Here is a 113,497-nt window from a genome sequence, read left to right as displayed (position 1 = left end):
CAGGGCGCGGAGACCGGCGAGAATGCGAGCAAGAGTGGTCTGGTCGCGGAACCACCCGCGGGGTGTCGCTCCGTCGTTGCTCACCGAGCAGGTACCTCCGTCATGGCGGTAACCGCCAGGGGTCCGCACCGAGTGCGGCCCCGGTACCGCGAGATCGCCGGACAACACGGGCACGTGTCCCGGTAGTCGGCAGGGGCGGAACCCGTGTCGGCCGAGGTAGGGCCGGTTCTTCCGGGCGGTCACGAGTCGGGGTCCACGATCGTGGGCGGCCCGTCCTCGTCCGTCTCCGCCTCGGTGGGAGCGTCGCGGTACTCGCGCAGCGCGGCCGAGAGTTCGTCCAGCGCGTCGGCCAGGTCGTGCCGATCAGCGGCCGGAAGCCGCTTACCACCGAGCTTGTAGGCCGCCTCGTCCAACATCCACTGACAGCGGCGCAGCAATACGGCCAGCTGCGTATGGGGCCGGCTCACCGGGAACCACCCCCGCCCGGCAGCCGGCCCAACAGCTTCGTGAGGGTGTCCCGCAGGGTGCGGGCCTGCTCCGCACTCCACCGAGTGCGGTTGTAGACAGTGGGAGTGATGATCGTCAGCCGACCACCCTCGACCGACAATCGCAGCGATTCGGTGCCGTCGTGCTCGACAGTGTTACACCGCACCAACACGGATTCCGTTGATCCATTTACCATGCGTAAAGCATCGGAAATCGCGGTGCGACGAAGGGTACAAACCGTACCGGTCACCTATTGGGTGAGTAGTCCCAATCGGTCAGCGAGAGCGCGTGCTTCACTTCGTTGGTCATCGGGTGGAGCGTCTGCCAGTCTTCCCGCGATTTCGCGGGCGAATCCGTTATAGGCGGCTGTTTCGGGTGCTGTTCGTTCGGCATGCCGCAACATCGCCAGTGTGGCGGCACGATCACCGCGTTTATGATGTGCTCGGGCGACTTCGATCAGATGACGTGAACGACGCGGTACTGAAGTGATCGTTTCCGGAGCGATCGTATTCGCTTGGAGTGCTTCGCCGGGGCGCTGCAGGTCCACCGCGATGCTGACAGCGTGCGCGCTCATGACGGGTAGACTGAACGAAGACTGCGTGTGTCGATACTCAGGACCGAGCTTCCGGGCGATGCTGTGTGCACGTTCCCACTCTCGCCAGGCGTGTCCATGTTTGCCTGCTCGTGCGTAGGTAAGTGCGGATTCAGCGAACAATGCGCCGTACAAGCCGTGCCAGTCCGAGGTGCTTTCTTTGGACAAGTGCGGCACGAGTTGTCCACGCCCGTCCTCGGCCACCTGCAACGCTTCGTCCCAACGGCCGGATTCGCGAAGTGTCTGTACCAGGCCCCAAGCACCCGATGCGATCGCGTAGGGATCATCTGCGTTTTGTGCTTCGCTCATCGAGCGGTCAGCTACCAACCACACCAACTCCGGAGCAGGTTGGTATGCGGTGTAGAACTGTGCCAGCCGATACACTCCGGCCAGCACGCGGCGAGCCTCTCGCGACTGCTCTCCTGAGTACGTGCGTACAGCGCTTTGCGCGTCACGAATGAGGGCCGGGAGTAGCGCGCCCACCTGACTACGGTGATCCGAAGAGGAATGCCGAAGCTGCCAAGCTGCCCGCAGCCGCTCAGCCAGATGCGTCACACTGGTCTGCCTGTGTTGTCCACCGATCCGGTACTCGGTTAGTGCGACTTGTACCCCACTCAAGGAGGGGTGCTCAACCCCACCGGCGAAAGTATGCACCGGGATCGCTTCACCGTTTCCGGTCAATTCCGCCAGATCAGAGACACCCAGCGCCCGCGCGAGCTTGACCAGCATCGGCAGCCTGGGAACCTGCAACCGTCCGGTTTCGACCGCTTTCAACCACTCGGCCGAGCGCCCCACGAGACCAGCTAGTACCGGCCTTGACATGCCGGCTCGTTGACGAGCCCCCTTGATCCGGTAGCCCACATCAGCACCCACGCTGAACCACCCTTTTCGTGGAAACCGACCTCTTCGTGGACCCCCGGACCGTCGACCGGGGGAAAAACCTCCGCGAAGAGGTACGCACCGAGGATAGCGGGAACGCGATCAGGTGACGAGACTTCGGGAGCTACTCGCCAACGACCTGCCCTGGCGGCCGTTCGTGGCGAGCGAGCCGCAGGCCGCAACAGATCGATGAAAAACCCCGCGTGCGCGGGTCCTACACGATCCAGCGACACAGCACGAGGGACATATACGGTCTATCCCCGCGTGTGCGGGGCCTACTTCATGACCACGCTGACGTCGGACTGCTGTTCCGGTCTATCCCCGCGTGTGCGGGGCCTACCCTTCATCCGCATACACGCCGAGATGCGCCATAGGTCTATCCCCGCGTGTGCGGGGCCTACGCCGATCCGACGGTGGCCTATGCCTGGACGCTGGGTCTATCCCCGCGTGTGCGGGGCCTACTTCATGACCACGCTGACGTCGGACTGCTGTTCCGGTCTATCCCCGCGTGTGCGGGGCCTACCCTTTTTGCCCTGCGGTTCCGCGGTCGCGTTATTCGATTGTGACCTTAAGTACTGGTGGCGTGGATCTTAGTAGGCGCCACCGGCGCCCACAATGCGCCATCGTCGCACCGAGGCGGGGAGCTGTCGTCGTTCGTGGGGCGGATCTCCGGTGTCTGATTAAGGCATTGGCCGGTGGTGGAGTCAACGCGTCCGGTGGGCATCACGCAGGGCCGTCCCCGGCCGTGTGTGGCCCGTCCTCGTCGGCACCTGCCTCGGCGGGTTCGTCGCGGTACTCGCGCAGCGCGGCGGCGAGTTCGTCCAGTGCGTCGGCCAGTGTCCGTCGATCGGTGGCAGGGAGTTGGTTGCCGCCGAGTCGGTGGGCGGCTTCGTCGAGCATCCATTGGCAGCGGCGTAGCAGTACGGCCAGCTGCGTATGGGGCTGACTCACCGGACACCACCCCCGCCCGGCAATTGGCACAGCAACCTGGTCACCGTGTCCCGCAGGGTGCGCGCCTGCTCGGCACTCCACCGGGTGCGGTTGTAGACAGTGGGAGTGATGCTCGTCAGCCGACCACCCTCGACCGACAGCTGTAGTGATTCGGTGCCGTCGTGCTCGACGGTGTTGCACCGAACCAACACGGGTTCCCGCATGGCGTCACCTCCGGTAGTCGAATCAAAACTATGAGTATTTGCAGACGTGGAGGGACAATTGCGGGACAATACGGTCATGAGTGCGGACAACGGAGCGGCGGAACGGATCGCCCGCTTCCGCAAGCTGGCCGGGTGGAGCCAGCATCAGCTCGCCGCTCGTGCTTTCGTGTCGACCAGCCTGATCAAGAAGGTGGAGCAGGGGCGCACTCCGGCGAGTCCGTCGCTGGTGTCGTGCTGTGCGCGTGCTCTCGGGGTCGATGCCTCCGTGCTCTACGGAACCGATCCCGAGGAACAGATCACCGAACAGCACGTCGAACGGGCCGGTGTCGAAGAACTCCGAGCCGCGCTGCACGCCTACGACGACCCCGAACTCGTGAATCCGCTTCACAGCGCACCCGAACTTCAGCGGCAGTTGAATGCGGCCGAGAAGCTGCGGCATTCGTTCCGCTACCACGAGTTGTGCCGTCGTATGCCCGAACTGCTGAACCAGCTCTACGCCCGCACTGCCTTCGACCCGGCGGATACCTCCGCCGGAGAACATGCCCGGAGCATGTTGCACGACGCCTATCGGCTGGTCGCGACCCTCGGGGGGCGTTTCCACCAACCCGGTATCGGCGCGATGGCTTCGGAGCGCCACGTCGCGCTCGCCCCTCGGACGGGTGATCCGTTGCGTGTCGCCCTGTCGGCCTATCACCGGTCCACCCATTTTCTGCGGCACGGTCAGTTCGCTCGCGGGCTACGGGTGATCGAGCGAGGACACGAATCCGTGCGCGAGAGTCGGGTTCCCCAGCGGGAGTCGGTGGCCATTCAACTGCACCTGCGAGCGGCTGTGCTGGCAGCCCGGGCTGGTGACACCGAACGAGCCGATACCCACATCTCCGAGGCTCGGGCAGCGCGGCAGCGCTACGATCCGCCCGTATCGCCGTACTACAACACCGATTCCAGCGCCCTGAACATCGACGTCCACTGGTGTGCGATTCCCGTCGAGAACTACGACGGAACCGGAGCGTTGACCAGGGCTGAACAGGTCCACATCGTCGACCGGAACCGCCCCGAACGGGTGGGACACCACCACATCGACATGGCCCGTGCGTGGTTGTTGCACGGCGACCGCGAGAAAGTCATGGTGGAACTCAACGCGGCTCGACACATCTCACCGCACCACACCCGGCGTCACCCGACCGTGCGAGAAACCGTCCGGACACTCGCCGAAACCGACCGACGTGCCACCGACACCCTCGCTGGATTCGCCCGCTGGGTCGGAATACGACTCTGACAGCGGGTGCGCCTCGTGCCGCGAAGCTTCAGGATTGGCTGAGTTCAGCGTTTCGGCACTCGCACGGGAAGTGCGGTCGCGCGCCTCCGAACAACCGCATCGCTGCGCCACCATCGGGTGAAGCGCTCGGCATTTCGACTGGTAGAGCGGTCGCTCCGGTGGGACCGTGCAGTCCGGAAAGCTCTCCGAGACGGAGGTGGACATCATGGAAATGCCCGTCGTGAACGAGTGCGACGCCACGGACTGCGCTTACAACCAGCACCAAGCCTGCCACGCCCTCGCGATCACCGTGGGAGAGCCGGCCAACCCACGGTGCGACACCTTCACCACCGCCACTTCCCCCGCGGGCGATCCCGGGGCGGTCGGCCACGTCGGGGCCTGCAAGATGTCCGACTGCGGGCACAACGTCAACCTCGAATGCCAGGCCCCCGGCATCACGGTCGGCTACCAGGAGAACATCGTCGACTGCCTGACCTACGCACCCGCGTAGATTTCTCGCGAAATCGACGGGGTGTCGGGGGGGCGGACCCGGCGGGGCGGCGATTTCCCGAGAAATCGCCGGGACCGCGGTGCTCCGACGGGCGGGCGCGAGGGCCGGGACGGTGGTTCGGCGAGCCGGGAGCGGCTCAGAAGACCTTGCCCACCTCCCGGGCCACGATCTCGTCCATGTTGCGTTCCGCGAGTGCCGCGATGGTCATGGACGGGTTGCAGGCACCCGTGGAGCCGGGGATGAGCGCACCGTCGGTGACGTAGAGCCCGCGCTGCCCGAGCACCCGGCCGTGGGTGTCGCACACCTCACCGATGGTGGCGCCCCCGAGCGGGTGGAACGTGGTGGTGTCGAAGGCGCTGGTGTCCAGCGTGATGTTCGTCAGGTAATCCGCCAGGCTCCCGCCGACGATGCTTCGGATCCGCTCGCGGATCCGACCGGTGAGCTCCGCGTCGTACGACCGGCTCCAGTGCAGCACGGCGTCGTCGCGATACGGGTCGTAGCGGAACTCGCCGCGCGGCCGCACGATCCCGAAACCGATGACGCTGGTGGTGCCCAGGTCCACCGGGAACGGCACCGGCCCGTGCACGACGGTGACCGGACCGTCCGGGTTGTCCCAGTCCCGCACGCCCATGCAGGCCGGGCCGCCTTGCAGGGCACCGGGACTGTCACCCAGCGGGGTCCAGGAGAAGATCCGGTCCCCGTTGTTGCCCCAGTTCGAGCCGACCGCCTCGGGCAGGTCCGGGATCAGCTCCTTCTCCCTCGCCTTCACGAGCAGTCGTGTCGTACCCGCCGATCCGGCACCGAGGAACAGCGCGTCGGTGACGATCCGCTTGCGTTCCCGCACCGTGCCGTCGGTGGTGATGTGATCGACCCGCACCACCCAGCGCCCGGAGGAGTCGCGCGCGATGTCGCGAACCAGGTGCAGCGTGGCCACCTCCACGCGCCCGGTCGCTTCCGCCTCGGCGAGATAGGTGACATCCACGGTTCGCTTGCCACCGTTGTTGACGCCGTAGAGCACGTCTCCGGTGGTGTAGGAGGGTTTCATCTCCCCGCGCAGCTCGCGGCGGGCGAAGTCCCAGTCGATCGGCAGTGGAACCCGGTAGGGCGCCATGCCCGCCCGCGCGACGTGGTCGTGGAATTGCTTGACCGCCCGGTACTCCGGGGCGTGCAGCAGGTCGTCGGGAATGCCGTCGGGCCGCAGCACCGACTCGACCCGGCGGTAGTAGTCCCGGTCGAACCGTTCGTAGTCCAGCCCCGCGGGCATCGAGCGCGTGAAGTGCTCGGCGCTCGGCTGGATCGTCATCCCGTGATACACCAGTGAGCCACCGCCCACCCCGGAACCGCACAGGATGTCCATGCCGACACCGCGCACTCGTTCCAGCACCCCGGTGTAGGGCCGCCAAACGCTCGGTGGTGATCCGGTCAGCACCGGCCCCGGAGTCAACCAGGAGGCGCGGCGGTCGGGGCTGAACATGTGCGGGAACGTTTCCGCGTTCGGCCCGGTGGGCCACCGGATGCCGCGTTCCAGCACCAGCACCGGCACCCCGGCACGGGCCAGTCGCGAGGCGGTGATCGAGCCGCCGAAACCGGAGCCGATCACCACAGCCCGGCGGTGCTCCTCCACCGGCGCGGCGGTGGCCGAGCCCGCCACGCCCGCGGTCATCCCCAGCGCGGCGGTGGCCGCCGTGCCCTTGAGCAGTTCCCGGCGCCCCAACGAACCACGCATGACCTCTCCTCTCACGAATCCGAATGGTGATCATATGAATTCGTTCGAACTCGTGGAGTAGTACTCATTCGATCGTGTGAGGGAAGCGTGAAGTTCGTCCCGGCGCGTCGTTTCGTCGTGCCGTTCGGTCCACACCCGACGGATGCGGTGCGAAACGGTGGCTGTACCGTCCTGTCGTCGGTCGCGTCCTTCGTTCCGGCGCGGCCTGGTGGGAACAGTCTCGGCGTGGGGGAGAGTTGGTTTCGCTCGTGATCGCGGTGCTGGTGTTGCGCAAGGTCCGTTCCTACTGGACGCACCGTAGACGCGTCACGCAGCCTCGGTGAGAACGAAGCCCGGAACGTTCCGGGCGTTTCGTGATGCTCGCACCGGTGCGCCGGAGGCGATCAACCGGCTCGTTTCCGTCGGATGATCTCCGGGGAGAATTGCTCGGCCGCTTGTTCTTCGGGGTCGAATCCGTAAGACGAAACCAGCGCGATCTCATGAATTCGGTGAAATTTCGGAATGATCTTTCGGGTCGGATTTCGTGTGTCGGGCCCCCGGGAACGGAGCCCGACAACGAATACCGGTCAGCTCACTGGATGCCGACGTTGATGTTGCTCTTCTCGACCTCGATGTCCTGCTTCTTCCAGTTCCAGCCCCAGAGCCAGAGCTTCTTCTTCTGGTCAACGTCGATCTTGCAGGACTTGTACAAGCACGTGTCGGCCTTGTCCTTCTTCTTGCTCTTGTCCTTCTCCTTCTCCTTGTGCTCGTCCTTGTGGCTGTGGTTGTGGTTGTGCTCCGGCTTCATGTCGTCGGCCGAAGCGACACCCGCACCGCCGATGGCCAGCGGCAGGGCCATGGCACCGACAACTACTGCCCGCGTGAACGAACGCATGCTCGCGCCCTTTCCTTTCGGATTATGGGAATTGTTCGCCGGTTGAGCTCATTGGTTTCGATCCCGTTGGGGTCGACCCCATTGGTTCGCCGACAACTCGTTTTTACCCCAGTTGATTTCCCGGTGCCGGACGACACGCGCGGCATTCACCGTATTGAGTGTTATCGGTTTTCTTGTGAATCAAGTTTCGGAAAATCCGCGAAAATCGGCGGGTCGATGGTTGTTCACGTTTCCGGTCGCGCTCGCACGGCGACAGCGGTCGCCTGTCCGACACCCACCCCCGTGGCCGCGATTCCGAATCCACCGCCGCGATGGTTCAGGTGGCGACAAAGGTCGACGACCACCCGCGACATGGACGCGCCGAGCGGATGCCCGTAGGCCAGTGCGCCACCGTGCACGTTCACTCGATCGTGTGGAGCTTCCGGAAGTTGCCGCAGCACCGCGAGCACCAGCGCGGCGAACGCTTCGTTGATCTCCCACAGGTCGACTTCCTCGGCTCGCAGTTCCAACTTGTCCAGCAACTCGCGTATCGCCGTCACGGTCGCGAGGACGAACCGCTGGGGCGCGCAGGCCACCGTCGTCGTGCCTACCAGCTCACCGAGGGGCGTGACGGCCAACCGCTCGGCCTGTCGCTGGGAGCCGATGAGCGCCGCCACCGATCCGTCGCCGAGCGGGGCGGAGTTGCCCACCGTCACGGTCCCCTCGGTAGAGAAGGCGGGGGGAAACCCGGCGAGCTTGGCCGCGCCGGTCTCCGAGCTCAGCGGTTCGTCGCTGCGCATCGGGATGCCGCCCACGCCGCGCACCGGGAAGACGAAGCCGTCGTGCATCCCGGCGTCCCAGGCCGCCGCCGCGCGGCGGTGCGAACGCAGCGTGTACTCGTCCATCTCGCTTCGGCCCACGCCCAGTTCCGTGGCGATGCGTTCGGCGATCAGCCCCAGCGGAGCCGTCCACTCGGGATCCATGCGCGGATTGATCAGCCGCCAACCGGCCGCCGTCGAGACGGCCTCCAACCGGTCGGGCAGCGCCCGTTCCGGGCGGGGGACGACGAACGGTGCCCGGCTCATGCCCTCCACACCGCCCGCGACGACCAGCTCGGCGTCCCCGGTACGCACCGCGCGCCCCGCCTGCACGAATGCCTCGCACCCCGAGCCGCACAATCGGTTGACGGTCACGCCGGGCACGTTCTCCGGCAGGCCGGCCAGCAGCACGGCCATGCGTGCCACGTCGCGGTTCTCCTCGCCCGCGCCGTTGGTGTTGCCGTAGATCACCTCGTCGATGTTTCCGGGATCCAGCGGACGCTCGTCCCGGTCGGCGTGTCGGTGCACCAGCTCGGCCAACGGCATGGCGGCGAGGTCGTCCACCCGGATCCCGGAGAGCTCGCCCCGGTACCTGCCGAACGGAGTTCGGGTGGCGTCGAGCAGCATCGCACGGGCCATAGGGCCATGATGCCGCAATCGGGGGTGAGCACTTTAGTTCTTTCGGGTGAGTTCGGCGAATATCCGCGGCCACCGCCGGGGGCGCTCGTTCACTCTCCCGAGGGGGCTGCCTCGTCGTTCGTGGCGGGCACCGGGCGATGTTCGGCCACCGCCGTGTCCTCGGCCAGCGAAACCACGCGGGCCCCGCTCTCCCCGAGCTCGCGCAGCCTGCGCAAGGCGTGCCCGGCGTCGAGTCGCACGGTCGTCCGCACCGGTTCGGCCGGCTCGGCGGGATAGAACCCGGCACGTGCCTGGTGGCCGGAGCGCAGCGTGGCGTTCAGTGACCCCGTGGAGGCCAGTGCTCCCCGCGCGGCTCCGAGTCGCCCCAGGGTGTCGTCCAACGCGTCCAGCAAGGCCGCGCGGTTGCCCTCCGTCATGGCCCGCACCAGATCCGGGTCGGTGGCGATCACTCGCGTCCCGTCCCGGAACGAACCCGCCGCCAGGGATTCGGCCAGTGGTCCACCGTCACCGCCCACGGAGGCGAGCACGGCCGCCAGCAGGTGGGGCAGATGCGATACCCGCGCCACCGCGGCGTCGTGCTCGGCGGGGGAGGCGGGCACCACTCGCGCGCCGCAGTCCAGTGCCAGCAGTGCCGCTTCCCGCCAGGCGTCGAGGCCGGTGTCGCCGCCGATCGTGACCGCCCAGAGGGCCCCGTCGAACAGTTCCGCGCTGCCCGCTTCCCAGCCGGAGCGGTCGGTTCCCGCCATCGGGTGCCCGCCCGCGTAACGTGCCGCCGGAGCGGATTCCCGCACCGAGTCGTGCATCGGTTCCTGCACGCTGACCACGTCGGTCAGCAAGGTCGTGGGCGCGTGTCGGTTCACCTCCCGCAGTACCGTGCCGACAGCGGGCAGCGGTGTCGCGAGCACTACCAGCGCGTCCCGCTCCCGGGCGCGCTCCAACGCCCGCTCGGTACTCGACAGCACCTCGTAACCCGCCGCGCGAGCGGCGGCGGCGTCCTCCGCCGAAGTGGTCGCTCCCCACGCCGGTCTGCCCGAACGCACCGCTGCCCGGAGCACGGATCCGCCGATCAGTCCCAGCCCGATCACACACACGGCTCGCATGGGGATCATCCTGCCCTACCCTCAACAACTCGTGCCGGAGTGGTGACGGCGTGAACACGCCGAACGCGAATCATTGACTCGGTCGGTGAGCTGTTCGCAATCGTGCTTTCGGGTGGCGTTCGCACGCTTTACCGTGGCCTCATGACGCTCCAGGAGCCGGTCGCGGGGTTCGCGGTTGCCGCCGTTCGTGAGGACGGCCGATGGCGATGCGACATGTTGGACGGTTCGGTGCTGACCGGACTCGACGCGATCATCACCGCATTACGCGAACTGCGCTCCAGCGGAGCCGCGATCGGCATGTGCAACGTGGATGACGAGTTCTTCGTGCTGGTGCGTCCGGTGCCCGGCGGTGTGGAGCTGGCGCTGTCCGACGCGGCGGCCGCGCTGGACTACGACGTAGCCGCCGACGTGCTGGACCTGCTGCGTACGGAGCCACCCGATGAGGAGGACGAGGAGATCTGGCCGGAGGGCAACCTCGCGTTGCTCTCCGACCTGGGACTGCCGGAGGAGGAACTGCTGCTGATCACCGAAGAGGTCGACCTGTACCCGGACGAGCAGCTCGAGATGATCGCGCAGCGCTGCGGCTTCGGTGAGCAGTTCACCGCGGTGCTGGAGCGGTTGTAGTGGCCGGAGTGGCCGTGGGGCTCGGAACGGTCGTGGTGCCCGGTGCCGAACGCGGTGTCGGAAAGCGACGGCGACCGGACGGGCCGGCATGATCGAGGCTTCCGGGGATCGGGAACTGGTCCGTTCCGCGCTCGCCGTGGCATCGGACGCCACGGCGGCGGGGGACGTGCCGATCGGAGCGGTGGTGGCCGGCCCGGACGGTCGGATACTGGCGCGGGCGCACAACCGCCGTGAGGAGTTGTCCGACCCCACGGCCCATGCCGAGATGCTGGTGTTGCGTGCGGCCGCGGCCGCCCACGGCGACGGTTGGCGGCTGGGGGGATGCACCCTGGCCGTGACCGTCGAGCCGTGCACGATGTGCGCCGGTGCACTGGTGTTGTCCCGGATCTCCAGGCTGGTCTTCGGCAGCTGGGAGCCCCGCACCGGGGCGGTCGGTTCGCTGTGGGACGTCGTCCGGGACGGCAGGCTCAACCATCGGCCCGAGGTCGTCGGCGGTGTGCTCGATCGCGAGTGTGCCGCGTTGCTGGCGGAGTTCTTCGGCGAGCATCGAATGTGACTTGAGTCACTATCGCGTGATTCGGTGGAGTTGCCGGGTATGCAGCGGGAGCAATCGGCAACAGGAGGTCGCGATGAGTACGTTCGACAAGGTCAAGCACCAGGCCCAGCAGCTCGCGGGCAGGGCCAAGGAGGCGACCGGCCGCGCGACCGGCAACCGCGACATGAAGGATGCGGGCAAGCGGGACCGGCTCGAGGGCGAGGCCAAGGAGTCCGGCCAGGACATGAAGGATCGTGCCGCGGGAGCGGCCGAGGACATCAAGGACAAGCTGCGCGGCGACCAGAGCGGTGAGCAGCGCGGCGACCAGGGCGGAAACCGGGAAGGCGGCGAGGACCGGCGCTGAGGGGCACCCCCTCGGGGCGGAACGTCGGTTTCGGTCGAGCGGGGCGTCCCGGGAGTGGTGCGTGGGCGCGCCCGCCCCGAGCGCTCGGGTGCTGCCGCGACAGAGTGCCAGCGGCCCGCTGCGCGGGGAAAATCGACTCCCTCGACCCCCGTGCTGGATTCGTGAGGACCGTTCGTTACGCTTGTTCGCGGTAGCGTGTCCGAGCGGCCTAAGGAGCGCGACTCGAAATCGCGTGAGGTGAGAGCCTCCGTGGGTTCGAATCCCACCGCTACCGCGCGTTGACGAGAGCGGCGCCGGATCCCCCGAGGGGAACCGGCGCCGCTCTTTCACGTCGGGGCCCGGTCGGCACCGCGGTGCCCCTGTCGGTCGCGGTCGGATCAGCAGTTGGCGGGCTTCGACTCCACCCTGGTCTGCCACGCCGGGTTGTCCTGCGGTCCGTCGACCGTCACGTCGTGCACGTACCAGTAGTAGTGCCCGTAGTACGGATCACCGAAGTGCAGCTCGTAGGTTCCGGTGACCTTCTGCCGCATCGGCGCGGCGTAGATGTTCACGGCCTGGTTCGGTCCCAGCTCGTGACGGATCTCGTCGGACTTGGTGGTGCTCCAGCTCCACTGCCGCTCGTAACTGGTCTCGAAGCCCGCCTCGAACACCTCGCCCAGCGTGACGCCCGCACTGATGGTCATGCTCACGTTGGTGGTGGTGCCCCTGGAGGACTGCCAGCCGATGATTCGGGTGGAGGTTCCCTCGGAGCAGTTCGTTGCCCCGCCGACCAGCTCGTAGGAGCCGCGGTGCGTTTCCGGCGGCCCGGAGGGGTGAAACTCGCAGAGATCGGTGTTGCCGTTCTCGCACTGCTGCAGCAGCTGCCGCACGGTGGGGTCGGCCTCGGTCGTGGCGCTCGCGGGCGCGGCCAGTCCGGTCATTGCCAGCGCGGCGGCGCTCAGGCCGACCGCCAGTCGATTGCGCGACTTCATTCTTCGTCCTCGCTCAGCTCAGTCCGACGGTCACTGTTCGATCGTTGATGTAGCCGCCCACGTCGGGGTGGTTCTCCTTGTAGGGGCCCGCGCGGTCGCCCGAGTCCGGGTAGAGCCAGACCCAGCAGGTGGACCAGGCCTGTACCGAGGAGATCCGGTTCTGCCAGTAGTCGTCCAGATCGAGCCAGAAGTCCACTTCGTCGTTCTTGGGGCACGGTTCCGGTACAGTGATCGTCAGTGAGGAACCGCCGTACTCGACGTCCTCGAAGACGGTGGCGCCGATGAGCTCACCGGTGGTGTCGGCGATTCGCCGCCCCTGCTGTCTGGCCTCGGCCAACGTCTCGTAGCAGGTGTGGTCCCGGGTGGAGACGTCCAGCACGCAGTGTTCGTCCGTTTCGGACGCCTGGGCCGCCTGCGCGGTGGTCGCCGTCAGTCCCGCTGCCATCGCGCAGCTCGCCAGAGCCACCGCGGCGGTCCTGGTGCGGAGCCGTCCGGTTCCGGTCTTGGCTCTTGCCAATTCCGTTCTCCTCTCCTCTTCCGGCGGGCGGGTTCGCCGCCTCGGCGGAATCGGTTTAGCGGATTGCACGCGCACTATCGGGGGAGCCGGAAGGCGAGATCCAGGGTCGCGACGCGATTGCCTACTAATGCGGAAGTACCGGGAGTAACGCGTTACTGCTTTCGTGCCTGTGTCGTCCCCCCGACGGGACCAAGCGCCCCCGATCGGCCCGGCGGCCCAGAAGGGCCCGGGGAGGATGAGACGGCGGAGCTCTGGCAGTGAGCGGCGCTCGCCGCGATCCGGGGCGGAGCTATACCGCTGTCGGTGGGGTGCGAGCTCGCTGCGAACGTGCCGAAGGGCCGCCGAACGGGTAACCACGAGCGTTGAGGCGGCAGGGCACCGCACGGCGGGTGGGGCCGTGAACGGGAAGAGGTGGGCGAACGAGAACGGGCCGGGCGTGAAGTCCACGCCCGGCCCGTCGCCGGCGGAGGATGCGGGATTCGAACCCGCGAGGGCTGTTAACCCAACACGAATTCCAGTCGTGCGCCTTAGGCCGCTCGGCCAATCCTCCGCGAAAGAGTGTACGTGACGGGTTCCGCCGACCTCGCGACCCCCCTCCGGAACCGCCGGCGGGTGGGTCCGCCCCGCGCTGTCTCCCGGGCGATGACGGGGGGTCGGTTCACCGTGGCGGCGGCCCGTTACACTGAACGAGGACTCCGCGCGGCGTCATCCTGTGAACTCCCCCAGGGCCGGAAGGCAGCAAGGGTAAGCGGGCTCTGGCGGGTGCGCGGGGTCCCCTTTTGTCTCGGGGCCCACCACTTTTCAGGGTGCACCGCGGGATCCGCGTGAGCGGTCGGTACCGCCCACCTGATCCACCCACTCCGCCCACACCGTCGGCGCCCCCCGTCACGCTGCGCCCCATAACGCTGTGGCGCGCCTCGACCGGCGATCCACGCCACCTTCCCGCCGTCGTCGCTCCCGATGCCGAACTCGTCGGTGGTGGCACGTATCGTTGCCGGTGTGGCGCTCGCGCTCTATCGCAAGTATCGACCGGCGACCTTCGGCGAGGTCGTGGGGCAGTCACACGTTACGCAACCGCTGCGAACCGCGCTGGCCGCACAGCGGATCAACCACGCCTACCTGTTCTCCGGGCCCCGTGGGTGCGGCAAGACCTCCAGTGCGCGGATCCTCGCGCGTTCGCTGAACTGTGCCCAGGGCCCCACGGACGAGCCGTGCGGCGAATGCGACTCCTGCGTCGCGCTGGCTCCGGACGGTTCGGGCAGCGTGGACGTCGTCGAGATGGACGCCGCCAGTCACGGTGGTGTGGACGACGCGCGCGAACTGCGCGATCGGGCGGTGTTCGCCCCGGCGCAGTCGCGTTACCGGATCTTCGTCATCGACGAGGCCCACATGGTCACCCAGCAGGGGTTCAACGCCCTGCTCAAGATCGTGGAGGAGCCGCCCGACCACCTGGTCTTCGTGTTCGCCACCACCGAGCCGGACAAGGTGCTGACCACCATCAGGTCCCGCACCCACCACTACCCGTTCCGGCTGATCCCACCGGGTGAACTCCGCGAGCTGCTGGAGCGGATCTGCGCCGAGGAAGGCGTCAGCGTGGACCCGGCGGTGTATCCGCTGGCGATCAGCGCCGGGGGAGGCTCCGCCCGTGACGCGCTGAGCGTGCTGGACCAACTGGTCGCCGGTGCCGGTGCGGAGGGCATCACCTACGAGCGCGCCGTGGCGCTGCTCGGGGTCACCGACGTCGCCCTGATAGACGCGATGGTGGACGCGCTGGCCGCGAACGATCCGGCCACCGTCTACGGCACGGTGGATCGGGTCGTGGAGGCCGGTCACGATCCCCGCAGGTTCGCCTCCGACCTGCTGGACCGGTTGCGCGACCTCGTGTTGCTGCAGTCGGTGCCGGACGCGGCGGAGCGCGGTCTCATCCAGAACGCCGGTGACGGGATCGGCAGGATGCGGGAGCAGGCCGAGAAGCTCGGGACGGCCACGCTGACCCGGTTCGCCGAGATCGTGCACGCCGGGCTGTCCGAGATGCGCGGTGCCACCGCGCCCCGCTTGCTGCTGGAGTTGTTGTGCGCCCGCATGATGCTCCCCGCCGCTTCCGGGGACGAGGCGGCGGTGCTGCAGCGCATCGAGCGGGTCGAGCGACGCATGACGGTGGCCCCGCCGACTTCCGGGGGTGGTGCGGAAGCCGCCCCGGCCCCCGCCCCGGCCGCGCGGAGTGCCGCTCCGAGTGAACCGGACGGCGGTTCGCCCCCGCCGGTCGCGGAGTCGGACCGTGCCGAGCCACCCCCCGCACGGGCTGCCGAGGCCGGGCGGGACGGCGCCGCCGACGCGGGGAAGCCTCCCGAGCGTCCGGCGGGCGGCGATCGTGCCGCGACACCTCCCGAGGGACACGCCCAACGGGAGCAGCGGGCTAGCTCTCCCGAACCGGTGGAGGACGACTCGCGTACGGGAGGCGGCAGGCCCGCCGCCGAGCTGCGCCAGGTGTGGAACGACCTGCTGCGTGCCGTGGCGGAGCGCAACCGGCCGACCCAGGCGCTGCTGCTGAACGCCTCGCTGGTGGAGCTGCGGGACAACACGCTGGTGCTGTCGATGCCGACCGCCGGACTGCGCAAGCAGTTCATGCAGGCTCGCCGCATCGACTACGTGCGGGAGGCGATGCGCGCGGTCGTCGGGGGCGATTGGGAGCTGGAGTGCCTCGTCGAGGGTGAGGAGCGGTCCGCCCGCGCGCCGGCCGCGACGCCGCAGCCCGAGCGTGGCGGCACAGCGCGGGGGGCAGCGGAGGCTCCCCGGTCGACCGCGGAGCGAGCCCCCGCGACCGAGGCGGCTCCCGCTCCGGAACGGTCCGCCGCCCCGAGCGCACAACCGGCCGCCTCGAGCGCGGCCGCGGAACGTACTCCCGAGCCGGAGAGTCCTCCGGAGGAACCGGAGGTCACCCCGGCCGCGGCTGCTTCCACCGCCGCGACTCCGGCCGTGTCGGACTCCCCGGGCACTTCCGAATCCTCCGTCGCGCCCGAGCCCCCAGCTGCCGCCGAGTCAAGCGTGACGGCCGAATCTCCTGCGGCGGCCGAACCTCCCACGGCAGCCGAGTCACCCGCCGTATCGGCGAGGCCGGAGGCACCCGCGTCCTCGGAACCACCGGAACCGCCCCTGCCGCCGGAACCGCCTCCCGAATCGGATCCCGAACCGCCCGAGTGGGAGGACGTCGAGCCCGGTCGGCCACCGGAGCCGGACTCCGCGGCTCCGTACCGTTCCGAACCACCGAGGGCCGAGTCCGCGGCTACCTCGGGGAACCGGGCCGGTTCGGCGCATTCCGAAACCTCCCGGCCGGGCAGCGCCGGTTCGGGAGCGGCGGAGTCGCCGGCTGGGAAGTACGCCGCTCCGGCCGGATCGGCCGCCGCGAGCACTGCCGAAGCCGCACCGCGTGACGGCTCGGTCGAACGCGATCCCGACGACGAGGCGGTCGAGTTACTGGTCAGCGAGCTCGGCGCGCGCAGACTCGACTAGTGGGATCCGGTCCGCCCGGCCGGGCGCCCGCCACCGTCGCGGATCGACGACTACGCTGGACGGCAGGAGATGCCTCGCTCGAACAGGTGAGCCCAGCCGGAACCGGGAGAGGAGCCACGGTGCAACCAGGCGGTCAGCAACCCGACATGCAGGAAATCATGAAGCAGGCGCAGGATATGCAGCAGCAGCTGATGAATGCGCAGCAGGAACTCGCCGAGACGGAGGTGACCGGCACCGCCGGGGGCGGCATGGTCACCGCCACGGTTACCGGCGCGGGAGAGTTGCAGTCCATGAGCATCGACCCCAAGGTCGTCGATCCCACGGACACCGAGACGCTGTCGGACATGGTCGTCGCGGCCGTCCGGGACGCCAACCGCGCCGCGCAGCAGATGCAGGCGGACAAGATGGGGCCGTTGACCAACGCGCTGGGCGGCCAGGGCGGCACGGACATGGGCGGACTCGGTCTGCCGGGGATGTGACGGTAGCCGCGTGTACGAGGGGCCAGTACAGGATCTGATCGACGAGCTCGGCAGGTTGCCGGGGATCGGTCCGAAGGGTGCGCAGCGCATCGCCTTTCACCTGCTCTCCGCCGAGCCCGCCGACGTCACCCGGCTGCAGGACGCGCTGCAGCGGGTGAAGGAAGGCGTGGTGTTCTGCGAGGTCTGTGGCAACGTCTCCGAGCGGACGCGCTGCAGGATCTGCCAGGACACCAGGCGTGACCCGCGGTTGGTGTGCGTGGTCGAGGAGCCCAAGGACGTGCTGGCCGTCGAACGCACCCGCGAGTTCCGGGGGCGTTACCACGTGCTCGGTGGTGCGCTGGATCCGCTCTCCGGGGTCGGGCCGGACCAGTTGCGGATCCGCGATCTGGTCAGCCGGATCGGGACCGACGAGGTGACCGAGATCATCATCGCCACGGACCCCAACACCGAGGGGGAGGCGACGGCCACCTACCTCGTCCGGCTGTTGCAGGACTTTCCGGGACTGAGCGTGACACGGCTCGCGTCCGGTCTGCCGATGGGAGGCGATCTCGAGTTCGCGGACGAGCTCACCCTCGGCAGGGCGTTGTCCGGAAGGCGATCCGTTTGAGCCGTTCGACCGCGGCAACCGGAGCGTTCCTCCGGTGAGCCGCTCGGTGGCGGGATCCGTCGTTCGGCCGGAGCGAGGTCACGGCGGTCGGGGGCGTCCTGTCGGCCGCTCCCGCCCCGTGGCCCCAGGTTCACCGGTCGTGCGGCCGCCGCGCGCGGCTGATTCCGAAACCGCGGCCTCGTTGGTGCACCGGGTGGGACGCGGTGCGCCCCGTCTCGGTCCGGTGCGGTTGGTCGCGGTGGACGGTCCTTCCGGTGCGGGGAAGTCGACGTTCGCCCGCGTGCTGCTGTCCGCCCTGTCCACGGCGGGGATCGACGCCGCGCTGCTCGGCACCGACGACTTCGCCACCTGGCGGGAACCGGTGGGCTGGTGGCCCCGGTTGCGCGAGGGTGTGCTGGATCCGTTGTCGCGGGGACGTGCCGGTCGCTACCGGCGCACCGAGTGGCCCGGCGGAGTGCCGGTGCCCGGGGCGTTCGTCGACGTCCCGGTTCCGGAGGTGCTGCTGCTCGAAGGGGTCTCGGCGGGCAGACGTTCGGTCGCGCGTCGCCTTTCGGCACTGATCTGGATGGAGCCGCCCGACTCGGCCACCCGGCTGGAGCGCGCGGTGCTGCGGGACGGTGCGGAGACCCGTTCCGAACTCCTCCGCTGGCAGCGGTTCGAACGGGTGTGGTTCCGCTCGGATCGCACCGGACAGCGTGCCGACTTCGTACTGCGGGGCTGACGAACCGACCCGCGACTCCTGGCGATCTTCGAAAATCCACTCGTTCGAGTGAGCCGTGCTGCGTATTATCTTCGGCTTTGACCAGGATTTTCACAAATTTTTCCCAGATTTGCCGAATGTTAGGCCGAACGTTGTAGCCGAATCGTAATCCTGTGAACCTGATCCGGATACATTCCTCGGGTTACCGTCTCTCTCACTTTGCGAGACGTGAGTTGCCGAGGTGAGTGATGGGTGCAGCCGCCGGGCCGGGGTTCCGGTTATCGAGAGTGGGGCGCAGGCTTGTGACGGTCGGGCTGACCGCCGTGCTTGCCACGTCCCTGTCCGCGTGCGTGCAGTCGCAGCGCGGTGAGGACAGCGGGCAGACCATGGTTTTCGGAGCGCCGGGAGCTCCGGCCCTGTTCGACCCGTTCTACGCCTCCGACGGCGAGACCTTCCGGGTCACCCGACAGATGATGGAGGGACTCGTCGGTTTCGAGTCGGGCGGAGTCGAGGTCGAGCCCGAACTGGCCACCGACTGGACTTCCTCGGAGGACGGTACGAAGTGGACCTTCCAGCTCCGCGAGGGCGTGAAGTTCCACGACGGCACCGACTTCAACGCCGAGGCCGTCTGCGCCAACTTCGAACGCTGGTACAACCAGACCGGCACCGGGCAGAGCTCCGCGCTGTCGTACTACTGGATCGAGACCTTCGGCGGATTCGCCGGTGGTGACGAACCCTCGCTGTTCTCCTCCTGCGAGGCCTCGGACCCCACCACCGCGGTGATCAACCTGACCCGCGCGACCTCCAAGTTCCCCGCCGCGCTCGGGCTGGACTCGTTCAGCATGCAGTCGCCCACGGCGATGAAGGAGTACGAGGCCGACAAGGTCGTTGCCAAGGGGTCCGGTTTCGAGTACTCCGAGTACGCCAGGAAGCACCCCACCGGTACTGGGCCGTTCCAGTTCGACTCCTACGACCAGAACAACCAGTCCGTGGTGTTGCGCCGCAACGACGACTACTGGGGTGACAAGGCCAACCTCGACCGGCTCATCTTCAAGGTGATCTCCGACGAGTCGGTCCGCAAGCAGGAGCTGCTCTCCGGCGGGATCGACGGCTACGACTTCCCGAACCCGGCCGACCTGGACTCGCTGCGGCAGCAGGACTTCAACGTGCAGGTCCGCGAGCCGTTCAACGTGCTGTACCTGGGCATGTCGCAGAAGAACAACCCCGCGCTGCGCAAGCTGAAGGTCCGCAAGGCGCTGGCCTACGCGGTCAACCGCGAGAACCTGGTCAACGCCAACCTGCCGGACGGCGCCGAGGTCGCCAACCTGTTCTATCCGTCCAGCGTGGACGGATACACCGAGGACGTGGCGAAGTACTCCTACGACCCGGAGAAGGCCAAGCGACTCCTGAACGAGGCGGGGCACTCCGACCTCACCATCGAATTCTGGTGGCCCACCCAGGTGACGCGGCCCTACATGCCCGACCCGCGCGGCATCTTCAACTCGCTCGCCGGGGACATGCGCAAGGCGGGCATCAACGTCGAACCGGTCAGCAAACCCTGGAACGGCGGTTACATCTCCGACGCGAACAAGGGCGACGCCGAGGTCTTCCTGCTCGGCTGGACCGGTGACTACAACTCCCCGGACAACTTCATCGGCACCTTCTTCGGCTCGACGGAGAACCAGTTCTACACCAAGCCCGCACCCTGGGGCGAAGAGCTGGCCAACCGGTTGGACGCCGCGGACAAGGAACCGGATCCGACCAAGCGGGAGCGGATGTACACCGAGATCAACCGTGACCTGAAGTCGAAGTACCTGCCCGCCGTGCCGCTGTCGCACTCGCCGCCCGCGATCGTGACCGCCCCGCACGTCAAGGGACTGGTCACCTCGCCGCTGACCGCCGAGCAGTTCGCCTCGGTGAGCATCGAGAAGTAGTTCCAGGGCAGCGCCCAGGTTTTTCCGTCGAGAACGTAAGGATCCCGGTTTGCTTCGTTACACGGTCCGACGACTCGGCCAGCTGTTGATCGTCACGGTCGTGCTGTCGGTCCTGCTGTTCGGATGGCTGCGGGCGCTGCCGGGTGGCCCGGTCTCCGCACTCCTCGGTGAGCGTGCCACCGAGGAGTCCCGAGCCCGACTGGTAGAGCAGCTCGGGCTCGACCAACCGCTGTACGTGCAGTACTGGAAGTTCGTGCAGCGGGCGATCACGGGCGATTTCGGCGTCTCCACCGGGGTGCAGCCGGGAACCCCGGCCATGGAGGTGTTCCTGCAGCGCATGCCGGCCACGCTCGAACTCTCGGTGCTGGCGCTGCTGCTCGCGGTCGCCGTGGGCATCCCCCTGGGCTACTTCGCGGCCCGCAGGCAGGGCGGCTGGCTGGACAACCTCAGCATCACCTGGTCGCTGATCGGCGTGGCGGTTCCGGTGTTCTTCCTCGCCTTCCTGCTCAAGTACGTCTTCGCCATCGAGTTCGGTGTACTGCCCGCCTCGGGAAGACAGGCGGCGGGAATCGACGCCACCCACGCCACCGGCTTCTTCGTCCTCGACGGGCTGCTCACCACGGAGTGGGACGCGGCGTGGAACGCTTTGGTCCACCTGCTGCTGCCCGCGATCGCGCTGTCCACGATCCCGTTCGCGGTGATCTTCCGGCTCACCCGGGCATCGGTGCTCGACGTGGTCGAGGAGGACTACGTGCGCACCGCCCGCTCCAAGGGGCTCGGGGCGATGGTGGTGCGCGGCAGGCACATCCTGCGCAACGCGATGCTTCCCGTGGTCACCACCATCGGGTTGCAGACCGGCGCGCTGCTCTCCGGGGCGGTGCTGACCGAGCAGGTCTTCAACATCCCCGGGATCGGACAGGCACTCTCGCTGGGTTTCCAACGGCAGGACTACGCCGTGCTGCAAGTGGTGATCCTCGCCACCGCGATGGTCTACGTGCTGGTCAACCTGCTCGTCGATCTCGCCTACGCGGCGATCGACCCGAGACTCCGGACGCGCTGATCGAAGCGGGGTGCTCGCCACCGAGCCTGCCAACACGACGGAAAGTATCAGTGAGAGGTCGCGCACAGTGCTGGGTACACAACGCAAGGAGCGCATCGACGGGCTGGCCGAGTCCGGTGGGGACACCACCGCGGGTGTCAGCCTGGCGGCCTCGGCATGGCGACGGTTGCGTCGCAGCCCGACGTTTCTCGTGGGCGCGGGGATCATCTGCGCCTTCGTGCTGCTCGCCCTGGTGTCGCCGATACTGGCGCAACACGATCCCGCCCTGCGGCTGCTGGAGGAGCAGGTCTCCCGCGCGGACAACGAGATCCCCGTCCCACAGCCCGGCTTCCCGCTGGGGGGCGACCAGTACGGGCGGCCGTTGCTGTCCCGGGTGCTGCTCGGCTCACAGCAGACACTGCTGGTCGCGCTGCTGGCCACGGTGATCGGCCTGGGCGGCGGCCTGACCCTGGGCATCCTGGCTGGCGCCTTCGGCGGCTGGGTCGACACCCTGGTGATGCGCGTGGTCGACGTGATGCTCTCGGTGCCCTCGCTGCTGCTGGCCGTTTCCATCGGAGCGCTGTTCCAGCAGCAGTCCCAGTTCACCGTGATCATCGCGGTCGCGACGGTGCAGATACCGATATTCGGCAGGCTGCTGCGCGGCACCATGCTCGCCCAGCGGGCGAGCGATCACGTGCTGGCGGCCCGCGCGCTGGGGGTGCGCCAGCGCTCCATCGTCTTCCGACACATGCTTCCCAACGCGCTCGGCCCGGTGATCGTGCAGGCCACGCTGATGCTCGCGGTGGCCATCATCGACGCCGCGGCGCTCTCCTTCCTCGGCCTGGGAGCGGCCGACACCTCGACACCCGAATGGGGGCAGATGCTCGGCTCGGCGCAGAACTTCTTCGACACCCACCCGCACCTGGCCTTCTGGCCCGCCGGCTGCATCATCGTCGTCGCGCTCGGTTTCACGCTCGTCGGTGAGTCGATGCGGGACGCCCTCGACCCGAAGAAGCGGCGGTGAACGGCGACATGGCATTGCTGGAAGTGCGCGACCTGTCCGTGCGGTTCGTCCGCAAGAGCGAACCGACGGTCTCGGCGGTGGACGGCGTCTCGTTCGACGTGCACCCCGGCAGCACCGTGGGGCTCGTCGGCGAGTCCGGATGCGGCAAGTCCGTCACCTCGCTCGCGATCATGGGGCTGCTCCCGCAGCGCGGGACCGAGGTGTCCGGCTCGGTGAACCTGGAAGGCAGCGAACTGCTGCGGCTCTCCCAGCGGGAGTTCGACCGGCGCAGGGGCAAGGACCTCGGCATGGTCTTCCAGGATCCGCTGACCTCCCTCAACCCCGTGGTGCCCATCGGGCTGCAGGTTTCCGAGGTCATCGAACGTCACCGCGGGCTCTCGCGCCGCGACGCGTCCCGCGAGGCCGCGAAGCTGCTGGACCGGGTCGGCATTCCGGACCCGGACCGCAGGCTCAAGGAGTACTCGCACCAGCTCTCCGGCGGGATGCGGCAGCGCGCCCTGATAGCCATGGCGCTGGCCTGCGAACCTCGGCTGCTGATAGCCGACGAGCCCACCACCGCCCTCGACGTGACCATCCAGGCGCAGATCCTGACCCTGCTCAAGGAACTCGTCGCCGAGACCGGAACAGCGTTGATCATGATCACCCACGACCTGGGAGTGGTCGCGGGGATGTGCGACGAGGTCAACGTGCTCTACGCCGGACGAATCGTGGAACGCGCCCAGCGGCACGAGCTGTTCTCCCGGCCGCGGCATCCCTACACCGCCGGGCTGATGGCCTCGGTGCCGCGACTGGACTCCCCGCGAGGACAGCGGCTGGCTCCGATCGAGGGGTCGGTGGCCGACAACATTCCCTGGGAGGGAGGATGCGCCTTCAGCCCGCGCTGCGGCAACGCCCTCGCGGTGTGCGGCGAACGCGCGCCCGAACTCGAAACCATCGAGCAGGGCAGGCTGCTGCGCTGCCACAACCCGATCGGTGCCGCGGAACTGGAGCGTGCCCATGACTGATTCGAGCCGCACCATCACGGGTTCCGAGACCTCGCCCGTCGGTACGGACCCTTCGGACCCGGCGGCGGACTCCCTGCTGGAGATCGACGACCTGCGGGTGCACTTCCCGATCAAGCGGGGAATCGTGCTGGACCGCACCGTGGGCCACGTCTACGCGGTGGACGGGGTATCGCTGCGCGTCGGTCGCGGCGAGACCTACGGACTGGTGGGGGAGTCCGGCTGTGGCAAGTCCACACTGGGCAAGGCGGTGCTCCGGCTGGAACGGCCCACCGGCGGTTCGATCCGCTTCGACGGTACGGACATGGCCCGGATGTCGGGTGAACCGCTGCGGCGGATGCGGCGCCGAATGCAGATGGTCTTCCAGGACACGCTGTCCTCGCTGGACCCGAGGCAGTCCGTCGAATCGCTGCTCGTGGAGGGGATGCGGGCGCACGGACTCGACAAGGGAGGGGGGAGTACCGAGCGTGAACTGCGCGAGCTGCTCTCCTCCGTCGGGCTGCCCGCCTCGGCGCTGCGCAAGTACCCGCACGAGTTCTCGGGCGGTCAGCGGCAGCGCATCGGCATCGCCCGGGCGCTGGCCGTGCGCCCGGACCTCGTGGTCGCGGACGAGCCGGTCTCCGCGCTGGACGTCTCGGTGCAGGCCCAGGTGCTGAACCTGCTGGAGGACCTGCAGGAGGAGTTCGGCCTCACCTACCTGGTGATCGCGCACGATCTCGCCGTGGTGCGCCACGTGGCACGGCGTATCGGGGTGATGTATCTGGGCGGTCTGGTCGAGGAGTCCGATTCGGACGTGCTGTACGAACAACCGCTGCACCCCTACACCAGGGCGCTGCTCTCCGCGGTGCCCGTGCCGGAACCGGAGGTCGAGGACCAGCGGGAGCGGATACTGCTGTCCGGGGACCTGCCGTCACCCGCCTCGCCGCCCACCGGGTGCCGGTTCCACACCAGGTGCCCGTGGCGGCAGCCCACGCGCTGCGACTCCGAACGCCCCGAGCTGCGCGACGTCGGAGGTGGGCACCGGGTGGCCTGTCACTACGCCGAGGAAATCCGCGACGGAATCATCACCCCGAACTCGGTCGAGGGAAACTCTTCCGCTGGTGTTTCGTAGCTGGTTCCGTGGCGGAACCTCCGGCACGGCTCTCGCTGCGGGTCCCCCGACATCGGGTAGCGATCTACACAACGTCGGGAGCGTCCTCGCGAGAGCCGCACCGGAGAACCCGCGGCGGCGCCGACTGCCGGGGTGATCGGAGTGCGGCTTGCGAGGGTGGTCGGAGTTCGCCCCGCGTCGCTGGCGCGGCGATTTCGTGAGAAATCGACGCCCAGCCGGGCCGGACCACCCCTTCGTGGTCGGGGTTCGGGATCGGAACGGTATCGATCATGTCCCCGTTGGGATGACGTACGTTGCTCGGACGTCTCGTACCGGATTGACTGTGCTGGTGCCGATCGACCCGAACGGAGGTGTGTGGTGTCCGAGCTCTCGGAAAGCGACCGGCTCGATCCGGAGCAGTTGAGTTGGAGCGTGCCGTGCCTGGACTCCGAAGATGACGACGCCGCCGGGGAGGTGAAGGTGCTGGTGCTCGGTGACCGGGTCGCCCTGGTGCTGCCGCCGGGCGAGACCCTGGTGTTCACACCGGACGAAGCCGGGGAGTTCGCCAAGCTGCTGGGCACCTCCACCGGGCAGTGAGCCACCTTCCACGGGATCGCCGAGCCGGACGGCCGGAGTGCGAGTCGGCGGAACGTCCCGCCGACCGAGCACCCCGACCTCCCGATCGGGACGGTTCGCTCAGCGGTTCGCCCGGTTCACCGCCGACACCACCGCGCGCAGCGACGCGGTGACGGTGGAGGTGTCGATGGCGGCACCCCACAGCACGGTCGGGCCGTCGGTTTCGCCGTCCACCGAGCACTCCAGGTAGGCGGCGGCCTTGGCGTCGTCCCCCGCCGTCATCGCGTGCTCGTGGTAGTCGAGCACGCGCACGTGGTAGCCCACGGTGCTCAGCGCGTCGACGAACGCGGCGATGGGACCGTTGCCGGAACCGCTGATCTCGTGTTCGGCGCCCTCCACCCGAACGGTGGCATCGATGGTCTCGGCACCGGCCTCACCGCTGAGGCGCTGCCGTACCAGTTCCAGTGGTGCGGTCGAGTCCAGGTACTCGTCGGCGAACACGCGCCATATCTCTTTCGGCTCCACCTCGCCGCCGTCCGAGTCGGTGCGCTGCTGGATCAGCTTGGACAGCTCGATCTGCATCTTGCGGGGCAGGTCGAGCTGGTACTCGGTCGTCATCACGTAGGCCACGCCGCCCTTGCCGGACTGCGAGTTGACCCGGATCACCGCCTCGTAGCTGCGTCCCACGTCCTTCGGGTCGATCGGCAGGTACGGGACTTCCCAGGGGTACTCGCTCTCGGCGACCCCGGCGCGTTCCGCGGCCTCGCGGTGCGCCCGCAGCCCCTTGTTGATCGCGTCCTGGTGGCTCCCGGAGAACGCCGTGTAGACCAGCTCACCGCCCCACGGCTGCCGTTCGGGAACCGGCAGCTGGTTGCAGTGCTCCACAGTGCGCTTGATGTAGTCGATGTCGGACAGATCCAGCTGTGGGTCGACCCCCTGGCTGAACAGGTTCATCCCCAGCGCCACCAGGTCCACGTTGCCGGTGCGCTCGCCGTTGCCGAACAGGCAGCCCTCGACGCGGTCGGCTCCCGCCTGGTACCCGAGCTCGGCGGCCGCGATGGCGCTGCCCCGGTCGTTGTGCGGGTGCAGCGAGAGGATCACCGAATCACGCCTGGACAGGTTGCGGTGCATCCACTCGATCGAGTCGGCGTAGAGGTTCGGGGTCGCCATCTCGACGGTGGCGGGCAGGTTGAGGATGACCGGGCGTTCCGGCGTGGGCTGCCAGATCTCGGTGACCGCGTCGCAGACCTCGGCGGCGTAGGAGAGTTCGGTACCCGTGAACGACTCGGGGGAGTACTGGAACCGGAAGTCGGTGTCCGGGTACTTGGCCGCGTACTCACGCACCAGCTCCGCACCCTGCGTGGCGATCTTGCTGATCCCCAGGCGCTCCTCGCCGAAGACCACGCGCCGCTGCAGGATCGAGGTGGAGTTGTACAGGTGGATGATCGCGGAGTGCACACCCTCCAGCGCCTTGAAGGTGCGTTCGATCAGGTCCGGGCGTGCCTGGGTCAGCACCTGGATGCGTACGTCCTCCGGAATCGCCCCGTCCTCGATGATCTCGCGTACGAAGTCGAAGTCCGTCTGACTGGCGGCGGGGAAACCGACTTCGAGCTCCTTGAAGCCCATCCCGATCAGCAGGTCGAACATCCGGCGTTTGCGCGCGGGTGACATCGGGTCGATCAGCGCCTGGTTACCGTCCCGCAGGTCGACCGCGGACCACAGCGGTGCTCGGGTGATGCGCTGGTCCGGCCAGGTGCGGTCCGGCAGCGACACGTTCTCCACCAGCTCGTCGAACGGTCGGTAACGGTGGAACGCCATCGAGCTGCCGCGCTGCGGATTCCAGGGCTTCTGGTCGGGCGGAGCGGGACGCGAGGGGCGACGCGGTCCGGAGCCCGCCGCGGGGACGTCGTCCGTGTTGGAACGGGAATCGGAAGCGGAACCGTTACTCATCCTGCTGGACTCTCCTGCTCGTGCTCGGTTCGGGAACTCATCGACCGGCACGCTTTACCTCCGCGACGAGGGGCCGGTCTAACTGACCCCGTCGCGGCGGCAAAGCAGGAGGCTGAAAGTCACGAGGACAGCCTAACCGCACCCGGTGTCCAGAACGCAACCGCCTGTTCCGAATGCTGGACACCACGCTGCCGTGCCGCCGAATCGTCGCTCCGCGTTCCCGGTGGCCCGATTCGGGCGGAGCCTCGCCAGTTCCGCGAACGGTGTCGCGACGGGCCGAGCACGGCAGCCGATCCGGGGAATCCCGCTGAACTGATCGCGGGTCGGTCGTTCCGATGCGGCAGGCTGGTGTCATGGCTGCGAAGAAGAACAGTTCCGGGTCGGCCCTGGCGACCCTGCTGCAGGGGGTCGGTTTCCTGCTCGCCGTGGTGCTGATCGCCCACACCGTGTTCGTGTTGTTCGACTTCCAAGCGGAGGGGCAGCTCACGCAATCGGTCGCGCGCGCCGCCGAGCCGCTCGCGTTGTTCTTCCCGGGACTGATCGACGCGCCGAGTCACGTACTGCAGGTGTTACTGGACTACGGGCTGGCCGCGATGTTCTGGATGCTGGTGGGAGGTCTGCTGGGGCGGATCTTCGGGTGAGAACCCGGGTGCGGGAGTCGTGGGGAAGCGCTGGAGAAGCGGTGGCGAATCGGCTTTTCGGGATCAGGGTCGGGTGCGTGGCCGCCCGCGTTCCGCTGCGCCGATGTTCGGCTACCCGCTGGTAATTTGATCGTGTTTCGTGTCACACTGCCGTCATGTCCGAAGACGTGGCGGATCCGACGCGCACCTCCGGGACCAGTGGGCACCGCCGCCGGAAGTCCTTCGATCTCGCGCGGTTGTGGTCTCGCACGTGTGGTTCGCTCGCCACCGTGGTGCGCTGGGGCTGCTCGTTGGTGGCCGCGCTGGTGACCGCGCACGTGGCGCTGACGGTCGGGGGCGCCAATCCGGAGAACGCGCTGACGCGTTTCGTGGCGGAATGGGCGCGGGTCCTGGCGTTCGGATTCCGCGACCTGTTCCTCAAACCCGAGCAGCCGAAGCTCGAAGTGCTGCTCAACTACGGCCTCGCGGCGATCTGCTGGCTGCTCGTCTCGGTGCTGGTGGTGCGCCTGCTGCGCACGCTGGGCGCCTCCCGCTGAGCCGCGGGCGATTCCTCGCGAGATCCGCGGCGACATTCGGGGGAGTAAGTCGCTTCCGAACGGGAATCCGGGCCGCTCACCAGGATCCCGCCACGCGGAGCAGTTCCTGCCTTACCAGCGTCACGTGGTGATTCTCCGTCGCGTCCGCCCGTTGGGCGAGAAACAGGGTGTTGACGGGAGGAGCCGTCGGTTCCGGTAGATCCACCAGCTCCCCGGCGACGAGTTCGGACTCGCACAGGTACCGGGGCAGCACCGTGATCCCTGTCCCGGCCGCCACCGTCGCGAGCATCGCCCGCAGGTCGGGCACGACGATCCCGGCCCGCTCGGTGGGTCGGGTGCCGAAGACGTGGCGCCAGTAGTGCCGCGTGAGGGCAAGGTCCTCCGCGTAGGCGACCAGGGGAATGCCGTGCAGTGGTGTGGGGTCGCCACCCCGCAGTCGCGTGCGGTCGACGTGCGCCGCGGTCGCCGGTGCGCAAACCAGTACCAGCTCCTCGTCCACGAGGGGAACCGCGTTGACGGCCCGCCCACGGGGACGGGCGACCGAGAGCACCAGGTCGAACCTGCCGCTGCGCAGGCCGCCCAACAGGTCCTCGGCCAGACCGAAGGTGGCCCTGATCCGAACTCCGCTCCCCAGCATCGGTGCCAACGAGGGCAGCACTCGAACACTCAGCAGTTCGGCGGGACCCGCCAGGTGCACCGGTTCGATCGGTGCGGGCGGTTCGTTCCGGTCCGGTTCGGCCACCGAGGCCAGTTCGTCGAGCGGACCGGCCACTTCCGAGGCCAGCTCCGCTGCCGCGCTGGTCGAGGCGACACCGCGTGGCAGTCGTTCGAACAGGGACGTGCCGAGCTGCTGCTCCAGCGCCCGGATCCGTGTGGTCACTGTGGACTGCGACAGTCCCAGCGTCCTGGCCGCCGCCGTGAGTGACCCGGCCCGGTGGACGGCCAGGAACGTCCGCAGTTGGGACAGCTCGAGTGGCGCATCGCCCGGTTTCCGGGCCACGTCGAGCCGCCGGGACGACTCGCTACCCGAGTGGTGGAACATGGCGCAGAGACTATTGCGCGTTCGGAGGAATTACTAACTTCTTTCGGGGACAGGCGTACCACGATTTGGGATGCGGTGTCATGCCTCGGGAGTGGAAGCCCGGTGTCGGTGCGCTCCGGCGCGTCCGGTGGGAACAGCGGTTTCGATCGGCGGCAGGCCGATCGGTACCGCGAGTACGCGGCACCGATCGGAGACCGATCAGAACGTTGGTTCCTGCCACGAGTCGCTGAACACGAACTCGGTGAGCGGGATGCGGCTGCGAGGTGCGGACTCCTTCTCGCGGAGTCGCTCGGGCAGCTGTTCTGCGTCGCCGGGGGCGCCGACGGCTATCACGACCATCGGCTCGTAATCGGCGGGGATACCGAACGCCTCCCGGGCGGCGTCCCGGTCGAACCCGGCCATCTGGTGCGCCACCAGTCCTTCGCCGACCGCCTGCAGCACCAGGTTCTCGGTGGCGAGCCCGAGACCGTACTCCCCGTAGGGCAGCGTCTCGCCGTCGTCGTTGCTCAGCTTGGCCACGCCGAGCACGAGGGCCGACGCGTTACCGGCCCAGCCGTGATTGCCCCTGGAGAGCGTGCCGTGCAGTTTGTCGAAGGTCGAATCCCCTCGACGGCCCGCGATGTAGCGGGCGGGCTGCGTGTTGCCCCAGGACGGGGCCCAGCGTGCGGCTTCGAACAGCGCGGTGAACTGCTTGTCGGTCAGTTCGACCTCGGGATCCAGTGCGCGTGGGCTCCATCGCTCGGCCAGCAGCGGCTGGAGTGGAACTGACGAGTCGGCGGGTTTCAAGGTTCCTCCGTGGCCTCTCGGCGCTCACGTGCCGCCCTCGATTCTCCCGAACTCGTCGCTACCCGATGTCGGGTACCCGCTCACGAGGCGTCGAGTGGTTCCGCCCCGGCTTCGCAGCGGCGAACTCCGACCACTCACGCGGTCGGCACCGCCGCGGGTTCTCCGGTGCGGCTCTCGCGAGGACGCCGGAGACGTTGTGTAGGTCGCTACCCGGCACTGTCGATAACGAAGCGACTATCCGGGTAAGCAGCGCACGAGTCCCCGGTGCGTGAGTCGGATGCATTGCAAGGCCGGGCCGCTCGCCGCGTAGGTCGCTACTCAAGAGCCGGCCCAACGCCGCAAGGCGCCGACTCACGTGCCGGCTAACCGGCCCACTACCGAAGTGCCGGCAATAGCTAAAACGCGTAGGGCCAGACGGTGAGTGCGTAGGCACTGAACCAACTCCCGAAGCACACGAAGATCCCCACCCCGGCGATCATCACCGCTCGACGCCGCGCCGCGAGCCCCATGGCCAGCGGGAGCAGCAACGGGAAGGCGGGCAGCAGCGCCCGTGGTTTGGCGAACATCAGCCCGTCGGTCCCCAGCACGAACACCACCGTCAGCAGCGCGTACAAGCCCAACGGCCAGGCGATCCGCCGATCCAGACAGCAGATCAGCAGCGCCACCGCGCCCAGCAGGATCCACGCGGCGAAGGTCACGAACGTCGACTCCTCAGTGGACAGGGCTTCTCCTATGAAGCGCGCGGTGGCGATCCCGCCGTCGGGCGAGGAGGACCAGCCGTCCTGCCGCACTTCGAAGTAGCCGTCGAGCTCGCCGGTGCGCAGCCCCACCCAACCCAGGTAACCGAGCAGCCCGCACGGAGCCGCCAGCAACGCGGCCAGCGGGCGGTTGCCCTCGTGCCGGTGCAGCAGCGCCACGACGGCGGCCAGCATCACCACCGCGATCAGCGCCGCCCCCGTGTGCCGCACCGTCCCGGCCAGGGCGCAGGTCACGCCGACTTGGATCCACCGCCGTTCCAGCACGCCCAGCAACGTCCAGATCGCCAGCGCGCAGAACAGCGACTCGCTGTAGGGCATGGACAGCACGATCGACATCGGGGCCGCCGCGAACAGCGCGACCAGCACTAGACCGGCCCGTTGCGAGCCGCTCACGATTCGCCCCAGCCGGGCCAGCCCGTAGGCGCACGCGAGTCCCGCCGCGAGGTTCACCAGCATCGCCGCGGTGGGCGGGTCGACACCGGGGAGGAAGGCCACTCCGCGGGTGAGCATCGGGAAGCCGGGGAAGAACGCCAGCACGGATTGGGGGTCGGCGTCGCCGTTGCCGTTGAGTATCGGCTGCCCCGTGGGGTCGTACCCGCTCTCGGCGATCCGCAGGTACCAGTCCGAGTCCCAGGAGAAGAGGTGCTCGCTCGGCGACTGGTCGTGAATCCCGGACAACACGTCCAGCACCAGCAATCCGACCAGCCGTACTATGACATATACCACAGCCGGTCCGGCCATTCGTGCCGGAGAAGGGCCTTCATCGTCGTCCACGGGCGCTCGTGGCCGAATGCGAACGAGGTCTTTCACTCTTCGCGCGGCGGAAATTTCACTGCTTCCCCGCGGCACTGTCCCGATCGTTTCGTCGGTCGCGGACAAGTGGTGCACCTTCTTCGTCGAGCCTCGGTCGTCGCGGGTGCCGCGTCGTAGTCAGGCTAGTCACGCCAAACGGCTATCGGGCCGCAGGGGGCTGGTTCTGTAGGCTGGGCAGGCAGCGGAACGGCCTGGTGAAGGCACCCGATGAAGGTTCGTGACCAGTTCTTCGGACCTCGGGGCGCGGCGAGATGTCCGGATCCCTAACACACGGCACGATCGAGTGATCACTGCCCGGGGACGCGGACGGCGTCACGCTGCCGGCTGCCCGGCCGTCCACCCGGTGTCAGTGCGGGGCCTCTCGCACCCGGGGCGTCCGCGCGGCTCGAGGAGGTTTGTTCAGGTGGCACTCGTCGTCCAGAAGTACGGCGGTTCCTCGCTCGAGAGTGCCGATCGAATCAAACGGGTCGCCGAGCGCATCGTGGAGACCCGTAAGGCGGGCAACGATGTCGTCGTGGTGTGCTCCGCGATGGGAGACACCACCGACGAGTTGCTGGATCTGGCCAACCAGGTCAACCCGGCTCCCCCGGAGCGGGAGCTCGACATGCTGCTCACCGCGGGTGAGCGCATCTCCAACGCGCTCGTGGCCATGGCGATCGAATCTCTCGGCGAGCAGGCTCGTTCGTTCTCCGGTTCGCAGGCCGGGGTCATCACCACTTCGGCACACCAGAACGCCCGGATCATGGACGTCACCCCCGATCGGGTTCGGCAGGCCCTGGACGAGGGCCGGATCGTGATGGTCGCGGGATTCCAGGGGGTCAGCCAGGACAGCAAGGACATCACCACGTTGGGGCGCGGCGGTTCGGACACCACGGCCGTCGCGGTGGCGGCGGCGATGCACGCCGATGTCTGCGAGATCTACACCGACGTGGACGGCGTCTACACCGCCGACCCCCGGATCGCGGGCGATGCCGAACACCTCGACCGCGTCACCTACGAGGAAATGCTCGAACTCGCGGCCACCGGTGCCAAGGTGCTGCATCTGCGCGCGGTGGAGTACGCGCGCAGGTACGGTGTGCCGCTGCACGTCCGCTCGTCCTACTCGGCCAACCCCGGAACGATCGTGTCCGGATCAGTGGAGGACCTCCCCATGGAACAGGCCATGATCACCGGCGTGGCGCACGACCGGTCGGAAGCCAAGGTCACCGTGCGCGGTGTTCCGGACACTCGCGGCGTGGCGGGGAGGATCTTCCGTGCCGTCGCCGATGCCGAGATCGACATCGACATGGTGCTGCAGAACGTTTCGGGTGTGGCTTCCGGCCTCACCGACCTCACCTTCACCGTGGCCAAGAGCAACGGTGCGGTGGCCGTCGCCGAGCTGGAGAAGATCAAGGACGAGCTCGGCTTCCAGGAGGTCGTCTACGACGACGACGTCGGCAAGGTATCGCTGGTCGGTGCGGGTATGCGTTCGCACCCCGGGGTGACCGCCTCCTTCTGCGAGGCACTGGCCGAGGCGGGCGTGAACATCGAGATCATCAATACTTCCGAGATCCGCATTTCGGTGCTGGTCCGGGACGCGCAGCTCGACGACGCGGTGAGCGCGCTGCACGCCGCCTTCGAACTGGGCGGAGAAGAAGAGGCCGTTGTCTATGCGGGGAGTGGTCGCTGAATGAGTTCCGGACGTTTCCAGGCACCCACCGTCGCGATCGTGGGAGCCACCGGCGCGGTGGGCTCGGTCATGATCGAGATCATGAACTCGCGCGAGACCGTGCCGTGGGGTGAGGTGCGGCTGATCGCCTCGCCGCGTTCCGCCGGTAAGAAGATCGACGTCCGGGGTGTCGAGCACACCGTGGTCGCGCTCTCCCCGGAGGCGTTCGACGGCGTGGACATCGCGATGTTCGACGTGCCCGACGAGTTGTCCGCGGCCTGGGCCCCGGTGGCCGTCGAACGGGGAGCGGTCGCGGTCGACAACTCGGGGGCCTTTCGGATGGACCCCGAGGTGCCGTTGGTGGTCCCGGAGGTCAACGCCCACAAGGTGGACGAGCGTCCGAAGGGGATCATCGCCAACCCCAACTGCACGACCCTGTCCATGATGGCCGCCCTCGGGGAGCTGAACCGCGAGTTCGGGCTGCGCGAACTGGTGGTCTCCTCGTACCAGGCCGCCTCGGGATCCGGTCAGGACGCCATCGACCGGCTGCGTGCCGAGATCGACGCCGTCGCGGGCAAGCAGCTCGGGGACCGTGCCGGTGACGTGGCCGAGGCGCTGGTGGCGGCCGGTCTCTCGGAGGAGACGCCGTTCAGGGCTCCGCTGGCGTTGAACGTAGTGCCGTGGTGCGGCTCCCGCAAGGAGGACGGCTGGACCTCGGAGGAGCTCAAGGTCCGCAACGAGTCGCGCAAGATCCTCGGGATCCCGGAGCTGAAGGTCTCGGCGACCTGCGTCCGGGTGCCGGTGGTGACCACGCACTCGCTGGCGGTGCACGCCACGTTCGATCGCGAGGTCGGCGTGTCGGACGCGCACCGGGTTTTCGAGCGGGCGTCCTCGGTGGTGCTGCAGGACGACCCCGACGGGCCGGACTTCCCGACCCCCGCCGGTGTCGTGGGGGGCGAGCCGACCTACGTGGGGCGCGTGCGCCAGGCCGTCGACTTCCCGAACACGCTGGATTTCTTCGTATGCGGGGACAACCTGCGCAAGGGCGCGGCCCTGAACACCTACGAGATCGCCGAGACGCTCGCGTCCCCGGCGTGACCGCTTCACACTGAGCCGGGCGGTGGTGATCTCGCGCGAGATTCACGCGGGGTCGCCACCCGAACGGATGGTCCTCCCGGCGCAGGGCTACGGAGCCGGTCGGTAGGTGTCGACACTGGAGGCATGACCGCGATGTCCTGGCCCGATCATCTGCTGAGCCTGGAAGAGTTCGAGCGGCTGCCGGAAGACGATTCGCGTCGTTACGAGCTCCAGGAGGGCGTCCTCCAAGTGACTCCCAAGGCCGCCGGTATCCACCAGCGTGTCGTCAAGCGCCTCACTTCGGTGCTCGATCGGCAGCTACCTCTGGAGTGGGAGGCGATACCGGACGTGGAAGTGGTGATCGTCTCCTCCTGGCCTCCGGTGGTTCGGGTCCCGGACGTGGTCGTGGCCACCGCCGCCCGGATCGACGAGAACCCGAATCGACTGTACGCCCAGGACCTCCTGCTCGCCGTCGAGGTGATCTCTCCCGGCTCGTCGCAGACCGACCGGGTGGTCAAGCGTCACGAGTACGCCAAGGCCGGTATACCCGGCTACTGGGTGCTCGATCTCGACGAGCCGGTCACCATCGCCGAGAACCGGCTGCACGACGGCGGCTACAAATCGCACTTCACCGAGGGTGGTGTGTTCCGAACCGGAGAGCCGTTCGAGTTCGAGGTGGAGCTGGAGTCCCTCGTACGACGCGGCGGAGGCATCGAGTAGCCGACCGAGCCCGCGGGTGGCGATCTCGCGCGAGATTCACGCGGGACGGCCACCGGCCGTTCCGCCGGCCGTGTCCTCACCCCGACAGCCGCGTGCCGGAATCGAACCCGCTCCGTAGTCGTTGTGCCGTGTGTCTCGCTCGTCGGAACCAACTCGTTCGCGCGGATAGGTTGGGGGTATGAGCGCAGCCGAGAAGGATGCGGTCGTCCTCGGTCTCGATCTCGGTACGACGACCACCAAGGTCGTCGCCGCCGATCGCGGCGGCACGGTGCTGCATCACGCCGAACGTGAGAACGAGATGCGCACCGAGCAGCCGGGTGAGGCCGTCCAGGACGCCGCGGCAGTACGTGATTCCGCGATCGCGGCCCTGGCCGAGTGCGTGGCCCGGGTGCGCGAGGCGGGACGCCCGGTGCGCGCGCTCTCGTTCAGCACGGCGATGCACACCCTGGTCGGCCTGGATACCGCGGGTGATCCCGTCACTCCCGCGTTCAACTGGGCCGACAGCCGCTGTGCCGACATCGCGGAGAAGTTCCGCGGGGAGTGGTCCACGGCGGCCGAGCTGCACCGCGCCACCGGAACCCCGGTGCACCCGCAGTCGGTGATGGTCAAACTGGCCTGGCTGACCACGCAGCGCCGTGACCTGGCCGAAGGAGTGGCGTACTGGTGCGCGCTGAAGGATTTCGTCTTCACCGCGTTCACCGCGGAGTTCGTCACCGATCAGTCGCTGGCCTCGGGAACCGGGCTGCAGGACATGGCGACGCTGGACTGGCACGACTCCGCGCTGCGCGCGGCCGGGGTGGAGGCGGATCAGCTTCCCCGCATCGCCGCGCCGACCGACGCGTTCCCGCTGGGAGCGCGGGTGGCGCGTGACACGGGGCTGCCCGAAGGACTTCCCGTGGTGCTCGGTGCGGGCGACGGCCCGCTGGGCAATCTCGGGGTCGGCGCGATCAACACCGGAGTCGCCGGGCTCTCACTCGGCACCAGCGGGGCGTTGCGCGTGGTGCGCGACGAACCCGGTGTGGACGAGCGCTGCCGCACGTTCTGCTACTACCTGGCCGATGGTCTGTGGGTGGCGGGCGGTGCCGTCAGCAACGGGGCGGTGGTCGGCCAGTGGGCTGCCGAGTCGTTCGACACGAATGTGGCGCGGCTGCTCGACGAGGCCTACGAGGTGCCGACCGGAGCGCGCGGCCTGGTCGCGTTGCCTTACCTGATGGGTGAACGGGCTCCCTGGTGGGAGCCCGGGCTGACCGGCTCGCTGGTCGGGTTGCGGCGTATCCACGGGCGCGCCGAGATGACCCGCGCCCTGGTGGAGGGAGTCGCCCAGCAGCTCGCGCTGGTTCGGGACGCCGTGGTCGACACCGGCGCGCGGGTGCACGCCGTGCGCGCCACCGGCGGCGGTTTCCGCAGCCGGATCTGGGCCGACGCGATCGCGGCGGCACTCGGTATCGAGCTGGAGCTGGCGGAGGAGAGCGGTGGTTCGGCGGTGGGCGCGGTGCTGCTGGCCTGGCGCGCGTTGGGTGAGCTGGACTCGCTGGACGAGGCCGCCGATCTGATACGACCCGCCCGAACGGTTCCGCCCGCTCCCGAAGCGGCCCGGATGATGCGTGCCCAGCGTCCCGGGCTGGAACGGTTGCACCGTGCGATAGTCGATCTGACCCCGATCGAGTCGTAGAACTACCGGGTCGTAGGACTACCGAGTCGCGGACTTGGTTCACGCGGTAGAGCTCGAACAGCTTTTCGCGAGCGCTCCGTCGGGAAGCCCGGACGGGGAGTTCCGGCGGAGCGTTTCGCGGTTCGTCGCGGGGGAGTTCGTGTGTTCGGTGCTCCGTCGGGCGAGTCGCGCCAGTGGTCGCTGAGCGAACAGCTCCCTTGATCGATTACATGCTGTTATCATCCGTCAGAGCTTTGTGTCAACAATGTGAACGCCATTGAAAAAAAGTATGACTGAAGCGATACAGAGCACTAGCGGTCAGGGTATTCGCCTTGTGAGGATTCTGCCCGTTCGGCATCCGTTCGGGTGATGCCCAGTATCGACAAAGGGGCAGATTCTTGCGAGGAGTAATCGCGGCGGCCGAGCCCGTCGCCCACTCCGCACTGGGGCCGGGGCTCACGCTGACCGTGGCCGCGGGCGCTGTCGCGGTTTTGCTGTTGCTGATCGTCTTCCTCAAGTTGCAGCCGATGATCGCGCTGCTGGCCGTCAGCATCGCGACCGCGCTGGTGTTGGGCATACCGCTCGACGAGGTGATGAGCACCCTCAACGACGGTCTCGGGGGGACGCTCGCCGAAGTAGCCCTGATAGTCGGCTTCGGCGCGATGCTCGGGCGGATGCTGGAGATATCCGGCGGTGCCTCGGTACTGGCCGAAGCGCTGGTACGTCGGTTCGGTGAGCGCCGGGCACCGCTCGCGCTCGGTACAGCCGCACTGCTGTTCGGTTTCCCGATCTTCCTCGACGCCGGTGTGGTCATCTTCCTGCCCATCGTGTTCACGGTCGCCCGCAGGCTCGGCGGCTCGGTACTGCGGTACGCGCTGCCGGTGGTGGGCGCTTTCGCCGTCATGCACGCCTTCGTCCCGCCGCACCCCGGTCCGGTCTCGGCCGCCGGACTCATCGGGGCCAACACCGGCCTGCTGTTGCTGATCGGGCTCGTGGTCGGCATCCCGACCTGGCTCATCTCCGGTTACGCGTTCGGGCTCTGGAACGGCAGCCGGGTCTTCCTGCCCGTACCGGAGAACTCCACCGCCTCGGGGCAGGACACCGCTCCGGACAAGCCGAGGCCGAGCATGGGGGCCGTCATCGGCCTCCTGCTGCTGCCGCTGGTGCTGATCTTCCTGCGCACCGGCCTGAACACGCTGATCTCCGAGGACGTGGTCGACTCCGAGTCGCAGGTGGTGCAGGCCGCCATCCTCATCGGACAGAGCCCGGTAGCCCTGGCCGTGGCGGTGCTGGTGGCCTCGGTCGTGCTCGGCCTCAAGCGCGGCATGCGCGGCAAGGAGATCGAGAACGAGCTCACCGCCAGCCTCTCGACGATCGCCGCGGTCATCCTCATCACGGGCGCCGGCGGCATGTTCGGTGCGGTGCTCGCCGAGGCCGGGGTCGGCAACGCGTTGGCCGAAGGACTCAACAGTGCGGGGATCCCGCTGATCGTCGCCGCCTTCCTCATCGCCGTGGTGATGCGTGTGGCGCAGGGCTCCGCGACCGTCGCGCTTACCACCTCCGCGGGCTTCATCGCTCCCGCGGTCTCGGCCGCTTCCGGACTGACCTCCATCGACCTGTGCCTGATCGTCATCGCCATCGCCTCGGGCGCGACCGTGCTCTCGCACGTCAACGACTCCGGCTTCTGGCTGGTCGGCAGGCTGCTCGGCATGGACGTGCCGACCACGCTCAAGACGTGGACCGTGATGGAGACGCTGATCGGTGTGGTCGGGTTCCTGATCTCCTGGATACTCTCCATCTTCCTCTAGGACTCTCCGCTGTCGGCCCGGTTTTCGTAGCGGGTCGTGCAGCGGAACCTCTCGCACGGCTCTCGCTGCGGGGAGGCCCGACATCGGGTAGTTACTACACAACGTCGGACCTTCCTCGCGAGAGCCGCACGGGAGAACCCGCCGTGGTGCCGACCGCGAGGGTGGTCGGAGTTCGGCCTGCGGGAGTGGTGGGAGTGTGGCTACTCGTCGGTGCTGGTGGCCCGGCGATTTCGCGAGAAATCGACGGCCACCCCAGGCCGGGCCGCCGCACCGCCCTCCCGGGTGTCAATTTCGCGAGAAATCGACGCCGTCGGTACCGCACCACCCCACTGGCCCCGGCGATTGCGTGGGAGATCGCCGGGTGTGGGGCCGCGCTCCTGGAGGGGCTTCCGGTTCAGCGTGACCAGGGGAAGTAGTCGTCGGTCGCCGTATCCCCGCCTGGTTCGGCCGGGGGCGGGTGTCCGAACAGCGGGCTCGCCCATGGTCCGGTGTGCGTGTGCCGGTCGCGTTCCGTTCGGTCGTCGCGTCTGCGGATCGCAGCGGTCATGCAGGTGTCGCAGGTCGGCATCAGCCAGTCCACATCGGACGGTTCGATGAGGGTGACCGTCCGTTCACACAGGGTTTCGCGCTCCTGCCCGGGGTGTGGGCGTTGATCCGGGGTGAAGGCGTGCCGCCAACCGCCCACCGGGTTCCACCACACCACCGGGCCTTGCCACTCCAAGCTGTCGAGCATGTCGTACCTCCTGGCTGCTCCACGTTCGGGACGAGCGGCGGCTTCGAGTCCTCGGTCGGGGGATGACTCGAAGCCGCCCTGTTCTTATTCTATAAGTAGCGATATCGCTACAGATAGAACACGTTAGAGTGATTGTCGATCTCCCGTAGGCTTTGCAAAAACGGAATGCCGAAAGGAGCCGCATGGCGCCACCATCATCGACGGTCGCAGCATGGGAGCTGGGACTTCGCTTGCGCGAAGAGCGCGAGGCGCTGGACTTCACAGCGGTGGAAGCAGCGGGACGGATCGGGATAGCGCAGAACTACCTCAGCGACATCGAGCGAGGTAAACGCAAGATATCGGAAGCCAAGCTCGATGAGCTGATCGACGTGTACGGTCTGGATGCCGAGGAGTACCGGGAACTCGTCGAGCTGCGGTCCGACGCCGTTCTCAGGGGATGGTGGAGCAAGTTCTCCGGCTTGTTCGACCAGGATGTGCTGCGGTACTTCGGTTACGAACACGGTGCCGAGGCCGTGCGAACCTACGAGAGCCTGCTGATCCCCGGACTGCTCCAGACGAATTCGTACGCACGAGCTGTCATCTCTTCCGACACCCCGAACATACCCGTTTCCGAAGTGGAAAGACGTGTGGAAGCTCGGGCGATTCGTCAACAACGACTTTTCGGGGAAGAGCCGCTGCGATTGACCGTCGCGATCAGCGAAGCCGCTCTACGGCAGCAGGTAGGTGGTCCCGAGGTGCACGCGGAGCAGCTCGAGCACCTCATCAAGGTGATCGAGCAGCTTCCCGAGTCGCTGAAACTCCTGGTGGTGCCATTCGATGCCGGTGCTCACGGCGCACTCGGAGCCTCCACGTTCCACATCGTCAGTTTTCCGAGTCCGAAACTGCCGAACCTCGTTTGGCAGGAAACGGTCACATCGACCGATGTGATCGACAACCCGATCCGTGTCCATCAGTACAGCCTTACCTACGAGGAGGTGGTCAAACACGCGTACGACCGATCGGTGTCCCTGCGGTTCATCAGAGAGGCGCTGGGAGGGTAATGTGAAAATCATGCGTGAGCAGGACGTATGGTCCAAATCCAGCTACAGTGCCACTTCCAACGCCTGTGTGGAGGTGGCGGTGACCTCCCAGTCGGTGGGGGTGCGGGACACCAAGGACCGCGAGGGTGGCGCGCTGACGTTCGATCCTCGGCGGTGGAGCGACTTCCTCGGGATGCTCGGGCGGAGCTGAACCGCTCGTGGTCGGAGTCTTCCAACCGCGCCGCACGTGAAGCGGTGTTCGTCGTTCGCGGCGCGGCCGGGTGGGGCATCGCGCGCTTTACGTGTCGGGCAGATTCTCGACGGCGGCCGTGGCGAACTTCTTGAACAGGTCGCACTTGGTGGGGATGCTTCCGTCTTCGCCGATGCTGGAAACGCCGCTCACCAGTAGCGAAGCCTCGTCGGATACGTCGACGTAGTAGAGGCAGCCGACACTGGTCTCGGACTTGTAGGCCGGATACCCCGCGACGCTGACTTCTTCTCCATCCGGGTGTGCCTGGATGGATTCGTGCAAACCGCGTGCTTGGTTCTTGCCGAGGGAAACCGACCAGCTTCCTGTCTCACCGGCTTTTCCTTTTTGGTACTCGCACAGATGGTTGCCGTTCCCGTCGTTTGGCTCGGGTTCCTGATCCGCTCCGAGCGCGCGCCAGCGGTTCTCGGGGACGATGTCGCAGACGTCGGCGAGTTGGAAGTCCTTGGCCGGTGCGGTGCGCTCGGGTAGCGGGCTGCCCGTGTTCTCCGAGGTGGGTTGCCCGGTCTTGGTGGTGGTCTCGGATGCCTGGGGTTCCTCGGCGGCGGGTCCGCCGCAGCCCGCCAGCAGCAGGCTCGTCAGCACGGCGATCCCGCAGGCGGCGGTGTTACGCAAGGTCGTTCCCTCCTCGTTCGAGGCTGTCGGCGACCTCGGCGTCGTCGGTGCGGGTCTGTTTCGCGCTGGAGCGCAGGCTGGCGGCGGTGTCCTGGAACACCTTGACGAGTTCGAGGTAGTTCTCCAGGTAGGCCCGATCGTCGCCCGCGCCCACGCGGCTGTGCTGCTCGGTGGCACCCGCGCTCACCGGATCGGTACCCGGCGCGGGAACACTGCCGAGCTCTTGCACTCTCTGAACTCGTTGCTGTAGCTCCTCCGCCTTGTCCTCGAAGAAGCTCGCGAGACCGTCGACCTCCTCGGGGTCGACGACCATGCGGGTGTTGTCACCCCGCGCTTCGGCGAGCCGAGCCTTGTCGTTGGCCCGTTCCTGGATCCGTGCGATCTCGACCAGCTTCTGTGCCGTGGTGCCGGTCAGGAACGAAGCGGGTAGCTCGCTGGCGGTGTTTTCCATCGCCGCCTGGTCCGCGGCGTCCATCTCGATGGGCTCGGCTTCATCCGTCGGTGGTTCGTTGTTCTCGGCCACGGTCTCTCCTCGCACATCGCCGGAACGCTGGATTGCCTGCTCGGTTTCAGCTCACTCGCGAGTGTGATCACATTCGAGGTGAGTTTACAGCGATCATCACTCCACGAGGCCGGGAACACGTGATCCGAAAGCACGGTGGTGCGGGACTCGTCCGTGCCCGTTCCGGCCGCTGGAGTGATGGGGCTCGGTACCGTGCCGCCCCCACTCGCCCCGGCGATTTCGCGAGAAATCGACGCCGACCCGGCCGTGCCCCGAGTACCTCGCGAACCGTGGCGGATGTCGCGTCCGTCACGGTTTTCGCACGATCGGTGGTCGTTCTCCGAGTGTTTTCTTGACTTATTCCAATCTGTGCGTGGCATACTGACGTTGCTATGACATCCAGTACGACATCCGGCGGTCAGGCGGCGGACAGTACGCGGGAACGGCTGCGCGCCGCGGGGCTGCGCGCGACGGGCCCGCGTGTGGCCGTGCTCGGTTGGCTGTCCGACAATCCGCATTCCACCGCGGACCAGGTGGCGGGTGCCGTACGGCGGACTCTCGGCTCAGTTTCCACCCAAGCCGTCTACGACGTGCTGCACGCGTGTACTTCGGCCGGGCTGTTACGCAGGATCGAACCCGCCGGGCATCCGGCCAGGTTCGAATGCCGTACCGCCGACAACCATCATCATCTGGTGTGTCGGGCATGCGGCCGCGCCGAGGACGTGGACTGCGTCCACGGTTCGGCTCCGTGCCTGGTCCCGTCGTCGACGGCTGGTTACAGCATCGACGAGGCGGAGATCGTCTTCTGGGGTCTGTGCCCCGACTGCGCGTCCGCGACCGATTAGTCGACGGACACCGAAATCACCACACAAGGAGGGACGCTCGTGAGTTCGCCACGGCCCACGACGACCAACGCCGGTATCCCGGTGGCAAGCGACGACCACTCGCTGACGGCGGGCACCAACGGTCCCGCGCTGCTGCAGGACCACTACCTGATCGAGAAGAACGCCCAGTTCAACCGCGAGCGGGTGCCCGAGCGCGTGGTGCACGCCAAGGGTGGCGGCGCCTTCGGTTTCTTCGAGACCACCGAGGACGTCAGCCAGTACACCAAGGCCGCGCTGTTCCAGCCGGGAGTGAAGACCGAGACCCTGATCCGGTTCTCCTCGGTCGCGGGCGAGCTGGGGTCCCCCGACACCTGGCGTGACCCGCGCGGTACCGCGATCAAGTTCTACACCTCCGAGGGCAACTACGACCTCGTCGGCAACAACACCCCGGTGTTCTTCATCAGGGACGCCATCAAGTTCCCGGACTTCATCCACTCCCAGAAGCGCCGGGCCGACAACCACCTGCGTGACCACGACATGCAGTGGGACTTCTGGAGCCAGTGCCCCGAGTCGGCACACCAGGTGACCTGGCTGATGGGTGACCGGGGCATCCCGAAGACCTGGCGGAACATGAACCTCTACGGTTCGCACACCTACCTGTGGGAGAACGCCAAGGGCGAGAAGTTCTGGGTCAAGTACCACTTCAAGACCGACCAGGGCCACGACTTCCTCACCCAGGAGGAGGCCGACCGGCTGGCCGGTGAGGACAGTGACGCTCACATCCGTGACCTCTGGACCAGCATCAAGTCGGGCAACAACCCGAGCTGGACGCTGTACGTGCAGGTCATGCCGTACGAGGAGGCCGCTGACTACCGGTTCAACCCGTTCGACCTCACCAAGGTGTGGCCGCACGGCGACTACCCGCTGATCAAGGTCGGCCGGTTCGTGCTCGATCGCAACCCGGACAACTACTTCGCGCAGATCGAGCAGTCCGCCTTCGAGCCGGCGAACACGGTGCCGGGCATCGGTCTTTCCCCGGACAAGATGCTGCAGGGCCGGTCGTTCGCCTACCCGGACGCCCACCGGTACCGGATCGGCCCGAACTACATGGAGCTGCCGGTCAACCGTCCGGTCTCGGAGGTGAACTCCTACTCCAAGGACGGCCCGATGCGGTTCGGCTACGGGCAGGACCCGGTGTACGCGCCGAACTCCTACGGCGGCCCGCACGCCGACACCCGCAACGGCAGCGAGGACACCGCCAGCGGGATCGAGCAGGAGGTCGTCCGCTCGGCCTACCAGCTGCACTCCGAGGACGACGACTTCGGCCAGGCCGGGACCATGGTCCGCGAGGTCTTCAGCGACGAGGAGCGGCAGCGCTTCGTGAACAACGTCGCGGGCCACCTGTCCAAGGGCGTCAGCCAGCCGATCCTCGAGCGTGCGCTGCAGTACTGGCGCAACGTCGACAAGGACACCGGCGACAAGATCGCCGAGAAGGTCGAGGGCTGAGCGGGTTTCCGACAGTCCGGTGACGTCGCCCGTCCGACGGGCGGCGTCCACCCCGACCGCTGACCGCGGCTACCACCACCGAACCGGGCCCGGCGACCACCGCGTCGCCGGGCCCGGTTCTCGCGTGGAAACCGTTCTCACGCCAGGACCTCTCGGACGCGCCCCTGGCACGGACCGCGTTTGGGGTAGATTGTCGCTCGATGCGGAGTGATCGTACGGTTGTCGAGCGCGGCTCCCGGGGCGTCCCGACTTCTCCGGAAAATGTGAGAACGAACACTAAACGGGGAAATTCTCGGGTGATTGTCTCGCTCGGGATCATCACGTTGTCCGTCATCGCCCTCGGTTGGGAATTCTGGGCGTGGATATCGGCCCAGGACTACTGGCCGGATCACGGGGTCTATCGCTGGGCCGTCGAGTCCTGGCTCAACGGCTGGGACGTGATGCCCTCCGGAGCCACCGTGACCAACGAGGACCCCCTGCCCTGGGTGTATCCCCCGTTCGCGCTGTTGCCGCTGACTCCGCTGGCCGTGCTTCCGCTCAAGGTCGACATCGCGCTGCTCTACGTGCTGAACGCGGTCGCCCTGGTCACCACCTTCTACCTCGTGTTCCGGCGGACCTGGCCCCGCGGTGATCCGCTGCTGTGCTTCGCCTTCTCCGTGGCACTGGCCAGGATCTCACTTCTTCTCGAACCGGTTTTCGGGTGTTTCGCGCAGGGGCAGATCAATATCCTGCTGATGGGGATTGTCGCGGCGGATTGTCTCGTGCGTAATCCGCGTTGGCCGCGGGGAATGCTGGTGGGAATCGCCGCCGCGATCAAACTCGTCCCGGGCGCTTTCTTATTGTTCTTTCTGCTGCGCAAGAATTTCAGGGCGGCGGGCACGGTGGTGCTCACCGCGTTCCTGGCGACACTGCTCGGTTTCCTGGTGGACTTCGAGGCCTCGGTCAAGTACTGGTTCACCCAGGGACCGGCCGCCGCGGCCTTCGGTTCACCACTGCGCAGCAACCAGACCGTACTGGCGGTGCTGAGCCGGACCGATCTCTCCGGGGTCGCGCAGGTGTCGCTGTGGGTACTGATATGCGCGGTGCTGGGGGCGGCGACCGTCTACTGCGTCCGGAACGCGTCCGACGCGCTGGCCTTGGCGATCATCGGGCTGGTGGCGTTGTTGGTCTCACCCACTTCCTGGTCCAACCACTGGGTGTGGCTCGCACCCGCACTGCTGTTCATGGTGCTGTACGGGCTGCGCAGCCGTAGCAAGCTCTGGTTGGTCACGGCGGTGGTCTCGATCGGCGTGACCCACTGGGCGCCGTTCGTGTGGTTGCCGCTGAACCGGCACCTGATGCTGCATCTCCCACCGGTGGACCAGGTCCGCGCCGCCTCGTTCGTGATCCTGGGCGTGTCGTTGGTCGTGCTGACGACGTTCTCGTTGCTGCGGTCCTCCCGTGGCGTGCCGGAACGCGAACCGAGCGCTCGTTACCTCGCTTCGCTGGTTCGTACCGGAGAACGGGCCGGCTGACGCCGGATCGGGTGACGCCGGGATCGCTTGACTCCTGCGACGTCCGGGCTACTGCCCGATGTTCGCCGCCAGCAACCGCTCACAACTGCGCAACACCGTCCACACCGCCTCCCGGTGGTCCCGGTCGCGCAGTGGATCGGCGGCCAGCACCCGCCATCGCCGTGCGGCCTCGCCCGCGCGTTCCGCGAGATCCCGCGCCCCCGCCTGGGGCGGAGCTCCCAGCCTCGCCACCGGCTGGTCGCCGTGCGCGCCGAGCAGTCGTTCCGCCTCCTCGCGGAGCCTGCCGGGCAGCGACAACTGCCCGGACCACAGTCCGGACAACACCCGCAGCTCGTCCCACTCGTGCGCGTTGCTCAGCAGGCGATCCAGCTCGCCCTGCAACTGCTTGTCCCCGGAACGGGGATTGGCCCGCAACGCCATGTCCACCGCGAGCAGGGTCGAGCGCGCCCGCAGCGCCTCCTGACGTTCGACGAACTGCAGGTGAACCGCCTCCTGCAGCTCGCCGATCCTGCTCTCGGTGAGCAGCTGACGCCGCAGTCTGCCGTGGTCGATTCCGCCCGCCGCGAGAGCGGTCAGCGCGCTGTGCAGCCCGAACAGTCCGAAGCGGCGCAGCAGCTCCCGCCGCGTGCCGGGCTCGACGGACTCCGGGGTCGCTGAACTCGCGAACCGGTCGGCGGACAGCAGCAGTTCGTCCAGTTGCTCGCGGGGCAGCGCGGCCAGCCGGGACAGCGCCTCGAACTCGGACTGTCCGAGGGTGCTGCCGCCCTGCGCCAGCAGCCCGGACACCGGCAGCACGTACTGCACGAAAGTGCGGAGCTTGGGGTCGTCCCGGTACGCGTTCGCCACTCTTCCGGCCGCTTCGACGGATTCGTGGTCACCGCCGGCCACCTCGTCCGCCCGCGACAACGCGAGGATCGTGTTGATCGGTGCGCGCCGGGCCACCCGCAGTTCGTGCACCGATTCGAGGAACTGCACGTCGATCTGCTGCGGTTGTCTGGTCAGGTAGAGCACCGAGTCGGCTTCGGAGAGGATCTGCGCCAGTGCCGACCTGCCGGTCTCCTTGACCGCGGTGGAGGCTACTCCCGGCGTCTCGATCAGGGTGATCGCCTGCAGCCCGGGGGACGGGGACTCGATGACCAGGCGCGCCACCTCGTCCGGACGCCAGCGTTGCAGATCCCGGATGGTGGCGGGGTCGAGCTCGTCCACCGGCATGTTCCGCTGCGCGCCGTGCGGGGTGTGCACCGTGATCCTGGGTTCGGGACCGTAGCGGAACACCGTGTTGACCTGGGTGCGTTCCTCCGGGTCGGTGGGGGCGAGTTCGGCCCCGACCAGCGCGTTGATCAGCGTGGACTTGCCGGACTTCACTCGCCCGGTCACCGCCATGCGCAGCGGTTCGGAGAGCCGCTCGAGCCGGGTCCGCAGCCAACCCGCGGTGCGGGGGTCGTCCCGGTAGAAGGTCATGGTCCGCAGCAGCAGTTCCCTGGCCTGGGAGAGCAGCGCGGTGGTCGGGCCGGTGTCGTGTGCCGTGGTCATGCGGCCGCTATCCGGTTGGACGTCAGCGATCCCGCCCGTTTGCGCAGTGTGCCGAGCTCCTCCAGTTTCTTCTTGATCTCCCTGGCCCGGGCGTCGCGATCCACCGCGCTCTGTTCGGCCATCCGTTTGGTCTCCTGGATAGAGCGGCTGATCCGGATCTGTGCCTGTTCGGTGATCCGGTTGCAGTGGTCGTGCAGCGTCTGGTGCGTGTTCCGGATGGCGTCGCGGGCCTCCTTGTTCACCTGGAAGACCACGTGCTCGACATAGCGCTGCACCGCGGCGCGTGCCTCGGTCTGCCTGCGCTTGAGCCGCGTGTCCTTCTCCTCGTTGAGGCTCTTGCTGCCCAGCAGCAGTCCCGCGGAGATGGAGATCACGTTCATCAGCGGCAGCCCGGCCATGCTCGTCATCAGGCCGAACATCAGCACCCCGCCGTAGGAACCGCGCAGTCCGGTCAGCATCTGGTCCCTGCGCGGGTAGCCCGCGTTCTTCGGTGCCTTCGGGGCGGGGACTCGAGACAGCGGATCCGGAACGGGGATGGCGTCGCTGCTCGGCAGCGTCCGCACCTGTTCCCGCAGCAGTTCGTCGGCCACCTGCTCGGTGATCCGCTCCCGCCGCCGGTCCAGCCAGTCGAAGGTCTCGGCGATCGCCGTGTTCAGGCTGTCACGGAGCCATGCCTCGAACTCGTCCCAGTTGGTGCTCGGGTCGGCCTCGTCCAGGGTCTCGTTCGCCTGGTGCAGTACCGCCCAGCTTCGTTCCCGGAAGTCGTACTCGATGTCGGAGTAGAGCTCCTGCACCCCGTCGGACAGGGTTTTCTGCCAGCGCCCGGACAGTCGTTTGAGGTCCTCGGCACGACGTTGTGCCGTCTCCAGTTCCAACAGCGTCTCGGTGGCGGTGCGCGGGCTCTGATTGCCGAGTTCCTCCCGCAGCTCGCCGGTGATCGTGTCGATCGAGTCCGTGACGTTGTGGGCGACCAGCTTGCGGGTCAGCTGTTCGTGCGCCCCGGCCATCTCCTTGCGCAGGTAGTCCAGCAGCGCGGGAAACCCGGACTCGGTGTTGAGGTCCTTGCTCTTGTCACGGGTGGCCAGTGCGCGGATGCGGGCCGACACGGGGAAGATCCTGCCCGCGATGCCCGCGTTGGACAGGTGCTTGCGGTTGAGCTCGACGATGTGCCGCCACTCCGGCACCACGTCGGTCTTGGGTTGGACCAGTGCCACGTTGGGGCACAACGCGGTCGCGCGTCGCAGGAAGTTCAACTCGTTGGTGGTCAGTTCCTGGGTGGCGTCGGAGACCATGAGCAGCGCGTCCGCTTCGGCGACCGCTTCCTCGGTGACCGAGCCCAACGAGTTGGTGACTCCGCCCACGGCGGGCGTGTCCATCAGCGCGAGTCCGTTCTCCAGCAGGGCGCGGGGGACTCCGATCTCGGTTCGGCCCACCCGGTGCCCGGCCACCAGCGCGCGTTCCAGCTCCTCGCCCAGTGACTCGATGGGTACTCGGGAGCGGTTACCGCCCACCGGGCTCCGCGCCGTCTCCTGCTCGACGAGCTGTGCCGTCGGTTCGTCCGAGTGCCTCACCAGGCTGGGCACGCTCGTGCTGACGTTCTCACCGCTGCCGCACACCGGGGCGTTGACCAGTGAGTTGATCAGTTCGCTCTTGCCCTGGTCGGGCTCGCCCACCACCAGGACGAGCTGGTCGGGATCGAGCACCCGGTTGCGGATCCGTCGTAGTCGGTTTCCCAGATCCGTTCTTCCGGCTTCGGCGCATTCCGCTTCCGCGCTGTCGAGGAGTTCCACGAGTGCCGTTTCGATCACGATGGGATTGTGCACGTGCACACGATCGGAGGTGAAGGCGGACAACGTAGTCGTGTCGGTCCGTGCGTTACCCGGGAGCGGAATCGCCGCCGCGAAGCGCGGACGCGGCGGCGATCGAACCACCGGGGATCCGTGGAGAGAGGGGCATACGGATCCCCGGCGCGTCCGCCCGCTCAGGTAAGAGCACGTTCGACGGCAGCGCCGTCGGCTCGCATCAGCGCCGCCGGCTCACATCAGGTCGAGCGGCAGGTCCGAGGTAACGCCCCCGACGACGTCCTCGGCCTGGCCCACGGTGCCGCCGACGGCACCGGTGGCGCCGTCCAGAGTGCCCGCGGCATCCTCGGAGGCCACGCCGCCGGTGGCGTCACCGGCCACGCCCTCGACCGTGCTCGTCACGTCGTCGACCGGGAGGTCGCCCGTGGTGTCCAGTGCGGTGTCGGCGGCGCCCACGGCCACGTCGACACCGGTGTCCACGGTGCCGTCCACTGTGTCGGTGGCTTCGCCGACCGCGCCGTTGGCGGTGCCGCCGACCGTGTTCACCGTGTTGTCAACGGTGTCGTCCACACCGCCGACGGTGTTGCCGACCGCGCCGACGGTGTTGCCCACGGCGCCGACAGCGTTGCCCGCGACCTCGTTGCCGCTGGCGACGTCGTTGCCGCTGGCGACGTCGTTGCCGCTGACGACGTCGTGCACGTTGACCAGGTTCTGCGAGTCCTGGTTGTCGATGTCGATGTTCTGCTCCATCTCCCTGTCGACGTCGCCGTCGGAGGAGTAGTTCGGGCTCGCGGAGTTGTCGTTGTCCAACAGGCTCATGTTCGTATCCGTCGCTTCCTGCGGCTCTGGAACTTGTGCGGGATCGAGTTGGTTGATCGCGACGTGCTGCGTGCTCGCGGCGAACGTGTCGATGCCGGGTTGCACCGTGCGTCCGTAGTCGGTCACGAGCTCGGCGGGTGCGTAGTCCAGCACCAGCGACGAGGCGTGCAGCACCTGTGTCGCGTTCAGCTCTCCGAGGCCGGCACTCTCCAGCGCGCCACGCGGATCGGCGTCGAAAGCCGAACGCGCTTCCGGATTGCCGACCAGACGTGTCAGGAACTCCTGCAGTGTCGGTTGTTCCGGCGTGGCCGTTGTTCGAGTGTCCGTCCCCGAGGTGGATAACCGGGCACCGTCTCGCCCGTCGGCCTGTTCCGGCTGTGCGTTCGGCATCGCTGGCGTTCTCCTGAACTCAAGCCGTAGGTCTTCTCAAGCCGGGCGAGGGAATCGGTGTCCCCGCTCCTGATTGAAGAAGCTACGTGGCTGGCGGCCCCTACCCATCGGGAGCCACTCCTAGTTATTGATGAACCTGTTAGGGGGACTTTGGTGTGTCACTCGTTAGGGGATCAATGGAGCGGGTCACATCTTTGCGTAATCGAGTCCACGCTAGGTTGGACCGGCGGGCTTACCGGACGAACCCCGCGCGATCGCCCTGTGGCAAAGCCCTGTGGCAAAGCAAGTCCAACCAGGTAGGCCGGAAGGGATGGCATGCCTTACGTTCTCGGGGTTCATCTGGGCGCGACCAGTACTTCGGCGGCGGTCGTCGCGCGTGACGGTGGGCGGTGGGCACCCGCCGCGCCGTTCCCGTTGGGCCACTCCCGTGCGGCGGTTCCCACCGCACTGGGTCGATTGCCGGACGGCTCCCGCTTGGCGGGCGAGGCCGCCGCGAGCAGAGCGGCCGAATCTCCCGAATGGGTGAGTACCGATTTCGTCGCGGAACTCGGTGAGGACACCCCGCTGCCGCTCGGAGGTGAACTCGTGGCCGCCCATCGCCTGGCCGCGGGCATGGTGGAGTGGGTGGCCGACCAAGTGGCGAGCAGGCACGGTGGCCCCGCCGAGCACATCGCCGTGTCGCACAGCGCCACGTGGGGAACGCACCGGACCCACCTGCTGCGGCGTGCGCTGGCCGAACTCGGCCTCACCGATGTGACCCTGCTGCCGGAACCGCTCGCGGTGGCCACCGACTACATCGCCAGACAGCCGGTCTCCGCGGGCGCGTCGATAGTCGTCGGCAACGTGGGCGGCAGCGGTGCCGATGCCACCGTGCTGCGCAGACGCGAGTCGCACCGGCAGGACGAGGGAGTGGGCGAGCACGGTGCCGAACTGGAACTTCGCGGCGTCACGGTGTACGGCCCCCGCCCGGCGGGTCGTGATCTCGACGACCTGATCGTCGGACAACTACGCGACGAACTGGGCGGAGCGCTGTCCGAACTGGACCCCACCGATCCCCGCAACCGCGCGACGGTCGCCCGAATACGGGAGGAATGCACCCGCGCCAGGGAGGAACTGTCCACCAGGGACACGGCCGGGGTGAGCGTGGTGCTGCCCCGGTTCTCCCGGGAGATCCTGCTCGCGCGGGTTCGCTACGAGCAACTCGCCCGGCCGCACCTGGAACTGCTTCCCGAGAAGCTCTCGCAGGCGGTGCAGTCCGCCTCCCTCAGCCCGGGCGAGCTGGAAGCGGTGGTGCTGGCCGGTGGTCCGGCACACACACCGCTGCTGCACGAGCTGGTGCGGCAGCGTCTTCGCGAGCAACTCCCGGGCAGGGACGCCGAGGCGGTACCGGTACGCGTCGACGGCTTCCCCGAGCTGGTGGCGGCACGCGGAGCGGCGTGCCGTGCGGCCGAGGTGCTCGCCGCGGCCACCGACCGCGCCGCCGCGCGAGCCGAGACCAGCGTGCTGCTGCGAGTGGAGGACTCCATCGAGAACGAGGCCGTCGAGTACGGCTACGACCCGCTGGACGATCGGGGAGGGGACGAGTCCGAGGCCGTCCCGGACCGTTCGGCCCGGCCGCTCCGACCGCCGGTGGAAGTCGAACCGATGCACATCGAACCTCCCCCGAAACGGAAAGTGTTTAAGATCGTCAAATTGTCGCTCGCGGCAATTTTGATCATTCTCGGGTTGGTAATGACCTTCGTACAGGGATTCGGCGGGCAACAGCCCGCGTTACCCGGCTTGCTGTGACAGGTCGAGATCCGGCCTCTCCAGGGCGAAGCCGTTCCGCCGCGCCCACCGAACACCGCTCACCGATTGGGACCGCTCGTGAATCACCCCAGCGCCACACGGCCCGCGCCGGACGCGGGTTCAGCAGCCCGGCTGTGGGAGGTCGCACAACACCGCGAGGCCACGCGCCTGCGGAAGGAGATAGCCGCCAACCCGAACAAACCCCTCACCGCTGTGGTGCGTGGTCCCGGCGGGTACGGCAAGACGAGTCTGCTGAACCTGCTCGCCCGCACCTACCGCGAAGTGGGCGCCACGGTGCGTGAATCGGCCGACTTCGACCCGGCGGAGATCCGCTCCGGCGCTGCCGCGCTGCTGCTCGACGACGCCCACCTGCTGCACCCCGCCACACTGCGCGAGGTGGAGGCCCTGGCCGTCGCCGGGCCGGTACGCGTGATCCTGGCCTGCCGTCCCTGGCCGTTCCCGGAGGAACTGGCGCGGCTCTGCGCACGCTTCGCCACGGGCAGACCGGTCGTGGACCTGCCCGAGCTCGGCGTCACCGAGATAGCCGAAGTGCTCCGCACGGTCCCCGGGGCGCCGGGCGACGCCGAGGCGGCGCAGCGGCTGCGGATGTTCACCGGCGGAGTTCCCGCCCTTGTGGGACGCGCGTTCGAAACGCTGGAGCCACGTGAGCTCGCCGCCGGTGGGGCGGAGCGCCTGCCGCGGTCCGCACTGGACAGGTTCGACCACGAACTGTCCGCACTGGACCGAACCGTGCGCGGTTGCCTCACCGCGCTCGCCGTCGGTGCCGAACCACATCCCGCGCTGCTGGCCACCGTGCTCGACGAGGAATCCCCCGAGATCGCCACCGCCGTGGCGGCACTGCGCTCCGCCGGTCTGCTGGACGACACCGACACGCCCCCGCCCATGGTCGCCCGTGCCGTGCTGGAACTGACCGACTGGCAAGAACGACTGGCGGTGTTGCGCGTGCTGCTGCGCGTCCGACTGGACCGCGGTGGCCCCGTGCTGCCGTTGCTGCGGCCGCTGCTGGGAACCGAGTCCGTCCTGCCGTGCGACGAAACGCTGGCAGCCGCCTTCGACACCGCGGGCGGCCAGGCACTGAGCCAGTCTTCGGAAATGGGCCAGTCCTCGGAAGTGGGCGAGTCCCCGGAAGTGGCGGTTCGGATGTTCGACGCGGCCGTGACCACCGGTCTGCCCGCGTCCTCGGTCACCGCCCGCAAGGCGTGGGCGGTCGCGCTGACCGGACGATTCGACGAGGCGCTGCGCCTTGCCGACCGGGTGATAGCCGACGAGACCGCTTCCGAACGTGCCACCGCCATCCAGGTGGCGGCGGCGGTGCTGACACACCGCGGGCTGCCCGAACGAGCCGCGGAGCTGTGCCGCTGGTCCGCCCGCCACGTCCGCTGGCCGGGGGACAGTTCCTGCGCCGTGCTCGGACTCATCTGCACCGGCAGGCTCGGCGAGGCCGTCGAACTGCTGCGTACCGAAGCCGAAGAAGCACCCACCTCGGTGTCCGGGGCGAGCACCCAGCTCGCCTCCGGCCTGCACGAGTCGGTCGGCGGTACGGCTTCGGAGGCGCTGAACGCACTGGTCCGAGCCGCCTCGTTGGCCGAGCCCGTCGGTGGGGGGCTGCTCACCCCGGACACCCCGGCAGCCGTCGCGGCCACGGTCGCGCTGCACTGCGGGGAGCACGACGTCGCCGATTCGGTGCTGCGGCGGGCCGTCACGGCCGACAGCGGCGGTCCGCTGTTCCGCACCAGGCACCGGTTGCTCGCCACCTGGTTACCGCTGCTGCGGGGTGACACCACGGTGGCCAAGCGGGAGCTCGGCGCACTGCTGTCCAGCACCGGTGAGCTCGCCCCGCGTGATCGACTGCACGCGGTGGCGATCGAGGCGGGTATCGCGAGCCGCGACAACGACATGGCGGCGCTGGGGCAGGCACGCACCAGGGCACGTCGGGCGATGGCCGAACACCCGGTGGACCTGTTCGCGTTGCTTCCGCTGGGCGAACTCGCCGTGGCCACCGCGAGACTGCGGGACGGCGAGTGGCTGCTGCCGCAGCTGCGGCAGGCACACGAACTGCTGGCGGCGCTCGGCGACCCCCCGCTGTGGGCGGCTCCGCTGCGCTGGCGCGAGATGCAGGCCGCCATCGTGGTCGAGGAGTACGACCGGGCGGCCGAACACGCCGCCGTGCTCGAACGTACGGCGCGGCACAACCAGCTCGCCGCCGCGCTGGCCGCGGCGGGGGAGGTGTGGTTGCGCGTGCTCGAAAACGAGGTGGACCCGGCGGAGGTGGAAAGCGCGGCACGGACGCTGCACGCGGTCGGACTCGCCTGGGACGGTGCCGGACTTGCCGGACAGGCGGCGATCCGCACCACCGACCGGAACGCGATGCCCGCCCTGCTGGAATGCGCGCGTGGACTGAGCGGGAAGGGGAACCGTTCGCAGCGGCAGTCGAGCGGAACCGGTGGGGACATCGGCGCGGCGGGTGGTGAGGCGCAGCTGCTAAGCGACAGGGAACGGGAGGTGGCCGAGCTGGTGCTCGGCGGGATGACCTACAAGCAGGTCGGCCAGCGGCTGTTCATCTCGGCCAAGACGGTCGAGCACCACATCGGCCGGATCAAACAGCGGCTGGACTGCGCCGACAGGCAGCAACTGCTGGAGAAACTCCGCTCCTTGTTGAGGTGATTGGTTCGGCTCGCTTTCCGTAGTTGGTCGCGTGGCGGAACCTCTCGCACGGCTCTCGCTGCGGTGCCCCGACATCGGGTAGCGATCTACACAACGTCGGGGCCGTCCTCGCGAGAGCCGCACGCGAGAACCCGCGGCGGTGCCGACTGCGAGGGTGGTCGGAGTGCGGCCTGCGTCGATGGCCCGGCGATTTCGCGAGAAATCGACGCCCCAGTATCACCCCTCGGGAAGTGACCATGAGCGACGCAGCGGGATCGTCCCCGGTGCGTGAGTCGGATGCATCGCGAGGCCGGGCCGCTCGCCGCGTAGGTCGCTACTCAAGAGCCGGCCCAACGCCGCAAGGCGCCGACTCACGTGCCGGCTAACCGACCACCGCGCCAGAGCGGCCGAACCAGTAACGCAGCGAGAGCCGTACGAGAGGTTCCGCCGAGCGACCAGCTACGCACGCCGCGCCCGGGAGCTCTAACCTCCGGAGTGGAGGGAGAGTCCGGCTCGCAGCTCTCCGACGATCTCGAACATCGCCTCCCGCAGCCTGGGGCTGGCTCCGAACAGGTTCGCGAAACCGTGGATGAGGTCGGGGAACCTGCGGGAGATGACCGGTACACCGGCCTCGGACAGCCGCCTGCCGTACTCCTCGCCCTCGTCCCGCAGCGGATCGAAGCCCGCCGTGATCAGCACCGTGGGTGCCAGCCCGGTGAGGTCCTCGTTGCGCAGTACCGAGAGCCGCTGGTCGCTCCGTGCGGAGACCTCGGGCTGGTACATGTCCATGAACCAGTCCATGTCCCCGTCGGTGAGCAGGAAGCCGTTCCCGAACAGCTCGCGGGAGCGGCGCCGGGTGCCCGCATCCGTGGCCGGATACAGCAGCAGCTGCAGCACGGGGCTCTTGAGCCCGTTCGCGGTGGCGTGCTGCGAGACCACGGCCGCCAGATTTCCTCCCGCGCTGTCCCCGCCCACCGCGATCGAGTCGGCGCTGGAACCGAGGTCCTCGGCGTTCTCCAGCACGTACTGGTACGCGTCGACCGCGTCCTCGGCCGCCGCGGGGAAGGGGTGTTCGGGCGCCAGCCGGTAGTCCACCGAGAGCACCCTGATGTCGGCGTGTTTGGCGAGGAACCGGCACAGCTCGTCGTGGGTGTCGAGATCACCCACGACCCAACCGCCGCCGTGGTAGAAGACGAGCAACGTGCTCGGCTCGGTGCGGCCCTCCGGGCGGTACAGCCTGGCGGGCAGCTCGCCCGAGCCCGCGGACACGGTGCGTTTGCTGACCTGGACCCCGGAAACTCCCGCACCGCGGACGACCTCGATGCCCTGCGCCATGCCCGCGCGGGCCTTCTCCGGAGTGTCGGCGGCCATGCGTTCCTGACCTGCCAGTGCCTGCAACCGCAGCAGTGCTTGTACTTCCAGCGCCAGTTCCTGGCCGTCGACCCGCGTGGGCGGCCCGGCGACGCGCCGCAGCAGCGGGCGCGGGAGCCGGAGCAGGCTCAGCAGTACGGCTGACTGGGCACGTTGTTGTACCGAGGCGGGAATGGCATCGAGAACCTTGGACACGGCTGGACCTTTCCACGGGACCGTTACTGTGTGATGTGCACTACGCGGAGGCTACCGATGGGTAGTGCGTGGTGCGAGACACGCGGTGGACAATTGACCTCGACCGCGCTTCAACTTTTACCGTTGCGGGGCTGGTCGCTCCCGGCAGGGCGACCGATCGTGTAAGGGTGCTTGCCGATGTGGTGACATCAGGTAATCGATCGCGTGGTTCACGGGGCGGGTTGTGCACCCGTGCGGGTGAGGAAGGATTGTGTCGATGGCTGTGACCGTAGTGGGGATCGGTGGTTCGGTCCGAGCCGACTCGCAATCCGAACGGGCCCTGCAGGCCGTGTTGGCGGGCGCCAGGGACAGCGGCGCCAAGGTGCAGGCCATAACCGGTGAAGAGCTGATCATGCCGTTCTTCGACACGTCGGTGTCCGAGCGGACCGCCAACGCCCGGGCGCTGGTGCGGGCCCTTCGCGATGCCGACGGGGTGGTGCTCGCCTCGCCCGGTTACCACGGCACCGTTTCCGGGCTGGTGAAGAACGCCCTCGACTACGCGGAGGACCTGCGCGAGGACGAGCGTCCGTATCTGCAGGGACGTGCCGTCGGCTGCGTCGGTATCGCGTACGGCTGGCAGGCGACCGTGACCACGTTGCAGGCGTTACGTTCGGTGGCCCACGCGCTGCGGGGCTGGCCGACCCCGTTGGGGGCGGCCGTGAACTCGGCCGAGACCGGGCTCGGGCCCGGCGGCGAGTGCGCCGATGCCAAGGTCGCCTCGACACTGCACACCATCGGGGAGCAGGTGGCGGAGTTCGCCCTCGGAAGCTGACGCGGCTCTTCCCGTCACACCGCCCCCCCCCGTTCGTCGATCCCGCCGAAAAGCTCCACGAGCCGTTTCGGAACGGGCCCCTCCGGGTACGCCTCCTGCAGTCCCCCGTATCCGATGTCACACCGGGGATTGCGAGGAGGTACGACGAAATGGCCGAAAAGGGTCCGATCACCAGTCCGTTGGCCGAAGCCGAGCGCGACATCACCGCCAAGTCTCTCCAGGCCACCCTGGTTGACCTCGTCGACCTGCATCTGGTTGCCAAACAGGCGCATTGGAACGTGGTGGGCAGCGATTTCCGCAGTGTTCACCTGCAGCTGGACGAGCTGGTCAGCAACGCCAGGGAGTTCGCCGACAGCGTCGCCGAACGTGCGGCGACGATCGGTGTTTCCCCCGACGCGCGGGCGGGCACCGTGGCCGAGAGCTCGGGCGTGCCGGAGTTCGACTCGGGGTGGCGCCAGGACCACGACGTGATCGCGGCGATCGTCGAGACCCTCGGGAAGTTGATCAGGCGGTTGCGTGCGCGGATCGACGAGACCGACAAGACCGACCTGGTAACCCAGGACCTGCTGATCTCGATCGCCGCCAAGTTGGAGGAGGCCCACTGGATGTGGCAGGCCAAGCTCTCGGGTAGTTGATTTTCCGTCACACATCGTGCGTGGAGGCGAGAACGGTGCGAAAGATCGCCGATTGCAGGGAAACCCCCAGCGTCGTGAACTGCACGCTGACGATCACCGGTGAGGAGAACGAGGTGGTGCGGGCCGCGGCCGAGCACGCGGTCTCGGTGCACGGCCACGAGGACACCGAGGACCTTCGCGAGATGATTCGCGGTTCGCTCAAGGACGAACGGAGCTCCACCGCTACCGGCTGACGTTCGGAGCGGCGCCGAGCCCGCGAACACCCCTGGGGAGGGGCCGGAATCCCGTACGGATCCGGTAGGGGACGGGCGGTGGCGTCGCCGTGCGGAGCTCCCGCGCCCGCGACGCCACCGCCCGGTTCTCGATTTCGAGAGCGGAGGAAACGGTCCGGTGCCTTCCCGTTGGCTGTTCCTGATGCCCGCTCACGTTCCGCTGTTGCGTTCGAGCCGGTATGCCCAGGAGCTGAGTCCTCGAGTTACGAAGTGCACAGCCAACGCGGTGGGCACCAGACACAGGGCGGGAACCCACTTTCCGTGCTGCGCCGGGTACATCGTCAGGGGAAGATATGGTTCGACGTTGGTGAGCAGATTGTCGGTGAGCGCCAGGGCGAAGTATCCGGCGATACTCACAGCCCCGCCGAGCGGGGGGCCCAGCAACGCCGACAGCAGCAGCGTGAACCCGCCCATCGTGAGCGTGTTCGGCAGTATCCACCAGAGGTCGATTCCGGCGGGCATCGTGTGCTTTCCGACGAGTGCGGGTAGCACCGGCAGCGCGATGGCCGTCGCGGCCAGCACGACAGCGAGCAGTCTGACCCTGATTCCACCCAGCCGCTCCCACTCCCAACAGCGTGGTCGCAGTATCGCGCTCGCCAGTACGCCTGTGACCACGGCGATCAGTTCAGGAGTGGGGATCTTGTGCGGGCGGGCGAACGGATTCACACCGAGATCGACGTTGATGGCAGTGCGGTAGAACGCATACGACACGCCTGTTACGGCGACGACGAGCAGCAGGAGCATAGGTACCCGTCGCGCGAGCAGGACAAGCCGTAATGTCGTCATGGTCTGCTGTCCAGCGCGCATTCGGTGATTCGCCGTTCGCGAGCGGCGAGCCAGGTTCGGACCTCCTGCTTCGAGGCAGTGCCGAAAGCCGGAATGTCGGAGATCCTCGGGCGCAAGCCGCTGGTCTGTTCGGCACGGCCCGCCAGCCAGTAGGACAGCTCAGTGGCGATGTCCGCCGGGTGTCGGGATTCGAGCACGGTACGAGCCATGTCGGGTTGGGCACGCTCGGGGAACCGAACCGCGCAGGCGGGAGAACCGGCCAGCCCGTAACCGATCTGCCGTTGCAGGCTCCTCGTAGAGCTGGCCATATCAGCGCGGACTCGGATTCCGACACCGACGATGCCGTCGGGTCTCGAATCAGCCCGGGATCCGCCCAGCAGCGCACTGTCCCAGACTTGTTCACCGTGCGTGGGCACGTTGCCGTAGGCCTGATAGACCGGTTCAGCGGCAGCGATCAATTCGTCGAGCTCCGGCTGGTGGGCCTGATGTACGCAGTAGCGGACCCCCGCCTCGGTCCGGCAGGTTCGTGGTGGTTCGGAAGCCGCTTCGGCGAGTCGGGGATCAGTGCCGAGCGGCGCCAGCAACATCGCGAGCACCAGCACGATCAGTCCCCCGGTGCTCCAGGACGGGATCTTCCATCGGCGTGAGCGTGCCAGTGCGCGGGAGGCCATGAGGCTTGTCGCGGTCGTGACCAGCAACAGGAACGCCAGGCGATAGCCGACAACGGACAGGTTCGCGGTCTGTCCCACCCCCGCGCCGTCGTACGTGACCGGGACGATCGCGCGGAAATTACCTTGGCTGGCCATGTTGAGCTGGATCGCCAGGAAACCGAGCACCAATATCAACGGGCTGACCCATGCTGTGGTCGCCAGCACTCCGGCGAAGTATCCGACCGCGGTGGCGGTGAACACGCTCAACAGCCCGGTGAGTACTGGGAGCGGGCTGGGGCCTCCCGCATGAGCTGTCAGGGTCGTCAGCACCACCAGCGGGACCATGCCCAATACGTAGCTGCCGGTGAAGACACCACCGAGCAAACCGAGCTGACGGATCGCGATCGGTGCGCCGCTGCGGAGCGAGCTGGCCAGATTGGTGATCCGGTCCGGAGCGGTCAGACGTCCCGCGGCGTAGGCCGCGGCGGCGGCGCTGAGCGGTACCGCGAAGATCAACGGTTCGGAGACGAATTGCTGTGAGGTGCGCGCCCACACCTGGTAAGGCCAGGAAAACATTTCCAATGTGTGTGAGAACACCGCCAGGGTGATCGATACCGCCGGCAGCAGGAGCGGCAGTGAACCCAGTGGCCAGCGGGATGGGCGGATCATTCGGCCACCCCCAGGCTGTTCACCAGCGCGTCATAGGCACGTTCGAACGGGGAACCCAATGCCGATGAGGTCGACTCCGGGGCGTTGGCTTCCAGGAGTCCGTGGAACTCCTCGTTACCGCCCGCGAAAGCGAGGCGTCCCGCGGCGAGAACGGCGACGGTCCCGCACAGTTGCGCGATGTCCTCGAGCAGATGGCTGGACAGCAGGACGGTTCGTTGCTCGCCGAGTTCGCCGAGCAGCTCCCGCAGCCGTAGTCGCTGCCCCGGATCCAGGCCCACTGTGGGTTCGTCCAGCACGAGGACAGATGGATCGTGCACCAAAGCGGCCGCGAGACCGAGACGTTGCCGTTGGCCACCGGAGAGCTTTCGTACCCGTAGGCGTGCGTATTCGGACAGCGATACCGATTTCAGAGCGCGTTCCGCGGCGGGTAGACATTCCGCGTCGGGCAGACCGTTGATCCATCCCGCGTAGGCGACCGTGTCACGGGTCCGCATCTCGGAGGCGAGCGAGAACCGCTGTGGGACGTAACCGAGCAGTTTTCGTGCTGCCGTGCGGCCCTGCGAGGTGCCCAAGTCGTTCCCGCTCAGCAGTATTCGTCCCTCGGAGGGAAGGGAAACGGTGGTGAGCAGCGAGAGCAAAGTCGTCTTGCCGGCGCCGTTCGGCCCCAGTAAGCCGTTGACTCCCTTCCCGAAGGTCCACGAGACGTCGTGCAACGCGGTGTGCCGTCCGTACCGGAAAGTCACCCGGTCCAGCTCCACGTCCAAGCGGTACAGCCCCTTTGAATCTGTTGATCACCCCGGCGGTCCGAGTGTGTCACGAGGGAAGCGAGGGCCTCCGCGAGATGATTCGCGGTTCGCTCAAGGACGAGCGGAGCTCCACCGCTACCGGCTGACATTCCGAGCGGCGCCTCGTACATTTCTCGCGAAATGTACGAGGGGCCGCTCCGAGATCGTGCCGGTGTCCGGCCGGTGGGGTGGCGGTCAGCGCGCCGCCCGCTCGTACTGCTTCGGCCAGGGCGAGTCGGCGTGCAGCCGGTCGGCCGCGTGCAGCGGCCAGTGCGGGTCGCGCAGCAGTTCGCGCGCGAGCAGCACCGCGTCGGCCGAGCCCGAGGCCACGATCTCCTCGGCCTGCTCCGGCGAAGTGATCATCCCCACGGCGCCGGTGGATACCTTCCCCTCCTGGCGGATCCGGCGCGCGTACGGCACCTGGAAACCGGGCCCGACCGGGATGGACACCCCGGGTTCGATTCCGCCCGAGGACGCGTCGATCAGGTCCACGCCGCGCTCGGCCAGCAGCTCGGCCAGCCGCACCGAGTCGTCGCCGGTCCAGCCGCCCTCGACCCAGTCGGTCGCCGAGAGCCGCACGAACAGCGGTTTGCCCGCGGGCCACACCGCGCGTACCGCCTCGACGATCTCCAGCGCCAGCCGTGTCCTGCCCTCGAAGTCGCCGCCGTACTCGTCGGCGCGGTCGTTGGCCAGCGGGGAGCAGAACTGGTGCACCAGGTAGCCGTGCGCGAAGTGCAGCTCGACCACGTCGAAGCCCGCCTCGTCGGCCCGCCGGGCCGCGGCGGCGAAGTCGGCGGGCAACGCCGCGACCTCCTCGGTGCGCAGCGCGCGCGGCGCGGCCAGCTCCCCGAACGCCCGGTCGGTGGAGCTCACCGTCGGCCAGCCACCCTCGGTTTCGGGGACGGCGTAGTCGCCGTTCCAGGGAGCGTTCGCCGAGGCCTTGCGACCGGCGTGGGCCAGTTGCACGCCCGGAGTGGCGCCCTGCGCACGCAGGAAGTCGGTGATCCTGCGCCACGCGGCGACCTGTTCGTCGTTGTAAAGGCCGGTGTCGGCGGGACTGATCCTGCCCTCCGGGACCACGGCGGTCGCCTCGCTCAGCACCAGCCCGGCCCCTCCGGTGGCGAACTGGCCCAGATGAACCAGGTGCCAGTCGTCCGGGACACCTTCGGTGGCCGAGTACTGGCACATGGGGGCGACCCAGGCGCGGTTCCTGATCTCGATGTCGCGGAACTTGATCGGTTCGAACAGCATGCTCACGACTGTTGGGACACCACGGCGGAACGGAGTATTCCGCTACGTCGCCCGTGTCGCCCTCGTCACTCCGGAACCCCGCCGGGCCCTTCCTGGCTCACGTTCGGTCCTTCCGGGCTCACGGCATCGAGCTCGCCACGCGTTCGAAGGCCTCGGTGAGCAGGTCCCAGAAGGCACGCTGCTCGAGCGCGGTGGCCACCAGCGCGTTGTGGTCGGCTTCCGGGGCGAAGTCGGTGACCGTCATCCCCGAGGTGAACCGACCGGAGGTCTCCACGTCCACCCGGGCACGCACCGTGGTGAACAGTTCCGGCGCGATCACGTGCGCCACCGCGCACGCGTCGTGGATGGCCGGTCCCTCGTCCCGGTACTGCCGATTGCTGCCGTAGAAGTCCAGGCAGGGGGAGAGCAGTTCCTCCTGCAACTTCCCCAGCCCGACGAAGCGTTGCCTGACCTCGGAGGTCGCCCTCGCCTGGTGCGTCAGATCGAGCCCGAACATCACAGGCTCCCACGGCGCGTCGAAGACCACGCTCGCCGCCTCCGGGTCGGCCCCGATGTTGAACTCGGCGGCCGGGGTGAGGTTGCCACGCGTGTAGGAACCACCCATGACGACGAACTCGCGCACCCACTCGGCCAGCCGGGGTTCCTTGCGCAGCGCCAGCGCGACGTTGGTCAGCGGCCCCACGGCCACCAGGCTGATCTCGCCGGGGGAAGCCGCGACCGTGTCTATGATGAAGTCCACCGCGTGCCGCGTATCAGGCTCGGACTTCGCCGTGGGCAGCACCACGTCGCCCAGGCCGGTGGCGCCGTGCACGGTGGAGGCGGTGTCCGGTGCGCGCAGCAGCGGTCGGTCGGCGCCGCGAGCCACCGGCACGTCCATGCCGTAGAACTCGGTCAGGCTCAGCGCGTTCGGCGTGGTGTGCTCCAGCCCCACATTGCCCGCCACCGTGGTTATCCCGACGACCTCCAGCTCGGGCGAACCGTGCGCCAGGGCTATCGCCAGCGCGTCGTCGATGCCGGGATCGCAGTCCAGCAGGATCCGTTTCAACCTCTCAACCCTTCGTCTCCTGGTACGACTTCGCCACCCGGCTCACCCGACGGAGTCGGCGATCGACTTCGCTTCCTTGGAGCCGGTCTCCAACGAGCGGCAGCAGTACACGATCCAGGCGGCCACCCCATCGCTCTCGCCCGAGGCGAATCCGGCCGCGGCCGAAGCGTACTCCTGCTGCCTGCGAAAATGGGACACTTCCGGAACGACGAGCCCCTTGGGGTCCAGGCCGCTGCCGATCACGGTCAGGCGTGCCGCCGCTCGCGCGATCACCCCGTCGACCTCTCCGAAGGGGGCCAGCGCCAGCAGTTCCCCGTGCACCACGGCGGCCTGCACCGGACCGGGGACCGTGCCCTGCGCCTGCCCACCGAGTTCGGTGATCATCCTGGCCAGCAGGTCCAGCCGTGTCGAGACCTCCGGGTCGGCGCGTGGACGCCCGAGGCGTTCCTGCTCGTCCGCCCCCACGAGATCGGCCGCGGCCAGCACGTGCAGTCGGGCCAGGGCCTGCAGCGGGGCGCGTTGCCAGGTCGGCAACAGCGGGCCCAGCGCTTCGGCGGCCCGCAGCGAGCCCGCCAGCAGCGGATCGGTGACCTCGCCGCCCTCGGGGATCTCGGTGGCCCCACCGGCCACCGCCGCGGAGGCACGCGCCGCGCGCACCGAAGCCTCCGCCGCCGTGGTCGCCCAGCCCCTACGGTTCGTCGGGTGTTCGTGGACCTCGTCGATCGCGGCCCTCGCCGCGTCGATCGCCTCCGGCACACCCGGGAGTCCCACCAGCGGGCGTAGCGATTCCTGCGCGTTCACGGGTCCAGACGCTACCCGTCCGCTCGGGTGACGCCGTACCCCTCCGTGCCGCTGCTCACCAGCGGGCCGTCGATTCGGGGACCTCGTCCCCGGCACGAGTCCCGACACGACAGGCCCGCGAACTGTCGCACGCTACGAGTCCACCAGTTCGAGCAGCTTCGACACCGTGTTCCAGTTCCGGGTGGTCGCGACGGTCTCCCCCAACACGGCCGGACGGTTCAGGGCGTCGGCGAGCCCGGATCTGCCGATGCCGTCCGGAAGGTACATGTAGATCACCCGGTCGCCGAGCCGGAACCGCTCGGGCTGGAAACCCGCCGCGTCGATCGTGGTCGTCCGCTCCTCCGGAAGCCGATGGGACAGGAAGCTCGCGTGCAGGAGTTTTCCGTGCCCCGCGGCCTCCGGGAAGGGATTGCCCGCCACGACCTCCCGCAGGTAGCCGGCTTCGCGGACCAGGCACGACACGTGCGCCCCGAACCGTCGTTCGATCCCGCGTTCCAGCAGTTCGCCCAGGGCCGATTCGTCGCCCGAGTCGTGGCTGAACACGAGGTTGCCGCTGTTGAGGTGGCTGCGTACTTCCTCGAAGCCCAGTTCCAGGGCGAGTTCCCGCGAACCCGCCATGTCGACCCTGGTTCGCCCGCCGACGTTCACACCGCGCAACAGCGCGACGTAGCGGGTGTTCGTTCCGGTGGTGCTCACGTTCGCACCGTATCCCGAGGGGCCGACTTCGGCGGGGCTTCGAGTTCCGTGTGCCTACGGGAGTTCCGCGGCTTCGCGGGGAGGTGGGTGGTTCCACCGGGATCCTTCCACCGGGATCCGGCGCGTCTCGTGGAAGTTCGAACGGAGCTCGACAGCTGTGCACGAGTAGTGTTTTCGTCTCGCTCTCCTCCGGGCGTACTCACCTGAACGTGGGTAATTGTTCCGAGTGAGCTTGTATCACTCGGTGATGTCCGTTGCAGGGGGTTCCGGTCCGCCGCGCGTGGCTCGGCCGAAGGGGATCACGCGCTCGTGCGCTACTCGTGCGGGGTATTCACAGTTGCCGTCACAGCGGCCAGAATCGTGGCGACAGCGGATGATCGGTGCCGTTCACGTGCGACTGATGTAGTGCGTTTCGCATTCGTGCGGCTTAGGATCGACACGCGGAGGCGATGCCGTCCCGGTCTTTCGAGGAACGTCTCCGGGGAGACTGGATCCCCCGGAAAAATTGGTCTCAACCTTTGCTCGATTCCCTCTATCGAATTAAGCCGAATCCCACTACGGTTCGGTTACAGACAGAGCTGTAGCAGCAGCGACGGAGGTTCGACACCGATGAGTCAGCCCGACGGGCAGAGCAACACGTTGGACAACCTGCTCGAGGAGAACAGGACGTTCCCACCCGCAGCGGACTTCGCGGCGCAGGCGAACGCCACCGCCGAACTCCACGACCGGGCAGCCGAGGATCGGCTGGGCTTCTGGGCGGAGCAGGCCCGTCGCTTACAGTGGGACTCCGACTGGGACCAGGTGCTGGACTGGTCGAACGCCCCCTTCGCGAAGTGGTTCGTCGGAGGCAGGCTCAACGTCGCCCACAACTGCGTGGACCGGCACGTCGAAGCGGGCAACGGCGACCGGGTGGCGATCTACTGGGAGGGCGAACCCGGCGACTCGCGCAGGATCACCTACTCCGAGCTGCGTGACGAGGTCTCCAGGACCGCCAACGCGCTGACCGAACTCGGGGTCGGCTCCGGGGACCGCGTCGCGATCTACCTGCCGATGCTGCCCGAGGCAGTGTTCGCCATGCTCGCCTGCGCCCGGCTGGGTGCCCTGCACAGCGTGGTCTTCGGCGGGTTCTCCTCGGAGGCGTTGCGCAGCCGGATCAACGATGCCGAGGCCAAAGTGGTCATCACCTGCGACGGTCAGTTCCGGCGCGGTTCGGCGGCGCCGCTGAAGGCCAACGTCGACGAGGCCGTCACCGACACCCCCAGCGTCGAGCACGTGCTGGTCGTGCGTCGCACCGCGAGCGAGGTCGGCTGGGACGCCGACCGGGACCTCTGGTGGCACGACGTGGTCGACCGGCAGAGCGCGACGCACACACCCGAGTCGTTCGACTCCGAACACCCGCTGTTCATCCTCTACACCTCGGGCACCACCGGCAAACCCAAGGGCATCCTGCACACCTCGGGCGGCTACCTGACGCAGGCCGCCTACACCCACAACGCGGTGTTCGACCTCAAGCCGGAATCCGATGTGTACTGGTGCACCGCCGACATCGGCTGGGTCACCGGACACACCTACATCGTCTACGGGCCGTTGGCCAACGGTGCCAGCCAGGTCATCTACGAGGGCACCCCCAACAGCCCGCACGAGGGCAGGCACTGGGAGATCGTGCAGAAGTACGGGGTGACCACCTACTACACGGCCCCGACCCTGATCCGCACCTTCATGAAGTGGGGAGCCGAGATCCCCGCCCAGTACGACCTGTCCACCCTGCGGGTGCTCGGAACCGTGGGCGAACCGATCAACCCCGAGGCGTGGACCTGGTTCCGCGAGCACATCGGGAGCGGCCGTACGCCCATCGTGGACACCTGGTGGCAGACCGAGACCGGCGGCATCATGATCTCCCCGCTTCCCGGTGTGACCTCGGCCAAGCCCGGTTCCGCGCAGCAGCCGCTGCCCGGACTGTCGGCCACCGTGGTCGACGAGAGCGGCACGCCGGTCGGCAGGGGAGAAGGCGGTCTGCTGGTGCTCGACAAGCCCTGGCCGGGCATGTTGCGCGGTATCTGGGGCGACGACCAGCGCTTCAGGGACACCTACTGGGCGCGGTTCGCCGAGCAGGGCTACTACTTCGCCGGTGACGGCGCCAAGTACGACAGCGACGGTGACATCTGGCTGCTGGGCCGGGTGGACGACGTCATGAACGTCTCCGGGCACCGCATCTCCACCACCGAGGTGGAGTCCGCCCTGGTCTCGCACCCCACGGTCGCCGAGGCCGCCGTGGTGGGCGCCGAGGACGCCACCACCGGCCAGGGCATCGTCGCGTTCGTCATCCTGCGCGGTGGCAGCGGCGAGGACGCGGGCGGCGACACGGCCATCTCCACCCTGCGGGAGCACGTGGCGCACGAGATCGGCCCCATCGCCAAACCCCGGCAGATCATGGTGGTTTCCGAGCTGCCCAAGACCCGGTCCGGCAAGATCATGCGCAGGCTGTTGCGCGACGTGGCGGAGAACCGCCAGGTCGGGGACGTCTCCACTCTCGCCGATTCGAGCGTCATGGATCAGATCAGTGCCGGGATGAAGTCCGGCGGCGACGACTGAGGGCGGGACCGCGTCGGCTCGGTCGGAGTAGCGGCGCGGGTGGCGGAACCTCCGGTGCGGCTCTCGCCGCGGGAGGCCCGACCTCGGGTAGCGACCTACCCAACGTCGGGCCTTCCTCGCGAGAGCCGCACGCGAGAACCCGCGGCGGTGCCGACCACGAGGGGATCGGGGTTCGCCCTGCGTCGAAGCGGCCCGGCCTCGCGATGCATCCGACTCACGCACCGGTGTCCCCGGCGCTACCGGCGCGGCGATTTCGCGAGAAATCGACGCCGCCGCTCTCGCGCCGGTAGCTGAGCGGTAGGGCAGCCCCGAGCCCTTCGGTGTCCGATAAGTCCCGTCGGGGCGGTTCGTCCCGATCCGGACCCGCCTCGTCGAGTGGGGCGGAACCGCCGGAATACCTTCCGCGAGAGACGATCCCGGATGCCGCTCGATTTTTCTCACATCCCGGATGTTCACCCGCCTGCCCCCGAATGGTCGATCCAGGGGGCCGCATTCGAGTGATCCACCGAAACCCCAGTTCACAGCGGGTTCAGTTGTGGATTAACAACTTTTTCCCCGGTTGGCAACCCCCGGTCTCCTCGCCGCCCCGCCGGCGTCGCCATGCCGGTCTCGACGGGGCGGAACGGACGTTCTCCCGTGTTAAGCTCAGCCGCGGGGCGAGCCGGAAAACGGTCATTGTGGAGTACGTGACGTAACAATCTCAGGAGCACCTCCGTGGCGAAGTCGCAGCGCAACCGATCAAAACGGTCCGGCGCCCCGGAGGCTCGGGGGTTCGACTTCGGTTCGTACCTGCGAAACGAAACTGTCGGTGGCATGTTCATGCTCGCTGCCACGGTGGTCGCGCTGGTAGCCGCCAACTCCCCGGCATCGCACCTTTACGCGGGGGTTCGTGACTTCACGATCGGTCCGCACTTCCTGCACCTGGACCTCACCGTGGGGGAGTGGGCCAAGGACGGCCTGCTTGCCATCTTCTTCTTCGTGGCAGGACTGGAGCTCAAGCGCGAGCTGGTCCTGGGGGACCTGGCCGACCGCAAGAAGGCCACGCTGCCGGTGCTCGCCGCGCTCGGCGGCATGATCGTGCCCGCCGTGCTGGCTGTCGCCATCGGACACGGTGCGCCCGGCGCCGCCCAGGCGTGGGCGATCCCGGTGGCCACCGACATCGCCTTCGCGCTCGGTGTGCTCTCCCTGACGGCCTCGGCCATGCCCACCACCGCCCGCGTCTTCCTGCTCAGCCTCGCCGTGGTGGACGACCTGGGGGCCATCATCGTCATCGCGGTGCTGTTCACCAGCGGGATGAACCTGATCGCGCTGCTGGTGGCGGTGCTGCTCTGCGTCGGTTACTGGTACGCCCAGCACCGCCGCATTCGGACCTCGTGGCTCTACGTGCCGCTGGCTGTGGCCACCTGGGTCGCGGTGCACAGCAGCGGAGTGCACGCCACGATCGCCGGTGTGGCGCTCGGCCTGCTCACCAGGGTTCGGCCCGATCCCTACGAACATGCCTCGCCCTCGATGCGGCTGGAACACCGGTTGCAGCCGTGGTCGGCCGCCCTGGTGGTGCCCGTGTTCGCGCTGTTCGCCGCCGGTGTTCCGGTCGGGCTGGACGCGCTCAGCAGCGTCTTCCAGGACCGGATCGCGATCGCGGTCATGGTCGGGTTGGTGGTCGGCAAGCTGATCGGGATCTTCGGTACCTCGTTCGTCGCCATCAAGCTCGGGTTCGGCAGTCCACCGCAGGGGGTCACCTGGAGTGACCTGTTCGCACTGGCGATGCTGGGTGGTGTCGGCTTCACCGTCAGCCTGCTGATCGCCGATCTCTCGCTGGCGGGGGCGGCGGCGGACCGGGCCAAGGCAGCCGTGCTGATCGCTTCCGCGGTCGCCTCGATCGTGGCCACGTTGATGCTGGTCTTCCGCAAGCAGCACAGCTCCACGCACACGACCTGAGCTTCTGGTTTTTCCCGGTCGTTCCGCGTGGCGGTGCCGGTGGCGTCGATCTCTCGCGAAATCGCCGGGCCAGTGCGGCAGCGCGGTCCCGGTCTCCGTCAATTTCTCGCGAAATCGCCGCGCCCCTTCGACGCAGGCCGCCACTCCAACCACCCTCGCAGGTCGAACTCCGACCACCTTCGCCACCGGCACCGCCGCGGGTTCTCCGGTGCGGCTCTCGCGAGGAAGGCCCGACGTTGTGTAGGTCGCTACCCCATGTCTCCGGCCCTCGTTCACAGAAGTGCCTGCGGCTCCGCAGCTCGTTTTCGGTGCGAGGTCGATTCCGCGCGGAATCGACCTCGCACGCGCCGTTCGTCGGAACGGGACCATGCGATTAAGCAGCGCACGTGTCCCCGGTGCGTGAGTCGGATGCATTGCGAGGCCGGGCCGCTCGCCGCGTAGGTCGCTACTCAAGAGCCGGCCCAACGCCGCAAGGCGCCGACTCACGTGACGGCTACGTAACCGCCCGGGCAAAGTACCGCTGTTGGATCCCACAGGGGCGCGTCACTGCGTGGGTGTTGTTCGCTCGTGGCACGATAACGAGCGTGAACAGCTCCCAGAACAAACAACACGACGGGGCCGGCACCACCGCCGAGTCGGCCGTGACCTCGATTCCGCTGTCCGAAGAGGGCACCGGTTCCGGAGGCGAGCAGTCCATCGGCTCCCTGGGGCGGGACGTCGCCACGCATCTGTCCTCGTTGGTGCGTGGCGAGCTGGAGCTGGCCAAGGCCGAGATCTCGAATGAGGCCCGCAAGGCCCTCAAGGGCAGTGTCTACTTCGTCCTGGCACTGACGGTGCTGGCCTTCAGCAGCTTTTTCCTGTTCTTCACCCTCGCCGAGGGGCTCCACGCGCTCGGACTGTGGCGCTGGGCCTCCTTCGGCATCGTGTTCCTGGTCATGCTGCTGGTGACCATCGTACTGGCCCTGTTCGGCTACCGGCGCGTGCGCAAGATATCGGCCCCCAGGCGAACGATGGACTCGTTGCGCGAGACCGCGCAGCTGCGCCACCGGCACTCGCAGGACTCCGCCGAGCGGCCTCAGCCTTCCGAGTGAGGCCCGCCGCGCGTGGCCCGTGTCCGTCCGGAGACGGGCGCACACGCGGGGCGACCGCCCCTCGGCCCGACGCGTCCTCCGGATCACTCGGTGCAAACACCGGTCGCCACCTCCGACGACAGGGTGGGTGCCGCTGCCACCTCGTCGGCCACCTCGGACGCGGTCAGCGCGAACCCGGTATTCGGGTCGTCGACGGCGGCACCGAACACCAGGCCGACCACTTCACCGTCCGGGTTGATGAGTGGACCTCCGGAGTTGCCGCTCTGCACCTGGGCGCGCACGGTGTACACATCGCGCGTCACCGTGTCCTCGCCGTAGATGTTCGGTCCGCGCAGGTCGATCCGCTCCCGGACCCTGCCCGCCGAGGCGGTGTAGGGGCCGTCCAGCGGGTAACCGAGCACGATCACGTTCGTGCCGGAGTTCGCGGGCTGTGAGACGAACTCCAACGGCTCCGCGTCCAGCGCGGGAACGGACAGCACGGCCACGTCCTCCTCCTCGTCGAAGAGCACCACGTTGGCCGCGAAGCGCCCCCGTCCGATCTCCACGAACACGCTGTCGGTGCCCGCGACCACGTGGGCGTTGGTCACCACTCTGTTCGGGGCCACGACGAAGCCGGTTCCCTCCAGTGCGCGTCCGCACTCCGGAGCCCTGCCGCGTATCTTGACGATGCTGGGGCGGAGATCCCGCACCACCTCGCTGCGTGCCAGCGCCGGGTTCGGTGCCTCGATACGGGCCACCGGTGTGCGGGAGAACGGTTGTACCGCGTCCGGGAACCCGCTGACCCCCAGCACCTTCCGCAGTTCGGACGGCAGTTCGCGCGCGGCGTCCGGCATCATCGAGTCCACGGTGCGCAGCACGCTCGACCTGCTGACGCTACCCGCGAGCCCCGGCAGCGCCGAGGCGGAGGTCAGTGGCAGCGCCACCAGCCAGGCCACCACGAACACCGCCACGCCCTGCAGCAGGGCACCCAACGTGTTGTCGACACCGATCAGTCTCCGGTGCCCGGTGATCCGTTCCCGAAGTTGGTGGCCCGCCCACATGCCCGCCGTCTCGCCCAGCGCCACGAGCAGCACGACGATGCCGATCCCGAATCCGATTCGGGCAGCCGCGCTGTCGAGCTGTTCGAGCAGCAGCGGTGCCGAGCGCACCCCGACGATCGCACCGGCGAGTACTCCGATGAACGACAGTGCCGCGGTGACCATGCCGTGGCGCGCGCCGGACGCGGCGGCCAGCACCGCCAGCGCCACCACGAGCAAGTCGACCCAGTTCACCGGTCACCTCGGCTTTCGTTCCTCGGAAGTTGTCCGCGAGTTCGTCTTCCGTTCGGGTGCCCGGCCCGGTGGGCCGGAGCCCGGCGGTCGCTTCGGACGCGTGGCAGGACGGGCAGGCACGGGACGGCTGTCCGAAGTGCCCTCCACCGTCGGTGACGCGCCGAATCGGCCGCCGGTTCGGCGTGCGGGAGAACCAAGGTTCCCAGACCGGCACCGGGATCATTATCCGAACCCGGGATCGTCGATGTCGACAGCGGCCTGCCAGGCTTCGCTCAGTTCCCGCACGTCTCCACGGTTCCACCCTCGTGACCAACCCGCGAGGTCGAGCACGCCGTCCAGCAGCCCGCCGGTGAATCCCCAGACCAGCATGCTCGGTACGAGGAAGGCCGGGGTGGTCCTGCCGCCGATGCGGACGTTGAGCCGGTTGCTCGGTCGCGTCAGCATCGAGATCGGCACGCGTGCCACGGCCGCCGTTTCCGCCGGGTCCACCGCTTCGACCGGACCGGGGTCGTGCCAGTGGGCCAGCACCGGGGTCACCCGGAAGTCACTGTGCGCGAGGTAGAGCTCGGGCAGCGTCGCGGCCGGGGTGATTCCCGAGGGCAGCACGCCGACCTCCTCGATCGCCTCCCGCAGTGCGGTGTCCACCGGTCCCTCGTCCCCGTCGTCGGTGGCACCACCGGGAAAGGCCACCTGTCCGGGATGCGAGTTCAGGTTGTCCGCGCGGCGCAGCAGCAGCACGTCTGGGTCGCCGTCCCGACCGGGGTCCTCGCCGAACAGGATCAGCACCGCGGCGGGGCGGACGTCCTCGCGATCGGGCGGACGCAGCCATCCCAGGGAGTTCGCGTCCACATCGGCGGTGCGTTCCACCAGTGGCCGCAGCCAGGCGGGTAACTCGTTCGGTTCGATCAGCGGTCCGTGTTCCTCGTTCACCGCGCCTCCAGTTTCCGCTGTACCGCCGAGGCGACCTCGTCCGCGGACTCGAACACTTCGACGGGCATTCGCTCGACCTCTCCCGAAGGAGTGACGAGGTAGCTGGCGGGAAGCGGTTTCGGCACCCGCAGTCCACGGGAGAGCTCTCCCCGCGTGTCGTGGATCATCGGTAGCCGCACGTCGAGTTCGCGCAGCAGCCGCAGCCCGCTCTCGGGGGTGCTGCGTACCTGCACACCGACCACGCGCACTTCGTCCTGCCGCTCGGCGTAGTCCCGCAGCGCGGGCAGTTCCTCGCGGCACGGCGCGCACCAGCTCGCCCAGACGTTGATCAGGGTGGTTCCCGAGGCCGTCAGCTCGCCCAGGTCGGCCCGGGAACCGTCGCCCAGGCAGCTACCCGTGGCTCCCCGCAGCCGTGAGGGCGGCTCGCCGCCCTCGGTCGGTTCGCAACCGGGGAGCCCGGCCTCCGCGCGCAGGGCCGCGAGGTCACCGGTGGTTCGGTTCGTGCCGGTGGGGGCGGGGCTCTCCGGTCGCGTGGGGGTTCGATCCCGTGGCCACAGCGCGACCACGGCCAGCGCCGCCACCGCCAGCACGATCAGGGTCCACCTGAGCTCGCTGCCGAACCGGAACCGTTTCGAGCGCTCCGGAGTCATCCCGCCGACTCCCGTGCGGCGGGTTCACCGGCACGCTCATCCGTGCTGGGTTCGGTCGTGGAACCGGTGGTCACCCCCGCGAGCTCCAGCAGCCGGTCGGCTTCCGAGCCGCTCACGAGTTCGGCGGCCGTCCCCGGATCGGTGGGGCCCGTGCCGTACGAGGGGCAGTCCTTGGCCAGCAGGCAGGCGCCGCAGGCAGGCTTGCGCGAGTGGCACACCCGTCGACCGTGGAAGATCACCCGGTGCGAGAGCATCGTCCACTCCGAGCGAGGGATGAGCTCGCCGACCGCGCTCTCCACCTTGACCGGGTCCTCCTCCGTGGTCCAACCCCAGCGGCGAACGAGCCTGCCGAAGTGCGTGTCCACCGTCAGTCCCGGGACGTCGAAGGCGTTGCCCAGGATCACGTTCGCGGTCTTGCGGCCGATCCCCGGCAGCTTGACCAGCTCGGACAACGTGGCGGGCACCTCGCCGTCGTGCCGCTCCACCAGTGCGGCTCCCAGGCCCAGCAGCGAGTTGGCCTTGTTGCGATAGAAACCGGTGGGACGGATCAGCTCCTCCAGCTCGGTGCGGTCGGCCCCGGCGTAGTCGGCCGCGGTCGGGTAGCGGGCGAACAGCCCGGGCGTGACCTCGTTGACGCGTTTGTCGGTGCACTGCGCCGAGAGGATGGTGGCCACCGTCAGCTGTAGCGGCGTCTCGAAGTTCAGCTCGCAGTGCGCGTCCGGATAGGCGTCGGCGAGCGCACGCATGATCCTGCGTGCCCGTCGCACCAGGCCGAGCCGGGTCTCGCCGGTGCGCCTCCGCTTCGGTTCGGTGTCGTGCTCTGGGCGGTCTGGAACTGGTTCGGACACCCCCCTAGCTTACGGATCGCGAGTCCCGTCGGGTCCCCAACCGGTCGGCGGAGGGGAGCGTCCGGTGATTCCGGGGCCCGATAGATTCGGGTGTGTCCGGCAGCTGCTCCCACGACGTGGGCCGCTGTCAAGCACCCCGGTTGCGGAACGCACCGACGGATGAGCGAAGATTGGGTCACAATGACTGCCTGGTTCGTGATCGTCGTACCGCTTGTGATCATGTTTTTCACGCTCTTCATGGAGCGTGTCGAAGCACGGCTTCGGCATGTCGCGGTGCAGGAGAACGAGGTGGAGGAGCTGCTGGAGAACGCCCGGCCCGACGAGGTTCGGGCGCTGTTCCGGCAGGGAATTGGACGTGCGCTGGAGCTGTTCCAGCTTCGCAGGGTGGGACGCGCCGGCAGACTACGAACCCGCCGTTCGCGTGACCGGTCGTAGACTGGTCGGTGGTGATAGGCGGCACACGCCGGTACCGCTTCGAGTGACGGTGCCGGTGTCGAGAGCAGCCGCCGCGTCTCAACATGGAGGGACGAGGTGGACGAGACCCTGTCGCGGGCCGGCATCTTCCAGGGTGTGGAGCCGGCCGCCGCGGAGGCACTTACGCAATCGCTGGAACCGGTGGAGTTCTCGCGGGGACACGTGATTTTCGCCGAGGGGGAGCCGGGGGATCGCCTCTACATCCTCCAGTCCGGCAAGGTCAAGCTGGGCAGGAAATCCCCGGACGGTCGGGAGAACCTGCTCGCGATCATGGGCCCCTCGGACATGTTCGGGGAGCTGTCCATCTTCGATCCGGGACCGCGGACATCGACCGCCACGACGGTGACCGACGTGCGGGCGTTGACCATGGACCGCAGTGCGCTGCGGCAGTGGATCGGAACTCGGCCGGAGATCGCCGAACAGCTGCTCCGGGTCGTGGCCCGCAGGCTGCGCCGGACGAACGGCATGCTCGCGGACCTGATCTTCACTGACGTACCCGGTCGGGTCGCCAAGGCGTTGTTGCAGCTCGCGCAACGTTTCGGCAGCCAGGAGTCCGGTCTGCTGCGGGTCACGCACGATCTGACCCAGGAGGAGATCGCGCAGTACGTCGGGGCTTCCCGGGAAACCGTCAACAAGGCGTTGGCCGACTTCGCGCATCGCGGATGGCTGCGGCTCGAGGGCAAGAGCGTGCTGATCCTCGATCCCGAGCGGCTGGCGCGCCGTGCCCGCTGATTCCGTTCGCGGAAAGCGGGACCTCGCGTAGTCGACGCCGGTTTCGGCGTCCGCGGCACACCGACCGCCCACTGCTTCGCGCCTGACGGGCGCGGTTGGAGCGGCCGGTGCGTATCAGCATGTCCGCACACCTTCGGTGCTAGCGGTACTTCACGTGGGACGGCCGGCCCCGAGCGGGGGCCGGCCCCGCGTGTCCGGAGTGCCCCGCGTGTCCGGAGTGTTCTCACCGCTCCCACTGCTCGGGAAGCCTGATTCGGCACGGCCCCCACGTACCGGTGCGCACAAAAAGAAGGAACCGGGCGCCACCCCCGACGCGGCGCTCCGGCTCCCTCTTCTCGCGTGGTCCGTCCCCCGACCAACCACGCTTTTTCCCCGATCCCTCGATGGTCGGCCCCGAACCAACGCACCGAAGGCTTGTTCTTCGGTTCTTCCGCCGCCGAGTCGACCGCGGTGCGGCTCTGGCGACCGGTTCCCGATGGCTACGCCGAGTGTTCTCGCGATCACCCGTGCGTTGCACACTCTCAGCTTGCGCCATTCGAGCCGCCTTGCCAAGCCCTTTCACTCATGAAGACGTATCGGAAGCGCCCGGGGTTGCGTGTCGGTCCCGAATTTTTCAGTTCTTTTTCGGCGGGGTCGCTTGATCGGGCTGACCTGCGAATTCGTTTCGTGTCACGTGCGGGTGGCCGGTCGGACGGTGAGCGGGATAACGCGAAAACCAGTGGTACTGGCGTACCACTTTCGTGATACTGGCACGCGTGTCCCACTCCGTCTCACTGGCCGACTACCGCGCGGCGCTGCGTACCCGAGGCGCCGCCGCTCCCGTACTGACCTCGTTGCTCGCCAGGCTGCCCGTGGCGATGATCGGGCTGGCCCTGTTGCTCTACGTGCAACGAGTGACCGGTTCCTTCGGCGTGGCCGGACTGGTCTCGGCGGGCAACCTCGTGGGCGTGGCCGTCGGGTCGGTGGTGCAGGGGCGGATCATGGATCGGCTGGGGCCCACCCGACCGCTGCTCGTGGTATCGGCGGTGTTCACCGGTTTCGTCGCCGCCGAGATCGCGGCCGTCGAGCTGGGCGGGGCAGCGGTACCGATGATCGTGCTCGCCGTGGCCGTCGGGCTGACCGAGCCGATGACGGGTCCCGCATCGCGGGCGCTCTGGACCCGGCTGCTCCCGCCGGGCCGCACCAGGGACGCCGCCTATTCCTACGAGGCCATCAGCATGGAGGTGTTCTTCATCCTGGGGCCGGGCATAGCCGGCCTGCTGGTCAACACGCCCTGGGCCGGTACCGGACTCCTCGTCGGGGCGTGCTGCATGGTCACGGGAAGCATAGGGTTCGCGCTCACCCCGGCGGCCAGGCGGCACCGGCCGGTGGAACGCTCCGACGCCGTCGGCTCTCTGCTGGGGGCGCTCGCCGCCCCCGGGATGCGCACCGTCGCGCTGGCGGCGTTCGGGTTCGGCGCGCTGCTGGGCATGGTGGAGGTCGCGGTTCCGGCCGCCGCCGAACGCGCGGGCCACGCCGCGCTCGGCGGCCTGCTGCTCAGCGTGCTGTCCGTGAGCTCGGTCGTGGTCGGCGTGCTCTATGGGATGCGTCCCTGGCCGCGACCCATGTACCTGCGGCTGCCCGCGCTGCTCTCGGTGTTCGCGGTGCTCATAGCGCTGCTGGCGTTGCCGGAGACCCTCCTCGGGCTGACGGTGGCACTGCTGGTGGCGGGCACGCTGATAACTCCGCAGTCCACCGCTCACTCCGTCGCGTTGGAGGGTGCCGCGCCTCCCGGAACGGCCACCGAGGCGTTCAGCTGGGTCATCACGGCGGTGACGCTGGGCTCGGCCTTCGGGCAGTCCGTGAGCGGACAGCTCGTGGAGCTGGCCGCGCCGCCCACGGCCTTCCTGGTGGCCAGCGGTATCGGGCTGGTGCTCGGCGCGCTGCTCTGGTTCCGCCGCCGCACCCTGCTCACCGAGGACGATCCGCGCCCGGTGCCGAGCTTCGCCGAAACCCGCTGACCGGCTCCGGCCGGGTTCCTCCTCCAGGGGGATTCCAGCCGGAACGAGGGGAGGTGGGAGTGCTCTCCGGGCTCGGGACGCCGGAGCGGGAACGAGCGGTGGGTTTCGCCGGTGAGCATCCGAGGCCCGAACGGGGGTTGGGCCGAGCCGGTGACACGGTTCAGCCGAGCTCGCCGAGTTCGCGCAGGTGGTTCAGCTGCGCCCGCACGGTGCTCTCGGCGGCGGGCCGCACGGCCGGATCCACGTCCGCGTAGACGATGTCCACCACCTCACCCGGCTCGCCAGTGCCGCCGAGCTTCCGCAGCGCCGCCCGCACCTGCTCCAGCCGCTGTCGCCGGTGGTCCAGGTAGGTCGCGGCGGCCTGCCGCGCGTCCGGCTGCTCCGGACCGTGCCCGGGAAGCAACCAGGTGCTCCCGGCGAGTTCGGTCAACCTGCGCAGCGATTCCAGGTACGAGCCCAGGTCACCGTCCTCGGCAGTGACCACCGTGGTCCCCCGGCCGAGGATGCTGTCACCCGAGAACAGCGCCGCCACGCCGTCGTGCTCGGTGTGCAGGCACAGCGAGTCCGCCGTGTGACCGGGCGTCGCCATGACCCGCAGTCGTACACCCGCGGCGTCGACCGTCTCGCCCTCGCGCAGCGGGCCCGAGCCGAATCCCGGTGTCCGCGCGGTGCCGTCCACGCACAGCTCCGGGTCCAGCGCCCGTACCGGTGCGCCGGTGAGCTCGACGAACTCCGCCACGCCCTCGGTGTGGTCGGGATGGTGGTGGGTGAGCAGCACCCCGGTGATCCGGGCCTGCTCCCGTAACGTCCGCAGGTGCTCCCGCTCCGAGGGGCCGGGGTCGATCACGATCCGTTCGTCGGATTCGGGCGCGCCCACCAGCCAGGTGTTCGTGCCGTCCAGCGTCATCGCGTTCGGGTTCCGCGCCAGCAGCACGGTCGCGAAGTCGAGCACCCGACGCGGGGTGCCGGGGGCGGGGTGCTCCAACGTCGACGAGGTCAACTCGTGTCCTTTCCTGCTCGTCCGAGGTCGGGGTCGGGCCGACCGGGGTGCCCTCCGGCGGGTCTCACGACTCCCGGTAGGGCGGTTCCGGCAGCACCACCCGCCATGCTCCGTCCTGCCGCACGATCTTGGGAACGACCTTGTCGATACTCCGTTCGGCGCGCAGCGCGCCCGCGACGTCGTCGTGCTCCGCGAGCTCGGACAGCGTCACCCACGTGGGCGGCAGCAGCCCGTTGTGCCCGGCGCGCCAGTCCGCCAGCGCGTCCTCGGGGGTGCGCCAGTAGGCCTCGGCCGCCTCCCCGGTGCGGGCGTCCGCCCGCTGCCCCTCGGGAACGGTGGTCACGAAGAAGCGCGTGTCGTACCGTCGCGGCTCCATCTCGGGAGTGACCCAGTTCGACCACGGGACCAGCAGGTCGGCACGCAGCACCAGCCCGTGGCTCCGCAGCATCCCCGCCAGCGACAGTTCCTTGGTGACCAGCGCGTGCCGTTCGGCGTCGTAGCGCGCGGTGTCGGTGACCACGTGGTCGGGGCTCTCGCCCGCCAACAGGACACCGGCCTCCTCGAACGTCTCCCGCACGGCGGCGCAGACCAGTGCGCGCGCCAGGTCCGTCCCGCAGCCGAGCCGCCGCGCCCAGTGCTCCGGCTCCGGGCCGTGCCAGGCGATCGACGCCTCCTCGTCGCGGGGGTCCACCCCGCCACCAGGGAACGCCGTCATGCCGCCCGCGAACGGCATGCCGCGCACCCGGCGTTGCAGGAACGCCTCCGGACCCGTCGGTCCGTCCCGCAGCAGCACCACGGTGGCAGCGTCGCGCGGGGTGACCGGTGGATCGGTCGTCTCCTCCGGGATCATGCCGTCCGGCAGGGTCAGTTCTTCCGGCAGTCGCATGACAGCGACTCTAGAGGTCCGATGCCGGTTCGGTCTGCGGTAACGGCCCGATCCACGGTAGAGCGCTCCCGTGCCCGGCGAACCCCTCGGACGCGCCACCCCATCGGACAACTCGCCCTCGTACTCGCCCCTGACCCGGTCACAGTGAGTCGGGACGAGCGTCATGGCTTCTTGTCGTGCTCGGCAAAAGACGCCAACTTGGTTGTTTTCCATGTGGATGGATTGCATGGAAAACAAATGGAGTCCTTCATCCGTGTGCGAGGCTGTGTCCATGACGTTCGCGTTGTTCTTGCTCGCCGGCTTCCTGGCAGCGCTCCCCGTCTTCGGTATCCTGTTGCTGTGGCGTAAGCATCCGCAGCGGCGAAGGACCTCAGCGTTGCTGCAACTACTGGGTGCCATAGCCCTCTCAGTAGTCTTCTTGCTCGTCGTCGGTGCTTTCATCGAGGCAAGTACGGCATCGACGGCCATGCTCGCCCTGCTCGCGCCGACTACTATCGCAAGTGCGGCCGTTGCGATGGTTTTGAATCGGATGGTCAACCAGCAGGAAGGGACACAGCGGTAAACCGAATTCGCGGATTCGGTTGTTCCTGGAGCGGGTCGCAGTAGACCGGGGTCCAGTCCCTCGTCTGTTTTTCCTTTTGAATCGCTCCCCGAGAGTTGGACTGTGCGATTCAGTGCTGACTGGCGGGGAGCGGTCGCGTGTCCGGTCTCAGTCGAACCGGTTGGACTTCACGGCGTCGATGAACGCGGTCCACTGGGTGTCGGTGGTGGTGAAGTATCCGGCGGAGCGGTCCTTGGTGTCACGCACCGCCGCGCCGTCGGCCACGCGGCCGACCTCGACGCAGCTCGTGCGTTGTCCCGATCGGCTCGATTTGCGCCAGTTGGCGGGCATAAGTGCTGTCATAGTGGCTGTTCTCCTCGTTCTCGATGATGCCGACCATGAGTTCCGTTGTGGCGACGGAGCTCAGCGTTACGTTTAGCATCCTTATCCACCGCGAGCCCTTATCCACCGCGAGCCGGTGTGTCTCGACGCCGACTGTCTCGTGGAAGAAGAGCGCACCGCACTGGTTCTCGACCTGAGAACCAGTCTCCACTCCGCGGATTCGATGAGCGGGAACAGCTCTTCGAGAGCCGGGTGCCATCCGGCCATCCGGATCCGATCGGCACCACCCGAGACAATCGGAACCGGACCTGCGAAGTGCGCGAAAGCGCCCTCGGGAACGCGTTGCTCTGAATCGCTCCCCCGAGGGCGCTGTGCTGTTCGAACTGATGTTGTTCGGTCTTCAGCTCCGGTCTCAGTCGAACCGGTCGGACTTCACGGCGTCGATGAACGCGGTCCACTGGGGGCCGGTGGTGGTGAAGTATCCGGCGGAGCGGTCCTTGGTGTCACGCACCGCCGCGCCGTCGGCCACGCGGCCGACCTCGACGCAGTTGGTACGTTGTCCCGATCGGCTCGACTTGCGCCAGCCTTCAGGGTGTATCGTCAATGTCGTTCTCCTTTTCGTCCGCACAGTTGGCGATGAACTCTGCCGACGCCTCGGGGCTCATCGCCACTTCGTGCAGGTTAGTAACCGCATCCTGATACGCCCTTGCGGTGCCCGGATTGTGCAGGGAAACCGATGAGTGATAGTGCTCCATGTGCACGATCGGTGTGGCTTTCATGAACTCGAACAGGACGAACGATCCCATGTGCGCCGGGTGCAGCGAGGTCGTTCCGATACGCACCACGCGCACATCCACGTTGTCCCATTCGCTCATCTTGACGACGTGGCGAAGCTGCTCGGTCATAACCGCGTGACCGCCGATGGACTCGAGCAGCGCGGCTTCGGAAATGAAGCACACCAGGTTCGGCGCCTTCGGCTTCATGAGGATTTCGCGGCGGCCGACGCGCATCAGCACCATCGTTTCGATCTCGTCGAGCGAGAGATGCTGCATCACGGCCCGTGCGTAGTCCGAGGTTTGCAGCAGCCCGGGAATGACACCGGTAGCTACGTCGGTGATTCGGTTCGCATTGCGCTCGAACTCGATCAGTGTCGTCAGCTCCTTGCGGGCTCCGGACGTGGCGGTCGACAGCCAGTCGAGCTTGTCCGCGTCCCGGGCCATGTTCGTGAGGCGCTCTCGCGTCTGCGCGGGTGCGCTCAACGTTGTCACGTAGGCGGCGACGAATTCTGACGAGGGAACTGTTTCACCGGATTCGTAACGTTGAAGCCGCACGTGACTCACTTCGAGTTCTTTGGCGAGGTCCCGCAAGCTGTAACCTGCATTGCTCCGCACTTCGCGCAGCTCCGCGCCAAGTGCACGCGCTTTCGGTGTACCTCCACTGTTTCGCCGCATGAAACAAACAATAACCACTCGTGTGTATCTCGGACGATCCCTCGTTCAGGGGATTGTATAAAAGTTTCGATTAGCGGCACTCTGTTTCGCGTAACGATAGAACGGATCGATAAGGGGCTTAACAGTAATGCCACCGAAACACGACGTGACGAACCCGGGAGCGCGGGCGAGATGTCGCCACGAGGGCGGGGAGGGGGCGCTGTGGGTGTGGATCTCGCCGCACACGCCGAACGTGATCCAGATCGACACCCCGACCGTCTACAACCGGACACGGTGGACGGTCGAGCAGGCCCGGGAACTGCGGTCGGTACTGGACTCCGCGATCCGGGCGAGTGAGCTCTCATGAGCAGCCCGCACGCGGAGATCGCCACCCTGGCGCGGCGGTGCGAGTGGTTGATGAGCGACGCGGCCTTCGCGCTGGGCTGGCGTCGATACAGCCCCCAGCAGTGCCGCGACACCGCCGACGCGCTCGAGGAGTTCGCCACCGCTTTGCGGGAGCACGCCGAGACCCTGCCTTCCGGGGAACTTCCGGACTCCGAGCGGACCAACCTCGTCGAGGGGGACTCCGATGCCTGAGCCGTCATCGGACGCGTTCCGCCAGGAGGACCTGCCTCGCGGCCATCGCTCGCCACGAGGAGCACGCCATGCCCACGCGGGGCCGGGCGCGCTCACCGTCGAGCGGCCACGGGAAGAGAAGGGCCGGGCCACCTCGAACGAGGTGCGGGCCGACGCGGCACCGACGGAGATCATGCCCGCCCTCGGGCCGGGTCGGTTCACGCACTGGCGCGGCACGTTGCCGCTGTCGGTGGTGACGAAGCGCCGACCAGGTAGCAGCAACCTACCTGGTCGGCCCGTCCAGGCTACCGCCTCGGACGACTCTCCCCACGGCGAGTTACTCGCCCGCGTGCTGGCAGGGCTCCGCGCCCTGTAGCGCCACGGTCCGGTGCCGTCGACACCCCCGAAGTCCGGCATCGGGCCGTTCCCGCCCGGCCGGTGCCTGCCCCCGAAGGCGCCGGCCGGGCATCCAACCCATCGCGAAACACACCCACGACCACGGTTCGGCGACGCCGCCCCGGCCGCCACCGAACCGTCCCCGCCGGGCCACTGCCCTGGCCGATCTGCTGACGAAGGGGAGCTCGTGACCACACACCTCGGCACCGACTGGACGTGGCGAGCGGAACGACTCGCCGACGAACTCGAAACCCGAGGCGACCTCACCGACCCACGGTGGAAAACAGCCGTGGCCGCCGTACCCCGGCACGTGCTCGTCCCCGAGTCGTACCAACAGGACACCGGCGGCGCGTGGCACCACCTCACGACCGATTCCGGGAAGGGACTCGAACTGGCCTACTCGCCCATCACGCTGGTAACCGTGCTCGACGAGCGAGACCATCCGCTGTCCAGCGGCACCAAACCGGATCTGATCGTGCGCATGCTCGAAACGCTCGACATCGACGACGAGCACCGGGTGCTGGCCATCGGCACCGGAACCGGCTACACCACAGCGCTGCTGTGCCACCGGCTCGGCGACCGGAACGTGTGCTCCGTAGACATCGCCCCGGAACTGGTCGATGACGCCCGCGACCGGCTGGCGGGCCTCGGGTACCACCCCGCACTGGCCTGCCGCGACGGCGTTGGCGGACTGCCCGAGCACGCGCCCTACGACCGCGTCATCGCCACCTGCTCGGTGTCCCGCGTGCCGTGGTCCTGGGCCGAACAACTCACCGTCGGCGGATTCGCGCTCGTCAACGTCAAACCCAACATCCAGGCGGGCAACCTCGTCCTGCTGCGCCGGTATCCGGACCGATTGGAGGGGCGCTTCACCGACCGCTGGGCGGCGTTCATGAGTATGCGCCACCAGTCCCACGACCAGAACCCGCTCATTCCCCGGACGACCCCGGAAGACGCCGAACCACAGGCCCGCACCACCACGACGCCACCGAGCCCCTGGTGGGACAACACCGTGGTCTGGCTGCTGGCCCAGTTCCACGGCCTGCCCGACGGCGTCACGATCGGGATGCGCCTCGACCCGCACACCCGACAACCAGCGGCGGCCACCATGACCACCCCCGACGGCTCCACCGCCGAAATCGGCCTCACCGCCTCCAGTAGCGGCCGATACGAGGTCACCGAAACCGGACCGACCTCACTGTGGGAACCCGTCGAACGCGCCCACCGCACCTGGCTGACCCACGGCAAACCCGACTGGACCCGCCTCGGCATCACCGCCACCGAGCACGAACAGCGACTCTGGATCGACCACCCCGACAGCCGCGACTGCTGGTTCCTGTAGGTACTGGTTCCTGTAGGCAGCGGAACCCATTGGTTTCCGAGATCAGTAGAACACTGTCGTGCCGGACAGCGCACCGAATCCGATCCGGCCAGCGGTGCCGAGCGATTCCCGCGTGGCGCTCACCGCGACTGGTTGGGGCCGGTCGAACCGATGGGCGGGAAGTTGCCGGTCCCGGGAACGGTCGTGGTCCGGGGGTCCTGCTGTGGTTCCGCTCCGACCGCTTCGTGGGAGTTGCCGGTGTCGCCGGGCGACTTGTCCTGCTCCCGATGCGCCAGCTCCTCGTGCAGCTTCTGCAGCAGGTTCCGCTCCCGGTCGGTCAGTTTGGCGTCCACGGCGGCCGGAACCGCGGGATTGGAGTTGCCGTCCTCGCGGGACTCGGAATGCTGTTCGGCGGGGTGGTCGTTCTCGACCGGGGCGGGCTCGAACGTCGCGATCTCCGGGGGAGACGGGAAGTCGCCGGGCTCGGAGTACTCACCGGGTTCCGGGAAACCGAACGAATCCGCGTGGTTCGTGCTCGGAGCGGGCTCGGGCAGGATGAAACCGGTCTCCTCCGGATCGGGCTCCGGCGGCAGGGAGCGTTCCTGCCGATGGCCGGAATCCCCGTGGTTGGAGTCCCGATAGCTGGACTCCCGACCGGACTCCCGATAGCCGGTCTCGGGGAACCCGACCCCGAGCGGATCCCTGTCGTCCGACAGGTCCGCGTTCAGCGAGTTGCCGAATTCCGAGGCGGGCCACTCCGTGGTCATCTCCACCGAGGGCAGATCCGGCTCCGGAGCGGGGGAGTCGGCGAGCACACCGGCCTCGCTCGACTCCACGCGCGACGGTTCGCCCAGCGGGTCGTGGTAGGAGAGCGGATCGGTGAAGCCCTCGATCCCTTCCTTGTGCCTGGTGCCGCCCCGGGCGGGCTCAGTGGTGCCGAGTGCGCGGTCCAGCCGCACCTCGTGTGCCACGGCCAGTGCTTCGCGGTGGTAGTCGGGGAGCTCCTCCCCGGTACCGAACGCCTCCACCGAGCACTGGATCCCGTGGCGGTGCAGCGCCCGCAGCAGTTGGTAGTCGGTGGGGCCGATCGCCGTCGATCCGTCCACCTCGGCCAGCAGCACGCGGCGGGGTACCGCTCCCGCCGCGACACCCGCCGCCGTGGTACGTGCGGCGCACCACAGCGAGCGCAGGTTCGGCAGCCGTGCGGTTATCTCCCGAAGCGCCTCGGAGACGTCCTCCACCCGTTCCGGTTCGGTGAACCGGTGCTTCTCGGAACCGTCCGTCACGTCCACGGTGAGCCGTTCGGCCAGTCCACTGCGGGAGTTGGTCCGCCCCAGGATCGAGGACAGCTCGCGCTGTTCGTCCCGGGTCACCGCGATCCCGCCCGCCAGCAGTGCTCCGGTGACGAACTCGGCGGCGCTGTCGGGCTGCTCCGCCCCCGCGAACTCGCGTGCCGTGTTGAGCGCGTCGTCGTCGAGTCGGCCGCTCAGTGCCAGCAGCAGTTGGTGCAGCCGGTCGACCGGACCGGTGCTGTTCGCCACGTCCACCACGGGGTTCTCCTTGGGTACCTGTTCGAGATGCGGGGCAGCGGGGTCTGTTCGGGACTCGTCACGAGACGTCGGAGTGCGCGGTGCCGGTCACCGGTGCTCAGTCCGAGCCCACGAGCTCGCCACTGCCGGTGCAGATCAGATTCGAGGCCGTCAGGGCGCGCTCGTGGTACTCGGGGGGATCGATGTTCGTCGGAAGCGCCTCCACCATGGGAGTGTGGTTGCCGAGCGCGCGCAGGATTCGCTGGATCTCACCGGCCAGTTCCACGGGGTTCCCGCCGGTGTTGACCAGTATCACGCGCTGCTCCGGCTCGGAGCTCGACGCGGTGGTGTCGCGGCGCCAGCTGTCGCGGACCTCGCCCACGTCGGGCCGCCCGCGCAGCGTCGCTCCCAGCACGAGCGCGGTGGAGTCGCCCTTGTCGTCGCCGGGAGCCGCCGCCGTGAACGTGTGACGCCGTCGCGGCGTGCCCTCCTCGGGAAGTATCGCGCCCACCGCGGCCGGATCGGCCCCCATCGGCAGCAGGGCTTCGGAGAGCAGCCGGTGGTCGCCGTCGGTCAGACCGATGCGCTCCCGGACCAGCTGTTTCGGCAGCGAAACGGCCATCACGTCCCCGGCGTCGCCCGCCAGCCAGTCCCGGTAGCGCCACAGTGACTCGTCCGGGATACGGCCCGCGAGTCGGAGCAACAGCTCGTGACACAACAGGCTGGTGTCTCGGTCGGCCACGTCAGTCATCCCCTCCGGGGCGATGCCCCAGCACGCTGCGTCGGACAGTCATCGGCGTTTTCATCCGTATGGGTGATTTTCCCGTGGAAATGTCTGCGATCAACCCGCAGCACGCATCCGGCCTTGTTACTCAGGGCTCAGTTACGCACAGCTCACTATAAACAGCCCTCACTCGGACGAGTGAGTGCGCGTTGTGGTTCGTCGCCGAGGCGCGGTGCGAGTCGCACGACGTGTGAGTGGTCGAGCGAACGCGGCCGGGAACAGTTGTCCTCCCACGCGGGGGTCCACGGGCTCAGTGCCCGTCGGCGATCTCGGCGATCAGCTCCACCTCGACCGGAGCGCCCATCGGAAGCTCGGCCACCCCCACCGCCGAGCGCGCGTGCGCACCGGATTCGCCGAACACCTCCCCGAGCAGTTCCGAGGCGCCGTTGAGCACCGAGGGCTGGCCGGTGAATCCCTCCGCCGAAGCGACGAAACCGACCACTTTGACGACTCCGGCCAACGAGTCCAGCTCGACCACGCTGTTGACCGCTGCCAGGGCGTTCAGTGTGCAGATACGTGCCATACGCCGTGCCGTGTCCGGGTCGACGTCGTCACCCACCTTCCCCGTGGCCGACAACGTTCCCGACACGAGGGGTAGCTGTCCCGCGGTGTGGACGTGGTTCCCGCTTCGCACCGCGGGGACGTAAGAGGCGAGGGGCTTCGCTACCTCGGGAAGCTCCACTCCGAGCTCGGTCAAACGGGCGGTCCAGTTGCCCATCACGGACACCAATCTCTCCGGGACTCGCCAAACGGCCCCGCTGCGTCACGGAACCGGGCGTTCCCATCCTCGCGGATGGGAACGGCACCGGGAAATCACTCGATCCGTCGTTACTCCTTCGGGCGCTTCATGTAGGCGACCATCTGCTCGCCGGTAGGTCCCGGCAGAACGGCGACCAGCTCCCAGCCGTCATCGCCCCACTGGTCGAGGATCTGCTTGGTCGCGTGGCTGAGCAGCGGCACTGTCGAGTACTCCCACTTGGTCATGCCGCAACCCTAAGTGCCGGCTCCGGAAGATTGTTCCTCGGATCGGCAACCGGCCCGGTCAGGCAGCGGATCGGCCCGATCGGGGCTCGCTCGGAGCCGGGCGCGGTCGACGGTGCGTCCTCCCGCACGGTTCCCCAAGGCCCCTACGAACGGACAGGACGAGCGGACAGTGAGCCCCGGATGAGCTTAGGCTGATCGTGTGAGCTCTGAATGGGACCGCGAACTCGACCGGGCGAGGCTGCACTTCGTCAGCGGTAAGGGCGGTGCTGGTAAGACCACAGCCGCCGCCTCGCTCGCCCTCGCGCTGGCGACCGGTGGCCGTCGGGTGCTGCTCGCCGAGGTCGAGGGCAGACAGGGGCTGGCCCAGCTGTTCGACACACCGCCGCTGGAGTACTCCGAACGCAGGCTGGCCGCCGCTCCGGGCGGAGGCGAGGTCCGCGCCCTGGCCATCGAGGCGGAAGCCGCCCTGTTGGAGTACCTGGCCATGTACTACAGCCTCGGCGTCGCGGGGCGCACGCTGCGCAGGATGGGGGCGATCGAGTTCGCCACCACGCTCGCCCCCGGGCTGCGGGACGTGTTGTTCACCGGAAAGCTCAAGGAGTGCGTGCGCCGGACCGACACCAACGGACGACACACCTACGACGCGGTGGTCGTGGACGCGCCACCCACCGGCCGGATCGTCCGGTTCCTCGACGTCACGCGCGCCATGGCCGACCTGGCCAGGATGGGGCCCATCCACGGGCAGAGCGAGGAGGTGGTGGGCCTGCTGCACTCCTCCGACACCGTGGTGCACCTCGTCACTCTGCCGGAGCAGCTGCCGATGCGGGAAACCCTGGAAACAGTGGAGGAGCTCGACGCGGCCGAACTGCGCCCGGGCGCGGTGCTGTTGAACCGCGTACGGCCCTCCCGGCTGGCCACCCGCTCGGTGCTGGCCGCCGCCGGGGGAAGGGTCGACGCGACCAGGATCCGCGATGGACTGCGCTCGGCCGGGCTGGACTGGGACGCCGAGGTGCTCGACGGTCTGGTGGCCGAGACCATCGAACACGCCGGCCGGGCCAGCGCCGAACTCTCGGCCCGGGAACAACTGGACAACACCGCGCTGCCGTTCGTCGAACTACCCGACTACGTCGACGGGATCGACGTCGCGGCGCTCTACGAACTGGCGGAGGGGCTGGTCGCGCGCGGTGTCGGAGGAAGCCGATGAACACACCCCCCGGCCCGGATCGGCTCGACATCGACCGGTTGCTCGACGATCCGGACAACCGCGTCCTCGTCTGCTGCGGTTCCGGCGGAGTCGGCAAGACGACCACGGCGGCAGCCCTGGGGATCCGGGCAGCCGCGCGCGGTCGCAAGACCGTGGTGCTGACCATCGACCCGGCGCGCAGACTGGCGCAGGCGCTCGGGCTGGCCGAACTGGACAACACTCCCCGGAAGGTCGACCTGGAGCAGGGCGAGTCCGGCGAGCTCCACGCCATGATGCTCGACATGCGCAGGACGTTCGACGACATGGTCCTGGCGCACGCCGGTCGTGACCGCGCGCGCCAGATCCTGGACAACCCCTTCTACCAGACCGTGTCGAGTTCGTTCTCCGGGACGCAGGAGTACATGGCGATGGAGAAGCTCGGCCAGCTGGTCACCGAGGACACCTGGGACCTGATCGTGGTGGACACCCCGCCGAGTCGCTCCGCGCTGGACTTCCTCGACGCTCCGCAGCGACTGTCCACGATCCTGGACGGCAGGCTCATCCGGATGCTGGCCAGCCCGGCCAAGGCGGGCGGCAAGGGGATACGCAGAATCGTCGGAGCCGGATTCGGAATGTTCGCCAAGGCGGTTTCCACGATCGTCGGACGCCAGCTGCTCGCCGACGCGGCCGCTTTCGTGCAGGCGTTCGATTCCACGTTCGGCGGCTTCCGCGAGCGGGCGGACCGGACCTACCGGCTGTTGCGCTCCAGCGGTACCCGGTTCCTGGTGGTGGCCGCCCCGGAAGCGGACGCGCTGCGGGAGGCCTCCTACTTCGTGGAACGGCTGTCCACGGAGCACATGCCGCTGGCGGGCATGGTCGCCAACCGCACCCATCCGGTACTGGCCGAGCTGGCGGCCGCGCGTGCGCTGTCGGCCGCCGAGGAACTCGAAACAGCCGGTTCCGCCCCGCTGGCAGCCTCGGTTCTCCGGCTGCACGCCGACCGGGTCGCGGTCGCGGAGCGGGAGAAACGTCTGCTGGCCCGGTTCACCAGGGCGCATCCGGAAGTCGAGCTCGGCAGCGTTCCCGCACTGGCGGACGAGGTGCACGACCAGTACGGGCTGCGCGAGATCGGCCGCCGACTCGCCCGGGAGTGAGGCCGTCCCGCCCCACGGCGTCGATTTCTCGCGAAATCGCCGGGCCATCGACGCAGGCCGAGCTCCGACCACCCTCGCAGCTCGCACCGCCGCGGGTTCTCGCGTGCGGCTCTCGCGAGGAAGGCCCGATGTTGTGTAGGTGCCTACCCGATGTCGGGCCTCCCGCAGCGAGAGCCGTGCGAGAGGTTCCGCCCCTCAACCAGCTATGAAACCCGCGCCGCCGACAGTTTTCAGCCCAGTTGGTAGGCGTCGATGTCCTGGGTGTAATCCTCCCGCGCGGCTTCGAGCAGCTCACGCCAGTTGCGCACATCAGGGCGTCTGCGCAGCAGCGCCCGTCGTTCCCGTTCGGTCATTCCACCCCAGACACCGAACTCGATTCGTTTGTCCAGCGCCTCCGCGAGGCACTCGGTACGGACGGGACATCCGAAGCAGATGGTGCGTGCCTTGCGCTGCTCCGCACCTCGTACGAAAAGCTGGTCCGGGTTCTTGTCGCGGCATGCCGCGTTCACCCGCCAGTCCCCCTGTTCCAACATCAAAGCCCCCAGCTCCTCACTGGATCGTCGGCGACCATGCAACCTCCGGGCCCCCGGCACCGGCCGTCGTGACGTGCCCGCGGCACGCTACGAAACCTGTCGCTAGACGTGGACGCACACTAGAAGATCTCGGTTCCGTAGCCAACCGACTTTCGTGGGAATTTTCTTTCACGCTCATCACATCGGGGGTTATTGACCGTGACAGCGAGTCGCGTAGAGCGGCTCGGCTTACCGTTTACCTCGTGCGGCTACGTAATGGCGTGCTCAAGCTGTTCGGTCTGTGTGTACTGGCCGGTGTCCTGGTCGCCGGCATGGTATTCCCCGCGGCGGGAGCGCTCGGGGTGATATCGAATCGTGCCGGCGACGCGGTGAACCGGATCTCCACCAAACTGCTCACCGAACAACCACCCCTGGTCTCGACGGTGAAGGATCGGAAGGGAAATCCGATCGCCTATCTGTACGAGCAGTACCGGACACCGGCCACGTCCGACGAGATCGCCGACACGATGAAAGCGGCGATGGTGGCCATCGAGGACCAGCGGTACTACGAACACGAAGGTGTGGACTGGCCGGGCACGGTGCGTGCTTTCGTCAGCAACCAGGTGGCGGGCAGGATCACCCAGGGTGCCTCCACGATCACCCAGCAGTACGTCAAGAACTACCTGGTGCACGTCACCGCGGCGGGAGACCCCGTCAAACAGGCCGAGGCGACCGAGCAGACCGTGGCGCGCAAGCTGCGCGAGATCCGGGTATCCCTCCAGCTGGAGAAGAGGTTGAGCAAGGAGGAGATACTCACCCGCTATCTCAACGTCGTTCCCTACGGCAACCGCGTCTACGGTATCGCCGCTGCCTCACACGCCTACTTCGGAACGACGCCGGACGAACTCACGATTTCGCAGGCCGCGCTGTTGGCCGGTGTGGTCAACCGTCCGGGCTCGCTGAACCCGGTGACCCAGCCCAAGGAGGCGATGTTCCGGCGCGGGCTGGTCATCGACGCGATGGCCCGGCAGGGCAGGATCACCCAGCAGGCGGCTCGGGAGGCCAGGGAGGCCCCGCTGGGGATCGAACAACCCCTCGACAAGCTGCCCAACGGATGCGTCGGTGCCGGCGCGCAGAACGGCTTCTTCTGCAAGTACGTGGAGAACTACCTGCAACGCGCGGGGTTCTCCATGGACCAGCTGCGCCGTGGCGGCTACACGATCCGGACCACGTTGGACCAGGGAATCACGGCCGCGGCAAAGGAATCGGCCGAGCAGGGCGTGCCCAAGGACAGCGACCAGATCGCCAACGTCATGTCCGTCGTGGAACCCGGCGAGAACAAACACCAGGTCCGCGCGCTGGTGGCCAACCGCGACTTCGGTTTCGACAAGCAGCAGGGTGAGAGCGCGTACGCGCTGCCCAGCTCCATGGCACCACCCGGCGCGGGTTCGGTGTACAAGACCTTCACCGCGGCGGCCGCACTGGAAGCGGGCATGGGGATCAAGGACGTCGTCCCGGCACCCGGCTCCTACACCTCGGTCGAGTTCAGCAACGGGACCAACCCCTACACCGTCGGCAACGCCGAGGGAGTCGGAGCCGGTTCTCGTTCGATCCAGGAAGCGCTGGCGACCTCGCCGAACACGGCCTTCGTGATCCTGGAGGAGCGTGCCGGGCTGGACAACACCGTGGAGATGGCCTCCCGGCTGGGGATGCGCCGGACGCTCAACAGTCACGACCTGGCGGGTGTGCCGATGGTCGCCGACCGCGCTCGCGAACGTACCCAGGCCGAAGAGATCAAACAGCGCAAGATCGGCGCGTTCACCCTGGGCTTCAGCCCCACCAGTCCACTGGAACTGGCCAACGCCTCCGCGACGATCACCAGCGGTGGTGTCTGGTGCCCACCGACCCCGATCAAGAGCATCCGCGACCGCAACGGCAATCGGGTCTCGATCACCGAGCAACCCTGTGAACAGGCCGTCGACCGGGAGCTGGCGGACGCGATGGCCGTCGGAATGTCCGACGACACCATTTCCGGTACCGCCACGCGTGCGGCCGGTGCCACGGGGTGGAACCGGCCCACCGCCGCCAAGACCGGTACCACCGAAACCTTCGGGTCCGCGGCCTTCATCGGTGCCACCCCGCAGCTGGCGGGCGCCGTACTCACCTACATCGACCGGCCCGAGTCACCAGGTATGGGGATTTGCCTGGGGAGTCCTCCCACGGTCTGCGGCAGCGGCAACATCTACGGTGGCACCATTCCCGCCAAGACCTGGATGCGTGCCATGAAGACCGCGCACGAGGGTCTGCCCGTGGCGGAGCTGCCGTCGACCACCGACCGCTACCGGCACGGCGGTTCCGGGAAACAGGTTCCCGAAGTCGTGGACATGTCCGCCGACGAAGCAGCGAAGAAACTGCGCGAAGCGGGTTACGAGGTGGAACGGCGCACCGTCAGCAGCAGTGAATCCGAGGGAACGGTGATCAGTCAGTCGCCGCGCGGTATCGCCCAGAGCGGCACCTCGGTGCTGCTCTCGGTCAGCAGCGGCTACATCCCGCCGCCCCGTACCGTCGCCGCGCAACCGCCTTCCCAGGGGGAGAACCCCGGGGAAGGCGGAAGCACCGGCGGTGGTGAGCGCGGCGGCAACGGTCCCGACAGTGGTTCTGGAAACGGCGGTGGTTCCGGAAACGGAGGGGGCGGGCAGCCGTCGCCACAGCCGCGGGAGGACTCCGGCGGGTGACCGGAGTTCTCCGATCGGGCTCCAGTTCTCGGGCGGGATTCAGCTCTCGGGAGGGGCTCCAGCTCTCCGGTACGGGCCTCGTGGGGCGCTCGGGTGGTTCCACCACCCGAGCGCTTCGTGAAGGCCCAGCGCTCCGTGCGGGGTGATCGGGGAAAGCTTCGATGGGGTGAGGGTCAGCCGTTGAGTTCGGCTTTCACCGCGGCCGCGACCCTGCCCCCTTCGGCCTGTCCCGCGACCTTGGCGTTCGCGATTTTCATGACCTGACCCATCTGCTTCGGACCCGGCGTCTCACCGATCTCGGCCGCGACCTCGCTCACCGCCTCCTTCGCCAATCGGGTGAGTTCTTCGTCGTCGAGCTGCGTGGGCAGGTACTCCCGGAGGATGTCACCCTCGGCGCGCTCAGCCGCCGCCTGTTCGGCACGCCCCGCCGACTCGAAAGCCGCGGCGGATTCGTCCCGCTTCTTGACCTCCTTGGAAAGAACCCCCCGAACCTCCTCGTCGGAGAGCTCGCGTGCTTGTTGCCCGGAAACCTCCTCGGCACCGATCGCGGACAGCGCCATCCGGAGCACCCCGGTGCGGGTGGTTTCCCGTTCCTTCATCGCCGCGGTCATGTCGGCCCGCAGGCGTTCCTTCAACTCGGACATGGCCCGATTATCCCGGAGAGATGGAGTGCGGGGCCTCTCGGTTTTCGTAGTTGGTGCTGTAGCGGAACCTCCGGTGCGGCTCTCGCTCCGGGGAGGCCCGACATCGGGTAGTTACTACACAACGTCGGGCCTTCCTCGCGAGAGCCGCACCGGAGAACCGCGGTCGGTACTGCTGCGAGGGTGGTCGGAGTGCGGCCCGCGGGCGTGGTGGGGGTTCGGCATCGCGGCGGCAAGGCCCCGGCGATTTCGCGAGAAATCGACGGAGCTCGGGGCACGCCGCCGCACCGGGGTGTCAATTTCGCGAGAAATCGCCGCGCCCGCGAAACGGAGTCCCGACGGGGGCGGGAACACGCGACCGCCACGCGGCTCGGATCTGTGCGTTCTCGTAGGCTGGACGCTGTGAACACCTTCGGTCGTACTCTGCTCGCCACCGGTGCTCTCGGGGCCTCGGCGCTCGGTTACGCGGCGGGAATCGAGCGCACGCACTGGACACTGCGCAAGGCCACACTGCCGGTACTCGAAGAGTCGAGTCCGCGGCTTCGGGTGCTGCACATCTCGGACCTGCACATGACCCCGAACCAGACCTCCAAGCAGCGCTGGGTCGCCGCGCTCGACGAGCTCGAACCCGACCTGGTCGTCAACACCGGCGACAATCTGGCGCATCCGCAGGCCGTCCCGGCGGTGTTGCGGGCGCTGGGGCCGTTGTTGGACCGCCCGGGGATGTTCGTGTTCGGCAGCAACGACTACTACGCCCCGAAACCCAAGAACCCGGCACGGTATCTGCTGCCCTCCGGCAAGAAGAAGCGCATCAGGGGAAGGCCGTTGCCGTGGCGGGATCTGCGTGCCGCCATGACGGAACGCGGCTGGCTGGATCTGACACATCGGCGGCGACAGTTGACGGTGGGTGGGGTCACCGTTCACACCGCCGGGCTGGACGATCCGCATCTCAAGCGGGACCGCTACTCGGAGATCGAGGGGAAGCCGCCCGCCGAGGTCGGGCTGAGTCTGGGCGTCACCCACTCGCCGGAACCCAGGGTGCTGGACGCCTTCGACGGTGACGGCTACGACCTGGTGCTCGCGGGGCACACCCACGGCGGGCAGCTCTGCGTCCCGGGCTTCGGCGCGATCGTGACCAACTGTGAGTTGGACCGGGGGCGCGCCAAGGGGCCCTCCGAGTGGGGTGAGCACATGCGGCTGCACGTCTCGGCCGGGCTAGGAACCTCGCCCTACGCCCCCGTGCGGTTCGCCTGCCCACCGGAGGCGACGCTGTTGACGCTGGTACCGCGTTCGCAGCGGCCCGAGGAGCACCCCGCTCACTCCATTACGGGGACCCCTGTCGAATCCGGCACGGGCGTGGGATAGACTTTGTCGTGCCGTCACACGGTGATCCACCGCGTTGTCGGCACAGCCAGTGGTAACCGCCGATTAGATGGTTTCGGTGGGGTACCGGGGTGTAGCGCAGTTTGGGAGCGCGCCTCGTTCGGGTCGAGGAGGTCGTGGGTTCAAATCCCGCCACCCCGACAACAAGGATCCGGCTGTCGACTCTTCCGGAGTCGGCAGCCGGATTTTCATTCGCTTACCGGGTGCTGTGTCCAGCCCGGCTCCGGGCCTACCCGATGTCGGGGCGCCCGTGGTGAGGCACCCCGGAGATTCCACCGGGGAGCGGCTCCGTCACTCGAGCGCGAACCCTCAGTTGTCACTCCCCTCAGTTGTCACTCCGGGTCGCTTCGACCTGCTGGTACGGCACCGACGCGCTCAGCCGCGCCGTAACGGCGTCGACCACGTCCTCGTGCCGCGGATCGTCGGCTCCCAGCGAAGCCGTGACCGCCTCGGAGATCATCGTCCGCAGCACCTGCTCGGCCGCCTCCTCCTGCTCGTGCCCGTTACCTTCCTGCTGTGTCGTGGCGGCGTTCTTGGCGTACCGCTGGTGCAGCCGGAAGGTGTGCTTGTCGATGGCCCTGATGAAATCGAGCGTGGTCAGGCTCACCTCGCTGTTCACCTGGGACTTCCAACCGGGGTACTGGCCGGGCACGCGGCTGCCGGTGAGTTGTTCCAGAATGCTGAAAATGGCGTTTCGTTCGTCGTCACGCATGTCTTCTCCCCGTGGATCGAGCAGTGCTTCCAGCTGTTGACGGGTCCCCCGGTAGGCGTTGGCGTCGACGGGGCGCTGGCCCGCGACGGTGGCGGAGCTGGTGAACTGCAGCACGGCCACCCGATTGTTGCCGTAGTCGCTCCAGAAGTGTTCGGGTACGCGTTGGTAGATCTCACTGGCGTAACCGCCGTTGTTGTCCGGGTAGCGGGACTTCCACAGTGGTGGGAATCCGGACAGGTCCGGCCTTCCCAGGCGCTGCCAGTACCACTCGGGCAGGTAGAGCAACGGGGTTCCGAAGCCGCGGGCGCGCAGCTCGCCCAGCAGCTCACCGGTCAGTCGGGTTCCACCGCCGCCCTCCTCCACGTCCAGGATCACCGGTACTTCGGGGGGCACCACCCGGGCGACGTGGTCGGCCTGCGCCGTCGCCGAGTAGTCCTCCCGCTGGTAGTGGTAGGCGGCTACCAGCAGCCCGGCCGCACGCGCGGACGCCAGATTGGCCTTGAACCTCGCGTCGACGAATCCGGTGCCCTCCGTGGCCTTGATGAACACGAACTCGAAATCCTCGGCCCGAGCCCGGTGCATGTCGAACGAGCCCTGATAGTGCGAAACGTCGATTCCGTAGATCATTACTGCTCCACATGAGCTCGCGGGAGGTTGTGCGTGCTCGGGACCCGCCGTTCCCGGCGCTCCTCGTGGGACTCCGGGCACTCGGGTTTTCCGGTGAGTTCTTCTTCTCGATGAGTTCCGGTAGCGCGAAACGTCTCGATCATCCTGACTCGTCGGCGAAGTGACAATCCTTCGACCGGCTTGTATCCCTCACCTGGTCGTGGGATACGTCCGGCGGTGGGGCCCTCCCCACTCGTGGGACTCGGCATCCCCGTTGCCGGTGAGGTTGCCCGATCGGGCAGTATCGGTGTCGTGAGCACGTATCCCAGCGCCGAGATCCCAGCGACCCTGTTCGACGACGCGGACAAGGAGGAGCGCTGGCGTGCGCGTTTCAGCGCCCCCCGCGTCTCGATGCCGGACTGGGCACGGGACGCTCCGGAACGGAGCCTGTACGTGTCGAACGTGAGCGGGACCTGGGAACTCTACGCCTGGGACCGCGCCGACGACTCCCACCGGCAGGTCACCGACCGGCCGAACGGCACGTTCCACGGCACGCTCGCCGCCGACGGCGAGCACATCTGGTGGTTCGACGACACCGACGGCGACGAGTTCGGCGTGTGGCGCAGCGAGCCGTTCGACAAGCACGACACGGCAGCCGTCGAAGCGCTGCCCGGCACTCACGCGGGATATCCGGCCGGGTTGGAACTGGGATCGAGCGTGCTCGCGGTCGGGATGTCCACCGACGACGGGGTCACCGTCTGGATCTCCCGCGAGAGTGCGGCTCCCACGGTGATCTACCAGCACGAGCAGGACGGCGGCCTGACGGGGATGTCCTGGGACGAGAGCCTGCTGGTGCTGTCCCATTCCGAGCACGGCGACAGCAGGCACCCCGCGCTGCGCGTGCTGCGCAGTGCCGACGGGACGAAGCTCGCCGAGAAGTGGGACGGCTCCGGCCTGGGGCTGGGCGCGCTGGACTTCGCACCGGTCTCCGGCGACACCAGGCTGCTCGTCTCGCACGAGCGGTACGGTCGCGAGGAACTGCTCATCTGGGACGTCGCCACCGACACCGAGACCGAACTCGACCTCGGCCTGCCCGGTGAGGTCGCGGCCGACTGGTACCCGGACGGTTCGGCACTGCTGATCGCGCACACGCACCAGGCGCGCACGACGCTGTACCGCTACGAGATCGCGAGCGGCACGCTCGTTCAGCTGCCCACCTCGAAGGGCACCGTGGGGGCGGCTTCCGTACGGCCGGACGGCGCCGTGGAGTACACCTGGTCCTCGGCCGCGGTGCCCGGCCGGGTGCGGGTGCTCTCGTCGAGCGGCGAGGACAGCGTGCTGTTGACCCCCGGTGGGGTTCGGCCCCCCGAGTCGCAGCCGGTCGAGGACGTGTTCGTGCCGGTTCCCCACGGTCCCAACGACACGGTGCACGCGTTGCTCGCTCGCCCGGAAGGCGCCGGCGGCGGGCCGCTCCCCACGGTGTTCAGTCTGCACGGCGGGCCGCACGCGGCCGACGAGGACCGGTTCTCCTCCTACCGCGCCGCTTGGCTGGAAGCCGGGTTCGCGGTGGTGGAGGTGAACTACCGGGGCTCCACCGGTTACGGCTCGGCCTGGCGCGATGCGATCGAGGGACGCCCCGGCCTCACCGAGCTGGAGGACGTGGCCCTGGTGCAGGACTGGGCGATCGACAACGGGCTGACCACCCCGGAACTCAGCGTGGTCGCCGGTGCCTCCTGGGGCGGGTACCTCACGCTGCTCGCGCTGGGGACCCAGCCGGACCGCTGGGCCAGTGGAGTGGCAGGTGTGCCCGTGGCCGACTACGTCTCGGCCTTCGCCGACGAGATGGAGCCGCTGCGTGCCTACGACAGAGCGCTGTTCGGAGGTTCGCCCGAGGAGATCCCGGAGGTCTACCGGGAGTGCTCCCCCATCACCCATGTCGATCGGGTGCGGGCCCCGGTACTGGTCCTCGCGGGGGACAACGATCCACGGTGCCCGATCCAGCAGGTGCTGAACTACCTCGACCGGCTGGGGGAGCGGGAGGTGCCGTTCGAGTTCTACCGCTACGACGCCGGGCACGGTTCACTGGTCATCGCCGAGACCCTCAAGCAGGTGGCTACCGAGATCCACTTCGCCAGGCGGACGGTGGGGAGCCGCTGAGCGACTGCCGATGCGCGGCGCGAGCCGGTCACACGGTGGTGCGTCCGGTGCTGATCGGCTCGTGTGCCGGACTCCGCTCCCGGGAAGAAAAAGGTGCCGCCCCGCGGGGCGGCACCTTCTCAAGCCACAGTCCCAGCGGTATGGCCTGTCACGGAAAGTGACTACCAGGGACCGTCCCGGAACCTTCGGCCACTACGATACGCGCCGTGCGTTCCGTCGACAATCAGGACTCCGGCGAAACCGGGAACGACACCCTGTTCTCGCTGTTCGGAGTTCCCCGGATGCGGGGTTATCTGGATGCCTGCGGTGGTGACCCGGACATCGCGTTGGAGCTGTACCGCTGGAACACCCGGATCAGCGGCGCATTCTGGGAGACCCTGAGTCATCTGGAGATAGTGCTGCGCAACGTCTTGGCGAGACGTCTCGCGGTTCGTCACGCGACTGCCGGGCGAGCCGGTTCCTGGTTGGACGATCCGAACCGGGAACTCGACCATCGAGCTCGCCGAGAGATCACGGAGGCCCGTCAACGCGTCAACCGCAAGGGAAAGACCGCCAGTGACGGCCAGATTCTGAGCGAGCTTTCCTTCGGATTCTGGCGTTTTCTGCTGGCGAGGCGTTATGCGACCACCCTGTGGCCCGATCTCGCTCGCGGTTTTCCAGTCGCACCCACTCGGGCCCGAACGGTCGTCGAACAGCCGGTGACCCGGCTGCACGAGTTCCGGAACAGGTTGGCTCATCACGAACGTATTTGGAACCAACCGCTGAAAGAGCGCCACGACGACATCATGACTCTGCTCGGTTTCGTTCGAAGTGATCTTCCCGACTGGGTAGCCGAGGAGTGCCGTGTGTCAGCGGTGCTGGTCGCCTGCCCGATCGAACGTCCTTACCCGTAGACGTGCGCGGCGCGAGTCGGTCACACGGTGGTGCGTCCGGTGCTGATCGGCTCGTATGCTGCGGTAATGGTCGATCCCCGCTACATCGGCGTGTTTCACGAGGTGGTGCGCACCGGTTCCTACACGGCGGCGGCGCGCAGCCTCGGCTACAGCCAGCCCGCCGTGAGCCAGCAGATGCGTGCTCTGGAGCGAGCGCTGGGGACTCCGCTGTTCCTGCGCGCGGGCGGGGGACTGGAACTCACCGAAGCGGGCCGGATCCTGGCCGGGCACGCCGATACGGTGGTCGAGGACCTCACCGCGGCGGCCAACAAGATCACCGCGGTTCGCGAGCTGCGCCGCGGCAGCATCCGGCTGTGCGCCTTCCCCAGCGCCAGCGCCACGCTGGTGCCCAGTGCGGTCGCGCGGATCACGGAAAGCCACCCGGAGCTGCGCATCCAGCTCAGCGAGGCCGAGCCCCCCGACTCGCTGGAGGCGCTGCGTCGGGGGGAGTGCGATGTCGCGCTGGCCTTCAGCTACCCCGAAACCGAGGAGTCCCCCGGAGACGACGTCACGGGAGACGACATCACCGGGACCGACGTGCTGGACGATCCGATGGTGGCGGTGCTGCAGGTGGCGCACCCGCTGGCCGGTCGCGACTCGGTCGAGCTGGGGGAACTGGCCGGACAACGCTGGATCGCGGGTTGTCCGAGATGTCGGGACCACTTCCTGCGCTCCTGCGGGAGTGCGGGGTTCGAGCCGGACATCGCCTTCACGACGGACGACAACCTGGCGGTACAGGGGCTGGTGGCCGCGGGTGTGGGGATCGCGTTGATGCCCTCGCTGGTGCTCTCCTTCCTGCGGCACCCCGATGTGGTCGGCATACGGGTGGAAGGGCTGCGTCCCCGCAGGGTGACGGCCTACGCCTTGTGGGAGCAGCATCGGATACCGGCCACCGCGCTGTTGCTGGAGACGTTCGGCAGGATCGGTGCGGAGACGGCCGCCGACGGCTGAGCGGTGCGATCGTGTTCGCGCCCGCGCTCGCCGGTCCCGCCCGCCCACGTCAGTGGTTTCGATCATAGTTCCGCACAGCAGCGGGGCTCGTTCCGTGCGGCTATAAGCCCGGTTAGTACCCGCCAAAGAATTCGGTGGTCGACCGGGAGCCGTTCCGCTGTGCATGGTTTCGGCATGACCACCATGCGGAGCGAGCGGTCGAGCCCTCGGCTGACCGAGCTGACTGACGTGATCCGTGACCGCGTGCGCGCCGGAGTCGACCAGGCCCACACCGCCGACCTGGTCAAGGAAGCACTGCGGCCGTTCCTCGACGTTCCCGGGCTGCTCACCGAAGAGCAACGCCGCGGCGACCCGGAGCGCTATCTGCAGCACGTGCTGCACGTGGAACCGGACGCGAGCTTCTCCGTGGTGGCGCTCGTCTGGCTGCCCGGCCAGCAGACCCCGGTACACGATCACGTCGCTTGGTGCGTCACCGGCGTGTACCAGGGTGCCGAGAGCGAACAGCACTACCGGTTGTGCGAATCCGAGCGGGGCCCTTTCCTGGTTCCCGGGGAGCTGGCCACCAATCATGCGGGGGAGACCTGCGGATTCGCTCCTCCCGGGGATATTCACCGCGTCCGCAACTGCGGCACCGGAACGGCGATCTCGCTGCACGTCTACGGCGCCGACATCGGAGAGCTCGGCACCAGCGTGCGGCGGGTCTACGATCTCCCGGTGCACGAGTGAACGAAGTTCTCCGGTCGGGTCCTCGGGTTGTTCGTTCGGCGGAACCTCCCGCCGTGGTGTGAGCGGAGAGCGGCCGTACTCGGATTCGGGCGCGGTGGATCGCTCAGGAGCGCAACGCGCGCAGCGCCTCCCGGACGTGCCCGTCGGCCTCGCGCAGCGCGTCCGAGGCGCTTTCGACGTCCACCTCACCCAGCAGATGGACCAGGGCGGTCTTGAGCTCCCCTCCCGTCCGGTGCAGCGCCAGCTCGCAGGTTTCCGGCGAGGCTCCCGTGGCCTCGCGCAGGATCCGCACGGTGCGGGCCCGCAACTTGGCGTTGGTGGCCACCATGCTGACCATCAGGTTGGAGTAGGTGCGGCCCAGGCGGATCATCACCGCGGTGGAGAACGAGGTCAGCACCAGTTTCTGCGCCGTTCCCGCCTTCATCCTGGTGGAACCGGTGATCGACTCCGGTCCGGTGTCCACGGTGATCGCCGTGTCCACCGCTGTCGTGGCGCGGCCGTGCGGGTTGGACGAGACCAGCCCGGTCCCGGCACCGAGCGTTCGCGCCGCTTCCAGCGCGCCGAGCACGTAGGGCGTGTTCCCCGAGGCGGCCAGGCCGAGCACGAAATCGTCCGCGGTGGCGTTCCGCTCGATCGCGTTCGTCCCGGCGGCGGCGTCGTCCTCGGCGTTCTCCACCGCCTCGCGCAGCGCGGGTTCGCCACCGGCGAGGTGCGCCACGAACCAGCCCTCCGGCAGGTTGAAGGTCGGGACGAGTTCGGCGGCGTCCAGCACGGCCAGCCTCCCGGATGTCCCGGCGCCGACGTAGTGCACCCTGCCGTTCGATTCCAGCGCTTTCACCGCGAGGTCCACGGCGTGCGCCAACTCGGGCAGTGCCCTTCCGACGGCTTCCGGTACCGAGCGGTCCTCGGTGTTGAGCCGTTGCAGCAGGTCGAGCGTGTTGAGCAGGTCGATGTCCGTGGTGCGCGGATTGCTCCGTTCGGTCGGCGACTCCGCAGGCGTGGGGAGGTTCCCGTGCTCGGCGGACCACTCCGTTCGGGAGTTCCGGGGCGCACCGTTTCGACTCACCGGCTGTCCTCCCGGTGTCTGCGCTTGTCGGGACGCACTCGCAGTCGATGGTTGCCGACGGCCTCGGAAGTCGCCTGCAGCGCGGTCTTGGCGTCGTCGATGTGGCGCTGCGCCACCCCCACGAACAGGCAGTCGATCACGGTCAGCTGGGCGATCCTGCTGGCCATGGCTCCGGAACGGTAGGTGGTTTCGCGGGCGGCCGTGGTCAGTACGAGGTCGGCGATCTCGGTTACCGGGGAGCGTTCGAAGTTCGTGATCGCGGCCGTGGTGGCGCCTTGGGTGCCCGCCTCGCGCAGCACCTCCACGGTTTCGGTGGTGGCGCCGGTGTGGGAGACCCCGATGGCCACGTCGCCGGGTTCCAGGATGGCCGCCGAGGTCAGCGCGTTGTGCGTGTCCGGCCAGGCGAAGCAGGTCAGGCCGATCCGGTGCAGCTTCTGCTGCAGGTCCAGCGCCACGAACCCGCTGGCCCCGACTCCGTAGACGTCGATCCGGCGTGCCCGTGCCACCGCGTCGACGAGGGAACGCAGCGCGGTGACGTCGAGCTGGTCCGTCGTCTCCTCCACGGCACGCGCGTCCGCGTAGCCGATCTTGTCGACGATCTGGCCGATGTCGTCCGTTTCGGAGATCTCGCTGCCCAGATCGCGATCCCTGCTGGTCGTGCGCGCCGTGTCGGCGGCGAGCGCGATGCGGAGCTCGGGGTAACCGCTCACTCCCACGGCCTTGCAGAACCGGGTGACGGTGGTCTCGCTCGTCTCGGCGGCCTCGGCGACGTCGGTGATGCTGCGGTGCGCGATCGAGGAGGGGTCGGCCAGCACTATGCGGGCCACTCGCTGCTCGGCGCGCGCCAGGCCGGGCAGCAGTGAACGAATCCGGACGAGCGGACTGTGCTCACCGGATTCGATGCCGGATTCGTCGGGAGTGGCCATGTGGGAAAGTTACTAACATCACTGTTGCTCGGTCAAACGGAGTGGTGGCCGTGAACCGCTTCCACCACCACCACCAGAATATGCCACCGGCGCCGGTTTCCGCCGCCTTTTCGGGATGGTTACCGGAAGTAGCGGGTACTGGGATCAGGTTTTCCTACAGCCGAGCGCGATGGTGGTCCTGTCATGACTGGGGCTTCCCGTCGTGGGGTCGGTCGGCGGCCTCCGGCGGGCACGGCGTCCCCTGATGGTGCCGCAGTCGCCACTCTTCGCCCTGCCTCACCCAGACCGAGCTGCGAAGCGTTTTCAAGCCACCTCGGTGTGCCGTGTAGGTGAGCAGGATCGTGTCGGAGTCGATCCGAGCCGGCCGAAGTTCCGTGGCCGTGATCCGCTCCGAGGCGTCGGAGACCGTGGCCGTGGTGATCGTCTCCCGGTCCCAGACCGCTCCGGAGGAACCGAACTCGGTGAAGTCCGCGCACAGCAGCCTCCGAACGGCTTCCGGGTCGTCGCGCACGCGGGGATCGAGCAGTTCCAGTTCGTGCGCGACGACCCTGTCGAAGTCCGTTCCGGGATTCGCCATGCGCGGATCGTAGGTGGTTCCGCCGCGGCCGATCGAGCCGGTTTCACCGGCGTGCGGCCGATCCGCACTCACATCCGACCAGCTTTCACATCCGGGTGGTGTGCTGCGGCTCCACGTAGACGATCACCCGGTGATCGCCCGGCTGGTCGTAGGGGTACTCGTCGGCGTCCATGTACTTCTTGGCCATCCGGTTGATGAACGCACGGTCCGGGTCGTCCTCCACCCGGGCTACCCTGCCGCGAACCTCGATGTAGCGGTAGGGCTGTTCCGGATCGAGCGCGGAGATCGCCAGCCTCGGCTCCCGTTGCAGGTTCCGGTACTTCTGGCGCTCGGTGGTCTGACTGAACTTGAGGTACTGCCCGTCCCAGTCGATCCACACCGGACTGGACTGCGGCTCTCCCTTCGGTCCGATGGTGGCGATGTGCGCGAACGATCGCTTGTTCAGGATGTCCTCGAGGTCCTCCGGAATCACGGACAAGGCGTCTTCCCTCCTGCCGGGTGAACACGGTCGACATCGGCGACGCTATCGCGAAATGACGCCGGGTGCCCGTGTGGAAAAGCTCCGTGTTCGGCCCCGTTCGAAGGACTCGGCCGGTTTCCCGCGGTCTTCCCACGACGGGACGGCCCGGGAATCAGCGTTGTGCCACCAGGAATCCCGCGCCGCGCAGCCTGCTCGCCTCGGCCTCGCCGTCGAGCACCGTTCGGCCCCCGGCCGAAAGCCTGATGCCGTCCAGATAGACCCCTCTGCCCACGTACCGTTCGTCCGGCACGAAGCGCCAACGCACCAGTGTTCGCCCGGAACGCCCCTCCGGAACGGTACCGCGCACCCGCCACCAGGCACGGTGGCCGGAACCGGCCAGTTCGGTCACGGGGTGTCTCGGGGAGCCCGGCCCTCTGGTGTGCAGCCGCACCGGGTGCCACGAGGTTCCATCGTCGTCGCTGTACTCCACCAGCAACCTGTCGGCGCCGTCGGTGTCCCGCTGGGTGTCCACGAACGCCCCGAACGAGACCCGAAGTCGGCCGTCGGTCGCCACGGGGTCGGTGGTCAGCGTGGCTTCCCCCTTCGAGGTGCCGCCACCGGTGAACCAGGCGGTCGGGCCGTGCCGCGGCTCCACGGCCATGGAGCGGGCCAGGCCCTGTGCCAGCGTCACCCGTGCGGGGTTGTTCGAACCCCACTCCCGCGATGGGTGGACGCGGTTGGTCAGCAGGATCGCCATCGAACGTGACCGCGGATCGAGCACCATCGAGGTCCCCGTGTATCCCGTGTGCCCCGCACTGCGGGGGCCGGTCAGCCCAGCCATGTACCAGCGCTGTTCCAGCTCGAAGCCGAGTCCGTGCGAGTGCTCCGGGAACTCGGTGTTGTAGTCGGTCAGCATCAGCTCCACGCTGCGCTCGCGCAGGATGCGTTCGCCGCCGTAGCTTCCGCCGTTGAGGATCGCCTGCCCGAGCACGGCCAGGTCCTCCGCCGTGCCGAAGACTCCCGCGTGGCCCGCTATGCCCCCCAGTGACCAGGCGTTCTCGTCGTGCACCCTGCCACGCACCATGCCGCGCGGCGGATCGTTCTGGAATTCCGTGGCCGCGATCCGGTGCAGCTTCGAGCGCGGCGGCAGGTAGCCCGTGTCGGTCATGCCCAGTGGTTCGGTGATTCCCCGGGAGACCACGCTGTCCAACCGCCGTCCGGTCACCCGTTCGAGCAGTTCACCGAGCACGATCATGTTCGGATCGGAGTAGTCGTAGGTGCTGCCCGGCTCGGCGACCGGTTCGAGGTTCATCACGTGCGGAATCCGCTCTCGCTCCGGCAGCTCCCACAGTTTCACCACCGATTGCAGTCCGGAGGTGTGGGTCAGCAGCCGGCGCACCGTGATCCCCGACTTCCCGTGGTTGCCGAACTCGGGCAGGTACCGCGCGACCGGTTCCGTCAGCTCGACGCGCCCCGCCTCGACCTGCTGCAACACCGCTACGGAGGTGAACAGCTTGGTCATCGAGGCGAGATCGAAGATCGTGTCCGGGGCGGTTCTCTCCTGCCGCTCCGGGGGGAGCTCGGTGCCCGCGCCGTCGGCGTAGCGCAGTTCGTGGCCCACCGCCTCGTGACTGACCACCATGCCGTCGTGGGCCAGCAGGCTCACCGCGCCCGCGTACATCGGTTTCTCCCGCTCGGGGGTGGATTCGCTCCAGTCGGCCAGCCGCGCTGTCGCTTCCCGGATCGGTGCGGGCGCCAATCCGGCCCGACGAGGTGTGGCCTCGCGTAGTCGCGTGTCCGCGGCGGAGAACCCCTCGTGCGGAAGATCGAACCGGCCGCTCGCCCGCACTCCGGGGGCGGGAGCGGAAGCGCAGGTCGTCACGGTCAGCATCGACAGCAGTGCCGTCACCAGCAGCGGGTTGCGCATCCTCACCTCACGGTGTTGGAACTTCATCGGTTCGGTTCCCGTGGTGTTCGTTCGGCGGTGTGTCGTGCCCTGTCCGGTTCCTGATCCGTCGTCCGTTCCCCGGTCCGCTCTTCGGTCCCCGGTCGTGCCGGTTCAGCGGTACAGCAGGTAGGGGCGGCGACGCCGCCGGAAATCGGCCAGTTCCGCCTCCCAGGACCCGACGACGTCGGCCGCGTCCGCACCCGCGTCGATCATCTCGCGCAGGCGGGCGGACCCGGTGAGGTCGTCGATCCAGTGGTCCGATCGCCACCCGAACACCTCCGGGTAGAGCCCTCGGGCCCGCACGAGCATCCGCACCGCCGTGCCGATCGCGTCGAACTCCGCGTCTCCGGTGCGGTAGAGCCGCACCCCGCCACAGGTCTCGTCCCGGTGCTTGGAGAAGGTCGGCACGAAGTGGGTCTCCCGGAAGTAGGCCCCGGCCGTGCCTTCCGAGTTGAGCCGTTCCGCCCAGCGCCAGTCCACGCCGGGTGCCCCGACGATCTCGAACGGTCTGGTGGTTCCCCTGCCCTCCGAGAACACCGTGCCCTCGAACATGCCGGTTCCGGGGTAGACACGGGCGGTGTCCGGCGTGGGCATGTTCGGGCTCGGCGGTATCCAGGGCAACCCTGTCCCGGCGAACGAGTGCTTCCTGGACCAGCCGGACATCTCGACCACGTCCAGCTCGGGTAGTCGCTCGTTCTCCCGCTCGGGCAGGAACTCCGCGTCGAACATGCGTGCCAGCTCGCCGACGGTCATGCCGTGTTGCTGCGCGATCGGCAGTTCACCCACCCCGGAGGCGAACTCGGGATCGAGCACCGGCCCCGCCGCGTGACCGCCCAGCGGGTTCGGTCGGTCCAGCACGGTCAGCGGCACCCCGACCCGCACCGCCGCCCGCATCGCGGTGTACATCGTCCAGATGTAGGTGTAGAAGCGCGTTCCGACATCGGCGATGTCGAACACCAGCCGGTCGATCCCGGCCTGCCGCAGCATCCCGGACAGTTTCGCCGTGTCCGCCCCGTAGGTGTCGTACACCGGTATCCCGGTCCGGGGATCGGTGTGGTCGCCCTCCGAACCGCCCGCCTGCGCGGTGCCCCGGAAACCGTGCTCCGGACCGAAAACGGCCGCCACCTCGACACCCTCGGCGGCGTGCATCTCGTCGACGATGTGCGGCAGCCCCGCGCGCGGCCGGGTGACCACGGAGGTGGGATTGGCGATCACGCCGAGCCCGGCGCCGCGGAGGCGGTCCCATCCCGTGGCGGCGAGCTCGTCCGCCCCGGTCCGTACCGGTTCGTGGTCGGCTCGCCGTTCGGAGTCCCGCTCGGTTCCCTGTTCGGCGCCGGCGACCGAGGCGCCGGTGAGTCCGAGCATCGGAGCGGTCACGGCGGAGGAGAGCAGGAACCTCCTGCGGTCCAGTTCACCCAACTCGCCACCTCACCAGGTGATTCCGTGGCCGAACGGATAACGCGGTGTGTCGGGGCGGTCCGGATCGGGAACCGGAACCGGCAACTTGCCCGAGGGGGACACCACACCGAACAGCACTCTTGTCAGGGATCGCATCGACACTTCTCGGTAGGAGTAGGTGGCCAGCCAGGTGCCGATGTCGTCAACGCAGGCCGCGTCGTAGGGATCGCGCACAGCCACGGCGATCACGGGGGTGTCAGCACGGCTCAGCGAGCGGAGCAGCTCGCGTTGTGCGCCACCGGATTCGCGCCAGGCACCGTTGGTCAGCACGATCGTCACGTCGTGCCGTCCGGCGCGGTCGACAGCCTCGCCGATCAGTCGGTCGTCCGGCGAGTCGCCGGTTCGCAGCGTTTCCGTCATTCGGCGGTGTCGTCGGATCTCGGTGGCCAGGGCGGCGGTGGTCGTTTCGCCCCATCCCGTGACGAACACGCTTCCCGCCGCTGCTCGCAGCGGCAGCAGACCGGGGTCGTCGCGCAGCGCCGTCACGGTCTCGTCGGTGATCCGCAGCGCCTGCCGCCGGTGCCGGGAAGTGCCGACCGTCCGATCCACCGCCGCGGTGTCCACCAGGGGAGCCGAGACCGTCCCGCGCCGGTCCTTCATGCTCAGGATCCGCAGCACGCTGCGGTCTATGTCTCGTTCGGACAGCCTGCCCGAACGCACGGCATCGGTCACCGCCTCGATCGCCGTGGACAGGTCCCCCGGCATCAACAGCTGATCGGCTCCCGCCTCCAGCGCCAGCACGGGAACGTCCTCGGCGGGGTGCAGCTCGTGCACTCCCGCCATCCGCAGCGAGTCGGTGACCACCACCCCCTGGAAACCGAGTTCCTCGCGCAGCAGCCCGGTGAGAATCCGCCGTGAAAGAGTCGCGGGCTCCCCGGAGGGGTCGAGTTCGGGGAACTTCAGGTGCCCCGTCATCACCGCGTCGGTGCCCTCGTCGACGGCGGCGCGGAACGGTGGTGCGTCCAGCCGTCGCCACTGCCGCTCGCTGTGGTCGATGACGGGAAGGTCGGTGTGGCTGTCCACACTGGTGTCGCCGTGACCGGGGAAGTGCTTGACGGTGGCCGAGACCGTGTTTCGCGCCGCGCCCGCGCGTTGGTAGCCGCGTATCTGGGAGCGGGTCAGTTCCGCGGCCAGTTCCGGCGAGGAGGCGAAGGAACGCACCCCGATGACCGGGTTCTCCGGGTTGACGTTGACATCGCCGACCGGCGCGAAGTTCTGGGTGAAGCCCATGGCGCGCAACTCTCGACCGGTGATGCGTGCCGCCCGGTTCGCCGCGCCCGACTCGCGGGCCGCTCCCAGTGCCATGCTGCCTGGCAGTACCGTCGCGGGTTCACCTATCCGGTTGACGGCGCCCTGCTCCTGATCGGTGGCGATGGTCAGTGGAATTCCGGCCCCCGAGTCCAGCGCGGCACGCTGCAACCCGTTCGAGAGTTCGGCGATCTGCCGTGGCTCCCGCAGACTGTCGGTCCAGGAGAAGTGGATGACGCCGCCGAGCCGGAACCGTCGCACCACCTCGGCGGGAGACCCCACACCGTACTCCGTGCGGTTGGTGGGATGGTCGGTGTCGACCGTGGCCCCGTACACCACCGTCACGAAGAGCTGCCCCACCTTCTGCGGTAGCGACATGTTCCGCACCGTGCGGCGGGCCCAGTCGGTTATCCCCGTGAGCGGTGGCCGGCCGGCTCCTGCCGCGTCGGACGTGCCCCGGCGGCGCTGTCCGTCCCTGCCGTCGGCGGCGGCCAAGGTGCCCAGCGTCGCCGTCCCCAGCGCGACAGTACCGAGCTGCCGCCTGCCGAATGTCGCTGCCACGAGGGAGCTCCCGTTCCACGGAACTTGGATTCGCCGGTGGCGGCCGTCGTGGGTTCTGGAACGCGGCGGAGAACCGAACGCTTGGGAGAACCGTGAGTGTCCCACCGGATACCCGATCGGCTGTGTAAGTTACCCACGGTGTGTGAGGCGGTCAACGCTACGCGCCGTGCCGGTGACTTTTCGGGTGAGTGGTGCTACCGCGGCAGGGCTCGATCCCTGGGCATAATGGTGGCGCCCGCCAGTTCGACTGACGAGCGCCACTCTCCCGGCGCGAACCTGCGGGTTACCAAGCGTGTTCTGACTGTCGTATCCTGCGGGCTCGGCGCCCGGCGTCCCGGTACGCAACCCTGAGAACGACTGTGCCTTTATTCAGCGGCTGCGCGTGGGTTCCCGCCATCGCGCCCGGAGCCCCGTCGGGGAGACGTTGCTTCTCCTCCGCAACGTCCCTGGCCAACCAGGGTTCCGTACTTCCTTTGTAGACCGCGCGACGGGCTCTCGCAAGTCCCGGAGCGAGATCGTCTCACGGGTTCGTGACGGGCAGGCGGTGAACGGGACTCATCGCGGGGCGCGGGGCGCTTCTCCCGTGGTCACAGCGGGCGCTTCGGCCCACGGGGGCGGGGGACCACCGGCTTCACCGGTTCGCGCGCCGGCGCCGCCACCACAGCCCGTAGGCCACTCCGGCGGCGACGACCCCCAGCGCCACGGCGGCCGTGGTCACGGTCGTCGCGGACGGGGTGGGGAACCGTGCCCGCAGCGATACCGGGTGCTCGAACACCAGCGCTGGCCAGCCGCGCTGCACCGCCTCCTTGCGGAGGCCACGGTCCGGGTTGACCACGGTCGGGTGACCCACCAGCTCCAACAGTGGCAGATCGGTGATCGAGTCGGAGTAGGCGTGGCACTCCGACAGCGGGTAGCCCTCCCGTTCGGCGATCTTGGCCGCCGCGCGCGCCTTCTCGGTGCCGGCGCAGTAGAACTCCAACTCGCCCGTGTAGCGTCCGTCCTCGATCCGCATCCGGCTGCTCGCCCAGTTCGTGACACCGAGCAGCCGGGCCACGGGGGCCACCACCTCCTCGCCGGACGCCGAGAGCACCACCACGTCGTCGCCCTCGGCGCGGTGTTCGGAGATGAGTTGGGTGGCTTCCCGGTAGACCAGCGGATCCACGATGTCGTGCAGCGTCTCGTCGACGATCGCGTCGACCTGCTCGACGTCCCACCCGGCGCACAGCGAGGCCAGGTGCTGCCGCATTCGTTCCATCTGGTCGCTGTCCGCGCCCGCGAGCATGAACATGAACTGGGCGTAGGTGCTCTTCAGCACCGCCCGGCGGTTGATCAGCCCTTCCCGGAAGAACGGTTTGCTGAACGCGAGCGTGCTCGATCGGGCGATGATCGTTCGGTCCAGATCGAAGAACGCCGCCCCGCGTGCTTCGCGGTTCTCGGCAGCATGCTGGGTCACACCGCCAGCATAAGAGCCGTTCCGGCCGGAAGCGTTCCAGTCGGTTCGAACGGGGCCCCGGTCGCTCCGAGCTGGTTCACCGCTCCGGCCGGTCACGCTTGTGCCGCTGCGCGAACGAGCCATGCCAGCTAACTCTTTCGAATGAAAATAATGCTGGTTCTGAGTACGCAACGTGCAGATGCAGTTGCATGTGAACGGTTCGATTAATCCAAATGCAGGTTTTCGACCAGGCACATTCCTCCTAATGGACGCAACGCGTCCGTTCGAGGATGAGCGATACAGTGGAGGAGGTCCGGTGCACCGGACAGTTCAGCCCGACCCCCCGGGGCTGAACCACTGGCGGCCCTCGTCCCTCCCCCCTGGCGAGGGCCGCCCCTCTTTTCCGGTCCCGTGTTTTCCGGTCCCGTGTTTTCCGGTCCCGTAGTTCCGTCGGTTACGTCCACATCGCCCCGGATCGTCCACAGCCGCTCGATCTCGTGCTGGCGCACCGGACCCACCCGGCCACACGGTGGACGGGACAGGGAAGTGGGCAAGGTGAACGCGGCAGGGCGTTGGCCGGCACCGGGAGAGAACTCACCGTGCCGCCGAGCACGCCGCTATCGGGGGTGCCAGTGGGATGTCGGAAGACGCGAAGCGGGGACGCGGGAAGTCGGGACACACGAAGTCGGGACAAGCGAGCCCCGGGCACGCGACGCCGGGAGAACCGCTGATCGTCACCGACGATCCCGATCTCGCCGCGGAACTGGCCGGGGTGGCCGCGGCGGCGGGCTGTGAGCCGCGCCGTGTCGCCACGGTACGAGAGGTGGGTGAGTCCTGGCACGAGGCTCCCGTGGTGCTGCTGGACACCGGGGCGCTGGAGGAGTGCTCGGCGGTGGGGCTCCCACAGCGCTCCGGGCTGATCCTGGTCACCACGCGGGCGGAGCCGGAGTTCTGGCGAGCCGCCTTCCGGAGCGGGGCACAACACGCCGTCGAACTCGCTTCCGAGGAGCAACGTCTGGTGGGACTGCTCACCGAACTCACCGAGGACGTCCCGCCCCGGGAGGGAAGTCTGTTGGCGGTACTCGGCGGCTGTGGCGGAGCGGGGGCCTCGGTGCTGGCCGCCGTCACCGGTGTGCTCGCCGCCCGTGCGGGCGGGCACTGCACGTTGCTCGACTGCGACCCACTGGGCGGAGGTCTGGATCTGCTGTTGGGGGAGGAACACACTTCCGGGGTGCGGTGGTCGGAACTGTCGCTGGGCACCGGGAGGTTCACCGCCGCGGCGTTGCGGGAGGCCCTGCCCTCCCGGCGGCTCGGTTCCGGCGAGATCGCCACCCTGAGCTGCTCCAGGGGCGAGGTCCCGCGCGGCATGACACCCGAGTCGGTGTGCGCCGTGCTCGACGCCGCCCGCAGGGCCGGTCAGACCGTGGTGTGCGATCTGCCTCGTGTGCAGAACGAGTCCACTCTGGCGGTGCTGCGTCGCGCCGATCTCGTGGTGCTTGTGGTCCCGGCCGAGATACGGGCTTGCGTCGCGGCGGGTGGAGTGCTCGACGCCGTCCGGGACGTCGTGTCCGGACAGTTGCGGGCGATCGTGCGGGGGCCGGCCCCCGGAGGATTGCGCCTGGTGGACATCCGCCGTGCCTTGGGGCTGGAAGTGCTCACCGTGATGCGAACGGACCGTGGGATCGCCGCGCTCGTCGATCGGTTCGGATTGTGTGCCGTTCGGCTCGGTGAGCACCGACCACCGGTTCGTGCCGGCAGGAAACTGCTCACCCGGCTGAACGAGATCACCGGTGAAGTGGCGCGAACGGCTACCCGGCGGGAGACCTTCGCTCAGTAAGGCCGTTCCCCGATTCGGCTCGCTCGCGGTGGTACCGGCGGGGATGGCCCTCCGACTCTGTAGCACGAGACTTCGAACACCTTTTTACGTTTCGTGTTCGGTTTTTCGGTGTTCTTGCCTCGTGTGGACGCGGAAAGATCATCGAAGCGTCCGGTCAAAATCGTGCTTCTTTTCGGTTGCGATTCGGATACCCGGCCGTGGAACACCGTGATCGCTTCCGGTGCCGAAATTCGGCACGAGCGTGGTCGCGAGTCCGTCCCAATCCGGCGATGTCGCCGATTTCGTGGTGCGCCCGGCACTCCGGGGGCTCGACTGCTCGGGTGATTCCCGCTTTCGGCATCCGGCTCTCCCCAGGGTCGGAAGCGGTTCTCCCAAGGGGAAGGACTCGCCACGAGCCGATGCTCGGTACCCGCGGCGAAACGCGCTCACCGATCCGTATCGGAGTGAGCAAGCATCGGTGCTCGGGAGTGTCCCCCGTGCTCGGTCACGGTGTTTTCCCTGCTTTTCCTCGGTTTCCCCCAGGCTGATCCGTGTCTCGTGGTCTCTTCGGCTACCTTAGCGTCGTTCGGGACGGTTCGCACGATGGAAGGAATCGGTGCGGCATCGCTCCCGTGTGCCGGGCTCTCGTGTGCCGTGCTCCCGGGGCGAGGATTTTCGATCTTCGAGGAAGATTCTTTTTCGTTGATGTCGAATTTGATCCGGCAAAGTTCGGGGCAATACCGGTAAACTCGCCGAAGAGTTCTTGCGCGAAGGCCGCGAATACGACGAGGGGTGCCGTGTTCCGTGGTCACATGCTCGTGGATCCCTTCCGGGGTCACGACTATTTCGGACAGTTGTCGGGAGGAGGTTCGCGGTGTCCGAGTCTTCCAGCTCCAGCCCGCGACCCATGGATGTCACGATCGCCGAGAGTGTTGTTCGTACTGCTACCGGAACCGTGGATTCCGAAATGGTGGATCAGATCGCCAGAGTGTTGGCTCGTCACTCCGCGTTCAGTTCCGAGCTCGCCGATACGGCTGCCAGGGGAATGCTGTCTACCGAGGAAGTCAGCGCGGCGAGTGCGCGTGCACACGAAGTGACCGAGCGTGAGATCCAACGTGTGCTCGCCACCGCGCGGGCGCAGGAGACGGACGCTCCGGTGCCGCCGCAGCCGCGTGGCAGGCCGGCAGTGGAGACCTACGAGGAGACCTACGAATCGGAGCCGTCGTTGCCCGCGCAGACCGCGGCGGCGATATTGGGAGTGCATCCCTGATCGAGCTCTTCGGTCAGGTGGTGGGGCGTGATCAATCGGTCGGCGGTTCCGCCCCACCCCACCGGTCCGTCTCACCGCCGCGTTTCGCGCTCGATTAGCGACCACGGGCCGATGTTTCAGTGCTCGGGCTGGTGGATCCGGGATGAGAGCGCGTCGATCGTGTCGTCCAGTTCCGCCAACCGTTGCCGGAGAATCGCGGCGAGTCGCGGATCCTCGGTTTCCTCCAGCGTCGCGGCGAGCTCGCCGTAACGGGTCAGCAGCGTGGCGATGTCGTTGCCCGATGTCTCCCACTCCTGCTCGTTCAACTTGACTCCCACCCTTTTCGTGTGAGCTTCGCCGGCCCCGCGTGGACCCCGTCGGTACGGCACGA

108 protein-coding genes, 3 tRNA genes and 1 other RNA gene are annotated in these 113,497 nt (G+C 68.1%); 56 read left to right on the top strand and 56 right to left on the bottom strand.

Annotation, left to right across the window (positions count from 1 at the left end; all coding sequences use genetic code 11):
• The 6 genes from BM394_RS23080 to BM394_RS19170 form a co-directional block, all read right to left on the bottom strand.
• On the bottom strand, positions 1-243 hold a 243-nt coding region (locus BM394_RS23080), incomplete at its 3' end, for a hypothetical protein (protein WP_217643594.1).
• Positions 240-467: a hypothetical protein gene (locus BM394_RS22545; protein WP_139235219.1), complete on the bottom strand. Its 228-nt coding sequence runs from the start codon at positions 465-467 to the stop codon at positions 240-242. The genes BM394_RS23080 and BM394_RS22545, both read right to left, overlap by 4 nt.
• Positions 464-652 carry a hypothetical protein gene (locus BM394_RS19180; RefSeq protein WP_092978398.1) on the bottom strand — a complete coding sequence of 63 codons (189 nt, stop codon included), beginning with the start codon at positions 650-652 and terminating at the stop codon, positions 464-466. Before BM394_RS19180 ends, BM394_RS22545 begins: the two co-directional genes overlap by 4 nt.
• A gap of 84 nt (positions 653-736) precedes the next feature.
• Positions 737-1,951 (bottom strand): helix-turn-helix domain-containing protein, encoded by a 1,215-nt coding sequence (locus BM394_RS19175; RefSeq protein ID WP_217643593.1) that lies wholly within the window; start codon positions 1,949-1,951, stop codon positions 737-739.
• Positions 1,952-2,680: 729 nt separating this feature from the next.
• Positions 2,681-2,908: a hypothetical protein gene (locus BM394_RS22540; protein ID WP_139235268.1), complete on the bottom strand. Its 228-nt coding sequence runs from the start codon at positions 2,906-2,908 to the stop codon at positions 2,681-2,683.
• Positions 2,905-3,111 carry a hypothetical protein gene (locus tag BM394_RS19170; RefSeq protein WP_092980428.1) on the bottom strand — a complete coding sequence of 69 codons (207 nt, stop codon included), beginning with the start codon at positions 3,109-3,111 and terminating at the stop codon, positions 2,905-2,907. The genes BM394_RS22540 and BM394_RS19170 overlap by 4 nt, the downstream gene beginning before the upstream one ends.
• 76 nt (positions 3,112-3,187) lie before the next feature.
• Between BM394_RS19170 and BM394_RS19165 the strand changes: the two genes are divergently transcribed.
• A complete protein-coding gene (locus BM394_RS19165) occupies positions 3,188-4,387 on the top strand; it encodes a helix-turn-helix domain-containing protein (RefSeq protein WP_092980426.1) in 1,200 nt (399 codons plus the stop codon).
• Between the two features lie 205 nt (positions 4,388-4,592).
• Positions 4,593-4,877: a DUF1540 domain-containing protein gene (locus BM394_RS19160; protein ID WP_092980508.1), complete on the top strand. Its 285-nt coding sequence runs from the start codon at positions 4,593-4,595 to the stop codon at positions 4,875-4,877.
• A gap of 136 nt (positions 4,878-5,013) precedes the next feature.
• Here the strand turns inward: BM394_RS19160 and BM394_RS19155 are convergent, their stop codons facing one another.
• The 4 genes from BM394_RS19155 to BM394_RS19140 form a co-directional block, all read right to left on the bottom strand.
• The gene (locus BM394_RS19155) at positions 5,014-6,603 is read right to left on the bottom strand and encodes a GMC oxidoreductase (protein ID WP_092980424.1); all 1,590 of its coding nucleotides are present in this window, start codon (positions 6,601-6,603) and stop codon (positions 5,014-5,016) included.
• Positions 6,604-7,174: 571 nt separating this feature from the next.
• Entirely contained in the window at positions 7,175-7,477 is a 303-nt protein-coding gene (locus tag BM394_RS19150; protein ID WP_092980422.1) for a hypothetical protein, read from the bottom strand.
• A 224-nt stretch (positions 7,478-7,701) separates the two neighbouring features.
• Positions 7,702-8,913, bottom strand: a complete 1,212-nt coding sequence (locus BM394_RS19145) for a thiolase family protein (protein WP_092980420.1) — start codon at positions 8,911-8,913, stop codon at positions 7,702-7,704.
• Between the two features lie 89 nt (positions 8,914-9,002).
• Positions 9,003-10,013: a prephenate dehydrogenase gene (locus BM394_RS19140; protein WP_092980418.1), complete on the bottom strand. Its 1,011-nt coding sequence runs from the start codon at positions 10,011-10,013 to the stop codon at positions 9,003-9,005.
• A gap of 141 nt (positions 10,014-10,154) precedes the next feature.
• Between BM394_RS19140 and BM394_RS19135 the strand changes: the two genes are divergently transcribed.
• The 4 genes from BM394_RS19135 (at position 10,155) to BM394_RS19120 (ending at position 11,810) form a co-directional block, all read left to right on the top strand.
• Positions 10,155-10,637 carry a tRNA adenosine deaminase-associated protein gene (locus BM394_RS19135; RefSeq protein WP_092925421.1) on the top strand — a complete coding sequence of 161 codons (483 nt, stop codon included), beginning with the start codon at positions 10,155-10,157 and terminating at the stop codon, positions 10,635-10,637.
• An 88-nt stretch (positions 10,638-10,725) separates the two neighbouring features.
• The gene (locus BM394_RS19130) at positions 10,726-11,193 is read left to right on the top strand and encodes a nucleoside deaminase (protein WP_175530174.1); all 468 of its coding nucleotides are present in this window, start codon (positions 10,726-10,728) and stop codon (positions 11,191-11,193) included.
• 73 nt (positions 11,194-11,266) lie between these two features.
• The gene (locus BM394_RS19125) at positions 11,267-11,536 is read left to right on the top strand and encodes a CsbD family protein (RefSeq protein WP_092980416.1); all 270 of its coding nucleotides are present in this window, start codon (positions 11,267-11,269) and stop codon (positions 11,534-11,536) included.
• Between the two features lie 189 nt (positions 11,537-11,725).
• Positions 11,726-11,810: transfer RNA gene (locus tag BM394_RS19120), tRNA-Ser, on the top strand.
• A 103-nt stretch (positions 11,811-11,913) separates the two neighbouring features.
• Here the strand turns inward: BM394_RS19120 and BM394_RS19115 are convergent.
• The 3 genes from BM394_RS19115 to BM394_RS19105 form a co-directional block, all read right to left on the bottom strand.
• A complete protein-coding gene (locus tag BM394_RS19115) occupies positions 11,914-12,507 on the bottom strand; it encodes a hypothetical protein (RefSeq protein WP_207227508.1) in 594 nt (197 codons plus the stop codon).
• Positions 12,508-12,520: 13 nt separating this feature from the next.
• Positions 12,521-13,024 (bottom strand): hypothetical protein, encoded by a 504-nt coding sequence (locus tag BM394_RS19110; protein WP_245780306.1) that lies wholly within the window; start codon positions 13,022-13,024, stop codon positions 12,521-12,523.
• A gap of 464 nt (positions 13,025-13,488) precedes the next feature.
• A tRNA-Ser gene (locus BM394_RS19105) sits at positions 13,489-13,574 on the bottom strand.
• A 137-nt stretch (positions 13,575-13,711) separates the two neighbouring features.
• On the opposite strand from BM394_RS19105, the gene ffs reads away from it, so the two are divergent.
• The 11 genes from ffs to BM394_RS19050 all read left to right on the top strand — a co-directional run bounded on the left by ffs (position 13,712) and on the right by BM394_RS19050 (position 25,005).
• Positions 13,712-13,805: signal recognition particle sRNA small type (gene ffs / locus BM394_RS19100), an RNA gene on the top strand.
• Between the two features lie 218 nt (positions 13,806-14,023).
• Positions 14,024-16,534 carry a DNA polymerase III subunit gamma and tau gene (locus tag BM394_RS19095; RefSeq protein WP_092980500.1) on the top strand — a complete coding sequence of 837 codons (2,511 nt, stop codon included), beginning with the start codon at positions 14,024-14,026 and terminating at the stop codon, positions 16,532-16,534.
• 146 nt (positions 16,535-16,680) lie between these two features.
• A complete protein-coding gene (locus BM394_RS19090) occupies positions 16,681-17,013 on the top strand; it encodes a YbaB/EbfC family nucleoid-associated protein (protein ID WP_092980413.1) in 333 nt (110 codons plus the stop codon).
• Between the two features lie 10 nt (positions 17,014-17,023).
• Entirely contained in the window at positions 17,024-17,620 is a 597-nt protein-coding gene (recR, locus tag BM394_RS19085) for a recombination mediator RecR (protein ID WP_092925429.1), read from the top strand.
• 139 nt (positions 17,621-17,759) lie between these two features.
• Positions 17,760-18,341 carry a uridine kinase family protein gene (locus tag BM394_RS19080; protein WP_245780304.1) on the top strand — a complete coding sequence of 194 codons (582 nt, stop codon included), beginning with the start codon at positions 17,760-17,762 and terminating at the stop codon, positions 18,339-18,341.
• 227 nt (positions 18,342-18,568) lie between these two features.
• Positions 18,569-20,254, top strand: a complete 1,686-nt coding sequence (locus BM394_RS19075) for an ABC transporter substrate-binding protein (RefSeq protein ID WP_092980411.1) — start codon at positions 18,569-18,571, stop codon at positions 20,252-20,254.
• Between the two features lie 49 nt (positions 20,255-20,303).
• A complete protein-coding gene (locus BM394_RS19070; protein ID WP_092980409.1) occupies positions 20,304-21,314 on the top strand; it encodes an ABC transporter permease in 1,011 nt (336 codons plus the stop codon).
• Between the two features lie 67 nt (positions 21,315-21,381).
• Positions 21,382-22,317 (top strand): ABC transporter permease, encoded by a 936-nt coding sequence (locus BM394_RS19065; RefSeq protein ID WP_175530173.1) that lies wholly within the window; start codon positions 21,382-21,384, stop codon positions 22,315-22,317.
• 8 nt (positions 22,318-22,325) lie between these two features.
• On the top strand, positions 22,326-23,321 hold the full coding sequence (locus BM394_RS19060) for an ABC transporter ATP-binding protein (protein ID WP_092980494.1): 996 nt from the start codon (positions 22,326-22,328) through the stop codon (positions 23,319-23,321).
• Positions 23,314-24,429: an ABC transporter ATP-binding protein gene (locus BM394_RS19055; protein ID WP_092980407.1), complete on the top strand. Its 1,116-nt coding sequence runs from the start codon at positions 23,314-23,316 to the stop codon at positions 24,427-24,429. Before BM394_RS19060 ends, BM394_RS19055 begins: the two co-directional genes overlap by 8 nt.
• A 357-nt stretch (positions 24,430-24,786) precedes the next feature.
• Positions 24,787-25,005 carry a hypothetical protein gene (locus BM394_RS19050; protein WP_092980492.1) on the top strand — a complete coding sequence of 73 codons (219 nt, stop codon included), beginning with the start codon at positions 24,787-24,789 and terminating at the stop codon, positions 25,003-25,005.
• Positions 25,006-25,104: 99 nt separating this feature from the next.
• Here the strand turns inward: BM394_RS19050 and leuA are convergent, their stop codons facing one another.
• Entirely contained in the window at positions 25,105-26,934 is a 1,830-nt protein-coding gene (gene leuA, locus BM394_RS19045) for a 2-isopropylmalate synthase (protein WP_092980405.1), read from the bottom strand.
• Positions 26,935-27,287: 353 nt separating this feature from the next.
• On the opposite strand from leuA, the gene BM394_RS19040 reads away from it, so the two are divergent.
• Both BM394_RS19040 and BM394_RS19035 read left to right on the top strand, forming a co-directional pair.
• Complete coding sequence (locus BM394_RS19040) at positions 27,288-27,575, top strand: hypothetical protein (RefSeq protein WP_092980403.1); 288 nt, start codon at positions 27,288-27,290, stop codon at positions 27,573-27,575.
• A gap of 155 nt (positions 27,576-27,730) precedes the next feature.
• Positions 27,731-28,111, top strand: a complete 381-nt coding sequence (locus BM394_RS19035) for a hypothetical protein (protein WP_092980401.1) — start codon at positions 27,731-27,733, stop codon at positions 28,109-28,111.
• Positions 28,112-28,187: 76 nt separating this feature from the next.
• On the opposite strand, the gene BM394_RS19030 is transcribed toward BM394_RS19035, so the two are convergent.
• The 3 genes from BM394_RS19030 to BM394_RS19020 form a co-directional block, all read right to left on the bottom strand.
• Positions 28,188-29,153 carry a LysR family transcriptional regulator gene (locus tag BM394_RS19030; RefSeq protein WP_092980399.1) on the bottom strand — a complete coding sequence of 322 codons (966 nt, stop codon included), beginning with the start codon at positions 29,151-29,153 and terminating at the stop codon, positions 28,188-28,190.
• A gap of 198 nt (positions 29,154-29,351) precedes the next feature.
• On the bottom strand, positions 29,352-29,939 hold the full coding sequence (locus tag BM394_RS19025; RefSeq protein WP_092980397.1) for a nitroreductase family protein: 588 nt from the start codon (positions 29,937-29,939) through the stop codon (positions 29,352-29,354).
• Between the two features lie 395 nt (positions 29,940-30,334).
• Positions 30,335-31,423 carry a hypothetical protein gene (locus BM394_RS19020; protein WP_245780302.1) on the bottom strand — a complete coding sequence of 363 codons (1,089 nt, stop codon included), beginning with the start codon at positions 31,421-31,423 and terminating at the stop codon, positions 30,335-30,337.
• Positions 31,424-31,913: 490 nt separating this feature from the next.
• Here BM394_RS19020 and BM394_RS19015 point away from each other — a divergent pair, with 490 nt between their 5' ends.
• From BM394_RS19015 to BM394_RS18995, 5 genes are all read left to right on the top strand, one after another.
• The gene (locus BM394_RS19015) at positions 31,914-33,179 is read left to right on the top strand and encodes an aspartate kinase (protein WP_092980393.1); all 1,266 of its coding nucleotides are present in this window, start codon (positions 31,914-31,916) and stop codon (positions 33,177-33,179) included.
• Positions 33,180-34,256: an aspartate-semialdehyde dehydrogenase gene (locus BM394_RS19010; protein ID WP_092980391.1), complete on the top strand. Its 1,077-nt coding sequence runs from the start codon at positions 33,180-33,182 to the stop codon at positions 34,254-34,256.
• Between the two features lie 123 nt (positions 34,257-34,379).
• A complete protein-coding gene (locus tag BM394_RS19005) occupies positions 34,380-34,955 on the top strand; it encodes a Uma2 family endonuclease (protein WP_092980389.1) in 576 nt (191 codons plus the stop codon).
• A 178-nt stretch (positions 34,956-35,133) separates the two neighbouring features.
• Complete coding sequence (locus BM394_RS19000; RefSeq protein WP_092980387.1) at positions 35,134-36,627, top strand: gluconokinase; 1,494 nt, start codon at positions 35,134-35,136, stop codon at positions 36,625-36,627.
• Positions 36,628-37,004: 377 nt separating this feature from the next.
• Entirely contained in the window at positions 37,005-38,414 is a 1,410-nt protein-coding gene (locus BM394_RS18995) for a GntP family permease (RefSeq protein WP_092980385.1), read from the top strand.
• Between the two features lie 394 nt (positions 38,415-38,808).
• Here the strand turns inward: BM394_RS18995 and BM394_RS18990 are convergent, their stop codons facing one another.
• A complete protein-coding gene (locus BM394_RS18990) occupies positions 38,809-39,147 on the bottom strand; it encodes an HC3 family zinc finger protein (protein WP_139235267.1) in 339 nt (112 codons plus the stop codon).
• A gap of 182 nt (positions 39,148-39,329) precedes the next feature.
• Here BM394_RS18990 and BM394_RS18985 point away from each other — a divergent pair, with 182 nt between their 5' ends.
• Together BM394_RS18985 and BM394_RS18980 are read left to right on the top strand one after the other, a co-directional pair.
• Positions 39,330-40,187 carry a helix-turn-helix domain-containing protein gene (locus tag BM394_RS18985; RefSeq protein WP_092980383.1) on the top strand — a complete coding sequence of 286 codons (858 nt, stop codon included), beginning with the start codon at positions 39,330-39,332 and terminating at the stop codon, positions 40,185-40,187.
• A 10-nt stretch (positions 40,188-40,197) separates the two neighbouring features.
• On the top strand, positions 40,198-40,377 hold the full coding sequence (locus BM394_RS18980) for a DUF397 domain-containing protein (protein ID WP_092980490.1): 180 nt from the start codon (positions 40,198-40,200) through the stop codon (positions 40,375-40,377).
• 87 nt (positions 40,378-40,464) lie between these two features.
• On the opposite strand, the gene BM394_RS18975 is transcribed toward BM394_RS18980, so the two are convergent.
• Together BM394_RS18975 and BM394_RS22905 are read right to left on the bottom strand one after the other, a co-directional pair.
• Positions 40,465-41,049 carry a DUF3558 family protein gene (locus BM394_RS18975; protein ID WP_175530172.1) on the bottom strand — a complete coding sequence of 195 codons (585 nt, stop codon included), beginning with the start codon at positions 41,047-41,049 and terminating at the stop codon, positions 40,465-40,467.
• Positions 41,042-41,572 (bottom strand): hypothetical protein, encoded by a 531-nt coding sequence (locus tag BM394_RS22905; RefSeq protein WP_175530171.1) that lies wholly within the window; start codon positions 41,570-41,572, stop codon positions 41,042-41,044. The genes BM394_RS18975 and BM394_RS22905 overlap by 8 nt, the downstream gene beginning before the upstream one ends.
• Positions 41,573-41,943: 371 nt before the next feature.
• Here BM394_RS22905 and BM394_RS18970 point away from each other — a divergent pair, with 371 nt between their 5' ends.
• The 3 genes from BM394_RS18970 to BM394_RS18960 all read left to right on the top strand — a co-directional run bounded on the left by BM394_RS18970 (position 41,944) and on the right by BM394_RS18960 (position 45,395).
• Positions 41,944-42,396 carry a Fur family transcriptional regulator gene (locus BM394_RS18970; protein ID WP_092925462.1) on the top strand — a complete coding sequence of 151 codons (453 nt, stop codon included), beginning with the start codon at positions 41,944-41,946 and terminating at the stop codon, positions 42,394-42,396.
• Positions 42,397-42,435: 39 nt separating this feature from the next.
• Positions 42,436-43,881: a catalase gene (locus tag BM394_RS18965; protein ID WP_092980379.1), complete on the top strand. Its 1,446-nt coding sequence runs from the start codon at positions 42,436-42,438 to the stop codon at positions 43,879-43,881.
• A gap of 296 nt (positions 43,882-44,177) precedes the next feature.
• On the top strand, positions 44,178-45,395 hold the full coding sequence (locus tag BM394_RS18960) for a glycosyltransferase family 87 protein (RefSeq protein WP_245780301.1): 1,218 nt from the start codon (positions 44,178-44,180) through the stop codon (positions 45,393-45,395).
• Between the two features lie 48 nt (positions 45,396-45,443).
• Here the strand turns inward: BM394_RS18960 and BM394_RS18955 are convergent, their stop codons facing one another.
• From BM394_RS18955 to BM394_RS18945, 3 genes are all read right to left on the bottom strand, one after another.
• Entirely contained in the window at positions 45,444-46,928 is a 1,485-nt protein-coding gene (locus tag BM394_RS18955; RefSeq protein WP_092980375.1) for a dynamin family protein, read from the bottom strand.
• A complete protein-coding gene (locus tag BM394_RS18950) occupies positions 46,925-48,736 on the bottom strand; it encodes a dynamin family protein (RefSeq protein WP_092980486.1) in 1,812 nt (603 codons plus the stop codon). The genes BM394_RS18955 and BM394_RS18950 overlap by 4 nt, the downstream gene beginning before the upstream one ends.
• Positions 48,737-48,964: 228 nt before the next feature.
• On the bottom strand, positions 48,965-49,939 hold the full coding sequence (locus BM394_RS18945; RefSeq protein WP_092980373.1) for an IniB N-terminal domain-containing protein: 975 nt from the start codon (positions 49,937-49,939) through the stop codon (positions 48,965-48,967).
• Positions 49,940-50,254: 315 nt separating this feature from the next.
• Between BM394_RS18945 and BM394_RS18940 the strand changes: the two genes are divergently transcribed.
• Both BM394_RS18940 and BM394_RS18935 read left to right on the top strand, forming a co-directional pair.
• Positions 50,255-51,727 carry an Hsp70 family protein gene (locus tag BM394_RS18940; RefSeq protein WP_139235266.1) on the top strand — a complete coding sequence of 491 codons (1,473 nt, stop codon included), beginning with the start codon at positions 50,255-50,257 and terminating at the stop codon, positions 51,725-51,727.
• 78 nt (positions 51,728-51,805) lie between these two features.
• Complete coding sequence (locus tag BM394_RS18935; RefSeq protein WP_245780300.1) at positions 51,806-54,412, top strand: helix-turn-helix transcriptional regulator; 2,607 nt, start codon at positions 51,806-51,808, stop codon at positions 54,410-54,412.
• A 462-nt stretch (positions 54,413-54,874) separates the two neighbouring features.
• Here BM394_RS18935 and BM394_RS18930 read toward each other — a convergent pair whose 3' ends face one another.
• Complete coding sequence (locus BM394_RS18930; protein ID WP_175530169.1) at positions 54,875-55,957, bottom strand: alpha/beta hydrolase; 1,083 nt, start codon at positions 55,955-55,957, stop codon at positions 54,875-54,877.
• A 256-nt stretch (positions 55,958-56,213) separates the two neighbouring features.
• Here BM394_RS18930 and BM394_RS18925 point away from each other — a divergent pair, with 256 nt between their 5' ends.
• From BM394_RS18925 to BM394_RS18915, 3 genes are all read left to right on the top strand, one after another.
• On the top strand, positions 56,214-56,768 hold the full coding sequence (locus BM394_RS18925; protein WP_092980368.1) for an NADPH-dependent FMN reductase: 555 nt from the start codon (positions 56,214-56,216) through the stop codon (positions 56,766-56,768).
• A gap of 149 nt (positions 56,769-56,917) precedes the next feature.
• Positions 56,918-57,403 (top strand): Dps family protein, encoded by a 486-nt coding sequence (locus tag BM394_RS18920; protein WP_092980366.1) that lies wholly within the window; start codon positions 56,918-56,920, stop codon positions 57,401-57,403.
• 35 nt (positions 57,404-57,438) lie between these two features.
• Positions 57,439-57,636 (top strand): DUF1059 domain-containing protein, encoded by a 198-nt coding sequence (locus tag BM394_RS18915; RefSeq protein ID WP_092980363.1) that lies wholly within the window; start codon positions 57,439-57,441, stop codon positions 57,634-57,636.
• A 189-nt stretch (positions 57,637-57,825) separates the two neighbouring features.
• Here the strand turns inward: BM394_RS18915 and BM394_RS18910 are convergent, their stop codons facing one another.
• The 7 genes from BM394_RS18910 to BM394_RS18880 form a co-directional block, all read right to left on the bottom strand.
• Positions 57,826-58,482 carry a hypothetical protein gene (locus tag BM394_RS18910; protein WP_139235265.1) on the bottom strand — a complete coding sequence of 219 codons (657 nt, stop codon included), beginning with the start codon at positions 58,480-58,482 and terminating at the stop codon, positions 57,826-57,828.
• Positions 58,458-59,780 (bottom strand): hypothetical protein, encoded by a 1,323-nt coding sequence (locus BM394_RS18905; RefSeq protein ID WP_092980359.1) that lies wholly within the window; start codon positions 59,778-59,780, stop codon positions 58,458-58,460. Before BM394_RS18905 ends, BM394_RS18910 begins: the two co-directional genes overlap by 25 nt.
• Positions 59,777-60,538 carry an ATP-binding cassette domain-containing protein gene (locus BM394_RS18900; protein WP_245780308.1) on the bottom strand — a complete coding sequence of 254 codons (762 nt, stop codon included), beginning with the start codon at positions 60,536-60,538 and terminating at the stop codon, positions 59,777-59,779. The genes BM394_RS18905 and BM394_RS18900 overlap by 4 nt, the downstream gene beginning before the upstream one ends.
• 222 nt (positions 60,539-60,760) lie before the next feature.
• Positions 60,761-61,822 carry an NADH:flavin oxidoreductase/NADH oxidase gene (locus tag BM394_RS18895; RefSeq protein WP_092980355.1) on the bottom strand — a complete coding sequence of 354 codons (1,062 nt, stop codon included), beginning with the start codon at positions 61,820-61,822 and terminating at the stop codon, positions 60,761-60,763.
• Between the two features lie 112 nt (positions 61,823-61,934).
• The gene (locus tag BM394_RS18890) at positions 61,935-62,861 is read right to left on the bottom strand and encodes a nucleoside hydrolase (protein WP_092980353.1); all 927 of its coding nucleotides are present in this window, start codon (positions 62,859-62,861) and stop codon (positions 61,935-61,937) included.
• Positions 62,862-62,903: 42 nt separating this feature from the next.
• A complete protein-coding gene (locus tag BM394_RS18885; RefSeq protein ID WP_092980351.1) occupies positions 62,904-63,662 on the bottom strand; it encodes a Fic family protein in 759 nt (252 codons plus the stop codon).
• 132 nt (positions 63,663-63,794) lie between these two features.
• Positions 63,795-64,358, bottom strand: a complete 564-nt coding sequence (locus BM394_RS18880) for a DUF1697 domain-containing protein (RefSeq protein WP_092980350.1) — start codon at positions 64,356-64,358, stop codon at positions 63,795-63,797.
• A 609-nt stretch (positions 64,359-64,967) separates the two neighbouring features.
• Between BM394_RS18880 and acs the strand changes: the two genes are divergently transcribed.
• The 3 genes from acs (at position 64,968) to BM394_RS18865 (ending at position 69,979) form a co-directional block, all read left to right on the top strand.
• Positions 64,968-66,950, top strand: coding sequence for an acetate--CoA ligase (gene acs, locus BM394_RS18875; RefSeq protein ID WP_092980348.1), 1,983 nt, complete (start codon positions 64,968-64,970; stop codon positions 66,948-66,950).
• 714 nt (positions 66,951-67,664) lie between these two features.
• Positions 67,665-68,888, top strand: a complete 1,224-nt coding sequence (nhaA, locus tag BM394_RS18870) for a Na+/H+ antiporter NhaA (RefSeq protein ID WP_092980346.1) — start codon at positions 67,665-67,667, stop codon at positions 68,886-68,888.
• A 575-nt stretch (positions 68,889-69,463) separates the two neighbouring features.
• Positions 69,464-69,979 (top strand): phage holin family protein, encoded by a 516-nt coding sequence (locus tag BM394_RS18865; protein ID WP_092980476.1) that lies wholly within the window; start codon positions 69,464-69,466, stop codon positions 69,977-69,979.
• Between the two features lie 83 nt (positions 69,980-70,062).
• Here the strand turns inward: BM394_RS18865 and BM394_RS18860 are convergent, their stop codons facing one another.
• The 4 genes from BM394_RS18860 to nth all read right to left on the bottom strand — a co-directional run bounded on the left by BM394_RS18860 (position 70,063) and on the right by nth (position 73,678).
• Positions 70,063-71,250 (bottom strand): MarP family serine protease, encoded by a 1,188-nt coding sequence (locus BM394_RS18860; protein WP_092980344.1) that lies wholly within the window; start codon positions 71,248-71,250, stop codon positions 70,063-70,065.
• A gap of 222 nt (positions 71,251-71,472) precedes the next feature.
• Positions 71,473-72,180 (bottom strand): NUDIX hydrolase, encoded by a 708-nt coding sequence (locus BM394_RS18855; RefSeq protein ID WP_092980342.1) that lies wholly within the window; start codon positions 72,178-72,180, stop codon positions 71,473-71,475.
• Complete coding sequence (locus tag BM394_RS18850) at positions 72,177-72,830, bottom strand: TlpA family protein disulfide reductase (protein WP_092980340.1); 654 nt, start codon at positions 72,828-72,830, stop codon at positions 72,177-72,179. Before BM394_RS18850 ends, BM394_RS18855 begins: the two co-directional genes overlap by 4 nt.
• Positions 72,827-73,678: an endonuclease III gene (gene nth, locus BM394_RS18845; protein ID WP_245780296.1), complete on the bottom strand. Its 852-nt coding sequence runs from the start codon at positions 73,676-73,678 to the stop codon at positions 72,827-72,829. Before nth ends, BM394_RS18850 begins: the two co-directional genes overlap by 4 nt.
• A gap of 180 nt (positions 73,679-73,858) precedes the next feature.
• Between nth and BM394_RS18840 the strand changes: the two genes are divergently transcribed.
• The 3 genes from BM394_RS18840 (at position 73,859) to BM394_RS18830 (ending at position 76,884) form a co-directional block, all read left to right on the top strand.
• Positions 73,859-74,113: a hypothetical protein gene (locus BM394_RS18840; protein WP_019855884.1), complete on the top strand. Its 255-nt coding sequence runs from the start codon at positions 73,859-73,861 to the stop codon at positions 74,111-74,113.
• 96 nt (positions 74,114-74,209) lie between these two features.
• A complete protein-coding gene (locus BM394_RS18835; protein ID WP_092628218.1) occupies positions 74,210-74,884 on the top strand; it encodes a Crp/Fnr family transcriptional regulator in 675 nt (224 codons plus the stop codon).
• A 755-nt stretch (positions 74,885-75,639) separates the two neighbouring features.
• Positions 75,640-76,884, top strand: a complete 1,245-nt coding sequence (locus BM394_RS18830) for an MFS transporter (protein WP_245780295.1) — start codon at positions 75,640-75,642, stop codon at positions 76,882-76,884.
• A 160-nt stretch (positions 76,885-77,044) separates the two neighbouring features.
• Here BM394_RS18830 and BM394_RS18825 read toward each other — a convergent pair whose 3' ends face one another.
• Together BM394_RS18825 and BM394_RS18820 are read right to left on the bottom strand one after the other, a co-directional pair.
• Positions 77,045-77,884 (bottom strand): MBL fold metallo-hydrolase, encoded by an 840-nt coding sequence (locus BM394_RS18825; protein WP_217643591.1) that lies wholly within the window; start codon positions 77,882-77,884, stop codon positions 77,045-77,047.
• A gap of 64 nt (positions 77,885-77,948) precedes the next feature.
• Positions 77,949-78,770, bottom strand: a complete 822-nt coding sequence (locus BM394_RS18820) for an NUDIX hydrolase (protein ID WP_092980337.1) — start codon at positions 78,768-78,770, stop codon at positions 77,949-77,951.
• 271 nt (positions 78,771-79,041) lie between these two features.
• On the opposite strand from BM394_RS18820, the gene BM394_RS18815 reads away from it, so the two are divergent.
• On the top strand, positions 79,042-79,332 hold the full coding sequence (locus tag BM394_RS18815; protein WP_139235264.1) for a hypothetical protein: 291 nt from the start codon (positions 79,042-79,044) through the stop codon (positions 79,330-79,332).
• A 147-nt stretch (positions 79,333-79,479) separates the two neighbouring features.
• Here BM394_RS18815 and BM394_RS18810 read toward each other — a convergent pair whose 3' ends face one another.
• The 3 genes from BM394_RS18810 to BM394_RS18800 form a co-directional block, all read right to left on the bottom strand.
• Positions 79,480-79,674 (bottom strand): DUF397 domain-containing protein, encoded by a 195-nt coding sequence (locus tag BM394_RS18810; RefSeq protein ID WP_092980333.1) that lies wholly within the window; start codon positions 79,672-79,674, stop codon positions 79,480-79,482.
• Between the two features lie 391 nt (positions 79,675-80,065).
• Positions 80,066-80,257 carry a DUF397 domain-containing protein gene (locus tag BM394_RS18805; RefSeq protein ID WP_092980331.1) on the bottom strand — a complete coding sequence of 64 codons (192 nt, stop codon included), beginning with the start codon at positions 80,255-80,257 and terminating at the stop codon, positions 80,066-80,068.
• Entirely contained in the window at positions 80,241-81,104 is an 864-nt protein-coding gene (locus tag BM394_RS18800) for a helix-turn-helix domain-containing protein (protein WP_092980329.1), read from the bottom strand. Before BM394_RS18800 ends, BM394_RS18805 begins: the two co-directional genes overlap by 17 nt.
• A gap of 127 nt (positions 81,105-81,231) precedes the next feature.
• Between BM394_RS18800 and BM394_RS18795 the strand changes: the two genes are divergently transcribed.
• From BM394_RS18795 to BM394_RS18785, 4 genes are all read left to right on the top strand, one after another.
• Positions 81,232-81,450: a hypothetical protein gene (locus tag BM394_RS18795; RefSeq protein WP_092980327.1), complete on the top strand. Its 219-nt coding sequence runs from the start codon at positions 81,232-81,234 to the stop codon at positions 81,448-81,450.
• Complete coding sequence (locus BM394_RS18790) at positions 81,447-81,680, top strand: hypothetical protein (RefSeq protein WP_092980325.1); 234 nt, start codon at positions 81,447-81,449, stop codon at positions 81,678-81,680. The genes BM394_RS18795 and BM394_RS18790 overlap by 4 nt, the downstream gene beginning before the upstream one ends.
• Positions 81,673-82,035 (top strand): hypothetical protein, encoded by a 363-nt coding sequence (locus BM394_RS22535; protein ID WP_139235263.1) that lies wholly within the window; start codon positions 81,673-81,675, stop codon positions 82,033-82,035. Before BM394_RS18790 ends, BM394_RS22535 begins: the two co-directional genes overlap by 8 nt.
• A 207-nt stretch (positions 82,036-82,242) precedes the next feature.
• Positions 82,243-83,397 (top strand): methyltransferase domain-containing protein, encoded by a 1,155-nt coding sequence (locus BM394_RS18785; RefSeq protein WP_092980323.1) that lies wholly within the window; start codon positions 82,243-82,245, stop codon positions 83,395-83,397.
• 119 nt (positions 83,398-83,516) lie between these two features.
• Here BM394_RS18785 and BM394_RS18780 read toward each other — a convergent pair whose 3' ends face one another.
• The 4 genes from BM394_RS18780 to sp36 form a co-directional block, all read right to left on the bottom strand.
• Positions 83,517-84,926 carry a hypothetical protein gene (locus BM394_RS18780; protein WP_092980321.1) on the bottom strand — a complete coding sequence of 470 codons (1,410 nt, stop codon included), beginning with the start codon at positions 84,924-84,926 and terminating at the stop codon, positions 83,517-83,519.
• A 97-nt stretch (positions 84,927-85,023) separates the two neighbouring features.
• Entirely contained in the window at positions 85,024-85,656 is a 633-nt protein-coding gene (locus BM394_RS18775; protein ID WP_342752748.1) for a hypothetical protein, read from the bottom strand.
• A gap of 283 nt (positions 85,657-85,939) precedes the next feature.
• Positions 85,940-86,407 (bottom strand): RidA family protein, encoded by a 468-nt coding sequence (locus BM394_RS18770; RefSeq protein ID WP_092980465.1) that lies wholly within the window; start codon positions 86,405-86,407, stop codon positions 85,940-85,942.
• A gap of 110 nt (positions 86,408-86,517) precedes the next feature.
• The gene (sp36, locus tag BM394_RS18765) at positions 86,518-86,673 is read right to left on the bottom strand and encodes a Sp36 family protein (RefSeq protein ID WP_092628230.1); all 156 of its coding nucleotides are present in this window, start codon (positions 86,671-86,673) and stop codon (positions 86,518-86,520) included.
• Positions 86,674-86,872: 199 nt separating this feature from the next.
• Here sp36 and bagA point away from each other — a divergent pair, with 199 nt between their 5' ends.
• Positions 86,873-87,877 (top strand): ATPase BagA, encoded by a 1,005-nt coding sequence (bagA, locus tag BM394_RS18760; protein ID WP_092980320.1) that lies wholly within the window; start codon positions 86,873-86,875, stop codon positions 87,875-87,877.
• Positions 87,874-89,010 carry an ATPase BagB gene (bagB, locus tag BM394_RS18755; RefSeq protein ID WP_092980318.1) on the top strand — a complete coding sequence of 379 codons (1,137 nt, stop codon included), beginning with the start codon at positions 87,874-87,876 and terminating at the stop codon, positions 89,008-89,010. Before bagA ends, bagB begins: the two co-directional genes overlap by 4 nt.
• A gap of 230 nt (positions 89,011-89,240) precedes the next feature.
• Here the strand turns inward: bagB and BM394_RS18750 are convergent, their stop codons facing one another.
• Positions 89,241-89,543, bottom strand: a complete 303-nt coding sequence (locus BM394_RS18750) for a WhiB family transcriptional regulator (protein WP_092628233.1) — start codon at positions 89,541-89,543, stop codon at positions 89,241-89,243.
• A 242-nt stretch (positions 89,544-89,785) separates the two neighbouring features.
• On the opposite strand from BM394_RS18750, the gene BM394_RS18745 reads away from it, so the two are divergent.
• Positions 89,786-92,257: a penicillin-binding protein gene (locus BM394_RS18745; protein WP_092980317.1), complete on the top strand. Its 2,472-nt coding sequence runs from the start codon at positions 89,786-89,788 to the stop codon at positions 92,255-92,257.
• Positions 92,258-92,430: 173 nt separating this feature from the next.
• Here the strand turns inward: BM394_RS18745 and BM394_RS18740 are convergent, their stop codons facing one another.
• On the bottom strand, positions 92,431-92,901 hold the full coding sequence (locus tag BM394_RS18740) for a GatB/YqeY domain-containing protein (RefSeq protein ID WP_092980315.1): 471 nt from the start codon (positions 92,899-92,901) through the stop codon (positions 92,431-92,433).
• A 399-nt stretch (positions 92,902-93,300) separates the two neighbouring features.
• Between BM394_RS18740 and BM394_RS18735 the strand changes: the two genes are divergently transcribed.
• Both BM394_RS18735 and BM394_RS18730 read left to right on the top strand, forming a co-directional pair.
• Positions 93,301-94,263, top strand: coding sequence for a metallophosphoesterase (locus BM394_RS18735; RefSeq protein ID WP_092980312.1), 963 nt, complete (start codon positions 93,301-93,303; stop codon positions 94,261-94,263).
• 85 nt (positions 94,264-94,348) lie between these two features.
• A tRNA-Pro gene (locus tag BM394_RS18730) sits at positions 94,349-94,422 on the top strand.
• Positions 94,423-94,606: 184 nt separating this feature from the next.
• Here the strand turns inward: BM394_RS18730 and BM394_RS18725 are convergent.
• Positions 94,607-95,620 carry a glycoside hydrolase family 25 protein gene (locus BM394_RS18725; RefSeq protein WP_092980310.1) on the bottom strand — a complete coding sequence of 338 codons (1,014 nt, stop codon included), beginning with the start codon at positions 95,618-95,620 and terminating at the stop codon, positions 94,607-94,609.
• 291 nt (positions 95,621-95,911) lie between these two features.
• Here BM394_RS18725 and BM394_RS18720 point away from each other — a divergent pair, with 291 nt between their 5' ends.
• The 4 genes from BM394_RS18720 to BM394_RS18705 all read left to right on the top strand — a co-directional run bounded on the left by BM394_RS18720 (position 95,912) and on the right by BM394_RS18705 (position 100,365).
• Complete coding sequence (locus BM394_RS18720; protein ID WP_092980463.1) at positions 95,912-97,756, top strand: S9 family peptidase; 1,845 nt, start codon at positions 95,912-95,914, stop codon at positions 97,754-97,756.
• A gap of 206 nt (positions 97,757-97,962) precedes the next feature.
• The gene (locus BM394_RS18715; protein WP_245780294.1) at positions 97,963-98,649 is read left to right on the top strand and encodes an Abi family protein; all 687 of its coding nucleotides are present in this window, start codon (positions 97,963-97,965) and stop codon (positions 98,647-98,649) included.
• A gap of 66 nt (positions 98,650-98,715) precedes the next feature.
• Positions 98,716-99,639, top strand: a complete 924-nt coding sequence (locus BM394_RS18710) for a LysR family transcriptional regulator (protein ID WP_092980459.1) — start codon at positions 98,716-98,718, stop codon at positions 99,637-99,639.
• Positions 99,640-99,813: 174 nt separating this feature from the next.
• On the top strand, positions 99,814-100,365 hold the full coding sequence (locus BM394_RS18705; protein WP_092980308.1) for a cysteine dioxygenase family protein: 552 nt from the start codon (positions 99,814-99,816) through the stop codon (positions 100,363-100,365).
• A gap of 103 nt (positions 100,366-100,468) precedes the next feature.
• On the opposite strand, the gene murQ is transcribed toward BM394_RS18705, so the two are convergent.
• From murQ to BM394_RS18665, 8 genes are all read right to left on the bottom strand, one after another.
• Positions 100,469-101,431, bottom strand: coding sequence for an N-acetylmuramic acid 6-phosphate etherase (gene murQ, locus BM394_RS18700; RefSeq protein WP_092980306.1), 963 nt, complete (start codon positions 101,429-101,431; stop codon positions 100,469-100,471).
• Positions 101,428-102,357 carry a MurR/RpiR family transcriptional regulator gene (locus BM394_RS18695; protein WP_092980304.1) on the bottom strand — a complete coding sequence of 310 codons (930 nt, stop codon included), beginning with the start codon at positions 102,355-102,357 and terminating at the stop codon, positions 101,428-101,430. Before BM394_RS18695 ends, murQ begins: the two co-directional genes overlap by 4 nt.
• 181 nt (positions 102,358-102,538) lie before the next feature.
• Entirely contained in the window at positions 102,539-102,934 is a 396-nt protein-coding gene (locus BM394_RS18690) for a nuclear transport factor 2 family protein (RefSeq protein ID WP_092980457.1), read from the bottom strand.
• 85 nt (positions 102,935-103,019) lie between these two features.
• Positions 103,020-103,412, bottom strand: a complete 393-nt coding sequence (locus BM394_RS18685; protein WP_092980301.1) for a PPOX class F420-dependent oxidoreductase — start codon at positions 103,410-103,412, stop codon at positions 103,020-103,022.
• A gap of 154 nt (positions 103,413-103,566) precedes the next feature.
• Positions 103,567-105,348 (bottom strand): serine hydrolase, encoded by a 1,782-nt coding sequence (locus tag BM394_RS18680; RefSeq protein WP_245780293.1) that lies wholly within the window; start codon positions 105,346-105,348, stop codon positions 103,567-103,569.
• A gap of 105 nt (positions 105,349-105,453) precedes the next feature.
• Positions 105,454-106,707, bottom strand: coding sequence for an exo-beta-N-acetylmuramidase NamZ family protein (locus BM394_RS18675; RefSeq protein WP_092980453.1), 1,254 nt, complete (start codon positions 106,705-106,707; stop codon positions 105,454-105,456).
• 63 nt (positions 106,708-106,770) lie between these two features.
• Positions 106,771-108,609, bottom strand: a complete 1,839-nt coding sequence (locus BM394_RS18670) for a glycoside hydrolase family 3 protein (protein ID WP_217643590.1) — start codon at positions 108,607-108,609, stop codon at positions 106,771-106,773.
• Positions 108,610-109,240: 631 nt separating this feature from the next.
• A complete protein-coding gene (locus BM394_RS18665; protein ID WP_245780291.1) occupies positions 109,241-110,062 on the bottom strand; it encodes an HAD-IB family hydrolase in 822 nt (273 codons plus the stop codon).
• 616 nt (positions 110,063-110,678) lie between these two features.
• Here BM394_RS18665 and ssd point away from each other — a divergent pair.
• Positions 110,679-111,878 carry a septum site-determining protein Ssd gene (gene ssd, locus BM394_RS18660; protein WP_092980296.1) on the top strand — a complete coding sequence of 400 codons (1,200 nt, stop codon included), beginning with the start codon at positions 110,679-110,681 and terminating at the stop codon, positions 111,876-111,878.
• A gap of 946 nt (positions 111,879-112,824) precedes the next feature.
• Positions 112,825-113,127: a hypothetical protein gene (locus BM394_RS18655; RefSeq protein ID WP_245780290.1), complete on the top strand. Its 303-nt coding sequence runs from the start codon at positions 112,825-112,827 to the stop codon at positions 113,125-113,127.
• 116 nt (positions 113,128-113,243) lie between these two features.
• On the opposite strand, the gene BM394_RS18650 is transcribed toward BM394_RS18655, so the two are convergent.
• Positions 113,244-113,432: a hypothetical protein gene (locus BM394_RS18650; protein WP_092980450.1), complete on the bottom strand. Its 189-nt coding sequence runs from the start codon at positions 113,430-113,432 to the stop codon at positions 113,244-113,246.
• Positions 113,433-113,497 lie beyond the last annotated feature (65 nt).

This window comes from Actinopolyspora lacussalsi subsp. righensis, assembly GCF_900116555.1.
In the GTDB taxonomy this organism is placed as follows: Bacteria; Actinomycetota; Actinomycetes; order Mycobacteriales; family Pseudonocardiaceae; genus Actinopolyspora; species Actinopolyspora lacussalsi.
This window is presented reverse-complemented; position numbering and strand designations above follow the sequence as displayed.

Coding starts and splice junctions, on each gene's coding strand:
- BM394_RS18775 (WP_342752748.1), bottom strand. CDS start 85,656: ATGACTGACGTGGCCGACCGAGACACCAGCCTGTTGTGTCACGAGCTG.
- BM394_RS19090 (WP_092980413.1), top strand. CDS start 16,681: ATGCAGGAAATCATGAAGCAGGCGCAGGATATGCAGCAGCAGCTGATG.
- BM394_RS18695 (WP_092980304.1), bottom strand. CDS start 102,357: ATGGCCACTCCCGACGAATCCGGCATCGAATCCGGTGAGCACAGTCCG.
- BM394_RS19055 (WP_092980407.1), top strand. CDS start 23,314: ATGACTGATTCGAGCCGCACCATCACGGGTTCCGAGACCTCGCCCGTC.
- BM394_RS19040 (WP_092980403.1), top strand. CDS start 27,288: ATGGCTGCGAAGAAGAACAGTTCCGGGTCGGCCCTGGCGACCCTGCTG.
- BM394_RS18980 (WP_092980490.1), top strand. CDS start 40,198: ATGCGTGAGCAGGACGTATGGTCCAAATCCAGCTACAGTGCCACTTCC.
- BM394_RS19160 (WP_092980508.1), top strand. CDS start 4,593: ATGGAAATGCCCGTCGTGAACGAGTGCGACGCCACGGACTGCGCTTAC.
- sp36 (WP_092628230.1), bottom strand. CDS start 86,673: ATGACCAAGTGGGAGTACTCGACAGTGCCGCTGCTCAGCCACGCGACC.
- BM394_RS19165 (WP_092980426.1), top strand. CDS start 3,188: ATGAGTGCGGACAACGGAGCGGCGGAACGGATCGCCCGCTTCCGCAAG.
- BM394_RS18750 (WP_092628233.1), bottom strand. CDS start 89,543: ATGTTGGAACAGGGGGACTGGCGGGTGAACGCGGCATGCCGCGACAAG.
- BM394_RS18945 (WP_092980373.1), bottom strand. CDS start 49,939: ATGCCGAACGCACAGCCGGAACAGGCCGACGGGCGAGACGGTGCCCGG.
- BM394_RS18840 (WP_019855884.1), top strand. CDS start 73,859: ATGACTGCCTGGTTCGTGATCGTCGTACCGCTTGTGATCATGTTTTTC.
- BM394_RS18940 (WP_139235266.1), top strand. CDS start 50,255: ATGCCTTACGTTCTCGGGGTTCATCTGGGCGCGACCAGTACTTCGGCG.
- BM394_RS18925 (WP_092980368.1), top strand. CDS start 56,214: ATGGCTGTGACCGTAGTGGGGATCGGTGGTTCGGTCCGAGCCGACTCG.
- BM394_RS18985 (WP_092980383.1), top strand. CDS start 39,330: ATGGCGCCACCATCATCGACGGTCGCAGCATGGGAGCTGGGACTTCGC.
- BM394_RS19125 (WP_092980416.1), top strand. CDS start 11,267: ATGAGTACGTTCGACAAGGTCAAGCACCAGGCCCAGCAGCTCGCGGGC.
- BM394_RS18955 (WP_092980375.1), bottom strand. CDS start 46,928: ATGACCACGGCACACGACACCGGCCCGACCACCGCGCTGCTCTCCCAG.
- BM394_RS19030 (WP_092980399.1), bottom strand. CDS start 29,153: ATGTTCCACCACTCGGGTAGCGAGTCGTCCCGGCGGCTCGACGTGGCC.
- BM394_RS19135 (WP_092925421.1), top strand. CDS start 10,155: ATGACGCTCCAGGAGCCGGTCGCGGGGTTCGCGGTTGCCGCCGTTCGT.
- bagB (WP_092980318.1), top strand. CDS start 87,874: ATGAACACACCCCCCGGCCCGGATCGGCTCGACATCGACCGGTTGCTC.
- BM394_RS18970 (WP_092925462.1), top strand. CDS start 41,944: ATGACATCCAGTACGACATCCGGCGGTCAGGCGGCGGACAGTACGCGG.
- BM394_RS19130 (WP_175530174.1), top strand. CDS start 10,726: ATGATCGAGGCTTCCGGGGATCGGGAACTGGTCCGTTCCGCGCTCGCC.
- BM394_RS18680 (WP_245780293.1), bottom strand. CDS start 105,348: ATGAAGTTCCAACACCGTGAGGTGAGGATGCGCAACCCGCTGCTGGTG.
- BM394_RS19010 (WP_092980391.1), top strand. CDS start 33,180: ATGAGTTCCGGACGTTTCCAGGCACCCACCGTCGCGATCGTGGGAGCC.
- BM394_RS18920 (WP_092980366.1), top strand. CDS start 56,918: ATGGCCGAAAAGGGTCCGATCACCAGTCCGTTGGCCGAAGCCGAGCGC.
- BM394_RS18795 (WP_092980327.1), top strand. CDS start 81,232: ATGCCACCGAAACACGACGTGACGAACCCGGGAGCGCGGGCGAGATGT.
- BM394_RS18675 (WP_092980453.1), bottom strand. CDS start 106,707: ATGCTCGGACTCACCGGCGCCTCGGTCGCCGGCGCCGAACAGGGAACC.
- BM394_RS18790 (WP_092980325.1), top strand. CDS start 81,447: ATGAGCAGCCCGCACGCGGAGATCGCCACCCTGGCGCGGCGGTGCGAG.
- BM394_RS18820 (WP_092980337.1), bottom strand. CDS start 78,770: ATGCGACTGCCGGAAGAACTGACCCTGCCGGACGGCATGATCCCGGAG.
- BM394_RS22535 (WP_139235263.1), top strand. CDS start 81,673: ATGCCTGAGCCGTCATCGGACGCGTTCCGCCAGGAGGACCTGCCTCGC.
- BM394_RS19000 (WP_092980387.1), top strand. CDS start 35,134: ATGAGCGCAGCCGAGAAGGATGCGGTCGTCCTCGGTCTCGATCTCGGT.
- BM394_RS18990 (WP_139235267.1), bottom strand. CDS start 39,147: ATGCTCGACAGCTTGGAGTGGCAAGGCCCGGTGGTGTGGTGGAACCCG.
- BM394_RS19145 (WP_092980420.1), bottom strand. CDS start 8,913: ATGGCCCGTGCGATGCTGCTCGACGCCACCCGAACTCCGTTCGGCAGG.
- BM394_RS19140 (WP_092980418.1), bottom strand. CDS start 10,013: ATGCGAGCCGTGTGTGTGATCGGGCTGGGACTGATCGGCGGATCCGTG.
- BM394_RS19005 (WP_092980389.1), top strand. CDS start 34,380: ATGACCGCGATGTCCTGGCCCGATCATCTGCTGAGCCTGGAAGAGTTC.
- BM394_RS19060 (WP_092980494.1), top strand. CDS start 22,326: ATGGCATTGCTGGAAGTGCGCGACCTGTCCGTGCGGTTCGTCCGCAAG.
- ssd (WP_092980296.1), top strand. CDS start 110,679: ATGTCGGAAGACGCGAAGCGGGGACGCGGGAAGTCGGGACACACGAAG.
- BM394_RS19115 (WP_207227508.1), bottom strand. CDS start 12,507: ATGAAGTCGCGCAATCGACTGGCGGTCGGCCTGAGCGCCGCCGCGCTG.
- BM394_RS18655 (WP_245780290.1), top strand. CDS start 112,825: ATGGTGGATCAGATCGCCAGAGTGTTGGCTCGTCACTCCGCGTTCAGT.
- BM394_RS18740 (WP_092980315.1), bottom strand. CDS start 92,901: ATGTCCGAGTTGAAGGAACGCCTGCGGGCCGACATGACCGCGGCGATG.
- BM394_RS18800 (WP_092980329.1), bottom strand. CDS start 81,104: ATGCGGCGAAACAGTGGAGGTACACCGAAAGCGCGTGCACTTGGCGCG.
- acs (WP_092980348.1), top strand. CDS start 64,968: ATGAGTCAGCCCGACGGGCAGAGCAACACGTTGGACAACCTGCTCGAG.
- BM394_RS18810 (WP_092980333.1), bottom strand. CDS start 79,674: ATGACAGCACTTATGCCCGCCAACTGGCGCAAATCGAGCCGATCGGGA.
- BM394_RS18710 (WP_092980459.1), top strand. CDS start 98,716: ATGGTCGATCCCCGCTACATCGGCGTGTTTCACGAGGTGGTGCGCACC.
- BM394_RS19155 (WP_092980424.1), bottom strand. CDS start 6,603: ATGCGTGGTTCGTTGGGGCGCCGGGAACTGCTCAAGGGCACGGCGGCC.
- BM394_RS18815 (WP_139235264.1), top strand. CDS start 79,042: ATGACGTTCGCGTTGTTCTTGCTCGCCGGCTTCCTGGCAGCGCTCCCC.
- BM394_RS18850 (WP_092980340.1), bottom strand. CDS start 72,830: ATGACTCCGGAGCGCTCGAAACGGTTCCGGTTCGGCAGCGAGCTCAGG.
- BM394_RS19150 (WP_092980422.1), bottom strand. CDS start 7,477: ATGCGTTCGTTCACGCGGGCAGTAGTTGTCGGTGCCATGGCCCTGCCG.
- BM394_RS18770 (WP_092980465.1), bottom strand. CDS start 86,407: ATGGGCAACTGGACCGCCCGTTTGACCGAGCTCGGAGTGGAGCTTCCC.
- BM394_RS19075 (WP_092980411.1), top strand. CDS start 18,569: ATGGGTGCAGCCGCCGGGCCGGGGTTCCGGTTATCGAGAGTGGGGCGC.
- BM394_RS18910 (WP_139235265.1), bottom strand. CDS start 58,482: ATGCGCGCTGGACAGCAGACCATGACGACATTACGGCTTGTCCTGCTC.
- BM394_RS18725 (WP_092980310.1), bottom strand. CDS start 95,620: ATGATCTACGGAATCGACGTTTCGCACTATCAGGGCTCGTTCGACATG.
- BM394_RS18905 (WP_092980359.1), bottom strand. CDS start 59,780: ATGATCCGCCCATCCCGCTGGCCACTGGGTTCACTGCCGCTCCTGCTG.
- BM394_RS19035 (WP_092980401.1), top strand. CDS start 27,731: ATGTCCGAAGACGTGGCGGATCCGACGCGCACCTCCGGGACCAGTGGG.
- BM394_RS18705 (WP_092980308.1), top strand. CDS start 99,814: ATGACCACCATGCGGAGCGAGCGGTCGAGCCCTCGGCTGACCGAGCTG.
- leuA (WP_092980405.1), bottom strand. CDS start 26,934: ATGAGTAACGGTTCCGCTTCCGATTCCCGTTCCAACACGGACGACGTC.
- BM394_RS19170 (WP_092980428.1), bottom strand. CDS start 3,111: ATGCGGGAACCCGTGTTGGTTCGGTGCAACACCGTCGAGCACGACGGC.
- BM394_RS18690 (WP_092980457.1), bottom strand. CDS start 102,934: ATGGCGAATCCCGGAACGGACTTCGACAGGGTCGTCGCGCACGAACTG.